General features: G+C 62.0%; 85 protein-coding genes and 1 tRNA gene (1 of these 86 only partly in view). 54 read left to right on the forward strand and 32 right to left on the reverse strand.

The window, feature by feature from the left end; genetic code table 11:
• On the forward strand, positions 1-642 hold the 3' portion of the coding sequence (gene serA, locus JXQ94_RS10890) for a phosphoglycerate dehydrogenase (RefSeq protein ID WP_421923813.1). It extends 564 nt beyond the left edge of the window; only the last 642 of its 1,206 coding nucleotides appear in the window; its start codon lies off the left edge, out of view; its stop codon occupies positions 640-642.
• On the opposite strand, the gene JXQ94_RS10895 is transcribed toward serA, so the two are convergent.
• The 4 genes from JXQ94_RS10895 to JXQ94_RS10910 form a co-directional block, all read right to left on the reverse strand.
• Positions 639-1,367 carry a DUF4386 domain-containing protein gene (locus tag JXQ94_RS10895; RefSeq protein ID WP_421923814.1) on the reverse strand — a complete coding sequence of 243 codons (729 nt, stop codon included), beginning with the start codon at positions 1,365-1,367 and terminating at the stop codon, positions 639-641. The two genes, serA and JXQ94_RS10895, sit on opposite strands and share 4 nt — an antisense overlap.
• Before the next feature lie 115 nt (positions 1,368-1,482).
• Positions 1,483-2,157 (reverse strand): HAD-IB family phosphatase, encoded by a 675-nt coding sequence (locus JXQ94_RS10900; RefSeq protein WP_421923815.1) that lies wholly within the window; start codon positions 2,155-2,157, stop codon positions 1,483-1,485.
• Positions 2,158-2,233: 76 nt separating this feature from the next.
• On the reverse strand, positions 2,234-2,875 hold the full coding sequence (gene msrA, locus JXQ94_RS10905; protein WP_421923816.1) for a peptide-methionine (S)-S-oxide reductase MsrA: 642 nt from the start codon (positions 2,873-2,875) through the stop codon (positions 2,234-2,236).
• Between the two features lie 84 nt (positions 2,876-2,959).
• Complete coding sequence (locus JXQ94_RS10910) at positions 2,960-3,553, reverse strand: DUF1579 family protein (RefSeq protein ID WP_421923817.1); 594 nt, start codon at positions 3,551-3,553, stop codon at positions 2,960-2,962.
• 161 nt (positions 3,554-3,714) lie between these two features.
• Here JXQ94_RS10910 and JXQ94_RS10915 point away from each other — a divergent pair.
• Positions 3,715-3,804 (forward strand) — tRNA-Ser (locus JXQ94_RS10915).
• A 261-nt stretch (positions 3,805-4,065) separates the two neighbouring features.
• On the forward strand, positions 4,066-5,460 hold the full coding sequence (locus JXQ94_RS10920; RefSeq protein ID WP_421923818.1) for a hypothetical protein: 1,395 nt from the start codon (positions 4,066-4,068) through the stop codon (positions 5,458-5,460).
• A gap of 142 nt (positions 5,461-5,602) precedes the next feature.
• Here the strand turns inward: JXQ94_RS10920 and JXQ94_RS10925 are convergent, their stop codons facing one another.
• Complete coding sequence (locus JXQ94_RS10925; RefSeq protein WP_421923819.1) at positions 5,603-6,547, reverse strand: LysR family transcriptional regulator; 945 nt, start codon at positions 6,545-6,547, stop codon at positions 5,603-5,605.
• Between the two features lie 115 nt (positions 6,548-6,662).
• Here JXQ94_RS10925 and JXQ94_RS10930 point away from each other — a divergent pair, with 115 nt between their 5' ends.
• From JXQ94_RS10930 to JXQ94_RS10960, 7 genes are all read left to right on the forward strand, one after another.
• Entirely contained in the window at positions 6,663-9,044 is a 2,382-nt protein-coding gene (locus tag JXQ94_RS10930; RefSeq protein ID WP_421923820.1) for a TonB-dependent receptor, read from the forward strand.
• 35 nt (positions 9,045-9,079) lie between these two features.
• Positions 9,080-10,501, forward strand: coding sequence for an MFS transporter (locus JXQ94_RS10935; RefSeq protein ID WP_421923821.1), 1,422 nt, complete (start codon positions 9,080-9,082; stop codon positions 10,499-10,501).
• Between the two features lie 14 nt (positions 10,502-10,515).
• On the forward strand, positions 10,516-11,325 hold the full coding sequence (locus JXQ94_RS10940; protein WP_421923822.1) for an acetoacetate decarboxylase family protein: 810 nt from the start codon (positions 10,516-10,518) through the stop codon (positions 11,323-11,325).
• On the forward strand, positions 11,322-12,587 hold the full coding sequence (locus tag JXQ94_RS10945) for a 3-hydroxyacyl-CoA dehydrogenase NAD-binding domain-containing protein (RefSeq protein ID WP_421923823.1): 1,266 nt from the start codon (positions 11,322-11,324) through the stop codon (positions 12,585-12,587). Before JXQ94_RS10940 ends, JXQ94_RS10945 begins: the two co-directional genes overlap by 4 nt.
• A gap of 14 nt (positions 12,588-12,601) precedes the next feature.
• Positions 12,602-13,399 (forward strand): SDR family oxidoreductase, encoded by a 798-nt coding sequence (locus JXQ94_RS10950; RefSeq protein WP_421923824.1) that lies wholly within the window; start codon positions 12,602-12,604, stop codon positions 13,397-13,399.
• A 95-nt stretch (positions 13,400-13,494) separates the two neighbouring features.
• Entirely contained in the window at positions 13,495-14,421 is a 927-nt protein-coding gene (locus JXQ94_RS10955; protein ID WP_421923825.1) for an alpha/beta hydrolase, read from the forward strand.
• Positions 14,422-14,453: 32 nt separating this feature from the next.
• Complete coding sequence (locus JXQ94_RS10960; protein ID WP_421923826.1) at positions 14,454-16,196, forward strand: acyl-CoA dehydrogenase; 1,743 nt, start codon at positions 14,454-14,456, stop codon at positions 16,194-16,196.
• Positions 16,197-16,243: 47 nt separating this feature from the next.
• Here JXQ94_RS10960 and JXQ94_RS10965 read toward each other — a convergent pair whose 3' ends face one another.
• Together JXQ94_RS10965 and JXQ94_RS10970 are read right to left on the reverse strand one after the other, a co-directional pair.
• Complete coding sequence (locus JXQ94_RS10965) at positions 16,244-17,653, reverse strand: mannitol dehydrogenase family protein (protein ID WP_421923827.1); 1,410 nt, start codon at positions 17,651-17,653, stop codon at positions 16,244-16,246.
• 87 nt (positions 17,654-17,740) lie between these two features.
• Positions 17,741-17,923, reverse strand: coding sequence for a hypothetical protein (locus JXQ94_RS10970; protein WP_421923828.1), 183 nt, complete (start codon positions 17,921-17,923; stop codon positions 17,741-17,743).
• Positions 17,924-17,996: 73 nt separating this feature from the next.
• Here JXQ94_RS10970 and JXQ94_RS10975 point away from each other — a divergent pair, with 73 nt between their 5' ends.
• Positions 17,997-20,756: a TonB-dependent receptor gene (locus tag JXQ94_RS10975; RefSeq protein ID WP_421923829.1), complete on the forward strand. Its 2,760-nt coding sequence runs from the start codon at positions 17,997-17,999 to the stop codon at positions 20,754-20,756.
• An 81-nt stretch (positions 20,757-20,837) separates the two neighbouring features.
• Positions 20,838-21,812: an alpha/beta hydrolase gene (locus tag JXQ94_RS10980; RefSeq protein WP_421923830.1), complete on the forward strand. Its 975-nt coding sequence runs from the start codon at positions 20,838-20,840 to the stop codon at positions 21,810-21,812.
• A 3-nt stretch (positions 21,813-21,815) separates the two neighbouring features.
• On the opposite strand, the gene JXQ94_RS10985 is transcribed toward JXQ94_RS10980, so the two are convergent.
• Genes JXQ94_RS10985 through JXQ94_RS10995 form a run of 3 tightly spaced genes read right to left on the reverse strand, consistent with a single transcriptional unit; the run spans position 21,816 to position 25,954 of the window.
• Positions 21,816-23,375: a carboxylesterase/lipase family protein gene (locus JXQ94_RS10985; RefSeq protein WP_421923831.1), complete on the reverse strand. Its 1,560-nt coding sequence runs from the start codon at positions 23,373-23,375 to the stop codon at positions 21,816-21,818.
• Complete coding sequence (locus JXQ94_RS10990) at positions 23,372-24,433, reverse strand: PfkB family carbohydrate kinase (RefSeq protein ID WP_421923832.1); 1,062 nt, start codon at positions 24,431-24,433, stop codon at positions 23,372-23,374. Before JXQ94_RS10990 ends, JXQ94_RS10985 begins: the two co-directional genes overlap by 4 nt.
• A 9-nt stretch (positions 24,434-24,442) precedes the next feature.
• Entirely contained in the window at positions 24,443-25,954 is a 1,512-nt protein-coding gene (locus JXQ94_RS10995) for a UxaA family hydrolase (RefSeq protein WP_421923833.1), read from the reverse strand.
• 160 nt (positions 25,955-26,114) lie between these two features.
• On the opposite strand from JXQ94_RS10995, the gene JXQ94_RS11000 reads away from it, so the two are divergent.
• The 4 genes from JXQ94_RS11000 to kduD all read left to right on the forward strand — a co-directional run bounded on the left by JXQ94_RS11000 (position 26,115) and on the right by kduD (position 30,181).
• Positions 26,115-27,191: a LacI family DNA-binding transcriptional regulator gene (locus tag JXQ94_RS11000; protein ID WP_421924116.1), complete on the forward strand. Its 1,077-nt coding sequence runs from the start codon at positions 26,115-26,117 to the stop codon at positions 27,189-27,191.
• A gap of 118 nt (positions 27,192-27,309) precedes the next feature.
• Positions 27,310-28,734: a glucuronate isomerase gene (gene uxaC, locus JXQ94_RS11005; RefSeq protein WP_421923834.1), complete on the forward strand. Its 1,425-nt coding sequence runs from the start codon at positions 27,310-27,312 to the stop codon at positions 28,732-28,734.
• Between the two features lie 14 nt (positions 28,735-28,748).
• On the forward strand, positions 28,749-29,390 hold the full coding sequence (locus JXQ94_RS11010) for an RpiB/LacA/LacB family sugar-phosphate isomerase (RefSeq protein WP_421923835.1): 642 nt from the start codon (positions 28,749-28,751) through the stop codon (positions 29,388-29,390).
• A gap of 35 nt (positions 29,391-29,425) precedes the next feature.
• Positions 29,426-30,181: a 2-dehydro-3-deoxy-D-gluconate 5-dehydrogenase KduD gene (gene kduD, locus JXQ94_RS11015; protein ID WP_421923836.1), complete on the forward strand. Its 756-nt coding sequence runs from the start codon at positions 29,426-29,428 to the stop codon at positions 30,179-30,181.
• 631 nt (positions 30,182-30,812) lie between these two features.
• Here kduD and JXQ94_RS11020 read toward each other — a convergent pair.
• Genes JXQ94_RS11020 through JXQ94_RS11035 form a run of 4 tightly spaced genes read right to left on the reverse strand, consistent with a single transcriptional unit; the run spans position 30,813 to position 35,041 of the window.
• Positions 30,813-32,093 carry a TRAP transporter large permease gene (locus JXQ94_RS11020; RefSeq protein WP_421923837.1) on the reverse strand — a complete coding sequence of 427 codons (1,281 nt, stop codon included), beginning with the start codon at positions 32,091-32,093 and terminating at the stop codon, positions 30,813-30,815.
• 3 nt (positions 32,094-32,096) lie between these two features.
• Positions 32,097-32,591, reverse strand: a complete 495-nt coding sequence (locus JXQ94_RS11025) for a TRAP transporter small permease (RefSeq protein ID WP_421923838.1) — start codon at positions 32,589-32,591, stop codon at positions 32,097-32,099.
• Positions 32,591-33,574, reverse strand: coding sequence for a TRAP transporter substrate-binding protein (locus JXQ94_RS11030; protein WP_421923839.1), 984 nt, complete (start codon positions 33,572-33,574; stop codon positions 32,591-32,593). The genes JXQ94_RS11025 and JXQ94_RS11030 overlap by 1 nt, the downstream gene beginning before the upstream one ends.
• Positions 33,575-33,604: 30 nt before the next feature.
• On the reverse strand, positions 33,605-35,041 hold the full coding sequence (locus JXQ94_RS11035) for a pectate lyase family protein (protein ID WP_421923840.1): 1,437 nt from the start codon (positions 35,039-35,041) through the stop codon (positions 33,605-33,607).
• Between the two features lie 277 nt (positions 35,042-35,318).
• Here JXQ94_RS11035 and JXQ94_RS11040 point away from each other — a divergent pair, with 277 nt between their 5' ends.
• A complete protein-coding gene (locus JXQ94_RS11040) occupies positions 35,319-36,143 on the forward strand; it encodes a 2-keto-4-pentenoate hydratase (RefSeq protein WP_421923841.1) in 825 nt (274 codons plus the stop codon).
• A 225-nt stretch (positions 36,144-36,368) separates the two neighbouring features.
• Here the strand turns inward: JXQ94_RS11040 and JXQ94_RS11045 are convergent, their stop codons facing one another.
• A complete protein-coding gene (locus JXQ94_RS11045) occupies positions 36,369-37,007 on the reverse strand; it encodes a TetR/AcrR family transcriptional regulator (RefSeq protein ID WP_421923842.1) in 639 nt (212 codons plus the stop codon).
• Between the two features lie 88 nt (positions 37,008-37,095).
• Between JXQ94_RS11045 and JXQ94_RS11050 the strand changes: the two genes are divergently transcribed.
• The 3 genes from JXQ94_RS11050 to JXQ94_RS11060 are packed head-to-tail and all read left to right on the forward strand — an operon-like array spanning position 37,096 to position 41,344.
• Positions 37,096-39,372: a DUF3604 domain-containing protein gene (locus JXQ94_RS11050; RefSeq protein WP_421923843.1), complete on the forward strand. Its 2,277-nt coding sequence runs from the start codon at positions 37,096-37,098 to the stop codon at positions 39,370-39,372.
• Positions 39,372-40,142, forward strand: coding sequence for a hypothetical protein (locus JXQ94_RS11055; protein ID WP_421923844.1), 771 nt, complete (start codon positions 39,372-39,374; stop codon positions 40,140-40,142). Before JXQ94_RS11050 ends, JXQ94_RS11055 begins: the two co-directional genes overlap by 1 nt.
• A complete protein-coding gene (locus JXQ94_RS11060) occupies positions 40,142-41,344 on the forward strand; it encodes a HupE/UreJ family protein (RefSeq protein WP_421923845.1) in 1,203 nt (400 codons plus the stop codon). The genes JXQ94_RS11055 and JXQ94_RS11060 overlap by 1 nt, the downstream gene beginning before the upstream one ends.
• On the opposite strand, the gene JXQ94_RS11065 is transcribed toward JXQ94_RS11060, so the two are convergent.
• Both JXQ94_RS11065 and JXQ94_RS11070 read right to left on the reverse strand, forming a co-directional pair.
• Complete coding sequence (locus JXQ94_RS11065) at positions 41,314-42,429, reverse strand: 2-hydroxychromene-2-carboxylate isomerase (RefSeq protein ID WP_421923846.1); 1,116 nt, start codon at positions 42,427-42,429, stop codon at positions 41,314-41,316. The two genes, JXQ94_RS11060 and JXQ94_RS11065, sit on opposite strands and share 31 nt — an antisense overlap.
• Positions 42,426-42,848, reverse strand: coding sequence for a DUF1330 domain-containing protein (locus tag JXQ94_RS11070; protein ID WP_421923848.1), 423 nt, complete (start codon positions 42,846-42,848; stop codon positions 42,426-42,428). The genes JXQ94_RS11065 and JXQ94_RS11070 overlap by 4 nt, the downstream gene beginning before the upstream one ends.
• A 406-nt stretch (positions 42,849-43,254) precedes the next feature.
• Between JXQ94_RS11070 and JXQ94_RS11075 the strand changes: the two genes are divergently transcribed.
• From JXQ94_RS11075 to JXQ94_RS11095, 5 genes are all read left to right on the forward strand, one after another.
• The gene (locus JXQ94_RS11075; protein ID WP_421923849.1) at positions 43,255-44,013 is read left to right on the forward strand and encodes a sulfite exporter TauE/SafE family protein; all 759 of its coding nucleotides are present in this window, start codon (positions 43,255-43,257) and stop codon (positions 44,011-44,013) included.
• A gap of 343 nt (positions 44,014-44,356) precedes the next feature.
• Positions 44,357-44,902, forward strand: coding sequence for a hypothetical protein (locus JXQ94_RS11080; RefSeq protein WP_421923850.1), 546 nt, complete (start codon positions 44,357-44,359; stop codon positions 44,900-44,902).
• The gene (locus JXQ94_RS11085) at positions 44,884-49,161 is read left to right on the forward strand and encodes a hypothetical protein (protein ID WP_421923852.1); all 4,278 of its coding nucleotides are present in this window, start codon (positions 44,884-44,886) and stop codon (positions 49,159-49,161) included. Before JXQ94_RS11080 ends, JXQ94_RS11085 begins: the two co-directional genes overlap by 19 nt.
• Positions 49,161-50,210: a hypothetical protein gene (locus JXQ94_RS11090; protein WP_421923853.1), complete on the forward strand. Its 1,050-nt coding sequence runs from the start codon at positions 49,161-49,163 to the stop codon at positions 50,208-50,210. Before JXQ94_RS11085 ends, JXQ94_RS11090 begins: the two co-directional genes overlap by 1 nt.
• Positions 50,211-50,562: 352 nt before the next feature.
• The gene (locus tag JXQ94_RS11095) at positions 50,563-51,636 is read left to right on the forward strand and encodes a LacI family DNA-binding transcriptional regulator (RefSeq protein ID WP_421923854.1); all 1,074 of its coding nucleotides are present in this window, start codon (positions 50,563-50,565) and stop codon (positions 51,634-51,636) included.
• Here JXQ94_RS11095 and JXQ94_RS11100 read toward each other — a convergent pair.
• From JXQ94_RS11100 to JXQ94_RS11115, 4 genes are read right to left on the reverse strand one after another with little or no spacing between them, the layout of a single operon-like run.
• On the reverse strand, positions 51,633-53,132 hold the full coding sequence (locus JXQ94_RS11100; RefSeq protein ID WP_421923855.1) for a tryptophan halogenase family protein: 1,500 nt from the start codon (positions 53,130-53,132) through the stop codon (positions 51,633-51,635). The two genes, JXQ94_RS11095 and JXQ94_RS11100, sit on opposite strands and share 4 nt — an antisense overlap.
• 2 nt (positions 53,133-53,134) lie before the next feature.
• Positions 53,135-54,673, reverse strand: coding sequence for a tryptophan halogenase family protein (locus tag JXQ94_RS11105; RefSeq protein WP_421923856.1), 1,539 nt, complete (start codon positions 54,671-54,673; stop codon positions 53,135-53,137).
• The gene (locus JXQ94_RS11110; protein ID WP_421923857.1) at positions 54,666-56,111 is read right to left on the reverse strand and encodes a tryptophan 7-halogenase; all 1,446 of its coding nucleotides are present in this window, start codon (positions 56,109-56,111) and stop codon (positions 54,666-54,668) included. The genes JXQ94_RS11105 and JXQ94_RS11110 overlap by 8 nt, the downstream gene beginning before the upstream one ends.
• Positions 56,112-56,121: 10 nt before the next feature.
• Positions 56,122-57,651, reverse strand: a complete 1,530-nt coding sequence (locus JXQ94_RS11115; RefSeq protein ID WP_421923858.1) for a tryptophan halogenase family protein — start codon at positions 57,649-57,651, stop codon at positions 56,122-56,124.
• Positions 57,652-57,801: 150 nt separating this feature from the next.
• On the opposite strand from JXQ94_RS11115, the gene JXQ94_RS11120 reads away from it, so the two are divergent.
• From JXQ94_RS11120 to JXQ94_RS11140, 5 genes are all read left to right on the forward strand, one after another.
• A complete protein-coding gene (locus JXQ94_RS11120) occupies positions 57,802-60,975 on the forward strand; it encodes a TonB-dependent receptor (RefSeq protein ID WP_421923859.1) in 3,174 nt (1,057 codons plus the stop codon).
• A 186-nt stretch (positions 60,976-61,161) separates the two neighbouring features.
• Positions 61,162-62,097, forward strand: coding sequence for a glycoside hydrolase family 16 protein (locus JXQ94_RS11125; protein WP_421923860.1), 936 nt, complete (start codon positions 61,162-61,164; stop codon positions 62,095-62,097).
• Positions 62,078-64,690 (forward strand): glycoside hydrolase family 3 N-terminal domain-containing protein, encoded by a 2,613-nt coding sequence (locus JXQ94_RS11130; RefSeq protein ID WP_421923861.1) that lies wholly within the window; start codon positions 62,078-62,080, stop codon positions 64,688-64,690. The genes JXQ94_RS11125 and JXQ94_RS11130 overlap by 20 nt, the downstream gene beginning before the upstream one ends.
• 204 nt (positions 64,691-64,894) lie before the next feature.
• The gene (locus tag JXQ94_RS11135) at positions 64,895-65,578 is read left to right on the forward strand and encodes an SDR family NAD(P)-dependent oxidoreductase (protein WP_421923862.1); all 684 of its coding nucleotides are present in this window, start codon (positions 64,895-64,897) and stop codon (positions 65,576-65,578) included.
• 96 nt (positions 65,579-65,674) lie between these two features.
• Complete coding sequence (locus JXQ94_RS11140) at positions 65,675-66,811, forward strand: THUMP domain-containing class I SAM-dependent RNA methyltransferase (RefSeq protein ID WP_421923863.1); 1,137 nt, start codon at positions 65,675-65,677, stop codon at positions 66,809-66,811.
• On the opposite strand, the gene JXQ94_RS11145 is transcribed toward JXQ94_RS11140, so the two are convergent.
• Positions 66,808-68,922: a sialate O-acetylesterase gene (locus JXQ94_RS11145; RefSeq protein WP_421923864.1), complete on the reverse strand. Its 2,115-nt coding sequence runs from the start codon at positions 68,920-68,922 to the stop codon at positions 66,808-66,810. The two genes, JXQ94_RS11140 and JXQ94_RS11145, sit on opposite strands and share 4 nt — an antisense overlap.
• Positions 68,923-69,367: 445 nt before the next feature.
• Here JXQ94_RS11145 and JXQ94_RS11150 point away from each other — a divergent pair, with 445 nt between their 5' ends.
• From JXQ94_RS11150 to JXQ94_RS11170, 5 genes are all read left to right on the forward strand, one after another.
• Positions 69,368-70,417, forward strand: coding sequence for a LacI family DNA-binding transcriptional regulator (locus JXQ94_RS11150; RefSeq protein WP_421923865.1), 1,050 nt, complete (start codon positions 69,368-69,370; stop codon positions 70,415-70,417).
• A gap of 113 nt (positions 70,418-70,530) precedes the next feature.
• Positions 70,531-71,694, forward strand: coding sequence for a fumarylacetoacetate hydrolase family protein (locus JXQ94_RS11155; RefSeq protein WP_421923866.1), 1,164 nt, complete (start codon positions 70,531-70,533; stop codon positions 71,692-71,694).
• Positions 71,691-72,449, forward strand: a complete 759-nt coding sequence (locus JXQ94_RS11160; protein ID WP_421923868.1) for an SDR family NAD(P)-dependent oxidoreductase — start codon at positions 71,691-71,693, stop codon at positions 72,447-72,449. The genes JXQ94_RS11155 and JXQ94_RS11160 overlap by 4 nt, the downstream gene beginning before the upstream one ends.
• A 49-nt stretch (positions 72,450-72,498) precedes the next feature.
• The gene (locus JXQ94_RS11165) at positions 72,499-73,932 is read left to right on the forward strand and encodes a sugar porter family MFS transporter (protein ID WP_421923869.1); all 1,434 of its coding nucleotides are present in this window, start codon (positions 72,499-72,501) and stop codon (positions 73,930-73,932) included.
• A gap of 83 nt (positions 73,933-74,015) precedes the next feature.
• The gene (locus JXQ94_RS11170) at positions 74,016-74,882 is read left to right on the forward strand and encodes an SMP-30/gluconolactonase/LRE family protein (protein WP_421923870.1); all 867 of its coding nucleotides are present in this window, start codon (positions 74,016-74,018) and stop codon (positions 74,880-74,882) included.
• A 57-nt stretch (positions 74,883-74,939) separates the two neighbouring features.
• On the opposite strand, the gene JXQ94_RS11175 is transcribed toward JXQ94_RS11170, so the two are convergent.
• Together JXQ94_RS11175 and JXQ94_RS11180 are read right to left on the reverse strand one after the other, a co-directional pair.
• Complete coding sequence (locus tag JXQ94_RS11175) at positions 74,940-76,724, reverse strand: IlvD/Edd family dehydratase (RefSeq protein WP_421923871.1); 1,785 nt, start codon at positions 76,722-76,724, stop codon at positions 74,940-74,942.
• Positions 76,725-76,855: 131 nt separating this feature from the next.
• Positions 76,856-77,629 (reverse strand): FadR/GntR family transcriptional regulator, encoded by a 774-nt coding sequence (locus JXQ94_RS11180; RefSeq protein ID WP_421923872.1) that lies wholly within the window; start codon positions 77,627-77,629, stop codon positions 76,856-76,858.
• Positions 77,630-77,861: 232 nt separating this feature from the next.
• Here JXQ94_RS11180 and JXQ94_RS11185 point away from each other — a divergent pair, with 232 nt between their 5' ends.
• Complete coding sequence (locus tag JXQ94_RS11185) at positions 77,862-80,291, forward strand: glycoside hydrolase family 3 N-terminal domain-containing protein (RefSeq protein ID WP_421923873.1); 2,430 nt, start codon at positions 77,862-77,864, stop codon at positions 80,289-80,291.
• A 350-nt stretch (positions 80,292-80,641) separates the two neighbouring features.
• Here JXQ94_RS11185 and JXQ94_RS11190 read toward each other — a convergent pair whose 3' ends face one another.
• Complete coding sequence (locus JXQ94_RS11190; protein WP_421923874.1) at positions 80,642-82,354, reverse strand: glycoside hydrolase family 43 protein; 1,713 nt, start codon at positions 82,352-82,354, stop codon at positions 80,642-80,644.
• Positions 82,355-82,372: 18 nt separating this feature from the next.
• Here JXQ94_RS11190 and JXQ94_RS11195 point away from each other — a divergent pair, with 18 nt between their 5' ends.
• From JXQ94_RS11195 to JXQ94_RS11210, 4 genes are all read left to right on the forward strand, one after another.
• Positions 82,373-82,573 (forward strand): hypothetical protein, encoded by a 201-nt coding sequence (locus JXQ94_RS11195; protein ID WP_421923875.1) that lies wholly within the window; start codon positions 82,373-82,375, stop codon positions 82,571-82,573.
• A gap of 430 nt (positions 82,574-83,003) precedes the next feature.
• Positions 83,004-84,149, forward strand: coding sequence for an endo-1,4-beta-xylanase (locus JXQ94_RS11200; RefSeq protein WP_421923876.1), 1,146 nt, complete (start codon positions 83,004-83,006; stop codon positions 84,147-84,149).
• A gap of 123 nt (positions 84,150-84,272) precedes the next feature.
• On the forward strand, positions 84,273-85,400 hold the full coding sequence (locus JXQ94_RS11205) for an efflux RND transporter periplasmic adaptor subunit (protein ID WP_421923877.1): 1,128 nt from the start codon (positions 84,273-84,275) through the stop codon (positions 85,398-85,400).
• The gene (locus JXQ94_RS11210; RefSeq protein WP_421923878.1) at positions 85,397-88,519 is read left to right on the forward strand and encodes an efflux RND transporter permease subunit; all 3,123 of its coding nucleotides are present in this window, start codon (positions 85,397-85,399) and stop codon (positions 88,517-88,519) included. The genes JXQ94_RS11205 and JXQ94_RS11210 overlap by 4 nt, the downstream gene beginning before the upstream one ends.
• A 3-nt stretch (positions 88,520-88,522) precedes the next feature.
• Here the strand turns inward: JXQ94_RS11210 and JXQ94_RS11215 are convergent, their stop codons facing one another.
• The 3 genes from JXQ94_RS11215 to JXQ94_RS11225 all read right to left on the reverse strand — a co-directional run bounded on the left by JXQ94_RS11215 (position 88,523) and on the right by JXQ94_RS11225 (position 93,946).
• On the reverse strand, positions 88,523-89,308 hold the full coding sequence (locus tag JXQ94_RS11215) for an enoyl-CoA hydratase/isomerase family protein (protein ID WP_421923880.1): 786 nt from the start codon (positions 89,306-89,308) through the stop codon (positions 88,523-88,525).
• 81 nt (positions 89,309-89,389) lie between these two features.
• The gene (locus tag JXQ94_RS11220) at positions 89,390-91,963 is read right to left on the reverse strand and encodes a glycoside hydrolase family 3 N-terminal domain-containing protein (protein WP_421923881.1); all 2,574 of its coding nucleotides are present in this window, start codon (positions 91,961-91,963) and stop codon (positions 89,390-89,392) included.
• Positions 91,964-92,029: 66 nt separating this feature from the next.
• Positions 92,030-93,946, reverse strand: coding sequence for a glycoside hydrolase family 9 protein (locus tag JXQ94_RS11225; protein WP_421923882.1), 1,917 nt, complete (start codon positions 93,944-93,946; stop codon positions 92,030-92,032).
• Positions 93,947-94,270: 324 nt separating this feature from the next.
• Here JXQ94_RS11225 and JXQ94_RS11230 point away from each other — a divergent pair, with 324 nt between their 5' ends.
• From JXQ94_RS11230 to JXQ94_RS11255, 6 genes are all read left to right on the forward strand, one after another.
• Positions 94,271-96,595 (forward strand): glycoside hydrolase family 3 N-terminal domain-containing protein, encoded by a 2,325-nt coding sequence (locus tag JXQ94_RS11230; protein WP_421923883.1) that lies wholly within the window; start codon positions 94,271-94,273, stop codon positions 96,593-96,595.
• Entirely contained in the window at positions 96,592-97,617 is a 1,026-nt protein-coding gene (locus JXQ94_RS11235) for an SMP-30/gluconolactonase/LRE family protein (RefSeq protein WP_421923884.1), read from the forward strand. The genes JXQ94_RS11230 and JXQ94_RS11235 overlap by 4 nt, the downstream gene beginning before the upstream one ends.
• Entirely contained in the window at positions 97,608-98,960 is a 1,353-nt protein-coding gene (locus JXQ94_RS11240; RefSeq protein WP_421923885.1) for a GntP family permease, read from the forward strand. The genes JXQ94_RS11235 and JXQ94_RS11240 overlap by 10 nt, the downstream gene beginning before the upstream one ends.
• Before the next feature lie 23 nt (positions 98,961-98,983).
• Positions 98,984-100,336, forward strand: coding sequence for an MFS transporter (locus tag JXQ94_RS11245; protein ID WP_421923886.1), 1,353 nt, complete (start codon positions 98,984-98,986; stop codon positions 100,334-100,336).
• A gap of 49 nt (positions 100,337-100,385) precedes the next feature.
• Positions 100,386-101,420, forward strand: a complete 1,035-nt coding sequence (locus JXQ94_RS11250; RefSeq protein WP_421923887.1) for a LacI family DNA-binding transcriptional regulator — start codon at positions 100,386-100,388, stop codon at positions 101,418-101,420.
• A 127-nt stretch (positions 101,421-101,547) separates the two neighbouring features.
• A complete protein-coding gene (locus JXQ94_RS11255) occupies positions 101,548-103,071 on the forward strand; it encodes an MFS transporter (protein ID WP_421923888.1) in 1,524 nt (507 codons plus the stop codon).
• 22 nt (positions 103,072-103,093) lie between these two features.
• On the opposite strand, the gene JXQ94_RS11260 is transcribed toward JXQ94_RS11255, so the two are convergent.
• The 4 genes from JXQ94_RS11260 to JXQ94_RS11275 all read right to left on the reverse strand — a co-directional run bounded on the left by JXQ94_RS11260 (position 103,094) and on the right by JXQ94_RS11275 (position 108,758).
• Complete coding sequence (locus JXQ94_RS11260) at positions 103,094-105,238, reverse strand: putative bifunctional diguanylate cyclase/phosphodiesterase (protein ID WP_421923889.1); 2,145 nt, start codon at positions 105,236-105,238, stop codon at positions 103,094-103,096.
• 153 nt (positions 105,239-105,391) lie between these two features.
• Complete coding sequence (locus JXQ94_RS11265) at positions 105,392-106,633, reverse strand: class I SAM-dependent methyltransferase (protein ID WP_421923890.1); 1,242 nt, start codon at positions 106,631-106,633, stop codon at positions 105,392-105,394.
• Complete coding sequence (locus JXQ94_RS11270) at positions 106,633-107,409, reverse strand: DUF1365 domain-containing protein (RefSeq protein WP_421923891.1); 777 nt, start codon at positions 107,407-107,409, stop codon at positions 106,633-106,635. The genes JXQ94_RS11265 and JXQ94_RS11270 overlap by 1 nt, the downstream gene beginning before the upstream one ends.
• Complete coding sequence (locus tag JXQ94_RS11275; RefSeq protein WP_421923892.1) at positions 107,406-108,758, reverse strand: NAD(P)/FAD-dependent oxidoreductase; 1,353 nt, start codon at positions 108,756-108,758, stop codon at positions 107,406-107,408. Before JXQ94_RS11275 ends, JXQ94_RS11270 begins: the two co-directional genes overlap by 4 nt.
• A 219-nt stretch (positions 108,759-108,977) precedes the next feature.
• Between JXQ94_RS11275 and JXQ94_RS11280 the strand changes: the two genes are divergently transcribed.
• From JXQ94_RS11280 to JXQ94_RS11315, 8 genes are all read left to right on the forward strand, one after another.
• Entirely contained in the window at positions 108,978-109,562 is a 585-nt protein-coding gene (locus JXQ94_RS11280; RefSeq protein WP_421923893.1) for a sigma-70 family RNA polymerase sigma factor, read from the forward strand.
• On the forward strand, positions 109,559-110,230 hold the full coding sequence (locus JXQ94_RS11285; protein WP_421923894.1) for a ChrR family anti-sigma-E factor: 672 nt from the start codon (positions 109,559-109,561) through the stop codon (positions 110,228-110,230). Before JXQ94_RS11280 ends, JXQ94_RS11285 begins: the two co-directional genes overlap by 4 nt.
• Positions 110,231-110,352: 122 nt before the next feature.
• On the forward strand, positions 110,353-111,396 hold the full coding sequence (locus tag JXQ94_RS11290) for a LacI family DNA-binding transcriptional regulator (protein ID WP_421923895.1): 1,044 nt from the start codon (positions 110,353-110,355) through the stop codon (positions 111,394-111,396).
• A 141-nt stretch (positions 111,397-111,537) separates the two neighbouring features.
• Entirely contained in the window at positions 111,538-111,867 is a 330-nt protein-coding gene (locus JXQ94_RS11295; protein WP_421923896.1) for an Hpt domain-containing protein, read from the forward strand.
• A 34-nt stretch (positions 111,868-111,901) separates the two neighbouring features.
• The gene (locus tag JXQ94_RS11300) at positions 111,902-112,204 is read left to right on the forward strand and encodes an STAS domain-containing protein (RefSeq protein ID WP_421923897.1); all 303 of its coding nucleotides are present in this window, start codon (positions 111,902-111,904) and stop codon (positions 112,202-112,204) included.
• 7 nt (positions 112,205-112,211) lie between these two features.
• Complete coding sequence (locus JXQ94_RS11305; RefSeq protein ID WP_421923898.1) at positions 112,212-113,405, forward strand: PP2C family protein-serine/threonine phosphatase; 1,194 nt, start codon at positions 112,212-112,214, stop codon at positions 113,403-113,405.
• Entirely contained in the window at positions 113,395-114,261 is an 867-nt protein-coding gene (locus tag JXQ94_RS11310) for an ATP-binding protein (RefSeq protein WP_421923899.1), read from the forward strand. The genes JXQ94_RS11305 and JXQ94_RS11310 overlap by 11 nt, the downstream gene beginning before the upstream one ends.
• Before the next feature lie 135 nt (positions 114,262-114,396).
• Complete coding sequence (locus JXQ94_RS11315; RefSeq protein ID WP_421923900.1) at positions 114,397-115,305, forward strand: hypothetical protein; 909 nt, start codon at positions 114,397-114,399, stop codon at positions 115,303-115,305.
• Positions 115,306-115,343 lie beyond the last annotated feature (38 nt).

A 115,343-nucleotide genomic window follows, 5' to 3' on the forward strand; every position in this document is an offset into this window, starting at 1 on the left:
GACGAATTGCTGGCGATCTCCGATGTGGTGACGCTGCATGTCCCCTCGACCGACCAGACCCGCAATATCATGAGCCGCGACTCCATCGCCAAAATGAAGCCGGGCTCGATTCTGATCAATCAGGCGCGGGGCGACCTGGTCGATATTGACGCATTGGCCGAGGCCCTCGAAAGCGGTCACCTGATCGGCGCCGCTGTCGATGTCTTCCCGAAAGAACCGGCGTCCAAGGATGAGGCTTTCGTCTCACCCCTGCAGGCCTTCAAGAACATCATCCTGACCCCGCATATCGGCGGCTCGACACTGGAGGCCCAGCAAGCCATTGGCGAAGACGTGTCGGGCAAGCTGGCCCGCTTTGTCTCACTGGGCGCAACCAAGGGCGCGGTCAATGTGCCGGAGATCGAACCCGGCCGGATCAAGCCGGGACGAACCCGCCTCCTGAGCTTCCATTCGAACGCACCGGGCTTCCTGTCTCGCCTCAATGACGCGGTCAGCGCCTCGGGGGCCAATATCGCCGCGCAGCAACTCGAGACGCGCGGCCAGCTCGGTTATGTGGCCGCCGATCTTGAGGGTGACCTCCCGCCCGGATTCGTTGATCATATCAGCGCGCTTGACGGGTCGATCAGCGCGCGTCTGGTCCGCTAGTTAGCTGGCTCGTATCGGTCCGTCCAACGACGGCGGCTGAGGCCGGCGATCAGCAACCATCCGGCAAACACGAATTCGGGCAGGGCGGCCGGCAGAAGCAGAAGGCCGCCGAGACCGGACAGTGCGGGGAATCCGAAATGGACAATGCCAAGGGCCAGATAGCTCAGGCCTGACAGTCCCATGAGGGCGCCGAGAAAACGCGGAAAATAGCCGGATCGGACAAGCAGGATGCCAAGCGAGCAACCGTGCAGACCGAACAGCATCAGGCCGAGAATATAGCCTTCATTGTGCAGGCCAAGAAAGGTCAGGGCGAGTGTGTTGGCGGCGGCCGGCTCGAACTGTCCGGCGATGGCAGTATCGCCCAACAAGAGCAGTGGGGCTGTCTGAGCCAGCAGGGCGGTCACCATCACGCCGCTCATCACCAGCCGAACGGACAGCGCAAACAGTGCGATGCCGCGGTCTACCGGGGCCAGCAAGCGGTAGAAGGTTACGGCCAGCACAATATCAAGCGCGAAGACCAGAAAGTCGGCGAGCAGGCCGAGGCGGAACAATCCGTTGCGATCCTGGATGAGCTCGGCGGTGGTGTCGGCACTCTGCCAGTCAATGAGGCTGCCGCGAACGGCCATCTGGGCGAAAATTCCGCAAAGAATTATCACGACATAGGCAAGCCCTGAGAGGCGGGCGAGTGTGACAGGGTGGCGGGTCAGTGTGGCTGTATTGGGCATGCGGGCTCCGATCCGGGCGTGTTCATGGCGCCCATTCTCGCGCCGGGTCCGACGCCGGTCTCGCCGATTTGCAAATCGGCGCATCCTGCATTGAAGGCATGCCCACGCCTGCGACCTAGACGCCCAACGCCTTGGCCAGTCCGTCAACCGTGCGCACATAGCTGGCTCCGGACCATTCGCAGGCGGCAATGACGACATCGCGCTTGGCGACCAGGCCAAACCCGATGAAACGGTCGGCGGCGCCCGCCTCATAGGCTTCAAAATCCGTCATGCCATCACCGATCATGATGGTCTCGCCAGCCTGTTTGGAAATCGAGTTCAGAACCTCTGCCTTGCCGCCATTGCGCGAGAGTGGATAGTCGGTGTCCAGACCGGCGACCCGATCGTCCTCCCAGACAAAGCGGTTGGCGTGGATGTCGCCCTGGCGGAATCCGAGATCGCCCAGAACCGGTTCGAGCAGATCAGCAAACCCGCCGGAAATCGCATGCAGCGTATCGCCCTGAGACCGTAATCGGCTGAGCAGCGGCGCCACGCCCGGGGTCAGTCGCTGTCGCAAGTGCTCGGCGATGGCGGCCACGCCTTCACGGTCGAGCGCAGCGAGCTGAAGGCGTGCCTCCAGACTGTCACGCAAGGCCATGCTGCCTGACATGCCAGCCTGGGTGATCTCGTGCAGGCGGGTCTTCGCCGCGACCCTGTCCTCGCGCTCGGCGAGGGCTGCCTCCAGAGCCGTATCCAGCGACTCCACGCGCAGGAGTGTGGAATCAACGTCGAAGGCAATCAGTCGTGTCACGGCAGAATCCTGAGCTCACTAGGGGCGAGTCTAGACGCCGGATGCAAGCCTGTCAGCGCCCCGGTCGTGGCTGGTGTCACGTGCCGATCGGGCAGACGACGCCGGTGCCGCCAATTCCGCAATAGCCGGACGGGTTTCTGGCCAGATATTGCTGGTGGTAATCCTCGGCATAATAGAAGGGCCCGGCCGGCGCGATCTCGGTCGTGATCCGCCCCAGGCCAGCTTTCGCCAATTCCTGCTGATAGGCGGTTGCGGACTCGCGCGCCGCCTCAAGCTGATCCGTCCCGGTAGTAAAGATTGCCGAGCGATACTGGGTGCCGCGATCATTGCCCTGGCGCATGCCCTGCGTCGGGTCATGCGCCTCCCAGAAGCGTTTCAGCACGCCATCCAGCGTGATGAGGGCCGGATCGAATATCACCCGCACAAGCTCGGTATGTCCGGTCGCGCCGGAGCAGGTTTCTTCATAGGTGGGGTTGGGCGTCGAGCCGCCGCCATAACCGACTGCTGTATGCCACACGCCCGGCGTCTCCCAAAAAATACGCTCGGCTCCCCAGAAACAACCCAGGCCGAGATGCAGCTCGGCCATGCCCTCAGGGCATGGCATCCGGATGTCGCGTCCGGTGATGACATGCGCCGGCGCGGTGGCAATCGGACTGGCGCGACCGGGCAGGGCCTGGTCGGCGGGAATGATTTCGGATTTCCAGACAGGGTCTGACATGCAGGGGCTCCAGCGCCACGGGATCGACCCTCAAAATAGGGGGCCCGCAGACAAAAACCAGAGCCCGCACCTGCTCAAACTGCGTCAGCGGCCAAGCCGTGTTCGCTCGATGCGCTGGAAGGGCCGCCAGCTCTCTCCGGCATCATTGCTGGCGTCGATCCGCATGCTGTGATGGTCGACGTCGGCGATCGCGATGGTGAGGCGGAAATGCGTGCGCGAACCGTCCGCATTCACGAAAGGCGTATCCGCGCGCAGATTGTCCACCACGAGGCGACCATCCGGCCCCATGACGCCCTCGAATACATCGAGATTGCCCCAGGTATCGTCGAGCGCAACCAGTCGGAAAACATCACGGTTCTGGTCGTACTGGATGGAGGTTTCGAGTCGCCAGGGTTTGATCGGGCGCTCGGGCACATCCTCGCGCAGGGCCATATTGTCGAGCAGATAGCGGATCGTCACCGTGTAGGCCGTTTCCCCTCCGGTCCAGCCGCCCGCGCGGTCGCTGTCGAACTCGCGGACCGACCAGGCGCCGGCCATTGGCGCCAGCCGCTCCATCTCCGTCCGGGCTTCTTCACCCCAGCTGCGGCGCACGGCCTCATCCTGGGCGAGTACGGTGGGCGCGCTCCCGGCGAGCACGCCGAAGACCAGGCCGGAAGCGGCCCAATGTCTGATTGTCATGATTTTCCCCTGTGACCAGACGTGATGGACGAACGGCCCCCTTTTCGCCTGTCAGATTGTCGTCCGGATGCGCGACTGACAAATCACGTCTTCGCAAGGTGCGAAAGCTGAGCGAGACGCCTTGCAGGATGCGCCGCGATGGGTATAGTCCGCGCCTTCGCGGTGAGGTGGCCGAGTGGTCGAAGGCGCACGCCTGGAACGCGTGTAGGCGGGTAACCGTCTCGTGGGTTCGAATCCCACCCTCACCGCCACTATTCCCGTCTCATCAGCAGAGATTTCCCCTAATCCGAAATACCCGCGAAGTTCCGCGGGTAAACGCCGTGCTATGATCCAAATATTCGAAGCGCGGTGGTGAAGTGCATCTGAACCCGACGAGAGTTTCAAAGTAGTGCAGCTGGCGCTTCGGATGCTCAAATTCTCTGCTGTTCCAACTGAACAGAAATTAACTGGGGCTCCACGCCCCGACCATCTCGTGTGTCTATTTTCGCACCCTTCTAACCGAAGGGAACGGCATGTTTAGGCGGACCATTGTGATATTGTCAGCGTTGGCGGCCAGCGTAACAAACGCTTTGGCAAATGACCTGACGCAAGAGCAGGCCAGACAAGAGCTGGAACAGGTTCAGGAATTCGTTCTCGGCCGCCACCCGGACCCGTTCTGGTTCAATGATGAGTCCGTGTGGCAGGAGCGCCTCGGAGCGTTGCGCGCGCGAACAGGTGATGTTTCCCATGTCGAGCAGTATTTCGATTTGGCCTCGCTATTGTCGCTGGCCATGGACACTCATGTGCAAATCTATCCGGTAAATGACACGCCAGGATTTGAACGGTCCTATCCTTTGAGATTTCGGCTTTACGAGGAAGGTGTTTTCATCACTGCAGCTGACAACCCGTACCGTGACTGGGTTGGCGCGCGGGTCATAGCCATAAATGGCATTTCGGCGTCCACGATCGTTGATGAAATGCAAGGATATGCCTTTTCCGATCACCCCGAGCGTCAGCGGAGCTGGGCAGTAGAACATTATCTAATTCACCCAGCGACATACTCCTATTTTGGTTGGATGAACGACGAAGGCGGCGTGGAACTATCGCTAGAAATGTTCGATGGGGGAAATCGCCAAGTTGTTTTGGACCAAACTCTTGATGAGAGCATGGATGCCGTACTGCGCAGCGGTCGCAGCGAAGGGTATTACTGGCCGGACGGCTGGCGAACGCTAGACGATTTGACGGCCTCGCCCACGCCTTTATCGCGCCAACGTTTGGACGAAAGTTTCTGGTATTCAGACTTGAACGGTGGCGAGGTCGTCTATCTTCAGTTCAACTCCTCGTCTCACGCCGAAGGCGAACAAAGCTTTCTTGAGTTCACCATCGACGTCTTCGAAGACATAGCCGCTCGAGAGACTCCACCTTCGCGCATAATCCTGGATATCCGCGCAAACCTTGGCGGCTGGATTGGTCGATCGCTTCCACTTCCTTACCTTGTTCAGGTGTCGGGTATTTGCTGTGAGCGTGGAAGCGTCGTGCTTCTAACCGGGCGTGAAACAATATCTGCCGGAAGCGTCTTTGCAGGCGTAACGGAAATTGCAACGCGCGCTGTAACTATTGGCGAACCCACTGGCGGCCGGCCAAACATATTTTTGGGGCATAGCGGGATTACGCTTCCGCATTCCGGACTAGAGCCTGAAGCTTCCAGCGAGGTCTATTATAGCACGGACACCAGCGACGACCGCATGGCCGTTTTCCCCGATGTGGTAGTCAGGGAACGATTTTCCGACGCTGCAGCGGGTCGAGACGCAGCGCTGGAAGCCGCTTTGGCGTTATCAGCTGAAACAGCGACAGGCTTTTATCCCGGCGATACGCCTGCGCGGCCATGGGCTAGGCCTTCGCAGCAAAGTTCCAACTGGGCGAGGTGAAGGAGTCGACTTTGCTGCGGCTGGCGGTTGGAACGTTGGGTTCCAACCGCTCAGAGACCCGTTCGCTTTTGTCTGACGCCACCGCTCCGATAGTCTCGACCCTCATAGTTCGGTGGTCCGAGTCCGCGAGGTGTTCATGCCATTATGCTTGGGATCGTGTGAGATATTGTTGCCAACCCGCTTCGGCGATGTCGAGGACAATCCGCGACAATTGTGCCGCCGCAGGTGAGAGCGGGCGATCCTCCCGAGTGGCGACAACGCCTGAAATCCGCAGAGCAGGCAGGTCTTGCAGCCCTGGCAGCAGGCAGACACGACCGGTTTCAAGCTCGGTCTGAACGACCGGCTGGGGCAGTAACGCAATCATGTCGGTGGATTTCAACAAGTGCCGGGTGAGGCCAAGGTCTGACGTTGTGAGAAAGATTTCGCGCAGGCTCTGCAATGATTTCAGCTGGCTGGGGAAGGCGGTGATGAACTGCATCAAAAGCCAGTCTGGCACGTCGCCGCCGCCGAACGGAAAGTGAACAAGATCGTCCAGAGTGAGGGCGTGTTTTCCAAGGATGGGATGCTTTGCCCGGCAGGCAAAAACAGGCGGCGCCAGGTTGAACGAACGGTATTCCAGGGCGCTGGATTCAGTGTCGGGTGCGAGACCGATAAACAGATCGATCCGGTCATTTGCCAGCGCGTTCTCCTTGGTCCGCCAGTTCATGCTGGCCGTCGTGAAGCGCAGGCTGGGTTTCTGTGTCAAAAGCATCGCCAGGGCCGGCGCGAGCAAGCCTTCTGACAGGACCGGATCAATGCCGACATTGAGTTGGCCGCTCTCCAGATTGCGCATCAAGGAGATTTCCCGATTGGCATCTTCTACCAGCGCGACGGCCTCGCGCGCCGCATTGAGCAGGGTTTCGCCATAGGCCGTCGGTACCGTGGCGCGTTTCCGGCGCTCGAACAGGGGGGCTCTGGCATCCCGTTCCATCTTGGCGATCATCTGGCTCAGAGCGCTGTGTGTGATGCCAAGCTTGTCTGCGGCTCGCCGGTAGTTTCCGGTTTCTGCCAAGGCGATCAGATACTGAAAGCGGGTGAGTTCAATCATGACAATCTAGGTAAGCAAAACTGACCTTATTGACCATTTTGGTTAGCGTGGCAATCGTTTCACCTCAATTATATCCGGGCGGCGGGGAGGCCGGCCTCAGAGCGGGGAGAAACCGATGAAAAAGCAAGTTCTACTGTCTGGCATTGCATCTGCAGCGCTGCTCACGATCAGCAGTGCTCACGCCCAGGACGCGACCGAGGAGGCAGTCAGCGTGGTGGGCGAGGTAATTACTGTAACCTCGGAGAGACGAGAGGCCGACTTGCAGGACGTGGCTGTTGCCGTGTCGGCATACACGTCTGAGCGACGAGAAACCCTCGGTATCCTGACGACCCAGGACATCGCGCGGCTGACGCCCGGCATGAGCTATTCGGAATTCCCAAATCGCGTGTTTCTGCGCGGCGTGGGACGTTTCCTGAACACACCTGGCAGTGATCCGGGTGTGGCGACCTATGCGGATGGTGTCTACACGTCGGAAGCGTCGGTCATCGGTCTTTCCTCCTTGTTCGTTGAACGCGTAGAGGTTTTGCGCGGACCGCAGGGCACGCTGTATGGCCGCAACTCGATTGGTGGTGCGGTGAATGTGGTGAGCCGACGGCCGAGTGACGAGCAAGAGTTCGAGTTCCGACAGACCCTCGGAAACTATGGCACAAGCATTACCGAGGCTGCTCTGTCCGTGCCCCTGTCGGATGCTGCAAGGATGCGTGTTGCAGGGTCGTCGAATCGCCATGACGGCTATATCCGCAATGACGCGGGAGCCGACCAGGCGCAAGCTGATGTACGCTTCTATGAAGTCCAACTGGAGGCGGATCTCTCGGACGATCTTGATGTCTGGGTTCGCTACTATGGCTCTGTAGCGGACTCGACACCGACCACCGGTATCCAGATTGATCCGTACGAAACCGCGACCTATTTCGGATCGAGCAGTCTGTTGCCATCCCCTACCTTCGGCTATGCGAACGCCAATCCGGCCGCGACAGATGCGTTCACGGTCAGTCATGATTATGACGGGCAATACCGGCTGGATGACCAGCATGCCGTGACAGCCGCGGTGACCTATGAATTCGACGGCATCCGCATGCGATATACGGGAGGGTGGCAGACCTATGATTTCTTCCAGGACAGCGACTTTGACCGTTCCTCGCGAGTCTCCTATCCGGCATTCGGCATTGGCCCCGTCGTCGAGGCCGGTCGAATCGAGACCATCACCGAAGACAAGGAATTCTCCAGTCACGAGCTGAATCTGAGCTCGACCGGTGACGGCCCGATGCAGTGGATTACCGGGCTCTACTATTATGAGGAAAATACCGAGCAGTCCTACGATATTGCCAGTCCCAACCAGGCCCAGCTCGGGACGCTGCTCAACAGCTTCACCCTTGCGCCGACCGGTGTGCCCAATCCGGCCCTCAACTATGTTGATCTTGGCGCGGAGCTTGAATCCACATCCTGGGCTGCCTTTGGTCAGATCGACTATGATCTGACACCGCAATGGCGACTTACGGCAGGGCTTCGATATACCTCGGATGAGAAGCATGGCCGCGAGACGCTGCAATACATGCTGTGGGCGCCCTTTGTGGCGGGATCGCTGGGATACGGACCATTCGCACCGGCAGTCGAGGGCGCATTTGCATCCTGCTGCGCCCTGGATGCGACACCCTCACTGATCGGGCAAGGGCCGAATGTTCGTGATGTTTCAGGTGAATGGGACGGGTTTACTGGCCGGATCGGACTGCAATGGCGTCCGGATGATGACACGCTTGTCTATGGCGGAGTGAGCCAAGGCTACAAGTCCGGTGGGTTCAATCTCTATGCCTTCACACCCGCTGTGGCGGAAGAGCAGCTGATTGCCTGGGAAGTTGGCCTGAAGCAGACGATCGGAGATACGCTCCAGGTCAATGCTTCGGCGTTTCTGTACGACTATCAGGACCTGCAAATCCCCGTTCAGGTGCTTTCCGGACCCGTCGTGAGGGACAACTTCATCAACGCGGATGAAGCACGTTCCGCCGGCCTCGAGCTGGAAGTCATCTGGGCCCCGAGCCCGAACCTCGAATTCTACGGGACCTACTCCTATCTCAATTCGGAGTTTACGGACTTCTGCTGCACGGTCGACCTCGCCAATGCCGCTGCCGGTGCACAGGATCTTGATGGCGCGACCATGCCCCAGTCGCCTGAGCACAAGTTCAACCTGACGGCCTTGTATCGGTTCGGTTTCGACGCCGGCGACCTGAATATTGTCGGGTCATACAGTTATGTGGGTGACCAGTATTTTTCTCCCTTCAACACGGAGCGCTACCTTTCCCCTGGGTCTGGACAGGTTGACTGGCGCGCCGTCTGGGAGAGCGCTTCAGGCCGTTATGACCTTGTCGGCTATATCCGAAATGCAACGGATGAGGTGGCCTATAACGGTCTTGAAATTGGTTCCGCCGACTCGGGCTTCGCGCGTCGCGTGACGCTCAATCCGCCGCGCACCTATGGCATCGAACTCCGCGTTCGCTACTAGGCCGGGCAACTGGGTCAGGTGGATGGAGAAAACCAATGACGCCGAAGAAGCTGACACTCCCCTCGAAACTCGCCTACGGCTTTGGGGCCGTGGCCTATGGGGTGAAGAACAATGGTTTCGACTATTTTTTACTGATCTTCTATTCTCAGATACTTGGAGTGGAGGCCGGCCTGGTGGGGCTGGCCTTGCTCCTCGCGCTGCTGTGTGACGCGTTCACTGATCCGGTCGTGGGGTATCTGAGCGATAATACCGCGGGACGGTTCGGGCGACGACATCCCTGGATGTATGCTGCCGCAATCCCGGTGACGTGTTGCTATTATTTCCTCTGGGCGCCACCAGAGAGTCTGAGTCCTGACCACCTCTTTTTCTACCTGGTTGGGCTTTCCATTTTGGTCCGGGCTTTGGTGACCTTCTATGAGGTGCCGAGCTCCGCGCTCGCCGCCGAAATCAGCCGCGATTATGACGAGCGGACAACTTTGATGGCCTGGCGCAATTTTTTTGGGTGGGTAGCCGGCACATTGATGGCGGTATTCACTCTCATGGTCATCCTGGCTCCCTCGGAGACCAACCCGCAGGGTCTGTTCAATCGTGACGGTTTCGCCACTTATGGATTTCTGGCGTCCGCTCTGATTTTCATTTCCATCGTGATAGCAAGCCTTGGCACACAGCCCCTCGCCGTGCCGCTGGCGAAAACTGAAGGCCGGCAGAACGGTAATCTCGGCTCGGTATTTTCCGAGGTTATCGAGACGCTCAAGGTGCCTTCTTTCTTGGCGATCTTCCTCGCAACGGTGCTGGCGGCGGTCGCGACGGGTCTCACGATGAGCCTGAATCTCTATCTCAACACTTTCTTCTGGGGGCTCGCGCCCGATCAGATCAGCGTGCTGGTCCTCGCCGTGTTCGTTGCTTCGCTTTTGGCCCTGAACCTCGCACCCGCACTGTCTCGGACCTGGGGCAAAAAGAAGTCGGCCATCATTTGTGGTGTCGTGATTGTGTTCATGTCACCGACATTGATTGGCCTGCGTTTGCTGGGGCTTCTGCCAGAAAATGGTGATCCCAGCCTGTTTCCAATTCTGTTGATTGTGACGGTGCTGGAGATGACCCTCGCGATCACCATACAGACATTGATGATGTCGATGATTGCTGACCTGGTGGAGCAGAATGAGGTCCGTACCGGGCGGCGCTCGGAGGGCGTGTTTTTCGCCACCATCACCTTCACCCGGAAGGCAACGCAGGGGCTTGGAGTGTGGGCCGCGTCTCTCGTTCTGGTTTTCGCCAATTTCCCGGAAGGCGCATCTCCCGGCGAGGTCTCTGAAAGCAGCATTGCCGCCCTTGCGCAAATTTACCTGCCGGCCGTTGTCGTGCTGTGGCTGCTTAAGGTGGTCGCGACCAATCTCTACCGGATCAGTCGTGAGGAGCACGAGGACAACCTCGCCAAGCTCAAGGCGTCGGCCGAATAAGAGGGTTCAAAGCCATGTTCTCAATTGATGTCGGAAAGAGCTACATGATGCCCGCCCATTTCGGTCCGCGATATGTCGGACCGGGAACATCTGGCTGGTATCATGATGTCACGGCAATCACGCTTTCATTTGTAACGGACCCGGAGGCGCTGGCTGCGTATTTGCCGCCACGCTTCAGGGTTGCCGAGGAAGCTGTCGTGAGTGTCATTTATGCCTGCAACAAGCGTGTCGATTGGCTCGCTGGGCGGGGTTACAACATGCTGGGCGCGAATGCTGCGGTCGTCTATGACGGGCCGGAAGAGCAGCTGGAAGGCAGTTATAGTCTCGTGCTCTGGGAAAACCTGACGGACCCCATCCTGACCGGACGGGAGCTGCAGGGCATTCCCAAACTTTTCGCCGACATTCCGGAGCATACAGTCAATTCGGAAAGCTGGCGTGTCGGAGCCAGCCTGTACGGCAACAAGATCGTCGATCTCGAAGTATCGGGAGTGCGTGCGCCCTCGCTGGAAGAGGTTGCTGCGATCAATGCGGCGAGGTCTGGAAAGGACAACCCGATGGGATGGCGCCACATTCCGCCGACGGCTGGGGTTGGCGACGGTCTCGACAGCTATTTCACCTTCCCCAGTGAGAACCATATTCGCCAGTTGTTTATCGGCGAAGGAGAGCTGGTCTGGAATTCACTTCGTTGGGACGAAAACCCGACGCAATTCCATATTGTCAATGCGCTGTCGGAGTTGCCGGTGCTGGAGATGAGGCCGGCGCTCATTACGCGGGGCAGTACCAATCTCATCGTTCCTGACCGACCGACAAGGCCCCTGCGATGAGCCGGGCAGAGGTTGGAAGCATCTGCTTTGTCGGTGGTGGTGCGATGGGTTGCTACAACGCTATCCTTGCCGCATTGGCAGGGTATCCGTCGGTCATCCATGATGCGTCTGAAAGCGCCCGCGGGCTGATAGCTGCGCGCCTGCAGGAAACCGCCCGCCAGCTCGGCGCTGCCGGTTTGTGCGCGCCTGCCGCCGTGCAAAGCGCCCTCGGTCTCATTCGAGTAGAGCCGGACCTTGCCCGAGCCGTTCAGGGGGCATGGCTCGTCAGCGAGTCGGTGTTTGAAGACCTGGAGTTGAAACGCCGCGTTTTTGCTCAGCTGGAGGCGGAATGCGATGACACGGTCTTGCTGACGACGAACAGCTCGGCCTTGCTCGGCTCGGACATCGAGAGTGTGCTGAAAGTCGGGGAACGCTTTGCCGCGCTTCATTCTCACCTCGGGGCCAAATTGTTCGACATCGTCGGTGGGCCGAGAACCTCGTCGCAGACCATCGCTCGATTGCAGGCCTATGTGGCCGACATTGGCGGATTCCCGCTCGTCCAGAAACGCGAGAACAAGGGGTATGTGTTCAATGCGATGATCGGACCTGTGCTGGGCACGGCGCTCTATCTGGCCGCCACCGGCGCCGACAGCGTGCGCGATATAGACCGCTCTTGGATGCTGCGGACGGGATCCCCGATGGGACCGTTCGGCATGATGGATCTTTTTGGTCTCGGCTTGATCTACAGCGCATGGCGGAATCGTCCGGATGACCTGATCACCCGTTTCATGCGCGATGATATTCTGGCGTTTATGGCACCGGTTCTCGGGACCGGGCGCGAGGGTGTTCGGACCGGTGGTGGGTTCTACAATTATCCAGACCCGGCATACGCGCGCCAAAACTTCCTCGGGCAACTATCGCCCACCAGTGCTGCGGGTGACGCACTTGTGTCAGCCTGGACGCAAAATGCCGTTCTGCTTGTCTGTAACGATGTTGCGTCCCCAGAGAATGTCGACCGGGCCTGGATGGGGGCAACGGGGCAGTCGCGCGGTCCTTTTGGAGAGATCGACAGGATCGGATTGGACCGGGCGGCCCTTCTTTTCGCGGTGTCCGGGGCGATGGTTCCGGCCGCCGATCATCCGCGGCTGATTGAGTATCTTCGAAAACGAATAGCCACTCACGGCGCCGGCGAGAAGGCTGATACAGGTTTTTACACTTATCCAGCGCCGGCTTATGCCCAGGAGCAATTCCTGACGGCCTCTGCCTGGGCAAGCGCGGCCTGACGGGGAGGCAAGGGATGGGTTCGCTATTTGATGTCACGGGCAAGACCGCCCTGGTTACCGGTGGCGCCACCGGCATTGGCGCCATGATCACCGAGGGACTCGTTCGGGCCGGTTGCCGTGTTTTCATTGCCTCGAGAAAAGCTGATGTACTGGTCCCGTTCGCCGAGCGAATGAACGAGATCGTCCCGGGCGCTGTGGTAAGCGTAAAAGCGGACTTGTCCTCAGAGGAGGGGACAGAGAATTTGGTTCAAGCCATAAGGCAAGAGACTGATCATGTTGATATTCTGATCAATAACAGCGGTGCGTCCTGGGGTGCGGATTTCGATGACTTTCCGCGCAGTGGCTGGGACAAGGTGCTCGGATTGAATGTCACAGCGCTGGCGGATCTGACGCGGGCCATGATGCCTCTGCTTGAACGCCGGGCGAGTTCTGACACGCCCAGCCGTGTCATCAATCTCGGATCCATCATGGGCACACGGGCAACGCCAAGCGTGACCAATAGTGTGGGTGCTTACAGCTATACTGTCAGCAAGGGCGCTGTGCACCACCTGACGCGTCTGTTCAGCAATGAGCTTGCTCCGCGCCATGTCACGGTCAACGCGATAGCACCGGGGCCGTTTCCCAGCCGGATGATGGCATTTGCAACAGACGAGCAGGAAAAACGCGAGGCACTCGCAAAGAATATTCCCCTTGGGCGTATTGGCGAGGCGGACGATGTTGTCGGAACAGTCATCTGGCTGTGCTCCCGCGCTGGAGCTTACATCACGGGCGCGATCATTCCGTTGGATGGCGGGATGTCAGCCTCAAGCTGACCAGGCCAGCGATGACCAGTCGATCAACCCAGCGCATTGCGGCCCAGCAACATGTTGACCCGGAGCTTCTGCCCTTCCTGCAGAGGATACCAACCGTGACATTTCACGCGGGTATTCTCGAGCGGATACGGTCCGCCCCACTGGCCTGGCCGGTTGATGTCGAGACTCTCCAGCATGTCGAGACACGCGGGTACCGCGTTCCCGGTGATATGCGCTGCACGGGACCTGTGCCGGTGCGTTATCACCGTCCCGCAGGCGTGGCGGGCGCTCTGCCAGCCATTCTGCATGTTCATGGTGGCGGGTTTGTCAGCGGCAGTGCAAAAGCGAGTGACGCGCGGTGTCGTCAATTGGCCTGGGCGCTGCAATGCGTGGTCATATCCGTGGATTATCGACTGGCGCCTGAAACGCGTTTCCCGGGCGCCTTGAATGATTGTCTGGCGGTGTTTGGATGGATGCATGAGCAGGCATCCGCCTTGCGTCTCGACCCGGCCGGCATCGGTTTGATGGGTGAGAGCGCTGGCGGGGGACTCGCAGCCGGGCTGGCCCTGTATCTGCGCGACCATGGCGGCCCGCTGCCGATATTCCAACATCTCATCTATCCAATGATCGATGACCGGACCTGTCTTCAGCCCAATAGCCGGCCGGGGGTCGGGGAATTCATCTGGACGCCGGAAAGCAATGACTACGGCTGGACCAGCTGGCTTGGTTCTGAACCGGGCAATGACGATGTCTCCTGCTATGCCGCAGCGGCCCGGGCGGTCGACCTGGCCGGGTTGCCGCCGACATTCATCCTCACCGGCGACCTCGATCTGTTTTGTGACGAAGATGTTGAATATGCGCGGCGCCTGGAGGCCGCGGGCGTTCCCGTCGAGCTTCACGTCTATCAAGGCTGCTTTCATGCCTTCGACTGTGCCGGGGGCGCGGATGTCGCAAGGCGAGCGCGGGCCTGCAGTCTCAAAGCCCTGAGAGCGGCGATGAGAGCACACTCGGGTCCCTCCCAATCGCCCTTGCCGCTCACCTGAGCCGTTGAAGTTCGAAAATGTTCCAAGGAAACATGTCCATGTCCTCTCCCCTGATTTCCCGTGACCTGCTCGAGTTCCAGCTTTTTGACTGGCTTCAGATCGACAAGAATGCCGCCGTGGATCGCGACACTGCGTTGGCCATCCTCGATATGGCTGGCCGGCTCGCGAGCGACGCGTTTCTGACCCACTACAGAAAGGCAGATGAGCACGAGCCAGTATTGGAGGGTGGCCGTGCGCGTGTTTTGCCCGAAGTCGCGAGGGCGCTGCATCAGTATGCAGAGCTGGGACTATTCGGTGCCAGTTTTCCGGAAGAGCATGGTGGACTGGGGCTTCCCGGCGCGCTTGCGTCCGGAATTCAGGCGATTTTTGCGTCTGCCAATGTCGCCACATCCGGCTATGCGTTGCTGACCGCGGCGAACGCCCGGTTGATCAGCGAGTTTGGCTCACCTGAACAGGTGAATACATTTGCATTGCCCCAGATCGAGGGGCGATGGTTTGGCACAATGTGCCTGTCCGAGCCGCAGGCCGGGTCCAGCCTTGGTGATATCACCTCGCGGGCGGTTTTTGATGCGGATGACGGCTTGGGGACACGCTATCGCATCACTGGCAACAAGATGTGGATATCCGGCGGTGATCAGGACATCAGCGAAAATATCGTCCATCTGGTGTTGGCCAAGGCGGCTGCACCTGGGGTCGATCTGCCGTCCGGCACCCGGGGAATCTCGTTGTTCATCGTGCCCAAGATTCTGCCGGATGGGTCCAGGAATGATATCGCCATCGCCGGTCTGAATCACAAGATGGGTAACCGGGGCACAACAAACTGCCTTTTGAATTTCGGTGAGCAAGACGGTGCGGTTGGCTGGCGCGTTGGCGGCGAGGGCGAGGGGCTGGCGCAAATGTTCATGATGATGAATGAGGCGCGGATCGGCGTTGGTATTGGTGCCGCTGCACTGGGGTATCGCGGATACAGGCACGCGGTCACTTACGCTAAGGAGCGCAAACAGGGGCGCAGGCTCGGCGAGTCCTCGACCGGAGCGGTTGCGATTATCGACCATCCGGACGTTCGCCGGATGTTGCTGCAGCAGAAAAGCTATTCCGAGATAGCGCTCGCTATTTGTCTCTATTGTGCGCATCTTCAGGGACAATCGGACGATGAGGCCCGAAGTCTTCTTGGGCTGCTGACCCCTGTCGCGAAAAGCTGGCCATCGGAGTTCTGTTTGGTCGCCAATGATCTGGCAATCCAGGTCCATGGTGGTTACGGCTACACGCGAGATTTTGATGTTGAGCAGGTGTGGCGAGACAATCGTCTGAACGCGATCCATGAGGGAACGGCCGGAATCCAGGCCCTTGATCTGCTTGGGCGCAAGATCTTGCGGTCTGATGGCGCAGCGTTGCACGGTCTGAAGTCCCGAATAGCCGATACAATCCATCAGGCCAGTACGCGTGATACGTTTGTGGACCAGGCGGACCGGCTGGGCAGTTACTGGGAGCAGGTTGAAGCGGTGACGCAACGACTCAGCGAACGTCCCGGGGCCGGCGCCTATAATGACGCAACCATGTTTCTCAGGGCGTTTGGTCATGGTGTTGCCGCCTGGTTATGGCTCGATCTCGCTTTGCGTGCTGAGCAGATGCCAGGCGCGGCCGCTTGTGCCGGATACGCGGAAGTGTTGCGGTACTTCTACGAGAGCGAGCTACCCATTGCTCGTGCGTGGCTCGATGTGGTCGATACCCACGCCTGTGTACACGCGGCGGCCCCTGCCGCCGTTTTTGATTAGAGAGCAGTCGAGACCAGTCCGCTTTGGTCTGACAGCACCAGGTCAGGTCAGGTCATTTCCGTGCGGATATGTTTGGCCAGATGTTCGAGCGTGGCCTCGCTGGCGATCCAGTGTTCGCTGAAAAGTCCGTTGCTGCCGAACAGGGCGCTTGCGATTCCCGCATGACCCGCGCTTTGCCAGGCGCGAGCCAGTTGATCCCGCATCGGGTCATCGACCTCCCAGGACGTGCCGCGGACATACAGGATCCAGCCGGCCAGCGCCTGCAGGAGAGCCGGGCTGTCACGTCCGGCTTCCTGGTGGACTGACAAGGTGCTGAGCCAGCGTTGCGGAATCTTCTGGGATCCGTCCATCGCAATCTGGACCAGGCGATGGGGAAGGGCCGGGTTGGCAAAACGCGCGTCCAGCTCGTCGGCATAGTGCGACAGGTTCTGGCCGGGTGCCGGGCTGAAGCTGGTGGCGGCCTCTTCGCGCATCAGGCGTCGGGCCAGAGGCCCCACTTGCGGGTCTGCGATCGCCTCGGAAACGAGGCTCAGGCCTTTTGCCAGGCCGAGATAGGCGAGGGCGGAATGGGCTCCGTTGAGCATTCGCAGTTTGGCGGTTTCATAGGGCGCGACATCGCTGACCAGCTCGGCGCCATGCTGCTCCCATCCCGGCCGGGACCCGACGAAGTCATCCTCGATGATCCATTGACTGAAGGGTTCGGTGAAGACCGCGCCCGAATCCTCGAGGCCGAACGTCTCGCTCAGCATCCTGCGGTCGGCGTCCGTGGTTGCCGGCACGATCCTGTCGACCATGGATGACGGGAAGCGGCAAGTGCGTCGCGCCCAGTCGGCGAGTGATGGGTCATACTGTTCCAGGAAGTCGTTGAGCGAACGGGCGAGGCTCTTGCCATTGTCCGCCATGTTGTCGCAACTCAGCAGGGTGAGGCCGCCAGCGGATGCCTGCCGTCGCCTGTGCAGGCCGGCGGCAAGAAAGCCAAAAATCGTGGTGGGCCCCGAATGAGCGAGGTCGGCCGCGATCGCCGGCGCATTCATGTCGAGCCCACCGCCAGCGGATTGGTGGTATCCTTTCTCGGTCACAGTCAGCGTGACAATCCGCGTTGCCGTTGAGGCGAGGGCCCCGATGATGGCCGCGGGGTCTTCCGGCGCGACCAGGACGTCGGCGATCGCGCCAATCACACGAACTTCCGGGCGGGCCTCACTTTTCGTGGTGACCGTGTACAGCCCGTCCTGGGGATTGAGCTGATCGCGGACAGAGGGGCTGCGCAGGGAAACGCCCATGATGCGCCAGTTGCGCTCTCCCGCATTCATCGCCGCATCGGTGTAAACCGCCTGATGGGCGCGGTGGAATGCACCAACGCCCAGATGAACGATGCCGCAAGCGTGTTGCGACGGGATATAGGCGGGACGACGCGCCTGGGCCGGCAGGCGGTCGAGTGCGGAAAGGTTGAGCTTCATTGATATATGACACCGGTTACCTTCATCCAGAATAGCCGATATCCCCGGGCTCGCAATGGGTCCGGATCCGGCATGACAGCTTGCGTGTCAGTCGATGGGAACGCGCAGGCGGCAGCCATTGCTGCGCCGCAGCAAGGAAAGTTTGAAAAACAAATTGCCACCGGTGTCATTGTTGTGCAGCATGGTCTCGATCCAAACTGGTCCGGCCGCGTTCAGTTTCAGCGTCGTTTGAAACTGGATCGGTCGAGACAAAAATGCTACCGGTGTCATAGCGAGTCGCCTGGCACTGCTTCGGGGTCGAGATATCACACGCGGACCGGAAACCGGCCGCTGCGGGGAGGAAATGATGAGACGTTCAAATATGCCAACAGGCAAGCTGCGCCTTCTGGCCGGCTGTGCCACTGCCAGCCTCGTGTTGGGAGCCACTCTGGGCTCGGCCGCTCAGGCACAAGAGAGCGACGTGATTGTCGTGCAGGGTTTCAGAAGCAGTTTGGCGCAGGCGCTCGATGTGAAGCGCGATTCAAACGGGGTTGTCGATGCGATTGTGGCAGAGGATATCGCCGCATTTCCCGACCTGAACCTCGCCGAGTCAATTCAGCGCATCCCGGGCATCTCGATCAATCGTGTGGCTGGTGAGGGGCGCCAGATCACGGTTCGCGGTCTCGGTGCCGATTTCACCCGTGTCCGCATCAACGGTATGGAAGCGCTGTCCACGACTGGCGGTTCTGATGCTTCGGGCGGGTCAAACCGCGGCCGTGGTTTCGACTTCAATACATTCGCGTCGGACCTCTTCAACCAGATCCGCGTCACCAAGACGACCTCGGCTTCCATGGATGAGGGCTCGCTGGGTGCAACTGTTGATCTGCGCACAGCCCGGCCGTTCGACTATGGCGAGGGTCTGACCGCAGCCTTCTCAGGCCAGATCGGCTATAATAGCCTGTCCGAGGAAGCCAGTCCCCGTCTGGCCGGCCTTATGTCCTGGGTCAATCCGGACGAGACGTTTGGCGCAAACCTGTCAGTCGCGTTCTCGGACCGCACGATTATCGAGGAAGGTTTCTCGACCGTCCGCTGGCAGGATGGGAATTTCCGGTCCGTGAACGGTGCCGCCTGCCCGGCCGGTCCGGATTGTGCGAGCATCGATACCAACTCCCGGGTCTATCACCCACGCATTCCGCGCTATGGTCGCCTGACCAATGAGCAGGAGCGCCTGGGGATTACGGGGGGTCTGCAATTCCGCCCGAGCGAACGCACCACGGTATCGCTGGATGCGTTGTACTCCAGCTTCGACGCCACCCGGACAGAAAACTTCCTGGAAGTGTTCTTCCGCAGCCAGGAGGGTCAGATCGATGTCAATTCTGTGACCCTCAACAGCGGCTTGAACATCATGGACTCGGGTACGTTCGACATCAGCGCCAATTCAAATGGCACCCACCCGATCCGCTCGGAAGGCCGGTATGACGAGCTGTCGACGGAATTCACCCAGTTCACCCTGAATGTGGATCATGACTTCTCTGATCGCCTGCGCGGCAACTTCCTCGCCGGAACGGTGACCTCTGATTTCGATAATCCAATCCAGACAACCATCCTGTTTGATGCTGTCGGTGATGTGACGGGCTACTCCTACGATTTCCGCAACAACATCAATACGCCTGCGATTGATTTCGGGTCTCTCGACGTGACGGATCCGAGCCAGTTTGCCTTCACCGAAATCCGGGATCGGCCTCAGTCGGTCAGCAACAGCTTCGACACCTTCTCGGCCAGCCTCGAGTTTGATGCGGATGAAACCTGGACCCTGTCCGGTGGGATCAATTTCAAACAGTATGACTTTGAAAGCCGTGAAGCGCGCCGCGAAAGCACCAACGGATCTATCGTCTGTGCTCTCCCGGGTGTCTCCTGCCCGGCCGGGGCAACCGGTCTGCCGATTACGGCCGGCCTGTTCACGACCCTGACGGGTTTCGGTAATGATCTCGGCATGCCAACCGGCAACGACACCGCTTGGATTGTTCCAAACATTCAGGCGGCTGCAGCGGCGGCCGGTATTTACAACATCCCCGGAACGGTTCGGTCCGGCAATCAGCGGGCAGTGAGCGAGGAAGACCTCGGGGCGTTCTTCCAGGCTGACTTCAATACGCAACTCGGCGATATTCCGGTTCGTGGTGATGTCGGTGTCCGCTATGTCGAAACGACAACGACTGCGACGGGCCTGGTCAGCGGTACGGAAGTCACGGTCGAGCGCAGCTATGAAGACACTCTGCCGTCTCTCAACCTGACTTTCGAGATGACCGAAGATTTCCTGATCCGCTTTGGTGTTGCCAAGGTGATGGCGCGTCCTTCACTGGGCAATCTCACACCCGGTGGCTCGCTGGACAGCTTCAACGGACCTCCCTTCCGCTACAATGCCGGTAATCCGGGTCTCGATCCCTATCGGGCGACCACCTATGACGCGTCGTTCGAATGGTATTTCGACAATGAAGCCCTCTTCGCTGTCAGCCTCTTCTACAAGGATGTGTCCAGCTTCTTCACCTCCTCCCAGTCGGTTGAGGTTGCGTTCAGCCAGTCCGGTCTGCCGGCCAATCTTCCGCCGGCCTCGAGCCCGCTGTTCAATCTGATCCAGGCTGGCGGTGATCCGCTTGTCGAAATCAGCCAGGTCTCAAACGGGGGCAGTGCCTCGGTGCAGGGCTTTGAAGTGGCCTACCAACAGCCCTTCACCTTCCTGCCGGAGCCGTTCCACAATTTCGGCTTCCAGGGCAACTACACCTATGTCGACAGTGACGAGATCATCGGCTTCTCGCCGAACGCCTACAACGCCACTCTCTACTATGAGAATGAGCGGCTCTCGGCGCGGATCTCCTCAGCCTATCGTGATGCCTATGTCACGCGACGGGCGAGCTCGAGCACGGGCCGTGACGAACGCGGCGTCGACTCCAGCTTCAACCTCGATTTCGCCTCGTCCTACATGGTCAATGACATGATCGACCTGACCTTTGAGGCGATCAATCTGACCGATGAGTTCGAGCAACAGATCTTCGATGCGGGCAATCTGCCCAACGTCTATCATCACACGGGTACCGAATTCCTGTTCGGAATTCGCGCCACTTTCTAGTCGGCGGGACTATCCGGAACTCAAAATGGCCCGGCGCAGTTTCGACTGCGCCGGGCCGTATTGTTTGCGGCGGAGGTCGGCATGAAGACATGGTTGTCCTGGACGCTGGGCGCGATCTCGGTGGTGTGTGGGGGTTGGACCGCAGAGGCCCAACATCGCAATCCGGATGCCCAGATCGTCATCTGGGGGCATCTTGGCGCGCCAGGCACGGCGGAAATCGAATCCCGCCTTGAAGAGGTGATCACGGAGCGGTCCGGGGAGCCCGACCGAATTCGCGATCGTTATGCCGTCGGGATCACGCAGCCCCGGCTGCTTGTTTTCCAGCCGGAACGGCCGAACGGCGCAGCCCTGCTCTTGCTGCCCGGGGGCGGCTATCAGCGCGTGGTGATCGACAAGGAAGGCATCGAGAGTGCGGAGCGCTTCAATCAGGCGGGCGTGACCGTGTTTGTTCTGCTCTACCGCCTGCCTGATGAAGGTCATGAGCAGGGGCAGAATGTTCCCTTGCAGGATGCCCAGCGAGCGCTGCGCCTGATCCGGTCCGGCGCCGTGGATGCGACCGTCGATCCGGCGAGGGTTGGCGTCATCGGATTCTCGGCCGGCGGCCATCTGGCGGGGTCGCTGGCGACCCGCTTCGATGCCGGCGTCTACGATCAGCGCGACACCGTGGATGACGTCCCGGCCCGCCCGGACTTTGCCGTGCTGGTCTATCCGGTCAGCCGGATGAGTGGACCGGCTGTCCATACAGGATCAAGGAACCGGCTGATCGGCGAGCATCCGGATCCCGCGACGGTGGCGACCCACGACCTCGTTTCAGCAGCGAGGTCCGACGCGCCGCCCCTTTTCCTGCTCCATGCCGCCGACGATTTGGCGGTGCCGGTCGAGAACTCGCTGGACCTGTTCAGGGCCAATCGCGCACGTGGGGTGCCCGTCGAGATGCATGTTTTTGCTGAGGGCGGACACGGCTTTGGCATCCGTTTCGCTGAAGGCCTGCCAGTCGGCGACTGGCCGGACCTGGTGCTCGCCTGGATGGAGCGTGGCGGTTTTCTGGCTGACTAGCCGTCAGGTTCCCGGCTGGACATAGGGCACGCTGGCGAACAATTCCCGTTCAGCGCCTCGCGGGTCGTTTTCCATCCGGGGCGGCCAATCGAAGATCATCGTCTCCCGATCCGGCAATGTGTAGCGCGGCCAGTCGGGCAGAGCCGCATGTTGGGGTGAGCCGGTGCGGGCGAGCGCGATCAGGGATTCGCTCATCAAGGCGGCCATGTTGCGGGCCGTCTCGCCATCGCCGGGCAGGGCGCCCTCGACGGCCGTGTTGTCGAAGACAAGAGGGATATCAAAGGTGTGCGGCGCATGCGGGTTGCCGAAATCGAGCTGATAGACCCAGGTCGGTGAATCGGCTTTCGCGCGCTCCTCGGCCTCGATTATGGCGCCGCGCCAGGACCTCGCGGCGGTCGTCGCGGCATAGAAGACCGCCTCTGGCGAGCGCTCCGGATAGAGCGCTCGGTAGCGGGCAATCACTGTTTCCGGCCGGATATCGACCCGCATGTTCGGGATCAGGAGCTCCGGCAGATCCGCCCAGTCGAGATTTTCGAATTGGGGACCGCGCAGGAAGGCACGGGTCTCGTCATGGGTATTGCCGATGATCATCGGGATGTGGCGCGATTGCGGTGCCACATCCGGATAGAAAGGGTGCCGCGGCAGCACAACGTCATCCTTCACCGGGCCGAAATAGACACGGCCATAGGGCAGTACCGGATCGTCGGCGCCAAGCGCCTCAACCAGTAGCTCCATCGGCATGTCGAGCAGCTGCGACCCACGTGAGTCATCCAGTCCGAGCGCGGCGAGATAGGCCCGTGCGCGCGCTGTTGCATTGCCCGGCCCGGACGCCGTCACCTGCTGGCCGCTCATGGTGGCCGCGCTGTGGAAAAGACCATCCGCAACCGGTGTTGCCATCAGGCTGGCGATCTTGGCGCCGCCGCCGGATTGGCCGAACACCATGACGCGATTTGGGTCACCGCCGAACCGGGCCGCATTGTCGCGGACCCATTCCAGCGCCAGGACGAGGTCCAGCTGGCCGGCATTGCCTGAGGCAGCAAAGTCCGACCCGAGCAGGCGTTGGAGATAGAGATAGCCAAAGGCGTTGAGGCGATGATTGACCGTGATGACGACGACATCGCCGCGCTGGCAAAGTCGCGTGCCGTCATAGAGCGGCGAGGAGCCGGACCCGGCCGCATAGGCGCCGCCATGGAAATAGACCATGACCGGCCGCGCCGCGTCGCTTTCAAGTCCGGGGGTCCAGACATTGAGGAAGAGACAGTCTTCCGACTGGTTTTCTTCAGTGCCACGCTGGGGAGAGGCGGCTGCGTACTCCGTCGCGTCGCGGGTTTCGGTCCACCCGGCCGGTCGAACCGGCGGGCGAAAGCGCCTCGGGGCCGTATCGGCGCCGTAGCGGATGCCGAGAAAGCGGTGAATATTGTCCTCGATGGTGCCGCGCACTGGCCCGTTCGAGGTTGTGACAACGGGGTCGCCGCGCTGAGCGCGTCCGGCCCCGGTCGCGCCCAGGCCTCCGGCACTGCCCGCGGCGAGAAGAAGCGTACGTCGGTTGAGGGAAAGGGTCATCGCGTCACGCCGGCATGGCTGCTGTGGATTGCTTGCTCGATTTCGGCCAGACGCGCCATGGAGGCGTCGCCAGGTGTTGTCATGGCGAGCGCGCCATGCGCCGCCCCATACTCGACCGCATCAGCCGGATCCTTGCCGGACAACAGGGCCCAGCACACCCCGGATGCGAAGGCGTCGCCGCCGCCCACGCGATCGAATATCGCAAGCCCTGGCCTGGGGCGCGACAGGTGGAATTTTCCATCCGCATGAATGAGCGCGGACCAGTCATTCGTGTTTGCTGTATGGGCTGTTCGGCTGGTCGTGGCGACCACGCGCAGATTGGGGAAGTCGCAGACAGCACTCTCGATGGCTGCGTGCGGGCTTCCCCCGGAGGGCGTGTCGCCAAGCCCTTCCGCGCCGAGAAGGACGTCCACATACGGCGCAATCTTGCGATTGAGCGCCCGCGCCGCGTCCGATCCGCCGCGCGATGCCCATAGTGAGCTTCGGTAATTCAGGTCGTAAGACACGACCGCGCCGTGCTTGCGCGCTGCCGTGACGGCTTCCAACGTCAGTGCGGCCGTGCTGTCGCTCAAGGCGGCGAATATCCCGCCGGTGTGGAACCAGCGTACACCTTCTTCGCCGAACAAGTGCTCCCAGTCCACGTCACCAGGCCTGAGCGTCGAGGCGGCGCTGTGGCCGCGGTCAGACACACCCAATGCGGGGCGAAGGCCGAAGCCCCGTTCGACGAAATTGAGGCCGACGCGATTTTCCCGGCCTATGCCGTCGAAGTCGCGCCAAAGGATATGTGAGCCGTCGACGCCGCCCTGGCTGATGCAGTCCTCGACGAGCCAGCCGATATCGTTGCGCGGCAGGGCTGTGATGACCGTGGAGGACAGGTCAAAGCATTTCCGAGCAGCGCGGGCCAGATTGTATTCGCCGCCGCCCTCCCAGACCTGAAATTGGCGGGAATTGCGGATCCGACCCGCTCCGGGGTCGAACCGCAGCATGACTTCGCCGAGCGCCGCGACATCCCAGCGAACCGATCCGGCAGGCTTGATGGGGAGGAAAGGGTAGGTCATGTCCTGGCCTCAGAGGGTCACGCCGCCCTTCCACAGGGCGATCTGCCGCTCGTCATAGAGCTCATTGCGGGCACGCTTGCCGCCGGCGACATCAAGAATGGTCTGCCACAGGCGGGCCGCTGCATCATCCATGGGTTCGCCGTCGAGGACCGGGCCCGCGTCAAAATCAATCCAGTTTGGCTTGCTGGTTGCGAGGTCTGACCGCGTTGAAAGCTTCACGGTGGGTACCATGGTCCCCAGGGGCGTTCCCCGACCTGTCGTGAACAGGATTATCGTTGCACCTGCCGCCGCCATGGCGGTGGTTGACACAGCGTCATTGCCGGGCGCTTCCAGCAGGCTGAGCCCGGTGCGGCGCAATCTTTCGCCATAGGCGAGGACATCGACGACCGGCGCCCCTCCGGCTTTTTGAACGCCGCCCAATGACTTTTCCTCAAGTGTCGTGATGCCGCCCTCGATATTGCCGGGGGACGGATTGGCATGAACCGGCTCGCCATGCCCGATGAAGTAGCGTTTGAAACGGTTCATCAGGGCGCCAATTTCGGTATGAACTTCCCGCGAGATCGCGCGGTCCATGAGGATGTGCTCTGCGCCGAACATTTCAGGCACTTCGGTCAGGATCATACTGCCACCGGCGCCGTCCAGCCGGTCGGTGACACGGCCCAGAATCGGATTGGCGGTGAGGCCGGAAAAGGCATCCGAGCCGCCGCATTTCAGGCCGATGACAAGATCCGATACCGGGCAGGCTTCGCGTTGATCCATTGTCGCCATATGGCGAGCGATCTCGACGACGGCGGATATCCCGGCATCCAGTTCATCCTCGATGTCCTGGCAGGCGAAGGCCCTGACCCGCAAGGGGTCGGCATCGGGCATTGAATCCAGCAAGTCGCGGAATTGGTTCGATTCGCAGCCCAGCCCGACCAGCAACACCCCGCCCGCATTCGGGTTCTGGGCAAGGCCTGCCAGGATGGCGCGGGTCGCGTCCAGGTCATCGCCCAGTTGCGAGCAGCCGAACGGATGGGTGACCGCATGAACACCATCGACCTGGCCGCGCACCTGATTGGCCGCCATGCGCGCGATCCGTTCGGCCGTGCGATTGACGCAACCCACCATCGCGATCACCCAGATTTCATTACGAATTCCGACACGGCCATCAAATCTGCGATATCCCATGAAGGAGTCGGAAATCGACACTGTCGCGCCCGACGGATCCGGGTGGTGCGCTGAATAGGTATAGGTCTGCTCACCGTCGAGCGTGGTCTCCAGATTATGGCTGTGAACGTGGGCACCGGCAGGGATGTCGTGTCGGGCGCGTCCGACAACGGCGCCGTATTTGATCACGGGTCGGCCTGCCGAAATGTCGGTCAGCGCGAATTTGTGTCCAGCCGGTATGGGATCGACGAGCCGGGGAAGGCCGACAGCCGGACGCTCACCCTTGACCAGCATCGATGTGGCGACGCCGACGGTGTCCTCAGGGTGGACGACCAGCCCTTGGTTGGTGGCAGTTTTTTCAGCGACACTCATGTGCTCTCTCACCCTTGCCTGCCTTAATGGTAACCGGTGTCATTTTGTCCGGAAAGAGAAAACTTCATCCCGTGTCCTTGCGCGTTGGAAACGCATGACAAGCAAGGAGATGTCCTGTAGTGGACATTTCGGTGGCATGTCGCTGCGGGGGATTTTCCGGATGAATGATGGCCAGAAGCCTGACGACGCGGAGCCAGCAAAAAGCCTGCGCGACGAGTTCAAGGACCGTCGCCCGACGATCAATGATGTCGCCCGCCTGACCGGCGTTTCCAAGAAGACCGTTTCGCGGGTCATCAACAAATCCCCGGCGGTGAAGGAAAACACCCGCGAGGACATCCTGCGGGTGATGCATGAAATTGGATATGCGCCAGATCCGCAGGCGCGTGGACTGGCGTTTCGGCGATCCTTCCTGATCGGCATGATCTACGACAACCCGAACCCGCAATATGTCGTCAACATGCAGCAAGGCCTGTTGGACGGGATGCGCGGCACCGGGTTCGAGCTGGTTGTGCACCCCTGCGACCGCGCCAGCGAAACCTTCCTTGTTGATGTGCGCAACTTCGTGGAGCGACAAAAGCTCTATGGCGTCATCCTGACGCCGTCTGTGTCCGAGGATGAGCGGGTTCCGCCCATTCTCCGCCAGATTGGCTGCGAGTTCATTCGGATCGCATCGGTGTCACTGGATGAACCCGAGCACATGATCGTGTCCCATGACCATCTTGGTGGCGCGGCAGCCGGCCGCCACCTCGCAGAGCTCGGACATACGCGGATCGGATTCATCTCGGGTCGCGAAAGCTTCAGGTCGTCGCACGAGCGGCGCCGTGGGCTGGAGGAATCGCTGAAGCAGGCCGGCCTGTCCCTGGACGAGGACCTGGTCGCGTCAGGGGCCTATACATTCGAATCCGGCTTTGAATGCGCCATCGACCTGCTGCAGCGCCCAAAACGCCCCACGGCAATTTTTGCGGCGAATGACGAGATGGCGGCCGGCGTCCTGCAGGCGGCACGGACGCTTGATATCAGGGTGCCCGATGCGCTGTCCGTTGTCGGTTTCGACAATTTCCAGCTCGCTGAGCGCCTCTGGCCGCGCCTGACGACCGTCCACACGCCGACGCGGGAAATTGGGCGGCGGGCGTCGACCAAATTGGTCAATCCCCAGTCCGCGGTGGAGATCGAACGCGATGACCCGAGGGCCCTGCCCAGCCTGGTTATCCGCGATACGACGTCGCCGCCAATCTAGTCCAGTCCCGGCCAAGCCTCTTCGGATTGACTGATCAAGTCGATCGGTCGCAGCTTGCAGTTCACAATGACACCGGTTACCTTCGCCTCTCACACCGCGCACCAGATTGCTTGCAATAATGTCCACGCCATCATTTTTTCACGAGGATCGTCTGTTTCCTGCGGACACGGCCGTGCGCGGAATTGCCCGCGAATTGTACGCATCTGTACGTGACCTGCCGATTATCTCGCCGCACGGCCACACCGATCCGCGCTGGTTCGCCAGCAATGAGGCCTTCGAGAGCCCGACGGCGCTACTGCTGGCGCCAGATCACTATGTATTCCGCATGCTCTACAGCCAGGGCATTCGGTTGGCGGATCTGGCGATACCGGATCGCGGCGGCGTCCCGGCCACGGACCCACGCGCCGCCTGGCGCCTGTTCGCGGAGAATTTTCACCTTTTCCGCGGCACGCCATCATCACTCTGGCTGGGACACGTGCTGATCGAGGTTTTTGGTATCCAGGACCGCCTGGATGCCTCCACGGCAGACGCCGCCTACGACGCTATCGATGCCGCACTCAAGACCCCGGATTTCCGCCCGCGCGCCTTGTTTGACCGCTTCAATATCGAAGTGCTCGCCACGACGGAATCGCCGGTGGATACACTTGACCATCACCACGCCATCGCCGGGTCGAACTGGGGTGGCAGGGTGGTTACCGCCTATCGCCCGGATTGCGTGATCGACGCCGATCATGAGGACTTCTTTGCCTCGCTTGAGGCATTCGGTGACGTGACCGGTGAGGACGTGTTTCGCTGGGACGGATATTTGGCGGCGCACCGCCAGCGCCGCGTGGACTTCATGGCCGCGGGCGCGACTTCGACCGATCATGGTCACCCAACCGCTCGCACCGCGGATCTCGACCCGGGCGAGGCGAAGGCCTTGTTTGACCGCTTGGTCAGCCGTCAGGGCCGCGAGGGTGATGCCGAATTGTTCCGGGCCCAGATGTTGACCGAGATGGCGGCCATGAGCCTCGAAGACGGTCTGGTCATGCAGCTGCATCCTGGCTCATTCCGCAATCACAATGGCCCGTTGTTCAACTCGCACGGTCGCGACAAGGGGGCCGACATTCCGGTCCGCACCGAATATGTCGAGGCATTGCGCCCATTGCTCAATCGCTTCGGCAATGAACCGGATTTCGGGCTCATCGCGTTCACGCTCGATGAGACGACCTATGCACGCGAGCTGGCGCCACTGGCGGGTCACTATCCCGCGATGAAACTGGGTCCGGCCTGGTGGTTCCATGACAGCCCGGAAGGGATGATGCGCTTCCGTGAGCAGACCACCGAAACCGCCGGTTTCTACAACACGGTCGGTTTCAATGATGATACCCGGGCCTTCCTCTCCATCCCGGCACGGCACGATGTCGCCCGACGGGTGGATTGCGCCTTTCTGGCCCGCCTTGTGGCCGAGCATCGGCTCGCGCTCGATGAGGCCCATGAGACAGCACGCGATCTCGCCTACCACCTGGCGAAACGCGCCTACAAACTAGAAGCTTCCAGCTGAGACAGGAATTTCCCATGAAGATCGCGCTCATCATCGAAAACAGCCAGGCCGCGAAGAGCGGTATTGTCCATGATGCCCTGTCCTCGGTGGCCGAGCCACTTGGACATCAGGTGCACCATTACGGCATGTATACGCCCGAGGACAAAGCGTCGCTCACCTACCCGATGAATGGTCTCCTGGCGGGCCTTCTGATCAACTCCAAGGCCGCGGATTTCATTGTGACCGGGTGCGGTACCGGCGTTGGTTCCAACCTCGCCTGCAACGCGATGCCCGGCGTGTTCTGTGGCCTGGTCGTTGACCCGACCGATGCCTTCCTCTTCGGTCAGATCAATGACGGCAATGCCATCTCGATGCCTTATGCCAAGGGCTTTGGATGGGCCGCTGAGCTCAATCTGCAGGACTGTTTCCGCAAGCTTTTCGAAAACGAGCGCGGTGCCGGCTATCCCAAGGAGCGGGCGGCGGTGATGGCCAAAAATCGCGGTATCGTGGCAGAGCTGAAAGCCGCCTCCTGCCACGACATGCTGACCGTGCTGAAAACCGTTGATCAGGATCTGTTGAAGGCCGCCATCGCGGGTGAGCGCTTCCAGGAGCTTTTCTTCGCGAACTGCCAGGATGACGCCATTGCCGCCTATATTCGCGATCTGTCGGCATCCTAAGCGACGCGGTTATCGAGCTCGAAACGGAAAAAACCATGCTCCACTCATTCAATCTCGACGGCAAGGTCGCGCTCGTCACCGGTGGCAATACCGGTCTCGGCCAGGCGATGGCCATCGCCTTGGCCCAGGCGGGGGCAGACATTGTCGTGGCCGGTCGCTCCAGTGCCGCGGAAACGGGCGAGGCAGTCGAGTCCGCAGGCCGGAAATTCCATGAAATCAAGGCTGATTTCTCCGATCCGTCCTGTGTTGAAGGCGTCATTGCCTCGACGGTCGAGCTGGCCGGCCGGATCGATATCCTCGTCAACAATGCCGGCATCATCAAACGCAATGACGCGCTCGACTTCACCCAGGATGACTGGGACAGCGTCATGGACGTCAATATCAAGTCGGCCTTCTTCCTCTGCCAGGCGGCGGCCAAGCGCATGGTTGCGCAAGGCAGCGGCAAGATCATCAATATCGCGTCGATGTTGTCCTTCCAGGGCGGCATCCGGGTCGCATCCTACACCGCCTCCAAGAGCGCCATTGCCGGCCTGACCAAGTTGCTGGCGAATGAGTGGGCGGCCAAAGGCATCAATGTGAATGCCATCGCGCCGGGCTATTTCGCCACAAACAATACGGCGGCCTTGCAGGCGGACCCGGACCGCAACGAACAGATTCTCGGCCGTATCCCGGCCGGACGCTGGGGCGATCCGTCGGATATTGGCGGCGCGGCTGTGTTTCTGTCGTCGTCCGCTGCCGACTATGTCCACGGCACCGTGCTGGCCGTCGATGGTGGCTGGCTCGCACGCTGACCCCCGGGACAAGGAACCTTCCCTCCGGCCGGCCCTTCGGGGTCGGTCTTTTTTTGCCATCGAGTCACCGCCCCAGATGGCGTGACCGCGAGGTTTCACCTCACCAATGTGTCGATCTTATCCCCGTCGCGCGTCACTTTCCTTCTCCCTGGGGAGACCGTGGGCGGAGGCCGGGCGAGGGCAGAAGTGCCTGTTATTGCACGTATTTACCTCTCTCCCCGACCCTCTCCCAAGGGAGAGGAACGCGCCGCGCACCCGGAAAAATCACAAAACTTATCCCCGCCCCTCCAACCCCGAGCGATACTAGCCGTGGTTTTCGGGACGGGAGGCACGAGCTCAGTCACTTGTGCCCGGAAGCGAGCGGAGCCTGTCCGCGCGACGGATGTGACAATCCGAAGCTCCGGCAGGGCGTGCGACCAGGTCGCGGGGCACTAAACGACCGACCCCATCTACCTGTCGCATTGGAAACGGGGTGGAGACAGCCCGGGAAAACTCCGCAAGCGGGATGCCGAGGACACCACGGACACCGCAGACCCGCCACACGGACACCCCGGTGTCCGCCGGCATCCCGCTTCCTCCCACCTCCGCCGCGACAGCGTGCGGAGCCGGAAGTGTGTGCCTGGCGTTTGTCCTAGCGCATCAGGTTGACCAGCCCCATGGTCACGGCAGGGACATAGGTCACCACCATCAGCGCGACGAAAAGCGCGCCATAGAAGGGCCAGATCGTCTTGACGGTTTCCTCAACCTTCACCTTGCCGATCGCGGCACCGACGAAAAGGACGGACCCGACCGGCGGGGTGACGAGGCCGATGCCGAGATTGAGCATCATGACCACGCCGAACTGCACCGGATCCATGCCCAGTCCGACGACGATCGGCAGGAAGATCGGGGTCGTGATCACGATAAGCGGTGACATGTCCATGAAGGTTCCCAGAACCAGCAGGATCACATTGATGATCAGCAGGATCAGGATTGGATTGTCGGTGACGGTCGTGATGAGCTCGGCCAGCTGGGTCGGCGCCTCCAGCAAGGCGAGCATCCAGCCGAATCCGGACGCGGACCCGATGATCAGCAAGACCATGGCGGTCGTCTTCACGGCCTGGATGGCGGCGTCGAGAAACGCCCGAGGGCCCATGGATCGATACAGCAATGCGGCCACGACGACGGTGTAGAGCACGGCGACGGCCGAGGATTCGGTGGCGGTGAAGAAGCCGCCCAAAACGCCGCCGACAATGATGATGGCGGTGAACAAGCCGGGCAGGGCCATGATGAGCGCCCGAAGGAAGGCCATCCAACCGGGGAATTCGCCCTTGGGATAGCCACGCTTCACGGCCACCAGCCAGGCAGCGACCATCAGGGTTGCTCCGGTCAGGATGCCGGGCACGATCCCGCCGACGAACAGCTCGCCGATCGACACGCCGACACCGGCTGCCGCGGCATAGATGATCATGTTGTGCGAGGGCGGGATCAGGAGGCCGCAAACGGCCGAGGTCGACGTGACATTGACCGCGTAATCGGCGTCATAACCGCGTTCACGCATCATCGGCATCAGGGTCGATCCCATCGCCGACACGCTGGCGATGGCCGAGCCCGAGACGGCCCCGAACAGCATGGAGGCCCCCACATCAACCTGGCCCAGACCGCCGCGCGAGCGCCCGAAGGCCGCCTCGGCGACACGGACAAGGCGCTCGGCAATGCCGGATCGATGCATGAGCTCGCCGGCAAACACGAAGAAGGGAATGGCCATCAGGGAGAAGATGCTCATCCCGCCCGCCATCCGCTGGAAGACGGCGATGGCCGGCATGTCCATCATGAAGAAAGTGACCAGCGTTGCGCCCAGCAGGGAAAAGGCAACCGGCACGCCAATGATCAGCAAGAAGACGAGAACGCCCAGGAGAATACTCAATTCCATGGCTCAGGACTCCGCATCGCCGGCGATCGCCGGGTTGATCTGTTCGAGGATGTTCTCCAGCGCGAACAGCGCAATCAGGAAGCCGCTGATCGGTAGCGGCAAATAGGCAAAACCGCGCGAGATGCCGAGAGTCGGGATGACATGCTCCCAGGTTCGCATGATCAGCTCTCCGCCCCAGAAAGCCATGGCGCAGCCGACCAGGGCGACAATCAGATGGGAGACGAGCTGCAACCGGTTGGGCCAATTGCCCGGCAGGCTCTCCGCGAAGGCGGTGATGCGGATGTGAAAGCCCTCGCGCACGCCGGCTGCCGCGGCAAAACTGACATACCAGATCATCAGGACCAGCGAGGCCTGCTCGGACCAGGATGGCGAGGCGTTCAGGACGTAGCGGGCAAAGACCTGCCAGCCGATGATCAAGGTCATTACCGCGAGACCCACCCCGCCCAATACGAATAGCGTCCGGCTGGCCAGGTCGAGGAAGCGGGCGAATGTGCGCATCAGACCTGCCCCCCCAGATTGCGGATGTCTTCGACAAGCCGGCGCTGGACATCGGACGCGACAAAGCGGCCCCACACGCTCTCCATGCGGACTGAGAAAGCCCCGATATCGGCGATTTCATTGGTCTCCACGCCGCTGGCCAGGACCCGGTCGCGCGCATTGTTGACGCGTGCGTCCCAGAGCTCCCGCATGACCGGTACGCTGTCGCGCGCGGCCTGCTGGAATATGTCCTGGTCCTCAACGGAAAGGCGGTCCCACCGGTGCTTCGACATCACCAGGATTTCCGGCGCCATGACGTGGCGGCTATAGCTGTAATAGCGCGCCGCCTCGAAATGCCGGGTCGACTCGTAAGACGGCATGTTGTTTTCGGCACCGTCGATCACGCCCTGGACAAGGCCCTGATAGACCTCGGTGAAGGACATCGGGGTCGGGTTGGCGCCCAAGGCCTGGACCATGGCGACGTAGAGGTCGGAGTTCTGGACCCGAATCTTCAGTCCCTGAAGGTCTTCCGGGGCGTGTACCGGGCCGCGTGTATTGTAGAAGCTGCGCGCGCCGCTGTCATAGAAACACAGCCCGACCAACCCGTGTGGCCGCAGGGCATCCAGGATCGCCTGTCCCGGCGCGCCGTCCAGCGACGTCCGCATGTGTTCGACCGAATTGAACAGGAAGGGGAGGCTGGGGATGATGGTTTCGCTGGCGAAGGCGTTGAGTGGGGCGAGGTTGACCCGGTTCAGATCAAGGGCGCCAAAAATGGTCAGTTCGAGCGTGTCGCGCTCCGAGCCGAGCTGGGCCCCCGCGAATATTTTCACGCGCTGACGCCCGCCTGTCCGTTCCTCGACCATGCGGGCCATCGCCTGCACGCCCTGGACTGTCGGATAATCAGCAACGTGGGCATCGGCCGAATACAGTGGCCGTTCAACCTGGCCACAGCCGGCCATGGCTGCGGCGGCCCCCGTCGCGATGAGGTGTCTGCGATTGATCATGATCCCTCCCCAGGGTCTGGTCGCCAGCGGCTAGTCGACGAGCGCGTTCAGCCAGTCCTCAAGTTCAGTATAGCCATTGCCATCAAGGTCTCGCGAGCCGTCTTCCGGGTCGTGCGGGTCGAGACTGCGGGTGATCTCCCAGTCGTCCGGCATGCCATCGCCGTCGCTGTCTGTGCGCGGTGCCTCTGAGGGCAGATCCGGCCAACCGCCGACCTCTGACTCCGAAGAGATGATCTGCCCGGTACCATTGAGCACATCGTCGATGATCCGCTGGTCGGCCGAGTCCCGCCAGAGCGATGCTCCGACGCCCTGCAGCACCGCCTCATAGGCCTCATCGGCTGTGTCAGTCCGAATGAAGTCAGCCTCGTATGGCTCATCAACCCAACTGAGATCATGGGCGGCCGAGCGCAGCATCGGACGCTGGTCCTGTAATTCATGATCCATCGTATTGCCGGAGAAGTGGGCGCGACCGGTCGTGTTTCGCATGTAGAAAATGACCGGTCCCAGCGTTTGTGGGCCCTGGATGTAGGCATTGTTGATGAAGTTGTAGCGAGCGACCGATGCCGGATCGAGATCAGTGCCGGCAGCATGGTGAAAGTCGGTGTTCTCGCGACCGTAGAGCGGATCCTGATTGAGGCCCAGCTGGGTTGAAGGGTCAAATTCGGCGCTGGCAGGGACCCAGTCCCAGAAGTCTGTCTCCGCGCCGTGTCCCCAATTGTAGAAAACATTGTTGCGGAAATCGAGGAAGAGCCCGTCCGGATCGTCAAACGGCGTTGCATAATTCCCGATGCGGGGCATGCGGGAATTGTGGTTGGCCCACAGATTGTGATGCCAGGAGTAACGCGCACCATTATTGCCACGGATCAGGCTGCCATAAGCGCGATCACCTTTCTCATGACCGGCCTGGTAGAGGCCTTCAGCCATGATCGACCATTGCACGGTCAGATTGGTCAGGTGCTTCTGGCCCGGTCTGCCACGGAAACTCTGCGATGAGGACAGGGTCTCGTCGATCGCCCAGCTGGTCGAGACGTGGTCGAGAATGATGTCTGAGCCGCCGATGACGGATATTGCGTCGTCTTCGACCCCGCTCGCACCGCCGATGCGGGAGCGGATGTATCGGATCACGACATTGTTGGCATTCACCTGCAGCGGATAGTCGCGCAGGGCAATTCCGCCGCCCGGGGCTGACTGCCCGGCGATGGTGATGAAGTCATTGGAAACGCGCAGCGGGCTTTCCAGCTGGATCGTGCCGGAGACCGCGAACACGATCGTGCGCGGGCCCTCGGCTTCGACACCCTCACGCAGGGAGCCGGGACCGGAATCACCGAGATGTGTCACGGTGTAAACATCGCCGCCACGGCCACCGCGACTGAAGCGTCCGAAGCCGTCTGCGCCGGGAAAAGCGATCTGGCCATCCACGATAACTGCCGGAGATGCCGCATCATCGGCAGAAAAATTTGTCGTCAATGCATCTATGTGACCGCAACCAGTGGCGACGGCGCAAACGCCAACGAGCAAAGCGCTTCTGATCATTTCTATCTCCTCCCCAGCGGTCCCGATTTATCCGTGACCATCATCGTTTCTTGCCGCTGATTGTCGCTCGCGGCTTGATCTTGAGGGCATACCGTGAAAAATGACACCGGTTTCCTTAGTCGGAACCGTAACCAATATCGAGAGTGGCGCAAGCCCCTTCGTCAGAGTAACTCGCCGGCCGACAAGGCGAGGAAAATCAGGGAAAATCGACTTGACGCCAAACCAGAAAATCATTTCCGCAGCCTTCGTCAACGCGCGTCAGGCGGCGCTTGGATTGAGGGTGTATCCCGGCGAGCTCCCGGCGACACTTGCGGAGGGCTATACGATCCAGAACATGTCGATTGCCCGATGGCCCGATGTCGTCGCGGGCTGGAAAATCGGCTTGGTACCGCCGGCATTTCGCGACTCGGTCGGAGCGGAGCGGCTGGTTGGTCCGATTTTTTCGGATCTGATCCGGGGGCATGTCGATGGCGACGTGCACACCATGCCGGTTTTCGCCGATGGCTTTGCCGCGATCGAGGCCGAGTTCATTTTCGTGCTCGCCGAGTCAGTGCCTGTGGGTACGGAGATTACGCCCGAACTGGCCCGTCGTGTTGCCGGCAAACTGCATGTCGGCGTCGAGATCGCGTCCAGTCCCTTTCCGGGTATCAATGACCTCGGCCCAATCTGCGTTGTGACTGATTTCGGGAACAATTTCGGTCTGATTGTCGGGCCGGAGATAACCGACTGGCAGTCGCGCACCTGGTCGGACATGCCCGCCTCAGTCACCATCAACGGCACCCGGGTGGGAGCGACGACAGCCGCATCACTGCCCGGTGGCCCAATCGGGGCGCTGGAGTTCACTTTGCGATTGATGCAGACGCGTGGAATTGCCCTCGAGGCGGGTAGCCATATTTCGACAGGGGCGGTCACCGGGGTTCACGAAGCTCATGTCGACGACAGCAGTCGTGTCGATTTTGGTCCCTGGGGCAAGATCGACCTGACACTGACCGCACTCCAACCCGGATGGGGCCGGGCCAAGCTTAGCGCGGGGTGACCGGAGGCGGAGCGCCCGCCGATTGGCAGTAATTTCGGGCGGTTCTGTCAGAATAATTGACGCCATACCCGCTTCGGCGTCCGTCTGGCAGAACCGGATTTGGTCGATGCGAAGTCTTCCAGAAGTCGCTGTCGGCCAGTCCTGCATCCCCCCCCACCTCAAGCTCGACCGCCATGTCTTGCCGTCGCGGTGAGGTCACGAAATCCGCATTCAGGCCCTGGCTGACTAGCGGCAATTTCCCGCCTCACCTGGTTCTGACTGCACCATCGCAGGCGATGTGGAGGTCGCCAGCAAGGATTTTGCGGATCGCGCCATGACGCGCCCGGCCAGGGCCTTGGAAAGACCCTGATCGACGCGCAGGCGCAGCCAGAAGCTGAAACTGGTCACCCCATGGAGCGCCTCGAAGACCTCGTCGGGCAAACGGTTGTCTGGATTGACCACGGCCTGGAGGCGTTCGCGCTCGAGCCGCAGCAGATAGCTGTAATCATCGTCCAGCGCCTTGTAGGCGTGCCGCTTGGCCTCGGAGGCCAGAAAGAACGACTCCAAATCAGAGAAGATCGAGGTGCGATTTGCCAGCAATAGCGAAAGCCGGCCCGCCCGGTCTTCGGTGTTCAGATCCGGCAGGGTTCCCGGCCGGAATTCGTCGTGCAGGACCGCGATCAATTCCTGATAGAGAGTGCCCATATCCTCGAAGCAGCGATAGACGGTACGCAAGCCCACACCGGCCTTGTTCGCGACTTCGGTCGCGCTTGGGGCAGCGACCCCATCACGCACCAGCTCTTTGAACGCATGGACGATTTTCAAGCGGGTGCGGGCGCGCCGAGCCTTGCGACCATCATCATCCCCTGTTGCCACACTGGTCACATTCCAAGCCTGAATTAAATTGACACCATATGTGTCAATTTATAGGGTTTCCGGACGTTGATGCAAGGGTTGCCCGGGAGGCAAGGCTATGTCGCGCGCAATTCGGGTCGGACTCTTCGGGGGCGGAGTGCTCGTCCTCATCCTCGGTGTCTATGTCATCGGGATATTCCAGGGTTGGCATGGCCGCACGCGTGGTCCGGGGGAAATCATCGGCTCTGAAATTCCGGCGAGCATTGTGGCTGAGCGACGCGCGGGGCAAAACCGGCAGCGGGCTGCCATGGGGGTCGATCCGGGCACAGAGATCCTGTTCGGCGACCTGCATGTGCACTCGACTTTCTCCACCGATGCATTTGTCTGGGCGCTACCGCTTTTGCGCGGAGAAGGGGCAAACCCACTCGCCGATGCCTGTGATTTCGCGCGTTTCTGCTCGGCGCTCGACTTCTGGGCGATCACTGATCATGCCGAGGCCCTGACACCCGCACGATGGACCCAGTCGCTGCAGACCATGCAGCAGTGCGAGGCGCAGTCGAGCGCCGGCCAGGTGCCGGATGTGATCCCGTTCATCGGTTTCGAATGGACCCAGGTCGCGCCCCTTCCCGAAGACCATTATGGCCACAAGAATGTGATCTTTCGCACGCTTGATCCGAACGAGATCGCGGCGCGCCCGATTGCGGCCGCGGGCACGACCGTACGGGTGTTGCGCGACAATGCGCGCGGCCTTCTGCCCCAGCAGATCGTCTTTGTCGATTTGGAGCATCGGCAGGACTATTACGATTTCGGACGCTTTGTGCAGGAGGTCCGCGATACACCCTTGTGTGATCCGGATACTGCCTCTGGAGATCTGCCGCGCGATTGCTATGAACTGGCTGCAACGCCCGGTGAGCTGGTCGCCCGTCTCGAATCCCAGGCGCTTGACCCGCTTATAATTCCTCACGGTTCGGCTTGGGGACTCTACACCCCGCCGGGCACATCCTGGGACAAGCAATTGGCAGACGCGCAGCGTCCCGAGGCCTTTCCGCTGATCGAGGTCTTTTCGGGGCACGGGAATGCCGAAGAATACCGGTCATGGCGGCCGAATGCCGGGACCTCGAACGATCCGGTCTGCCCGGAGGCGACGGCAGACTATCTCCCGTCCTGCCAGCGCGCAGGCCAGATCATCGAAGAGCGTTGCCGTGCCGAGGGTGAGGGCGAGATCGAATGCGCGGCTCGTGCCGCGGAAGCACGGCAAAATGCCGTTCATGTCGGTCTGGCAGGGCATCTGACCGTGTTGGGCGAGGAGATCGCTGACTGGCTCGATGCGGGCCAGTGTCGCGACTGTTTTCTACCGGCTTTCAATTACAATCCGACGACCTCGGTCCAGTATGGGCTGGCAATCTCGAATTTTGACGGTGAGGAGCCGGCGCGTTTCCGCTGGGGCTTCATCGGCTCGTCCGACACCCACACGGCCCGACCCGGGATCGGTTACAAGCCGCATGCCCGGCACTACATGACCGACGCTGGCGGCGCTGAGACGCGGGGTGTTGCCGAGCGACTCCTGCCGTCGGACCCTGAAGCCCCGGCGCGATCACGTGCGGTCTCGCGCGAAGAGCTGACCCGGAATGTCGGCTTCCAGGTCACCGAGATTGAACGACAGTCCAGCTTCTTCACAGGCGGCGGCCTGGTCGCGGCCCACGCCGGCGAGCGCAGTCGGGACGGCGTTTGGGACGCGTTGCAGACGCGCAATGTCTATGCGACCTCGGGGTTGCGCCAACTGCTCTGGTTTGACCGTATTGATGAGACCGGCGCCATCCTGACGCCGATGGGCGGTGAGGCCGATATCGGTGCTGACCCGGTTTTCAGGGTGCGCGCGGCGGGGTCGCTGCGGCAGAATCCGGGCTGTCCGGACTATTCTGTGCGTGGCTTGCCGGCGGACCGGCTGCAGCAGCTTTGCCGTGGCGAGTGTTATAATCCGGGCAATGAACGCCACCTCATCACGCGAATAGAAGTCGTGCGTATCAGGCCGCAGATAACGCCGGACGAGTCGGTCGACCTCCTGATTGAGGATGATTGGCTGAACCTGCCCTGCGACGACCAGGGCGAGGGTTGTACCGTCGAATTCACCGACCCGGAGTTTGCCGAAGCGGGGCGCGACACCGTCTATTATGTGCGGGCCATCCAGGAGCCGACCGGCCAGGTAAATGGCGATCCGCTTCGGTGCGAGTATGACGAGAGTGGCCAGTGCATCCGTGCAAACCCGTGTCTCGGCGACTACCGGACCGACATGGATGAAACCTGCGTCGCCGATGTCGAGCATCGCGCCTGGTCCTCGCCGATCTATCTGGGGTATCGCGATGTGGCCGAAACTCGCCGCGTGGATGAAGGTTGATGCCAGATGCGCGCGCATTCTGTCTTGCGGGTGCTGCCGCCGGCGCCTTGCTGGCGATTGTGACACTCTTCTGGCCGACGACCGGCGTCACAGCGTCAGGGCCTGTCGCGGCCCGCATCAATGGTCATCTGATCACTGAAGCGGATCTGCAGCTGGCGCTCGAGGCCATGGCTCGCGACAGTCGCAACCCTCTGCCCGCTGATGCGCCGGACTACGCCCTGGCGCGATTGATCGACGAGGAATTGCTCTATCAAAGGGCGATCGATCTCGACCTCCCGCGCAATGCCTCGACTATCCGCCGCTCCGTGGTCATTGCGATGATCGATTCAATCCTTGCGCGCGCTGAACGCGACCCATCGGAAGCGGATCTGCGAGCGCTGTTCGCGGCCGAGCCAGAACGCTTCTCCGGCGAGTTGATGCTGCGGGTCGATTGGCAGAGCGGAGCCGCCGAAGGTGGCACACTCAGTCGTCCGTCTTCGCATCCACCGGACCGGCTGATCAGCGCGAGTGACCTGCGTCGATATCTGGGCGCGGAGCTGGCCTTGTCAGCGCTTGACCTCGCAGAGGGTGAAACCCACGAGATTATCGGGTCCGGCGCTCGCCGGCATCGTATTACCGTCCTCGAGCGCGGCGCGCCAACAGCTGCCGCGTTCGACTCTCAGCGCGAGGCCGTTGAGGCGTTGTGGGTCGAGCGCAGCGAGGAAGCGGCGCTGGAAGCCTATCTCGCCGACCTGCGTAGCCGGGCCGAGATCGCCATCCGGACGGATTGATGCGAGGCTTCCTTGCGCTCCTCTTCGTCTTTATCAGCCTGACAGCGCCCGCCACCGCGCATGAGCGCAGTCGTTCGATTTCCAACTGGCAGGAGATCGCTGGCGACATGGCGGGGGAGTTCCTGCTTGATGCCCGTCAGGCGACCCTGCTGCTCGCGGCGCTGCCACCGGAAACCAGCCTCGAGGACGCCTTTCGCCTACGCTTGGTTGAGGGGATTCAGGTCCGGCGCGGCGCAGGCCTTTGCAGCCTTGCCGCGCCACCGGTCGTGCGTCTGCTCGCCGACGGGCGCTTGCAGGGCAGAGGCGCCTGGGCGTGTAATTCCGAGACCGGTCCCGTCGAGATCGACATTCAGGTCTACTCGCCTGTTTCGCCCAACCATGTCCATTTCCTGCAAGCGCAAATGGAGCTTGGTGAGCGACAGGAATTCGTGCTGACGCGTGGCAATACATTGGCCAGAATCCATGCAACCGGAGAGGCCTTGTCGCTGCCCCGTCGGCTCGGACGCTATGTATCGCTGGGCGTGACTCACATCCTTGGTGGCCCTGATCACCTCGCTTTCTTGTTGGCCCTGCTGCTGGTCGTCGCGTCCTGGCGGCAGATTCTCACAGCAACGATTGGCTTCACGCTCGGGCATTCTGTCACCCTTGCCCTTGCCTTTCTTGGCTGGATAAGTCCGCCCGGCGCCGCGATCGAAGCCCTGATCGGATTTTCGATCCTGTTTGTCGCCGGTGAGTCCGCCTTTCAGTCGGCCAGGCCGGATCGTCGCACTGTCGTATTGGTCTCGGCCGGCCTGCTTGCCATCGGCCTGGTCAACAGTTTTCTGGGCGGAGCGGTACCGATAACGGTTTGGCTCGGGCTTGTGATCTTTACCGGCAGCTATCTGGCCTGGCTTGAAGCTGGCGGCGATGTGAGACGCACGATACCGGCCTTCAGCGCCGGCTTCGGGCTCATTCACGGGGTTGGCTTTGCCGGCATACTGCTTGAACTCGACCTGCCGCGGGATGACCGTGTGGCGGCCCTGTTCGGGTTCAATCTCGGCGTCGAGCTGGGCCAGCTCATCTTTGTCGCCATGGCCGGGTTGCTGGCCGTTCTGCTCCGACAGGTTTTGCCGGACCGGATCCTGGCCCATGGCCGGCTTGTTGCAATCGCGGTTCTGTCCGCTGCGGGGGGTTACTGGTTCCTGGTCCGTGCCTGGTCCTGAGCGGCGGCCTCTTCCAGCCAGCGTCCCGCCAGCCAGAGCCTGTCCTGTCCGAAGGCCATGCGGTCGCCAACCTTGAAGGTCGGTACGCCCCAATGCCCGTGGCCAAACAGTTCGACCCGGTTGGCTTCAACGACCGCGCGCCAGGCGTCGTCAGCCAAGTCCTTGCGGGCCTGATCCCACGACACACCCGCCACTTCACAAATACGGCGCAGCCCTGCGTCGCTGGCGGCATCCACGCCTTGGGACCAGACTGCCGTCAGAAAAGCTTGCAGGAAGGCCTGCCCGCGCCCGCGACGGATCTCCCCTGCGAGCAGGGCGAGCCCCCGCTCCACGCCAAGGCCGACCGGGTCGGCGATGTTGCCGAATGGCAGGCCGAGTCGCTCTGCCTCGCGCTTGCAGTCGCGAACGATATAGAAGCGCTTGCGCCTTGGAACCGGTAGCGCCCGCATGACCATGGGCAGGACCGGCCGCAACCGAACCGTCGCCTGCCAGCGATCCGCCAGGTCGAACAGACGCATGGCGGCGAGATAACTGTACGGGCTTCGCAGCGACAGGAAGACGTCGAGCGTGCCGCCGCCCGCGGAGTCGGGTTCCGGGATTGGTGAAAACAGGGGCGACTGGCCGCCAAGCCGGCTCTCGAGATGGTGTAGACGATCTATTCCCCAATACCACTCGCCCTCGAACCAGGTCATGGCCGAGCCGTAATGGCCAAGTTTTGTCCGGAGCGCGTCACCGGCGTCAGCCCCGGCGGTTTGCGGCCAGGGCTGTGGTGTCGGGTCGAGGTTCCAGGCGGTTGCCAGATGACGGGCATCCTCCCTTGACCAGGCCGCCAGCTTGTCAGGCTCGGGCGCTGCCGACCGGTCGGGTGGACCAACCTCATGCCAGGAAATTTCCACCGGATAGTGTTCGGCGAGGCGCGGCAAGGCTTGCAGCAGGAGATGCGAATAGGGGTCATCGCGCTCGATGAAGGCATGCAGCGTGCGCGGGCGACCGGTCAGGCGGCGCAGGCCGGCATGACGCAGGCGCGAGACCGCGCGCAATGTCGGGCTGGTCAAGACACGTGGCGCCAGGGATTTCAGGCTCATGCGACAAAGGTCTCCGACTGGAAACAGGGGATGAGGAGTTGTCCCGCCAGGCCGGCCTTGCGGTGGATTTCGATTTCGCGAAAGGCTGTGGTTTCGGCAATTTCGGGCAGGGTCGCCGCGGATGGATAGGTCATGATGGCGATCATATCCCACGCCTCGTCCGTATGTCCGATCAGGAATTCCGACGGCAGTGCCGAGAATCGCAGATGGCCACCCGCTGTCTCGACCAGCCGGGTCATTGGTCCGCCATAGCGCATATAGGCATCGACACCGGACAAATCCGGTTCCCGCCCATCCGGATAGGCGGCCTTGTCCCGGAACTTCAACAGGTTGAGCAGATGAACCGGGCCATCGCCCGCGCGGGCGAGAAACGCGGCTAATTGAGCGTCGCTTGGCTCCATGGCATTGGAAACGCGCATGCTTTCCCTCCGTAAGCGGTGAACAAGAAGAGGTTGGACAATCTTTCGGGACTTGTCACGCCAGCGCGCTTCGTCCCGTACCCTGAGGGCGCTTGTCCCGCGCCGGCAACATGATAAATATCAGATGATTAGCTGCGCAGGAATTCAGCATGGACCGGCTCGACCTTCGCCTTTGCTCGCGCGCGCTTGTCGATTGCTTTGGCCGCCGGGGCACCTGCCTGAGGCTGCCGGTCACCGAGCATTGTGCCCGGCGCGACCCGGTCACCGGATTGGCTGCACGACCGGGCAATCCGGTCATGTCCGCGGCGCCAAGCCCGGGTCCGGCAAACGGCCTCTTTCGAGATTCAGCCTTCGCCTCGTGCGGGGCGCTGGGCGGTGAGACACAGATCCAGCCGCCTGGTCTCGCATGACCGTGCTGGCGGGCTTGGCCGGCGCCTTCTTGGTGACCGCGATTGTCTACGCGATGGTCGGTTTTGGCGGCGGATCAACCTATACCGCCCTGCTTGTCCTGGCGGAGACCGACTACCGGCTGCTGCCGGCGGTGTCTCTGGCGTGCAATGTCACCGTCGTCAGCGGGTCCGTTGTTCATTACGCGCGAGCCGGATTGATCCCGTGGCGCCGTCTTTGGCCCATAATCGCCTGTTCAGTGCCGGCCGCCTGGCTCGGCGGGTTGGTCGAGATACCCGAGCGCATCTTCATCGTCCTGTTGGGACTTGCGCTTCTTGCGTCGGCGCTGGCGCTGGTGATCCGCCAGCCCGGTCCGGCGCGCAAGGATGCGCGCGTGGTGCCTGGGCTGGCGCCGGCCCTGGGCGGAGGCATTGGCCTGCTGGCGGGCCTGGTTGGCATCGGCGGTGGAATTTTCCTGGCTCCGCTCCTCTACGCATTGCGCTGGGCCGAAGCGAAGGCAATCGCCGCGTCTGCTGCAATATTCATCCTGGCGAACTCGCTTGCGGGCCTGATCGGACAATCCCAGAGAATTGCCGGCAGTGGCGATCTCGATCGCCTGCTGGACTATTGGCCCTTATTGCTGGCTGTCCTGGTGGGGGGGCAGTTGGGAGTCTGGATAGGAAGTCGCCGCTTGCCCGATCATTGGCTCGCCCGGATCACGGCTTTGCTGGTGTTCATTGTCGCGCTCCGATTACTGTGGCGCGCCGCGACCAGTTGACGGTGCCGGCCTCGCCATCGAGGCCGGAGTGCTGTCAGAGGAATATGCGCAAGAGCGCATTCCTGACTTCGTCGCCTTGCCAGGCGCGTCATCCGCTCCGCGGCTGTGACGCTTGTCCGGTTTCCACTTTCCTTGCGCAATGTCGAACACCTGCGCCCCAAGCGCTTGGCCGTGCGTTCGGGGCTGGGACGGAGCGTGGCCGCTTTCCAATGCGCAAAGCGCTGCGCCAGAGGCGGAGCCTGCAACGGCCTCGACCTTCCCGGGCAGCGTGTTAAGGTTGTCACTTCCGAGTTCAGCGTTTTCTGTCCACTTTCGCCCGATCGGGTGGTGTCAGCGAGGTCGTATGAGCGAAGATTTCCCGGCTGAACCTGAACCGACGGCCTCGCAGGCCACGGTGCGCATGCGGCGTGGCCCTGCTTTGATCCTGGTTGTCTTGACGGGTCTTTTTGCCCTTGCGGCGTGGTGGCTGTTGAGCTCGCGCGACGGACCGCCAGCCGATCTCTGGGCTGACGGGAGCTATGTGGCTGACCCCGACTGTGTCGCGGGCAGTTCGGAATGCCCTGTTTTCCTGGAATCCCGACCGGTCGGTCACGGCAATACCAGCGAGGGCGACCTCGCTCTGACCGCGGTTCACTATCCGGGGCTGGATGATCCCATCGCCCAGTGGGGACGCTGCATGGACAGTGTCTTGACCTGCCTCGCCCCGGCGTCACAAGGCACGCCTGACGAAAAGGCAAACGCGCTGAGAGCGTGCGTGGCCGAGGCGGAATGTCCGCAGGCCTGTCGTGACCGATTTGCTGATCGTGCCGATGACACGCTGGAAGGCGCGACCGCCGAATTTGACGCAATTTTCGTCGCGGAGGAGGCCTGGTGCGCGCCCGTTCAATGATACTCGCCCCGCAACAGACAGGTTGGCGCCGGGTCGCGCATGTCGCCCGGCTCGGGTTTGTCGTGGCGTTGATGGGGCTGACCACGGCCTACGACACCAAGGAAACCGCCCGGGCAGGCGCCTTCAGCGGGCATGTGGCCGATGCGGACAAGTGGCACGGCATCTATTACTGCCATCAAAGCGAGCGGGATGGCTGCCATGAGAATGAGCATGCCTGGCTGGCCCAGGTGGCGCTCGATCGAGCGGCGCCCGGCTCACCCTGGGGATTTTCGCCCGACAACCGGCTTGTGGTCCGCGATCTGGCCACTGGCTTTTTCCGGCCGGAGATCGGTCGCAGTCGAGAGGGGTCAAGCTGGGATCCGGACGATGTCATGGGACTGCCGCAACGCACGGTCCCGGGCGCCGCAAACTTCGCCGGCATCCCCGATTTCAGTTACTCGCTCTATGACTGGATCAACCGGAACGAACTCTGTCCGCCCCTGCCCAATGGGCAAATGCCGGCTGGAACCCCGGCCAATTGCCACAATTATTCCTATTGGCAGGGAGGCGGGTTCAATGCCTCGCACTTTGGTTCCCAGGCTACCCGCTCCTATCAACAACTCCATGCGACCGCCATGGGGCTGGCGGCCCGCGCACGTCGGTTGCGCGAACGCATTGAGGCGGATCCGGCCAATCTTGAAGCCTATCGTGATGTTGTCCGCGAAGCCGAGATGGAAGCGCTGGCCTATGAGGGCTATGCCCAGCATTTCCTGCAGGACCGCTGGGCGATGGGGCATATGTTCGAGCGTTGGGGGTCACCGGAATACAATGCAAACGGCATTGCGCTGGACCCGACGCGAGCGCTCATGGCCGGGGCCTTTACCGGCATCATCCACGGCTATCAGTCCGTCGCCCATGTACCGGATGCCCTCTCGTCACCGGAGGTCGGTGTCGTCAATTCCGTGGTCAATCTCGCGGCGCGATCTATCAACTGGATCGGGGAGAGACTGGGTCTGACCCAGCCGGGCAATCCGCCTGCTGCACGGCTCCAGATCGCCCATTGGCGGCGGGCGGGCGATGAGGAAGAGCATCCAGGGGTTGGTGATTATCGGGCCTGGGACCTGCAGCGCGGCCGGTATGCGGCCCGGGTCAGCCTGCCGGGTCATATCATCGAATACAATTCAGAGACCACGCTTCCCGTCCAGCGCCAGTACAATGAATTGATGGCCTGTTCGAGCGCCGGGTTCCGGGATGTGATCCGGGCCTTTGGTCCTAATGGCAACGGGTTCGGGATCGACGGTGCCGCGGTCAGCTCCGCTGCCGGCGAAAGCCTTGGGCCCCATTGCTACAATGCTTGGGCGACCAATGAGGCCATAGTCTTCGGCATGGGCAATGAGTTCGCGGCGGCAGGCGCGATCTCGACCATGGCCCAGGCCGGTTTCCGGATCGGCAATGTCATCAATGAGGTCACCGGAAACGCCACCGCCTCCGATCTGCCACCGGAGATCCGCGGTTTCATCTACAGTCGCAATGACACGCTGTCGGTGACGCGCATCTATGTCCGCGCCCGGATGGCAGCCTTTAGCGACCCATCCGGCCTGGGCCTGGCACAAGGCGGGATGGGAACACTGCTCGGTGTGCCGACCGGTGATACCTATCCTGTTGCCAGCTATCTCGAACCCCCTGCCATAACCACCTTGCCTGACCGCGATCCTCGGGGCCGTGACGCGCAAACGGTCTTCGGTTTTTTCAATCGATCCCACGCCGACTATTTCTGCCGTCAGTCCGATACACTGTTGCCGCGCTTGCGCGGGTCGGCTGAAGACAGCGAGCGGGCGACGTGTCGCATTCTCGCCCAGCGACTCTATGACGAAACCGAGGACGGAGCCGGTATCAGCGAGCACGCTTTTGTCGAGCTCAACGGATCCCGCGAGCGCACTGAACCCTTGTGCCGCGTCGTCAATGATGGCTGGTCGGCTCCCGGATTTGGCGGTGACGGCGTCGATACGCTCCATCCGGGTTATGTGAGCTGGGATTTCAACGCGGATGAGAGCCTCGCCTTCACCATGGACGATGCCGGATTGGCGCTGCAGTCCGTCGCCAATTGGTGCGACCGCACGCCTGTGATTGATGTGGTCGGTGAGGATGACCTCGCGGCCGATGGTGTGGTCGCGGTGCTGGAAGATACCCGCGACATCATCGAAATTCGCGGGCGACATTTTGGTGATGCCGCCGGAGAGCTTCGCCTGGGTCTTCGCCCGGACGCCGCCATCGCCGCAACCGACATTGTCGGCTGGAGCGATACGCGGATCCGGTTCCGCATCGACGACATATTCAGCGATGTCCGTTTCGACGACCCAATTGGTGGCGCGGGCACCGGCGACAGCCATACCTATGTATTCGTGACCCGTGCGGCGTCTGACCAGGCCGATCCGGGCCGCGCGAGCGCGGGGCGCTTCGTGCTGCGACGAGAGGTGGAGATTCCCCGCCTGGTTGCTGTGGACGTTTCGGCGCGGGGCGAGAGTCTTCCGGTCTATGCCTACTCGGTCTCGGCTGGCGCGGAGTCAGAGCTGACCGACCCCGAGCTGCTGTTCGATACGCCGCCGCTGGTGCCGTCCGAGCCCGAGGAGCGGGCATTTCGTCCTGTTCAACCGGGCGCGGAACTCACGCTCGAGCTTCGCTTCGACGCCGAGATCGAGCGCGATGCGGACGATCAGATCCTGTCATTGGGCGGTGAGCCGCTCGAGGGACGCTGGCTGGATGCCCGTCATTGGCGCGGCCGGTATGATGTGCCTGAGGGAGAGGCCTATGAGGCCTTGCGTGGCCCGCTCCCGCTGCGGGTCAGTGTACGGTCGCGTCGCGGCGCTTGGACCGATGCCGACCCGCAAGCGAGCGGAGCCCAGCCGAATGAGGACCACCAATTGCTGGTCGACCGGATTCCCGCTCATCTGGCCCGTATTGACGTGCGGGCCGGTGGTCGACTGGCCTATCGCGCAGAGTGGTCGGGTGGTCCCGACTATGCGGCGGAGCGGGAACTGACGGCACTGGCGCTTGGCGCGCCGATTCGCACACTTGATGTGGATGTGGCGCGAACGGTCAGTGAGACCGGCGACGGTCGCATGCGGCTCGAATTCTCGGCTCCACTGGCCGCCGCACCGAGTGTCACGGTTGGCGGCGCGACGGCCGAGGTGAGCGGTGAAGCGACGCGTTGGCAGGCGCGTTTCGACCTTGAGGAAGCGTCGAGCCTGCGTGACGAGAATGGCGATCTGGCTGTGACCATCAGCCTGGAAGGGCAGCCACTGGATGCGGACCCCGCGACCGCGGTCACGATCAATGACCCATCGCAATGGAGTTCGGGGCTGTACTGGGCCGGGCTGGAGGCGATGCGGGCCGGGGTCACAGCCGCCGATGGGGGGCCGGACACTTGGCACAGGCTTGGAGAGGGCCCAGCGCTGTCTTTCCTGATCATTCTTGACGGGTCGGGCTCGATGAATGACGCAAACCGGCTCGCCAATGCCAGGGCGGGTATCACGCAGACCTTTGAAAACCTTCCCGAAGATCAGCTGATCGAGTTTGCCGCCGTGGTCTTCAGTGGTTGCGGCGGCTTCACGACCCGGCGCTTCACGCGGGATGCCGAGGGCATTCGTGACTTCCTGGTTTCAGCCTCCGCAGGCGGCGGGACGCCCCTGGCCGCCGCGCATGCCCAGGCGCGCGGACTGTTCACCAGCTTTGCTGATCCGCGGGCACAGGAATGGCGTTATGCCAGCTTCACGGATGGCGCAGAGACCTGTGAGGGCAATGTTACCGGGGCGATCCGGGAGCTGGAGGCGGTCCTGTCCCGTCACCAGGCGCCCGATGCGGCGCCGCCGCCAGCGCCTGACCGGGGTCCACCGCCGCAGCCGCCGGCCAATTGTCAGGCGGAGACGTGGTCAGGCTATGCTGTAGAGGTCGAGGATGGTGGCCGTCATCTCGACCGTATCACCCTGACAGAGCACAGCTATATCGAACGCGTCCTGCCGGACGGCCGTTGCCTGGCCGTCTATGAGGTCAAGGATTACGGCGTCTATTATGGTCGAAGCCGACAATCCGGCCTGCGTTGGGGCATCAATTCCCGCCCCAGTGAGACGATGACCGATGTTGGCCGCAGTTCGCGAGGGCAGGCGGATATGGACCGGGTTCGCAATCGAGCCAATCAGGCGCGTGGCGGTCTGATGCCATTGCCCCAGGCGCGTCAGCGCGTCGGTGATGCGGTAAGCCGGGCCGAGCCGGAGAACGGATAATGCCGGTGTTTCGTCTCCCCCGTCTTCGTCATGCTCAAGGTGGCATCTGTGTTGCCTTCTTCGTGATGGTCTGTGTGACCCTGGTCACCGCCCCCGGAGTTCGGGCACAGACCCGATTGGATCCAAACGAGATCGTCACGATCGAACTGGATGAAGAGGGTGCCGCCGAGATCAGCCTGCGCCTGGAAAGGCCGGCACAGATTCGCTTTGATGTGTTTTCGGGTCCCGACACTCTGGTCGATGTCGCCATCCTTGAGATGGCCGATGATCCGACGGTCGAGAAACAGGACCGGAGCGAAGTGATGGTTCTGGGCCCGGGGCGTCATCGCCTGGAGCTCGCCGGATCGGGTCCGGACGGCCCCGCCGGCGGTGTGGTGCAAGGGCGGATATTCGCCCGACCTCCCAATGATGCCTTCGAACCCAATGACGATATCGAGCAGGCGCGCGAGATTGAACTGCCCTTTCACAGCGTGATCCGGCTCGCCAATCAGGACTGGGACTGGTTCCGGGTCGACCCGCCACGGCGAGGCGTATTGGGGATCCAGCTGCATTCCTGGAGGGGGGGCTATTTCGGGCCCGAAATCCGTGTCGTCGACGAGGATGGGGAGGTTTTGTATGTCTCGCCATCGGAAAATGGTGGCTGGAGCGGCATGCGATATGTCGAGGTCACGGGGCGTCCTGTCTTCGTCGGGGTGACCGATCCGGGGACGTGGCACGACCAGCAGACAGATGGCTACAAGTCGCTTGAAATCATCTTGATCGAGCCGCTGGGCCGGATGATGGGTCAGTTGATAACCCTGGGCGTGGAAGAGGATGACCCGTCTCTCTACCAGCTTGCCCAGATCGGGAATGCGCTGGGTGTCGAGCTGCGAGCGGCCAATGAGGCCGAGGCCGTCGCAAGCGAGCTCTCCAGAGTGGTTGAAGGCCGAAGCCGCCGCGGTATTCCGCCGCTTTTCATGGCGGGCCTTGGAGTATTGGCGCTTTTGGGCGGCCTTGGTGGCGTCATCTGGTTCTGGCGGCGCCGGAAGCCTGCCGCCCCGTCCCGATAGAGCGCGCCCGACGCGTTGCGCGCAGATTGGTGTGCCTTGATCGGCAAGGCCGGGTCGGTCAGCGCGTCCTGACGGGGCTTGCCGGTCTGTCTCGCGGTCAGATTCCAGATCATCCTCGCGCCTGTCATGGGAACCGGGCAGATCGCCCCTCGCGCCCTGTCATCGCCATCTCGCTGCCGACGCGGCGGCGGCTAGCTTGGCCAGACCGGCATCTCCGGCCTACCGGGAAAGCGCGTTTGAGAAATCGTGCAGACGTTCTATACAAAAATTGCGGGTTTGGCTCTTTGCGGAGCTGTCCAGACTGATCATCCAGGTTCTGGCGGTGTCGGTTGAAGGTCATGACAGGGTTGGTATGAGAAAAAAGCCACAGCCTACGATCAAGGATGTCGCTGAGTTTGCATCAGTTTCTCCAATGACCGTGTCGCGCGTTCTCAACGACCAGGGCATGGTGAAGGAATCCACGCGCAAGCGCGTCCTCGAGGCGATGCGCGCCTTGAATTACCGACCCAATCTGATGGCGCGCAGTCTTGCCGGACGGTCCGGCCTGTTCATCGGCCTCATCTACCGCAATCCGAGTTACGGCTATCTCAGCGAATTCCTGCTGGGCGCGCTCAGCACCTGTCGGAGGCTTGGCCACAACCTTGTCGTCGAGGAACCGTTTCTCGATCGGAATTTGGTCAATCTGGAACTGATCGAGCGACGCTTTCTCGATACGAGTATCCAGGCCCTCATCGTTGTTCCGCCGCTCTCCGACGATCCCCAGCTGATTGATGTCCTGGAGCGGACCAAGATCGCCTATGTCTGTGTGAGTCCGCGGCTCGGTACCTATGCGGGAGCCAGTGTCGGGATGGATGACATTGCCGCGGCACGAGAGATGACATCGTATTTGCTGGATCTCGGACACGACCGGATCGGCTTGATCAAGGGGCCGGCCGATCACCGGGCGAGTGAGCTGCGCCTCACCGGGTACACGCAGGCCCTTGCGGAGCGCGGTATACCGGTTGACCCCAGCATTCTGGCCGAGGGCAATTTCACCTATGTTTCGGGAATGCACGCCGCCAAGGCGATCCTGCAGGCTGACAACCCGCCGACGGCGATCTTTGCCAGCAATGACGATATGGCGGCGGGTGCGATCGCCACGGCGCACCAGTCCGGACTCCGCGTGCCGGAGGATGTTTCCGTTGTCGGCTTTGATGATACGGCAACCGCCTCGGCCGTCTGGCCGCCATTGACCACGATCCGCCAGCCCATCCGGAAAATGGCCGATGCGGCGATCGAGACACTCGAGCGCCTTGTCGCCGGGGCGAGCGCCCCTTCCAAGGTGCCGCCACAGAAACTGTGCCTGCCTCACAAGCTGATTGTGCGGGATTCCACAGCGGCGCCGAACCCGCCCGCCCTGGCGTCTGCGAGAAAGCGGTCGGTCTAGGTCCGCTTCTGCAGGTATGCCGCGTGATCTTCGAACTGCTCGAGGCATTTATGCATCGCGCGTCGGATTTCCGTCATGCGCTTTTCGAGCATGTCATCGGCCAAGTGGTTGATGACCGGGTGATAGCGCTTGGGTCGGATGTTCTGGCCCTCGAATACGGCAAACCAGCTGTGTTCGCCGAACAGCTCATTGTCATGCCGGTAGAGGCGGCCATTTTCTTTATATATATCAATTCTTTGGCGAAGTGTTTCCGGCAGGTCCATCGTCCGGACGTGATTCCATAGCGGGCTGTCGGTGCGCTGGGTGGCGCAATAGTGGAGAATGATGAAATCGCGAACCTGTTCGAACTCGGCGAGCGTGCGATCATTGTAGTATTCGATATCCCGCTCGTTGAAGACCTTGTCGGGGAAATTGGTCATCAGGCGGGCGATGGCGGTCTGGATCAGGTGGATTGATGTGGACTCCAGCGGTTCAAGAAACCCGCTCGCCAGGCCCAGGGCGACGACATTCTTGTTCCAGGGCTTCTTTCGAATGCCCGTCTTGAACCGCAGGAAACGTGGCTCGGAGATCGGCGCACCGTCGAGGCCGGACTTCAGCGTGTCATAGGCCTCATCATCACTGATATAGTCGCTGCAATAGACATGACCATTGCCCAGCCGGTTCTGCAGCGGGATACGCCATTGCCAACCAGCCTTGTGCGCGGTCGACCGCGTGAACGGGGTCAGTGGTCCGGCGAGTTCGCATGCCTGGGCGACGGCCCGGTCGACGGGCAGATAGTGGGACCAGTCATCATAGCCGGACTTCAGTGTCTGCTCGGTCAGAAGGCCACGGAAGCCGGTACAGTCGATGAAGAGCTCGCCCGCAACAAGCTCGCCTGACTCCAGTTTGAGACTTTCGATAAAGCCGTCCTCTGGGCGCTGCTTGACCTCGACGACCTTGCCTTCAACGCGTTCCACGCCCCGCGATTCAGCGACTTCGCGCATGTATTTGCCATAGAGGCTGGCATCGAATTGGTAAGCGTATTCGATATTGGCGAGCGGGGAGCCGCGCAGGTTGGGTTGCGGGTGGGCGAACTTGTTCAGCTTCGATGCCAGAACCTGGATATTGTAGTCGTCGATCGGCGTGGCATTCGGAGTCTGGATATGGCGGAGCCAGAAATGGTGGAAATGGATCCCATCCATATTCACCCCATAGGGGCTGAAGGGGTGGAAGTAGCGATCTCCCACCTGACCCCAATTCACAAACTCGATGCCGAGTTTGAAGGTCGCATTTGTCCGGCGCAGATATTCTTTTTCGTCCAGGCCGACCAGTTTGTTGAAGTACCGGATATGCGGAATTGTCGCCTCGCCGACACCAACCGTTCCGATCTCGTCGGACTCGACTAGACGGATCTTGACGGTCGGGTCGCGCAAAAGGATGGAAAACGCCGCAGCGGCCATCCAGCCAGCCGTGCCGCCACCGACAATCACGATCTCTTTGATATTCTGGTCTTGCATGCTTATCGCCCATTCCCACTCAGCGTTTGCGCCGGGCTGTCCAAACTGTTGAGGAAAGCGCGATGCGATTGCATATGGTCTACCGCCCGTCCCATGGCCGACTGCATCGACTGGAGGCTGTGCGTGATCTGGGCACGGTCCACCGTGCTCACGATCGGATCAATTGATTTTGGCATGATGTTCTGCCCCAGCAGGACCGCGATCCAGCTCGGTTTCGAGAACAATTCGTCATCATAGCGGAAAACGCGCCCGGCCTCGCGGAACAGTTCGATGCGCCGGGTCAATGAGTCGGGGACGTCCATCGTCCGGGTGTAGGTCCAGAAGGGGGTGTCATCACGCTGGGTGGCCTTGTAGTGCAGGATGATGAAGTCGCGCACCTGCTCGAATTTCTTCTCCAGCATGCGGTTGTACTCGTCGCGAACGACGGATGGCATGCTGGCGGTCGGAAACAGGGCGATGAACTTGCTGATCCCTTCTTGAATCAGGAAAAGAGAGGTTGATTCCAGGGGTTCGAGAAAACCGCCGGACAGGCCGATCGCGATACAATTCTTTTCCCAGAATTTCGTGCGGTGACCGGTCTGGAAGGCGATCTTGCGCGGCGATCCGATCGCCGGGCCATCGAGATCATCCATCAGGCTTTGAACGGCCTCGTCATCGCTCATCAGTTTGCTGGAATAGATATGCCCGTTCCCCGTTCGATGCTGTGTGGGGATGCGCCACTGCCAGCCCGCCTTCTTGGCCGTGGAGATTGTGTAGGGCAGGGGGTCGCCGGCTGACTCGCAGGCAACCGCCTGTGCGGTGTCGCAGGGCAGCCAGTGAGACCAGTCCTTGAAGCCGATGCCCAGCGTCTTGTTGATGAGCAGGCCGCGAAAGCCCGTACAGTCGAAGAAAAGGTCGCCGTCGACGGATGAGCCGTCTTCCAGCTCTATCCGGGCGATATCGCCCGTCTCCGCATGTTGGTGAACCTGGGTGACCTTGCCCTCGATCCGTTGGACACCGCGCTTTTCTGCATACCCTCGGAGATAGCGCGCATAGGCGGTGGCGTCGAAATGATAGGCATAGCGCAGCTGGGAGAGGACGGATCGCGGATTGGCTTCCGGTTTGGCAAATTTGCCGGCCGCCGCGGCGCGGGCGCTGAGACTGAATTCCTCAATCGTGCTGCCGGGGTTGTCCTGTTTGTAGCGGAGCCAGAATTGATGGAAATCAATGCCGTTCATATCGGCGCCATGCACGCCGAATGGATGGAAATAGGCGTCGCCCAGCTGGCCCCAGTTCACGAACTTGATGCCGAGTTTGAAGGTCCCGTTTGTCGCCTTCAGAAATTCGGCCTCGGGAATACCCAGGATCGCATTGAAGTGGATGATGTCGGGGATCGTTGCCTCGCCGACCCCGATCGTGCCGATCTGTTCGGACTCGACCAGCGACACCCGAACGCTGTCCGGGGGCAAAAGACTCGACAGGGCTGCGGCCGTCATCCAGCCCGCCGACCCGCCGCCGACAATGACGATGCGTTTGATATTGCCAGGCGGGGTATCAGACATGGTTTTTCTTTTCGAAGTATTGCTTGAGCTTGGCCACATAAATGTGGTGCGGCGGCATTTTGGGTATGAGCTGTTTGATCGCCTCGCTCATATGGGTCAAATTCCGTTCGGTCTCGTCTTTCGAAATCCGGTCGACCTGCCGGTCATACTGTCTCGGGGTCCGGCCCATTCCCATATGCGCAATGGTCCAGTCCTCGTCATTGAAGGGCTCGAGATCGTAGCGGGTCAGAAGCCCCCGATTTGTGAATTGCGTGATCTTCCGGTCGAGCTTCTCGCTGTGTGGCTTCGCCAAGGCGTCTCGCCAATAGCTGGAGGCGGGCGCGTCGCTGCCAGACAGTAGCGCATCATGAAACAGGTTGGTGTGGGCCGTATCCTCGCGAAAGCGCCGGTTGAACTCCTTTTGTTCAACGGTCATGTCGTCGAGCACCGGGATGAGTTCCAGCAAACGCTCGATATCGCGTTGAAGCATGATCATCGGCGCCGGGGTGAGCGGCTCGACCACCGAAGCGGCATGGCCGATCGCCACGCAATTCCCGACCCAGGCATCCGTCAAATGCCCAAGCTCGATGGTGAAGTGTGCGTCCGGGTCCTCGGCCTTGTCAGCCGGGCCGACATGCAGCACGTGTTCGCCGTTCTGGAGGAAGGCTTTTGACGTCCAGCCAAGGGCATTGGCCTCGATCTCGCGACACGGCGGGCCGAGCTGATCGGTGGCGCGGGTCGTTTTGGCGGCTCCGATCGTCCGTTCGGCGTTGAAACTGGCTCCCACGCTGTTGATGGCGTGCCTTGAGGGGCCGCTCGCATCAATGAACAGGGTCGCCGTCATGGTCTCGCCAGTGTCCAGCTGAACGGCGGTGAGCCGACTGCCTTCGGCCTCGATCGAGCGAATGTCGGCATCCATGCGCCGGACGTGAGTGGTCGCAAGCTGGGCGTCGACAAGCCGGGTCAGCTCGCAAGGGTCTATCTGATAACCGTATTCAGCTTGCGACAGGGCAATTCCCGGATCCGAAGGCGGGTGCGCGAAGCGCCCGGCAAGCGCGGCCTGCGCAGAGACCAGCAGGGGCTGCAGGGCCGCGGAGGCGCGTGTCACGTGGTGAAATAGCGGGATGCCCGAAATCGTCTTGAACGGCGCGTGATGACATTGCAGCCAGCTGTGCGAAGACAGCCAATGGCGGAAGTGGCAGCCATAGGAAAAGGAGGCGGCGCTCTTCAGCAGGAGCGTCGGCTCATCCAGCCCCAGTCGACGCAGAAAATTGTAGCTCGACGGGTCGGTTGCGTTTCCATAGAGCACGTCTTCCTGTGGCACCGCCGCGCCTCGGATCTGGATGATCCCGCAGGTTTCGTCCAGGCTTCTGACGAGGCTGAGCGCTGTCAGGCTGGCGGCCAGGCCGCTGCCCAAGACGATAATGGATCTGGTCGGTGTGTTGGTCGGTTCCGGCACGGGCGCGGGCTCACATTCCGTTTGCAAGGATGGGCGCTGAAGCGGAAGCCGCGCCATGACGGCGCAGGAATTCAGCCTGCGTCGGCGTCGCTTCGACGGCACGCCTTGTTTCCTGATCTATCTCGTCCAGTCGCCGTTTCACCTCCGCGAGCGGATATTTGTCGATTCGGGGGTCGTGATCGGTGGGCATGAGGTTCTGCCCCAGCATCACCGCGATCCAGCTTGGCGGCAGAAAGACGCCGAACTCGTACTTCAGAACATAGCCGCGCGACGACCAGGCGGCGATTTTCTCCTGCAAGCTGGCGGGCAGCTCCATGGCCTGGAAATAGCGCCACATCTCACTGTCATTCCGCTGGGTCGCGACGTAGTGGAGAAGCAGGAAATCTCTCACGCGTTCGAAGTTCAATGCCATCCGGTCATTGTATTCGGCGATGTCCAACGGGTTGATCGTCTGGCTCGGGAAGAGCTCGATCAGCGATGTTATGCCTTCCTGGATAAGGTGGATGGATGTGGACTCAAGCGGTTCGAGGAAGCCGGCAGACAAGCCAATGCTGACCACATTGCGATTCCAGAATTTCTTGCGGCGACCGGTCTTGAAGAAAAGTTGCTTGGGTTCGGCCAGCGCCGGTCCCTCCAGCGAGCTCATCAACTGGTGGGTCGCCTCATCATCGGAGATGAATTCATTCCAGTAGACATGACCATTGCCGGTCCGGTGCTGCAGCGGAATACGCCATTGCCAGCCGGCCGTGCGGGCCGTGGCGCGGGTAAAGGGCAGGAGCTCGCCTCTGGATTCACACGGGACGGCGATGGCGCGGTTGCAGGGCAGCCATTGGCTCCAGTCATCATAACCGGTCTCCAGGGCCTGCTCGATCAGCACGCCTCGAAAGCCCGAGCAATCGACAAACAGGTCCGCAGTCACTTGTGACCCGTCCGCGAGCTTGACGGATTTGACGTCGCCGGACTCGCTGTCGAGTTCGACATCGACAACACGGCCTTCAAGCCGTCGAACGCCGTTGTCCTCGCCGTATGACCTGAGGAAGCGGGCATAGAGGCTGGAATCGAACTGGTAGGCGTAGCCGAAATTCGAACCGATCTTGTTGGGGTCCTGGCCCGGGATCTGGAAGCGTCCGTTCTCGGCTGCCACGATCGGGTAGGAATAATCACTGAGACGCCGAGCCTGGCCGGCCTTCTGCAGCCTCAGCCAGAACTGGTGGAAGTCCAGATCGTCGAGCGGGAGACCGTAATCCCCAAAGGGGTGGATATAGTGATCGCCGCGCTGGCCCCAGTCGCAGAATTCGATCCCGAGCTTGAACGTGGCCTCGGTGGATTTCATGAAGGTCGGTTCGTCGATTCCCAGCGCCTGATTGAAAAACCGAATGTGTGGCAAGGTTGCCTCACCTACGCCAACGGTTCCGATCTGATCGGATTCAACGAGCGTGATTTCAAGGCCTAAACTTTTGAACTTGTTGGATAGGGCGGCGGCAGTCATCCAACCCGAGGTTCCACCGCCAAGAATACAAATTCGCGAAATCGCACTCACGTCCGATCCTTATGACTACCAACCGGCAATCTCACTATGGATCGCCTATTGCAAAAATGAAAGGAGTAATGATAACGTTACCATCTTCGGTGATATCCGATGCCCGTTTTGGGTAAAAAAATAAAGACTTGCGTCTAGGGGAGGAACTAAGTGACCAAATCGAAGAAGGCTGACCGCTGGCGGTCAACGCGGTATGCCCTGCTGGGAACGACAGCCATGGTTGCCACCTTGGCTGCTCAACCTGCCATGGCGCAGGAAGCAGAAACCGCCAACGAAGAGAGTGAGACGTCTCAGGAAGTCATCACGATTCAAGGCGTCCGGGGCGCACTGCTCACGGCCCGTAACACCAAACGTGAAGCTGACACATTCGTGGACTCGATCACCGCGTCTGACGTGTCCCAACTGCCGGACCTGTCCGTGGCTGAAGCCCTGGCACGCGTGCCGGGTGTTGTGGTCCAGCGGTTCGTGCTTGGCGGCAGCGACGGCGATTTCCCGTCGCCTGAAGGTTCCGGCAACATCGTCCGTGGCCTGCAGTATGTCCGGTCCGAATTCAATGGCCGTGACGCCTTCTCGGCAAATGGTGGCCGCGCCCTGGAATGGGCCAGTATTCCGCCTGAGCTGATCGGCTCCGTCGACGTGTTCAAGAACCAGACGGCTGACATGCTCGAAGGCGGGATTGCCGGTACGGTCAATCTGCGCACGCTCGAGCCGTTCGACCGTGATGGTCAGATCGCGATCCTCGCTGCTGACGGAACCTATGCGGACCTCGCCGAGGAATGGAGCCCGGGCTACAGCGCGATCTTCGGGGATCGCTGGAGCAATAATTCCGGTGACTTCGGAATTCTGGCGTCGTACTCGACGTCCGAGCTGCAGTCGCGCATCAATGGTTTCCAGTATGGCCAGTTGATGGCGATTCCGAACCCGGACAATGCGGGGACCACAATGGCTCTGCCGGGTGGCTGGCAGGCACGTGATGCCGAAATCGGCCGCGAGCGCGACAGTTACTATCTTGCGGGCCAGTGGCGCTCGCCGAATGGCGACATCGAGCTCACGCTGAAGGCGACCCGGGTCGAGAATTTCGTTCAGACCGATGAGCGCACACTCGAATTCTTCACCGATGCCGAGTCGTGGAATGTCTGGTCGGTGCTCGGCGATTCAAGCACCCGCAACATCACACCTTTCACCTCCGCCGGCATCCCGCGCTGTAATGGTAATGGCGAAGCCGCCAATGGTGGCGTCGGGATCTGCGAAAGCCTGATCGGTGTCGATGGCGGCCTGATGGAATCGGGCATGGTTTCCAACAATCTTCGCGATTGGCTGGGCCAGACCGGTAACCTTCAGACTCCGCTTCAGTCGCTTGCAATTGCGCAGACCAATGAGTCGATGACGCAGGACTTCAGCGCCAATCTTCAATGGCGTGTGAACGACCGTCTGTATGTCGAGCTGGATGCTCAATACACCGAAGCCGAAGCCTCCATGAACCGGCTCTGGGCGGGTGGTAATCACTTCGCCGACTACCGGTTCGACTTCTCGGACGCCGAGAATCCGGAGATCGAGCTCTTCCTGTCCGATCAGGTCCGCCTGGCAGACTGGGGTGGCACTTTCCGTGGTGCTGATCCGGGCGTCCTGGGTGACCTCGGTGACCCGCGTTACGCATTCCTGCTGTATGCGGCTGACCAGTTCGAGGACAATACCGGCGATCTGACCGCTTTCCGGGCCGATGCCGAATACGAATTCGGTGATGATGGCTGGTTTGACTCCGTTCAGTTTGGTGCGCGCTTCTCCGAGCGTGAGCAGATCAACCGCAGTGCGGGCCTGAACTGGGCTGGCATCGCGCCGCCATGGAGTGGCGGCTACCTGCCTTACGCGAACCGTGCAGATGCCGGCGCCTATGATGTCGCCGACTTCTCCGGCTTCATGGATGGGAACGTGTTCCAGGGTGACATCACCTCGATCGTCTTCCCGAGCCGTGTCCAGATGCAGGACTATGAGGCATTCGTGGCCTCTCTCGCCGCTGAGCCGCTGATGGGCGGCGGAATCAATGGTGATGGCAATCTGCAGGTCGGCGACTGGGTTCCGCTCCGTCAGAATGGTGTGATTGATTACGTCAATCGCGGCATTGACGGGTCGGTCAAGGAGCAGACGACCAACTTCTATGGTCGGATGAATTTCGGCCAGGAGTTCAGCAATGGCCAGTCGGTCACGGGTAATTTCGGTCTGCGTTATGTGCGCACCGACACGACCGGTGGCGGTTTCGTCGGCTATGCAGAACTTGCGGAAGATGATCCGCTTGACGCGACGCAGCCTCGCGATTTCCTCCCGGAGACCGCGGCTTATCTTGATCAGGCCAATCAGGCGAACACGATCGACAACAGCTATGAGTACTGGCTGCCGTCCTTCAATGTCCGCTGGGACCTGAATGATGAGATGATTGTCCGCTTTGCCGCCAGCCAGGCGATCTCGCCTGCCAATATTGCGAACCTCAACTCCAACCGCGGCGTGTCGGCCGAGCTTGGCTTTGTCGTCGACAATACGGCTACACCGCCGGCTATCACCGATATCGTTCTTGGTGGCATCAACGAGGTTGGCGGAAATCCGACCCTCGATCCGGTTGAAGCGACAAACTTCGACCTGTCCTATGAGTGGTATTTCGGTTCAGACGGTCTCTTCACCGCGTCGGCCTTCTACAAGGATCTGAGCAATATCATCGTCTACGGCGAGGAAACGATCGATTCGATCACGCTGGATGGCTACACAGTTCCGGTGACCTATTCGGGCAATCTGAACCTGAATGACGGTACCGTGGAAGGTGTGGAATTCTCCTACCAGCAATTCTTCACCGAGTGGCCGGGACTGTTCGGAAACCTGGGCGTCCAGGCGAACATGACGTTCCTGGCTTCCGAAACCTCGCCGCTGCCGTCGGTGCAGGATGCGGATGGTGATGGCGTTGAAGGCTTCCTCACGGTCTACCGGTGGGGTGTCGACGAGCTGCTCGGACTCTCGGACAAGTCCTACAACCTGATCGGTATCTATCAGGATGATCAGTTCGAAGTCCGCCTCGCCTACAATTGGCGGTCGGCCTACTGGAGTTCCTATCGGGACTTCATCACGGGCAACCCGATCATGCAGGACGATATCGGTTTCCTTGACGCCTCCTTCCGTTGGGACGTCACGGACAGCTTCCAGCTGCGTGTCCAGGCTGCCAATCTGCTCGATACCCGCGCTGCTGCCAGCCAGCAGGTCGATGCGGCAGGTCAGAGCTATGCTCGGTCGGTCTTCCAGAACGACCGTCGATTTGAAGTCGGTGTGCGCTACGAATTCTAGTCAGCGCAACAATGCATGATTTCAAATTCTGAAATTGGGGGCAGGTGTAACCACCTGCCCCCTTTTTTGAAGCCCGCCAGCATCTGGCAAGAGCTCAAGCGTGATCCTTGCGCGTGCTCGCAATCTGTCGCGGTGCTTCGTCTATCTATCAGGTTCCACAACCAAGGCTGAGGGAGCCGTAAGCGCATGATGCCCTTGCACTTTCTTTCAGTACTCGTCGCCACCCTGCAGCCGCTGCCGGCAACGGAGCCGGAGGGCTGGGCACTTGTCTGGGCGGATGAGTTTGAAACGGACGCAATCGACCCCGGCAAATGGACCTATGACGTGGATTGCTGGGGCGGCGGCAATAATGAGCGTCAATGTTATACTGACCGTCCCGAGAATGCCTTTACCGCCGACGGGCATCTGGTGATCGAGGCCCGCAATGAGTCGTGGACCGGAGATCCTTTCCCGCCACGCTGGGGGCTGACCGGTGATGCCGTCACGCAGGATTTCACGTCCGCGCGTCTGACAACGCGGGGTCTGGCATCCTGGCGCTATGGTCGCTTTGAGATCCGCGCGCAGCTGCCCGGGCACCAGGGTAGCTGGCCGGCCATCTGGATGTTGCCGGAAGACAGTGTCTATGGCGGTTGGGCAGCGTCTGGCGAGATCGACATCATGGAGGCGGTCAATCTGGGAGAGCCGTGCGACGTCTGCCCGGCCGGGCTTGAAAACCGGGTTCTGGGGACGCTTCACTATGGTGGCTCTGCGCCGGACAACACCCAATCCGGCGATGCGATGTTTCTCGAGGACCCGAAGGGTTTCCATGTCTACGCGATCGAATGGACGCCCGAAGATTTTACCTGGTTTGTCGACGGGGTTCCGTATGCCCGTCAGACGGCGGATGAGTGGTTTACCGAGGGGAGCGCGGCCGGTCAGACGGACGGCGCCCCATTCGACCAGCCATTCCATTTGCTTTTGAACCTCGCGATCGGCGGAAACTGGCCGGAGACAAGCAATCTCGGCGGCGTCTCCGAGGATCATTTTCCAAGACAAATGCGGATTGATTTTGTGCGGGTATATTCATGCCCGTCCAACCCGGAAACACTGGCAGGATGCCGGCATGGAGGCCAAGATGAATAACAGGATTTCAAGAATAGCTGGACTGAAATTCACCGTTTCACTCGCTGCGCTCGCGCTCGCGGCGTGTCAGCCGACGGCCGAGGAGGTCGTCGAGCCGGAGGTCGAGGAGAGCGCCGCGAGTGCCACGAGCACCGCGAGTACCGCGATCACGGTGTCCAACGGCACAAGCAGCGTCATCATTGATCCGGCGAATTGGCCGGAGGGCCAATCCGGCGTTGAACGCGATCCGGACATCGAGGCCTTTGTGGCCGACCTCGTCTCGCGCATGAGCGTTGAGGAAAAAGTCGGTCAGGTGCTTCAGGCGGACATTTCCACCGTTACCCCGGAACTGGCGGCCCAATACCATCTCGGATCCATCCTCAATGGCGGGAATTCCGGTCCGGGCAATGATAATTTCGCTCCACCCGAGGCCTGGCTGGCACTCGCGGATGAGTATTACACCGTGACCACGGACACGTCGGATGGCGGCGTTGGAATCCCGATCATCTGGGGTACGGATGCCGTTCACGGCCACTCGAATATTGTCGGCGCGACCCTGTTTCCGCACAATATCGGTCTTGGTGCCGCCAATGATCCGGACCTGATCCGCCGTATTGGCGAGGCGACGGCTTTGGAAATTCGCGCCACCGGACAGGACTGGACGTTCGCGCCGACACTGGCCGTTGTGCAGGATGATACCTGGGGGCGGACCTATGAAGGCTATTCCGAACGGCCGGAGATCGTTGCCAATCTAAGTCGCCCCATGGTGGAAGGACTCCAGGGCGTTGCCGGCACGGACGACCTGTTGAGTGGCGATCATATTGTTGCCACCGCCAAACACTGGGTCGGTGATGGTGGTACCGATCGCGGCATCGACCAAGGTGACAACCGGTCCAGCGAAGCGGATATGCGCGACATTCATGCGGCAGGTTACCCGCCGGCAATCGCGGCTGGCGTGCAGACGGTCATGGCATCCTTCAATTCCTGGCATGGCATCAAGATGCACGGGAATGGCGCCATGCTCACCGATGTCCTTGTCGACCGGATGGGGTTTGACGGCTTCGTCATCGGCGACTGGGAAGGCCATGGCCAGATCGCGGGTTGCACCCCGGAAGACTGTCCGCAGGCCCTGCTGGCGGGTGTCGACATGTATATGGCCTCGGGAAGCTGGCGTGGCCTCTATGAGAGCCTCCTGACCCAGGTTCAGGACGGGACCATTCCGATGGAACGCCTCGATGAGGCGGTGACCCGTATCCTGCGCGTGAAGGTGCGTGCCGGGATGTTTGAAGGCGTCGCGCCCTCAGAGCGTCAGCATGCCGGGGATTTCGACCTCGTCGGCGGTGACGCGCACCGGGCGCTCGCCCGCGAGGCGGTGCGCAGCTCCCTTGTGCTTCTGAAAAACGATTCCGGCCTTCTGCCGCTCAACCCGACGGCCCGTATCCTTGTCGCGGGCGATGGCGCCGACAATATCGGCAAACAATCCGGCGGATGGACCATCAATTGGCAGGGCGATGGCCACAGCAATGATGTCTTCCCCGGCGCCCAGTCGATTTTTGATGGGTTTGAAGAGGTCGTCTCCGAGGCCGGCGGCACGGTCACGGTCAGCGAAGACGGAAGCTATTCCGAACGCCCGGATGTGGCGGTTGTCGTCTTCGGTGAGAATCCCTACGCCGAATTCGTCGGCGACCAGGATTATGTGAATTTCCCTGATGAAGCCGGACTGGACCTGCTGCGCCAGTTCCAGGCCGACGGCATCCCCACCGTTGCGGTCTTCATTTCCGGTCGCCCGCTCTGGGTGAATCGCGAATTGAACGCCTCCGACGCGTTCGTGGCGGCCTGGTTGCCGGGCTCTGAAGGCGGCGGTATTGCCGATGTGCTTGTTGGTGATGCTGACGGCCAGGCGCGCCACGACTTCGCGGGTCGGCTGTCCTATTCATGGCCGCGTCGCGCGGATCAAACGGTTCTGAACCCCCATGATGACGGGTATGATCCGCTTTTCGCCTATGGCTACGGGCTGAGCTATGCGGCAGCAGGCGAGCCGGTTGGCGATCTCAGCGAAGACAGTGGTCTTGCTGATCTGGGCGGCGAGGGCATGATCGCCCTGGCCGGTGCCGGGCGTGTACTCGGTGACTATCAGCTGGTGTTGCAAGGCGCCGGTGAGCCGGTGGCCGTGAGTGGCCCGGACGGCAGCAGCGATGATGGTCTGGTCAGCGTCACGCTCGATGACCGCGATGTGCAGGATGATAGCCGTCGCATGACCTGGACCGGTGAGGCCTCGGTGCGTGTCGAAGGCGAAACGGCGGCGCTCGACAGCAACAGTCTTCTGCAAATCTCCTATCAGGTGACAAATCGCGGCGAAGGGCCAGTCGGCCTTGCAATGGCCTGCGGCGAAGACTGTGAAGGCGGTCTGGATGTCACGGCCGGTATCCGCTGGGCCGAGGGCAAGGGGTGGCAGAGCGCTGTTTTGCCGCTGTCCTGTTTTGCCGACGCCGGTGCGGACCTGTCTGCCATCACCGCGCCCCTGGTCATCACCGGATCGCTCGGCCTTGAGTTGTGGATCGATGATGTGTCGATCGGTGGCGAAGCGGACGCCGACATGGCGTGTGAGCTCTAGCTCCCACTGCGTTGTCTGACCGACGCGTGCAGCCTCGCTCCCGCGAGCGCTGCACGCGTCGGTGCGTCTCCGGCGGCGGTGGTCCTCCTGCCAACCCGACCCGGGCGGTCAGCACTGTGACCGGTCTGGAATGCTCACTTGTCTCGGGCAGTCGAGTGTGGACGATGGCGTCCACCAACGGCAGCAACGCCCCGGGAGGACATTATGAGCCAGCGGACAATCGTGATTACAGGGGGAGCCGGCGTGCTCGGCCAGGCTGTTGCTCGCCGGGCGAGTGCCAGCGGCGACCGGGTCGTACTGCTCGACCGTGCTGATATCGGCGAGGCCACGGACCTCGCTGGCGACATCCGGATTGGCGGTGTCGATCTGACCGACCCGGACTCGGCCGGCAAGGCGTTCAAGACAATCGCCGAAACATGCGGCGGCATCGACGCCCTGTTGAATATTGCCGGCGGGTTTGCCTGGGAAACGCTCGAGGATGGCTCGGTCGACAGCTGGGATCGCATGTTTGCGATCAATCTGCGCACGGCTGTGACAGCCAGCAAGACGGCTTTGCCTTGGCTGAAATCGAGTGGCTCAGGCCGGATTGTCAATGTGGGTGCAGCCGGGGCAATCAAGTCGGACATGGGCATGGGGGCCTATGCGGCGTCGAAGGCCGGCGTCGCCCGCCTGACGGAAAGCCTGTCGCGCGAATTGCTGGGCCGGGTCACAGTGAATGCGGTCCTGCCCTCGATCATCGACACCCCGGCCAATCGCGCAGACATGCCCGATGCGGACCCGTCTGACTGGGTGGCTCCGGATGATCTGGCGGCGGCCATCCTCTTCCTTGCCAGCGACGATGCCCGGGCCATCACGGGTGCCTTGTTGCCTGTGACCGGGCGGGTCTGACACCGGGCGCGCCGTCCCCGCGTGGCTGACGCGCTGACCCGGTGCTGGCCGCATGCGGGTGTCGCTCCGGATCAGGAAGTCGGCTAGATCACCTGCATGACCCAAGCTGACACTTTCGAGATATTCCTGGCCGTCGCGCCCGGGTTGGAAGCCGTGCTCCGCGAAGAGCTGGTCGAAAAGGGTTTTCGCAAACCCAAATGCGTGGCCGGAGGCGTGACCATCAGGGGCGTCTGGCGCGACGTCTGGCGGGCCAATCTCGAGATCCGCGGCGCCAGCCGCATCCTCGCCCGGATCGCCAGTTTCCGGGTCGTCCATCTCGCCCAGCTCGACAAGTTGGCCCGGGAGGTTGATTGGGCGCGGGTGCTGCGCGCCGACCGGCCGGTGCGGGTCGAGGCGAGCTGCAAGGGCTCGAAAATCTATCATTCGGGTGCCGTCAGCGAGCGGGTTGGCAAGGCGATCGCCGGGGCGCTGGACGTTCCGGTTGAAGAGGATGCGCCGGTCTGTGTCCGCGCGCGCATGGAAGATAATGTCTGCACGCTGAGTGTCGATACGTCCGGTGAGCTCCTGCATCGCCGTGGCTTCAAGGCCGAGGTCAACAAGGCGCCAATGCGCGAGAGCCTGGCGTCGCTCTTCCTGCGGGCTGCCGGTTTCGACGGGAAGCAGGCGCTGGTCGACCCGATGTGCGGCTCGGGGACATTTGTGATCGAGGCTGCCGAGATTGCGGGCGCGCTCATGCCCGGGCGGGGGCGGACATTCGCGTTCGAGGATCTGCCGAGCTTCGACGATGCGGCCTGGCAATCGGTCAGACAGGCCAGCATGCGCCGGGCCGGGGAGTTGTCGGAGGCCTGCTCGGCATTCGGATCGGATCGCGACCCCGGCGCGGTGCGGATGAGCCGGGCCAATGCCGAACGTGCCGGCGTGACGGGACGGACCGACTTCCGGCAGGCGGATATCCGCGAGGTCGAGCCGCCGGATACGCCGCCAGGCCTGGTGATCGTCAATCCGCCCTATGGAACCCGGATCAGCAACAAGAAAGCGCTGTACGATCTCTATGGTGCCTTTGGCGACCGGATGCGGGCGCGCTTTGGTGGTTGGCGGGTCGCGCTGGTCACCACGGATGCCGCCCTGGCGCGGGCGACGCGGCTGCCTTTTGAAACGTCGACCGGACCCGTCGACCATGGCGGGTTGAAAGTGCGGCTCCATGTGACGCCTGCACTGCCGTCTGCCAGCTAGTCGGAACTGACAGCGAGCTCGAATGGTCCGACCGGCAGGCCGGCGTGATCATAGAGCTGGCAGAGTGGCGCGTCGGCCCAGCAATAGCGGATATGGGTCACCGTTTCCCCGGTTTCCGCCGGACTGAGCATGATGCGGTCGGCCACGAGGCGCGCCGGGGCAAAGGAGCAGCCCGAAGCGGTGCAGGTTTCGAAGCCGCCAGGCTGATCCGTGCCCATGGCGCGCAAGCCGCCCTCGACATCGGCAAAGCGGATCACGATCCGCCCGCCATTGGCCCGTGCCGAACGCGGCCTTGCGCCCCAGGCTGTGCCGTTCGCGTGATGAAGGAGATGCAAGGCGGTGCGCGCGGCGCGGCGACCGACTTCCTGCTTGTTGGGTGGGTGTATGTCGAGCCGGTCGCCGATATCGATCGTGACCACCAGGCCGGCGAGTGGGTCTGCCTCGGCAACCCGGCGTTGGGCATCGCGAACCCGCGCCCAACCGGATTCAACGGGCTGCGCGGTGAGGTCGCCGAAATTCGCCAACTGGACGATGAGGGCCGGCATGTCAGCGCCGAAATGCCGGCGCCAGTCGGCGAGCAGGGTGGTGAGCAGGCCCTCATAGGCGCCGGCCCGACCCGTATTGGACTCGCCCTGATACCAGATCATGCCGGCCAGCCGGGACTGCTCCAGCGGCGCGATCATGCCGTTATACATGCCCGTCAGACCTCCGACCGATTCCCAGGGCGCGCGGGGTGGTGAGCCGATGGAGGCCGGAACCGGTGCATAGCGCCAGCCACCGGATAGCGCGGTCTCCGTACCGTCAGAAAAGCGCAGCCTGACCGCATCGTCCGGGCCGAGCATCCCGCCAGCGCCCCAGCTGTTCAGCACATTGACCGCAAGGGTGTTGATTCCGGCGCGCAAACTGCCCTCCGGCAGTTCATAGCTGCGCCGGGAGCCCCAGCCGAAGGTCGCACCGACAAAGGCGCCATTGACCCAGCTGGCATCGACCTCATCGATCCCGCCAAGGTCTATCCAGGCGTCCTGCGCCGCCTGCTCGGCGCTCAGTTCTATTTGCCGGGTGAACCAGACCATGCCGAGATGCTGGGCCATGTCCGGGGCGCCCCAGCTGCGCCAGTCGCCCATCTGGTCGGGGGCTGCCTGGCCTGGCTCCGCGAGGATCGCTCTGTCTGACCAGGGTGTGGTGCCGGCCGCAGATTGCCACCAGGCTTCCCACGCGTCGCCGAAACGGGCCGTGGCTGCGACCGGGTCGGTCCCATAGAGCGCCAGCGCGCTCAGCGGCGTATCGAAGCCGTCGACTGTCGCGAGCCCCTCGGCACTGATCCAGGCTTCAATTTGGGAGCCGCCCCAGGAGGCATCGATCAGGCCCACGGGCACATCCAGGCGGCTTTGAAGTTCGCGGGCGAAGAAATAGCAGACCGCCGAGAAATTCCCGACGCTTTGCGGCGACGCGATTTGCCAGTTATTCGGGGTGGCGTGATCGGATTGCGGCGTCACCCGGCTCTCATGCGCGACCGTGAGCAGCCGGATCGCCGGACTGTGTGGCCCGGCGATTTCCTGTCCGGGATTGAGGGCCCGAGCGACTTCGAACTCCATATTGGACTGCCCCGAGCACAGCCAGACATCCCCCACGAGAATATCGTCGACCCGTTGCCCGGTCCCGGCCGCAGTCCTGACCTCCAGGGTCAGACGTTCACCGGCGGCGTGCGGGGCGAATTCTGCCTGCCAATGCCCGTCTGCACCGGCCGTGACGTCCTGACTGTCATCCCCCAGGGCGACCTGCAGGCTGCTTCCCGGTTCAGCCTCGCCCCAGACTGCCACCGGCTGGGCGCGCTGGATGACCATGTGGTCGGTAAAGACGGGATCGAGCAAACCGGAACGGGTGAGCCCTGTTTCGCGATCAGCGCCGTCGTCGGGAGCGACAGCATCGCCGACCGAGCAGCTGGCGACGGCCAGGGCCAGTGCCAGGACGGGCAGGCGGACAAGGGACAGGCCGGCAGTGCCCTGAGCCCCGCTCCAAACCTGCTGAAGGCCCTGACCTGGCCGGGTTCCCGGATTTGCGAGCTTGCGGTTGGGGCGGATTGGGATGGTCTTGATACTGGTGTTCTTCATCGTGACACCTTCCCTGTTAATTTGTCAGACAATTGATTGACGCACCCCTGAGGCTCTGTCAACGTCGCGCCGGATCCGGACATGGAAGGGGGGATGAAGAGTGGTGCGGGCTTTCAGTCCTTTCGCCTCTTCTACCGAGAAAAGGATGGGACCCACCAGCGATCAGCGCGACCATCCTATCCCGTCTTCTTCCCGGTATCGTCGTCCGGGTGGAGCCGGGCCCGGCTGTGACCGGACCCCGCCCGCCGGGTTGACCCGGCATGGATCTGGCGCGCTTCATCTTGCCGGTGAGCCCGGGTTTGTCGTCGGTCCGGACGGTGCGCGGTCAACCTTCAGGGAACCGGTCGCCGCGGCGTTTGTGGCGAGCAGTCTTGCCCGCGCGCTGAAGCAGGCGGATGCTTGAATGGTGAGTCTGACCAACAAGTCGACGAGGCGGGGAGGCCGCGTGAGCAGGACCAAAAAGCGCACCGGGGGCGTGACGATGGACCACGTCGCACGGGAGGCAGGCGTCTCCTTGATGACGGTCTCGCGCGTCATGAACAATGTGCCCGGAGTAAAGGCTTCGACACGAGACAGCGTCATGCGCGCGGTCAAGGCGCTGGGGTATTCGCCGAATGCCGCGGCCCGCAGCCTTGCGCGCAATGGGGCCGGTCGGATCGGCCTCCTCTATTCCAACCCGTCTGCCGGTTATCTGTCGCAATTCCTGGTCGGTGCCCTGGATGGCGCGCAGACCAGTGGTGCCCTGCTCGTGATCGAGAAGTGCGACACATCGCTCGAAAGCGAAACTGCCGCCATCGGGCGCCTGATCGCCGGTGGGGTGGCCGGGGTCATCCTGCCCGCACCGCACGCCGAATCCGAACGCGCCATCGCGGCATTGCGTGACGCGGGGGTTGTCGCAATTGCTGTCGGCACCGGGCATGCGCGCGCGGACGCGCACGGCGTCCGCATGGATGATTTTGCTGCTGCAGCGGAGATGACACGCCACCTGATTGAATTGGGGCATCGCCGGATCGGTTTCATCGAAGGCGCGGTCAACCAGACGGCAAGTGTCGAGCGCCTGAAGGGTTTCGAAACGGAGATCCGGCGCGCGGATCCGCCTGCCGCCTGCCTCGTGGAACCGGGGGGCTTCAACTACCGGTCAGGGTTTGAAGCGGCGGAAAGGCTCTTGTCGGATGACAATCCGCCAACGGCGATTTTTGCCTCCAATGACGACATGGCGGCCGGAGCCCTGGCGGCGGCGCACCGGCGAGGACTGGATGTGCCCGGAGATTTGTCCGTGGCCGGTTTCGATGACACGCCGCTGGCGACAGCCGTGTGGCCCGAACTCACAACGGTCCGTCAGCCAGTCGCGCGCATGGCCGAAGCGGCCTTGCGTCTGGCGCTCCAGGAATCGCGCGACCAGTCGCGGCGCGACAGCCGTGCGCCCATTGATCAACTTTTGCCACACCAGCTGGTCGTGCGGGCCTCGACGGGCCCGGTCCCGCACAAATCCTGAATCTTTGAAACACACGCGCCGGGAGGCTTGACTTCATTGCGTCAGAAAATGATGTTAGCGCTATTAAAAAGTCCGAAACGGACCTTTAGCCACAGACAGTCCTCGGGGGAGGAATGACCAAGCTAGCTGACTGCCTGCCGGCAGGCCGGGACAATGCTGTCCTGATCGGCCGTCTTGCCTTGCCGGACGGGCCGACACCGGTTCTGGTCCGCGAGGGGCGTTGTCTGGATATCTCCCGTTTCGCAGCCACCGTCTCCGAAGCTCTCGCTGATGCAGACTCCCTTGAATCTGCCGACGGACAGGACCTTGGCGCGATCGATGATCTGGGTCTGGCCGCAAGCTTTGCCGAGGCCTCCTCGGGAGCGGCCCGGATGCTGGCACCGGTTGATCTGCAATGTGTGAAGGCATCGGGTGTGACATTCGCCATATCGGCGATCGAGCGTGTGATCGAGGAGCGAGCCCAGGGTCATGCGGATCGGGCACGCGACATCCGTGACGCACTCCAGGCGCGGATCGGTGCTGATATCGCCTCGGTCAAGCCGGGTTCCCGGTCTGCTGCCGACTTGAAAACCGCGCTCATTTCCGACGGCTTGTGGTCGCAATACCTGGAAGTGGCGATCGGCCCTGATGCCGAAATCTTCACCAAGTCGCCGGCCCTGTCCGCCGTGGGTTGGGGTGATGAGGTCGGTGTGCGGTCTGACTCGGTCTGGAATAATCCGGAGCCGGAAATCGCCCTGGTCTGTGACGGCCAGGGTCGGCCGGTTGGCGCCACTTTGGGCAATGATGTCAATCTGCGTGACTTTGAGGGCCGCTCGGCCCTTCTGCTGGGCAAGGCCAAGGACAATAATGCCTCCTGCGCGCTGGGGCCCTTTATTCGATTGTTCGATGATCGCTTCAGCCTCGATGATGTGCGCAAGGCCGAGGTTTCGCTCACAATCGAGGGCAAGGATGGCTTCACGCTGACCGGCCAGAGCTCAATGTCGCAGATCAGCCGCGATCCGCTTGATCTGGTTGGCCAGGTCATTGGCAAGCATCACCAATATCCCGACGGCTTTGCCCTCATGCTTGGCACAATGTTCGCGCCAGTCGCGGATCGGGATGCGCCGGGTCAGGGATTTACCCACAAGGTCGGTGATCGTGTCACCGTGTCCACGCCCTCTCTCGGCGCGCTGGTGAACGAGGTTACCACCTGCGATCAGGCGCCAGCCTGGACGCTGGGTATTGCCGGCCTGATGCATAATCTGGCGGCGCGTGGCCTGTTGCGGGGTGCCGCATGAGCCCGACACTCTATCACTCGCTCAAGGGGCGTCTTGTGGTTCTGACCGGCGGCGGATCCGGTATCGGCGCTGCCTTGACCGAAGGTTTCGCCCGTCAGGGCGCGCAGGTGGTGTTTCTGGATATTGGCGACGAAGCGGGCGAGGCTCTGGCCAACCGTCTCGCCGATCTCGACCCGGCGCCGGTCTATCGTCATTGCGATCTGACGGATCTCGACGCGCTCCATACCTCTTTCGAGGAAATTCAGGCCCGGTTTGGCGCGGTGGATGTTCTCATCAACAATGCTGCCAATGACGATCGACACGCGATTGCCGACGTCACGCCGGACTATTGGGATGACCGCATGGCCGTTAATCTGCGGCACAAGTATTTTGCCACCCGCGCTGTCGCCGACGGAATGAAGGCCAAGGGTGCCGGGGTTGTCATCAATCTCGGTTCAATCTCCTGGCATCTCGGCCTGCCTGACCTGTCGGTCTACCAGACCGCCAAGGCGGCGATCGAGGGCATGACACGCGCTCTGGCGCGCGAATTGGGGCCCGATGGAATCCGGGTCGCCTGTATCGTCCCGGGCAATGTGAAAACGCGGCGGCAGGAAAAATGGTACACGCCTGACGGTGAAGCCGAGATCGTGGCGGCCCAGTGCCTGAAAATCCGGCTGGAGCCGAAAGATATTCTGGCCATGGCCCTCTTTCTGGCGTCCGATGACGCCCGGGCCTGTACCGGACATGCATATTTCGTCGATGCGGGCTGGAGCTAGGCTGCATCATCAAGAAGGGCCAAAAGGCCCATATGGGGAGAGTTGGACAATGACAGACACGGCAGATAGCGCCGAAAGCGCTTCGGTACCCGCCGAAGCGCCGAATATGGGCTATATCCTCGCCATCGCGATCGTTGCGACGATCGGGGGCTTCCTCTTCGGCTATGACAGTGGCGTGATCAACGGCACGGTCGACGGCCTTCAGACCGCCTTCAACTCCGAAGCGATCGGAACGGGCTGGAATGTCGCGTCGATGCTGCTTGGTTGTGCGGTCGGCGCTCTGATCGCCGGGCGCGCCGCCGACATTTTCGGTCGCCGCACCTTGCTGGTCGTTGCTGCGGTCTTTTTCATTATTTCGGCCTTCGGATCAGGGATTGCGGGAGGCTCCACCGAGTTTGTTGTCTATCGCCTCCTGGGCGGCCTGGCCGTTGGTGCGGCCAGTGTGATGGCGCCGGCCTATATTGCCGAGATCGCGCCAGCGAGCATTCGCGGACGCCTCGCCACCATCCAGCAGATCGCCATCATTGCCGGTCTCTTTTTCTCCTTCCTCTCCAATTACCTCCTGGCCCAGACGGCCGGCGGTTCGACGGTTGAGTTCTGGCTTGGCTTCGAGACCTGGCGCTGGATGTTCTGGATGGAGCTTGTGCCCGCCATCATCTTCCTGATCGCGCTGTTCTCCATCCCGGAAAGCCCGCGATTCCTGGTCTTCAAGAAGAAGACGGAACGGGCCACCAGTGTGCTGTCCAAGCTGTTCGGTCCCGTCACGGCCAAGCGCAAGGTCGGGGAAATCCAGGCCTCGTTGGTCGATGATCATCAGCCCAGCCTGCGTGACCTCATCAGCCCGATCACCAAGAAGATCCGTCCGATTGTCTGGGTGGGTATCGGCCTGGCCAGCTTCCAGCAGCTGGTTGGCATCAACATCATCTTCTACTACGGCGCCGTGCTCTGGCAGGCGGCGGGCTTCACCGAGAGTGACGCGCTGCTGACCAATGTCCTGTCTGGAGCGCTGTCCATCGGTTCGGTGATCGTCGCTCTGCTGGTCATCGACAAGCTGGGCCGCAAGCCGATGCTGGTAATCGGTTCAATCGGCATGGCGATCACGCTTGGCCTCTGCGCCTTTGCCTTCTCGACCGGCGAGTTGATCGATGGATCACTGAGCCTGTCAGACAATATGGCACTGCTCGCTCTGGTCGCGGCCAATATCTATGTGATGTTCTTCAACTTCTCCTGGGGCCCGGTCATGTGGGTCATGCTGGGCGAAATGTTCCCCAATCAGATCCGCGGATCCGGTCTGGCCGTCGCCGGCCTCTTCCAGTGGGGAACGAACTTCCTGATCTCCATCACTTTCCTCTCCCTGCTCGGCACGATCGGGCTGGCGGGTGCCTACGGGATCTACACCGTCTTCGCCGCTCTCTCGATCTGGTTCGTGATCAAGATGGTTCGCGAAACCCGCGGCAAGGAACTCGAGGACATGGAAGGCTAGATCTTCACGATAGTCCCTGCGGACCCGGGCGGGGTAACCTGCCCGGGTCTTTTTTCTGAAACATCCGTTCTTGCGATATCGTCATGACCCAAGTCGAACTCATCTGGGATCTCAAGGCCGAGCTGGGTGAAGGCCCGGTTTGGTCAGTGCGCGATCGCTGCGTCTGGTTCGTCGACATCAAGGGCCGCAAGCTTCACCGCTACAGCGTTGATGATGGGGCAAAGGCCAGCTGGGATGCGCCGGATCAGATCGGGTTCGCACTGCCGGCCGAGGATGGAAGTCTGATCTGCGGTGTTCGCGGCGGTCTCTATCGTTTTGACCCGGCGACCGGGGCCTTCAGCCTTCTCGAGGCCGTGGAGGCCGACCGCCCGCAAAACCGGCTGAATGATGGCTATGTCGCGTCGGACGGTTCACTCTGGTTCGGCTCCATGGATGACAGCGAGGGTCTCAAGACTGGCGCGCTGTATCGTTGGACGCCGGATAGCGGTGTGGTTCTGAAAGCCGATGGCTACGGCGTTACCAATGGCCCGGTTCTGAGCCCGGACGGCAAGACGCTCTACCATCACGACACGCTGGAAAAGACGATCGAGGCCTTTGATCACGCAGCCGGTGAAATTTCCAATCGACGTGTCTTCGCGGTGATGGATGAAGGCTATTGCGATGGCCCGTCCATGGACAGTGCCGGTATCCTGCATGTCGGCTTGTTTGGGGGATGGGGCGTCGCGCGCTATGCGCCGGATGGACGCAAGCTGGGCAAGATTGAATTCCCGGTGTCAGCCATCACCAAAGCCGCCTTTGGTGATGATGATCTGAGAACGCTCTACTGCACCACCGCCTGGCTGCATCAGACGCCCGATCAACGGGAAAGCCAGCCCTTGGCAGGCGGGTTGTTCAAGGTGCGGGTGGACACAGCCGGACAGCCTCAATCCCTGATCAGGCTCAGGCCCTGATCAGCCTCTGATCCTGCACCGGGCCGCGCCAGCCGGGCGTCGGGCCGGGCATTGCCGTCAATGATTGTCCCGTGGATTCCCGAAGGTCTCGACGATGCGACGGTATTTGACCGCGGGTTCAAGCGCTGCACCGGTTTCCAACTGGCCGATCGTGTCGCGCTGAAGCTCCTGCCAGGGTGTCTGTGAGGCCGGGAAGGGGTAGCCGCCCTTGGCCTCCAGCGCCGCGCGACGGCGTTGGATCTCATCCTCCGAAACCAGCCACTCCACCGTTGCGCTGTTGAGGTCGATGCGCAGCCGGTCACCGGTCTCCAGGAGCGCGATATTGCCGCCTGCTGCCGCCTCGGGTGAGGCATGCAGGATGGAGGGCGAGCCGGATGTCCCGGACTGCCGCCCGTCACCAATGCAGGGCAGGACGGTAATGCCTTGCTTGATCAGATAGTCCGGTGGCCGCATGTTCACGACTTCCGCAGCACCGGGATGGCCGATCGGGCCGGACCCGCGCATCACGAGAATGCCGTCATCGCCGATCAGTTCCGCCGGATCATCAATGCGCCTGTGGTAGTCCTCCGGGCCATCGAAAACGTGGGCAACGCCCTCAAACGCATTCGGATGATCAGGGTTCGACAGGTAACGCTCGCGGAAGGCCTTGGCGATGACGCTGGTCTTCATCAGTGCGCTGTCAAAGAGATTTCCGCCCAGGACAATAAAGCCGGCATCCTTCAGAAGCGGGGCGTCGAAGGGCCAGATCACGTCCGGCAGGACGATCTCGGCGCCGCGACAATTCTCACCGATCGTGAGGCCATTCACTGTTTTCGCGTCTTCGCGCAGGAGGTCCTGTGCCATGAGTTGCGCCGCCACCGCCGGTACGCCGCCGGCCTGGTGGAAGTCCTCGCCCAGATAGGCGCCGGCCGGCTGCATGTTGACCATCAGCGGGATGTCGTGGCCGTGTTCCTGCCAGCGCTTGAGCGGCAGATCGACACCGGCATGGCGGGCGAGCGCGGTCAGGTGAACGGCAGCATTGGTTGAGCCGCCCAGCGCGGAATTGATTGCGATGGCGTTGAGGAAGGCATCTTCGGTCAGGATGTCAGACGGTTTGAGGTCTTCATGGACCATCTCGACGATGCGCTTGCCGGTCAGATAGGAAACCTGGCCGCGTTCGCGGTAGGGAGCGGGGATCGCCGCCGAGCCGGGCAGGCTCATGCCCAGGGCCTCGGTCAGGCAGTTCATGGTCGACGCGGTGCCCATCGTGTTGCAATAGCCGACGGAGGGCGCCGATGTCGCGACCAGTTCGATAAAGCCTTCATAGTCCAGCTCGCCACGCGCCATCATTTCGCGCGCCTGCCAGATGATGGATCCCGACCCGATGCGCTTTCCCTGTCGCCAGCCATTCAGCATCGGACCGACGGAGAGCGCGATGGCCGGAATGTCGACCGTCGCTGCGGCCATAAGGCAGGCGGGCGCGGTCTTGTCACAGCCGACGGTCAGAACGACACCATCCAGCGGATAGCCGTAGAGCAATTCAACCAGGCCCATATAGGCAAGGTTCCGATCAAGTCCCGCGGTCGGGCGCTTGCCGGTCTCCTGGATCGGGTGAACCGGGAATTCGAGAGCGATGCCGCCCGATTCACGAATGCCTTCGCGAACCCGCTTGGCCAGTTCGATATGGTGGCGATTGCAGGGAGCGATATCGGAGCCGGTCTGGGCGATGCCGATGATCGGCTTGCCCGAGCGGAGCTCTTCGAGTGTCAGGCCATAATTCAGATAGCGCTCGAGATAGAGGGCCGTCATGTCCGGGTTGTCGGGATTGTCGAACCAGGCGCGAGATCGAAGGGGTTTCGTCATGAAAGGTCTCAATTACCGGCCTGCCCTCTGATCGAGAGCTTTGATTACTCCGACAAATAGAGTGCATTGCCGAGGCTAGCAAGGTGGCGACGCAAAGAGACTGGCATGCCGGGGCAGAAACTTCAGCGGGGTCAGCCTGCGTCTGGCGCCGATTCTGCCTTCTGGCTGCGGCGCAGCGCGCGGGCCGTGTCGCGAAGTGCACCGCCCACCAGGTCCGCCATGGCAGAACGGGCCGCGTCCGGCCCGCCGGCGGCGATCGCATCAAACACGCGCCAGTGATCGGGCATGGGGTCCCGTGGCAGCTCGTCTTTCCGGGCCTTGTAGACGGTTGTCCACCGGACGCCCGCGCCGATCGTACTGGACAGGCTGCGCAATGGCATATTGCCGGAAGCGTCGAGGACAGCATCATGAAAGGCCCGGTCGGCGCTTTGGCCTTCCTCGGTGTTGAGCGTGTGCCGCTCCATATTCATCAAGGCTTCCCGCATGATGGTCAGATGGTGTGACTCGCGACGTTCGGCTGCCAGTGCGGCGGCCGCCGGCTCAATGATCATGCGCAGCTCAAACAGGCCATCGATCAGCTTCGGGTCGGGCTCGGTGGCGAAATACCAGGCCAGAACGTCAGGATCGAGCAGGTTCCAGCGTTCCGGTTGGGTGACGCGCGTACCGGTCTTGGGTCGGCTCTCCACCAATCCCTTCGCAGACAGGATGCGCACCGCCTCACGATAGGCGCTGCGGGAGACCTTCAGCCGCTCGGAGAAGTCGATTTCATTCGGCAGGACCTCGCCTGGCGTGTACTGGCCAGAGACAATGGCAACCCCGAGATCATGGGCGATCGTGCCGTGGATGCGGGCCGGATTGCCCGTGCGCCGACGTGGCTTGCCCGTTATCTTGTCTGTCGGCGCCATGTCGTCATCCTTCGATCCTGCTGAAACCCGCGACTGGAAACCATCGCGAAACCGCCGGGAAAACCACGGGTTTTGCCGATACGGTCATACTTCCCGGGGGCTAGCGTGTCCATATGACGTCATATACTCCGACAAATGGATTGACCTGACCCCCTGGCCTCGTCTTACTATCGGCCAAACAGCAAGCGCCGGGCATGTGAAGATCCGGCCTGTGACAGGGGAAGAGACCATTATGAGCGTCTTGACGCATGCCTTCGAATTTGTCCGGCAGACGCGCCGGGCTGTCGTTCCAGCCACACTCCTTGCAGCGCTCGCTGCGCAGACGGCTTGTGCCGCGCAGGCGCCAGACCGGCCAGGCCCGGATGCGGTTTACCGCGATGCCAGCCAGCCGATCGAGGCGCGGGTCGAGGACCTGCTTGCGCGGATGACGATCGAGGAGAAGGTCGCCCAGATGATCGGCATCTGGCAGAACAAGTCGGAAATCCAGACACCGGCGGGCGATTTCTCGGCCGAGCGGGCCTCGGAGAACTACCCCAATGGCCTCGGCCAGATCTCGCGACCCTATGACCGCCAGGGCGTTGAGGCCGGAACCACGGCAGCCGGTGCCAATGCCGGCGTGTTCAATCGCAATGAGCGCGAGACGGTCGCGTATATCAATGCCGCCCAGCGCTGGGCGATCGAGGAGACCCGGCTCGGCATTCCGCTTCTTTTCCATGAGGAAGCGCTGCATGGCTATGTCGCGCCGAATGCGACCAGCTTCCCGCAATCCATCGGCCTTGCCTCGACCTGGGATCCGGCGTTGCTGGAAGACGTTTTCAACATTGCCTCACGCGAAATGCGTCTGCGCGGGGTGCACCTCACGCTGGCGCCGATCGTCGACGTGGCCCGTGATCCGCGCTGGGGCCGGATCGAGGAAACCTATGGTGAGGACCCCTATCTCGTGTCCGAACTCGGCATCGCCGCGGTGCGTGGCTTCCAGGGTGACGATCTGCCGCTGGCGGATGAGCGTGTCTTTGTGACGCTCAAACACATGACGGGCCATGGTCAGCCGGAAAGCGGCATGAATATCGGTCCGGCGCAAATCTCCGAGCGGGAATTGCGCGAGATTTTTCTGACCCCGTTCGAACGGCTCGTCGAGGAAATGCCGGTCATGCAGATCATGGCGTCCTACAATGAGATTGACGGTGTGCCGAGTCATGCCAATCGCTGGCTGCTGACCGACGTTCTGCGCGACGAATGGGGCTATCAGGGCCTCGTCGTCAGTGACTACTTCGCCATCCGCGAGCTGATCACGCGTCACGGCTTGTATGACAATATCGAGGATGCGGCGATCCGCGCGCTCGAAGCCGGAGTTGATGTCGAACTCCCGCATGGTGACGGCTTCCTGAGCCTGCCGGAAATGGTCGCCGACGGGCGCGTGAGCGAGGAGCAGATCGATACCGTCGTTCGCCGTATCCTGCGCCTGAAATTCCTTACGGGTGTCTGGGAAGCTCCCTATGCAAACGCTGAAGCCGCAGAGGCCGGCACCGCGACCGAGGACGCCCTCGCCCTCGCCCGCACCGCAGCCCAGCGCGCGATGGTTTTGCTGGAAAATCGGGACGCGACCCTGCCGCTGGACCCGGACGCGATCGGAACGCTGGCTGTGATCGGGACTCACGCCGTGGATACGCCGATCGGTGGTTATTCCGATCAGCCACGTCATGTCGTCAGCATTCTCGAGGGTTTCCAGAACGCCTCGGGCGAGGCATTCGATGTCGTCTATTCCGAGGGCGTGCGTCTCACCGAAAGCCGTGAATGGGCCGCTGATGCCGTGGACCTCATCGATCCGGCTGTGAATGCCGAATTGATCGAGGCGGCCGTTGAAACCGCACGCGAGTCCGATGTCATTCTTCTGGTCCTGGGCGAGAACGAACAGTTGAGCCGTGAGGCCTGGGCCGATTCTCATCTGGGTGACCGGGCTGATCTGCAACTGGTCGGTCAGCAACTCGATCTGGCACGCGAGATCTTCGCGCTCGGCAAACCAACTGTCGTGGTTCTCCTCAATGGTCGACCGCTCGCCGTCAATTTCCTGGCCGAAAATGCCGATGCCCTGATCGAGGGCTGGTATCTGGGGCAGGAGACAGGCAATGCCGTTGCTGACCTCGTCCTGGGCGAGGTGAGCCCGAGTGGCCATCTGCCGGTGACCATGCCGCGTTCGGTCGGACAGCTGCCGGTTTTCTATAATCACAAACCGTCCGCGCGCCGTGGCTATCTCTTTGACGAAGAGGCGCCGCTCTACCCGTTTGGTTACGGTCTTTCCTACACTCAGTTCGACTATTCCGAACCGCGTCTTGTGGAGGAGACAATTGCCGTCGGGGACAGTGCCTTCGTCGAGGTGGATGTGACCAATTCCGGCGACCGCGCCGGGGCGGATGTCGTGCAGATGTATGTCCGTGATGACAATGCCACGGTCACGCGTCCGGTTCTCCAGTTGAGCGGGTTCGAGCGCATCTCTCTCGAGCCGGGCGAGACGCGCACGGTGCGCCTGGAAGTCGCGCCGCGCTCCATGGCTCTGTGGGATCTCGATATGGAGCGCGTGATCGAGCCAGGCAGTTTCACTGTCTCGGTCGGGGCGGATTCGTCGGATCTGCAGTCGGTTACACTGACAGTCGCAGACGACTAGGCCGGACGAGGCAATGGTGCTGCAGCCCGCTGGATGCTCTCGCGGCACCATTCTCCGCCCGTCTTCCTGGTCGTCCTGGCGGCGTGCCAGTCACCTTTCAGCTGTTTCACACGCTCCTCCGAGGCGGGCGCCGGGACCGGTTGCACGGGTGATGCCGCGATCAGTCCCGGTCGTCCTGCGGGAGACGGTTTGCCCTGATTGGGAATGGCGTGGCGGCGCCGGTCCTGACCGACGCTGGTGACGCGGCCGGCGCTCTGCGCACGGCTGCTAACCCGAACAGCTATCCCGGACAGCTATCCGGGCCGGCCGGCGAGCCACCGGACCGATCGGCACGGGCCCGGCAGCCGCGTCTAGCCGCCGTTTGGCGAATAGGCGTGCGGGCCCATTGTCACGCCAACGAAGCCGCCGGCATTCCGGGTCGATAATTGCGAGCCGTCGGCATCGTGCAGCAGAGTCTGCCAGTCGTCATTGGGCAGGCGATAGTCGAAATCATAGAAGGCGCCGCGAGCGGTCACACGGAGGCTGAGCGGATTGCGCGGCATGGTATCAAGCAGAAGGGTCGCAAGGACGACCCCCTGACGGTCCTGTCCTGACCCGGCCCGCTGCCGCAAGCGGAGAGCCGGACCCTCGTCTGTCAGTTCCAGCCCGATGAAAAACCAGAAGTCATCATTTTGAAGAACAGCCAAGCCCGCCCGTGCACCGATGGTATCCGGTTGGAATTGGAGAGTGAGTTCGCCCCGGGCATTCATATGTTGCTGTCGGCGCCCGAAGAAAGACGGGTTGGCATTGTCTCCGAGCCCGGCAGCGCGCGGCCGGAGCCGGAGTTCACCGCCCTCAAGCGCCCACCAGGTTTCGCGCGGATTGCGCATCATCATCCACTCCGGATCCATCGCGGTGCCATCGAACTCGTCGATACGCGTGAAGGCACCGCCCATCGGGCGGGCCGGTGCTGCTTGCCCCGGCAGGTCCGGTGACGTCGCCACGAAGGGAATTGCTTCGCCCGCGTCGGTAATGCGAGGCCAGCCATCCACCCAGCGTACCGGCATGAGGAAGGTCTCCCGACCGGTATTGTACTGGTCATCTCCATACGGCCGGACGGCCAAAAAGGTCGCCCACCAATCCCCGTCGGGGGTCTGAACAAGATCGGCATGCCCCGCCGAGGTGATCGGATTGGCACGATCGCGCGGCAGGTCGCGCTGGGTCAGGATCGGGTTGGCGTCATGGGGCGTATAAGGACCCATTGGCGCGTCACTGGCCAACACGACCTGGGAGTGGTTCTCGGCGGTGCCGCCTTCTGCGGCCGTCAGGATATAGCGACCGTCGACCTTGTAGATGTGCGGACCTTCGATCCAGACCGGTTGTTCGGAGAAGTCGACCCCGCCATCGATCAAGACAGTGCGCGGGCCGAAGGTTGTGAGCGTTTCGAGGTCGAATTCCTGGACCCATACGGCGCGATGACCGTCATACTCGGGTGTCCGGTCCGGAGGGCCGTTATTGACGACATAGGCGCGGCCATCATCATCAACAAACAGGGCCGGGTCGATCCCGCCGACAAGCTCGGGCAGCCAGGACGGGTCCGACCAGGGGCCGGCCGGGTCTCTGGCGGTGATGACGAAATTGCCGCCGCAATCGACGCAAGTATTGAAGATGTAGAATATCCCGTCATGAAACTCGATGGCGGGCGCAAACAGGCCCCGTGACAGGCCCAGCTGGCCGAAATCGACCTGATCGGGACGGTCGACGGCATTGCCGATCTGTTCCCAGTTCACCAGGTCGCTGGAGCGGAAGACTGGCAGGCCCGGAAAATAGGCAAAGGTCGACGTGACCAGAAAGTAGTCGTTTCCGGCACGTGTGTTGGACGGGTCCGGGTAAAAGCCACCCAGAACCGGGTTGAGGTAGGTGTCCGGTCCACGCTGGATGTCTTCATGGACCGGGTCGCTGCCGGAATACACAAAGCGCTCGAACCGGGCCGTTGATATCGACGGCTCCTCAGGACCGCCGGTCTGCGGTGCACAAGCCGCAAGCGCGACCAGGCCGAAAACCGCGAATGCATGCGGGGTCATGACATCATCTCCAATTCAATGGCGGATATCCCGGCGTTCGGCGCGCGGCAGGGCCGTCGGTGGCCGTGTGAAGCGTGCCGGGCCTGGAGGCCCTGGCGTTTTGTCATCACCGTCGGCATTGGTGTTGGCGCGGGCATGGCCAATGGCTTGCCGCCGGGGAATTTGTTCGACCTCGCCGCGATGTCGCGGGCAGTCCGGCTCTCACTGCCTGGCGAGTGACCTGCGTTATTGTCGGACATTGTGACTTGACCCCCAGCGTCGACCGTCGACAGAGTTTATCGACGTCGTGTAATCGACGTCAACGCCTCTTCTCTCGCCGTCATCCATTCAAACCCTACGATTTTGTTGATTAAAAGCGTAGTCAGGAGTGTCGCCGGTGGAAACTGGCACCAAGCTGGAGCGCGGAGATCATCAGTCTGAAAGCAAGGGTTTCGGCGGTCCAGACTGGGGGGTTTGAATTTCATTAGTCTGACATTTATGATGCACTAAACTGATAGCTGCCACAGCGCTGGAAAATGGGGTGGGTGAGAAAGCTGCCGGGGTAGCCGCATGCCGGTTCGGTCTCGATGACGACCGGATGGATGCGCAGAAATCGGTGCGCGGTCCCGGCACCCCGTTTCCAGCTTGCAGGACCTGATCGGAGGGATTTTTGGCCAGAGACATCAACAGACGCCAGGCACTCTTGCTGGCGGCCGGCGGGCTTGCTGCCTGTTCGACTCCCACGGCGATGGGCGACGATACGCCGTCTTTGCACGCTTTGGCCCAGGCCAAGGGGATGCGGTTCGGAACTGCCGTGGGAATGGGGCGTCCCGGGACCCTTACCGGCGCGTTCAACGACCCGGGCTATCGGGCCCTCATCGAGCGTGAGTGCGGCATTCTCGTCCATGAGAATGCGCTCAAATGGTATGTCCTGCGACCGGACGCCGAGACCTATTATTACGATCCCGCGGACCGGTTGGTTGATTTCGCCGGCGCCCATGAGATGGCGATGCGTGGCCACACGCTGTTGTGGAATCGCGAAGAGTTCTCGCCTGCCTGGGTGAATAATCACGATTTCGGCAGCCGCCCCGGCGCGGAGGCCGAGCGCCTTGTTGTCGAGCATATCCGCGCGGTCGTCGCGCGCTATCGTGGTCGGATCACCTCATGGGATGTGGTCAACGAAACCATTGATCCGTCGACCGGGCGTTTGCGCGAAACATCGCTGACGCGTCATCTTGGCGAGAACATCATCGACATCGCCTACCACGCGACGCGCGAGGCCGATCCGGACGGGGAAATTGTCTACAATGACTATATGAGCTGGGAAGCCGGCCATGAGACGCACCAGGAAGGCGTGCAGCGCCTTCTGGAGGGCATGGTGGAGCGCGGCGTGCCAATCGATGCGCTTGGCGTCCAGAGTCATATCGGCTCCGGCAATTTTGATTCATCGGTCGACTTCGACACGGCTCGTGAAGAAAACTGGCGGGGTTTTCTGGACCAGGTCACCGGCCTTGGTCTCAATCTCGCGATTACCGAGTTCGACGTTCACGACAAGAATTTGCCCTATGATATCGAGAGCCGGGACCAGGCCGTCGCGGATCTGGCGCGCCGGTATCTCGATCTGATGTTCAGCTATCCGCAGACCCGTGACGTGCTCGTCTGGGGCCTCTCGGACCGCTATTCCTGGCTCCAGAATATCTGGCCGCGGGCCGATGGAGAGGCCAAGCGGACGACGCCATTTGATGCCGAATTCCGGGCGAAGCCCCTGCGCGCGGCAATCGCGGCGGCCTTCGAGGCGGCTGCGCCGCGAGGCTGATACGCTTGCGTTCGGAGGCAAGACCGAACCAGCCGGTGCAAAAAATGGCCTTTGCCGGCCGGTGATTATTTCATGCCTTGCCTTTGCATGGGTCCAAGCCATCTATGCCGGCAGGAGATTGCCATGCGCCGTGCCAGCTTTTTGATCGTCATTCTTGTTGCCTTCGCGGCAATGACCGCAATTGTTGCCCTTCGGGCCCTCATGCCGTCGGATGAGGCCGGCATGGGTCGAGGGGCCCGCGTCCTGCCGGTCGCGATCGCAACCGTGCCAAGTGTCGAGTTCGCCGATATCGTGGAGGCGCTCGGAACCGCGCGTGCCAATGAGACGGTGACCATTACGGCGCGTGTCACGGATACGATTTCGCGCATCAATTTCGAGTCGGGCCAGCGCGTGGCTGCCGGGACGATCCTGGTGGAGCTCACCGACACCGAGGAGGCGGCCGGCCTGACCGAGGCGCGGACGACCTTGCGCGAAGCCCGCCGGGAGCTCGACCGGACCAATGATCTGATCGCCCGCGCCGTGGTCCCGCAATCGCGCCTTGACGAGGCGACGGCGGCAGTCGAACGCGCCGCGGCGCGCGTCGCCTCCATCGAGGCCCAATTGGCCGACCGCATTGTCCGGGCACCTTTTGCCGGGATTGTCGGCCTTCGAGAAGTGAGCCTTGGCGGCCTGGTCAGACCCGGCGACTCGATAGCGCGCCTGGATGATACGAGCCGGATCAAACTCGATTTCACCGTGCCCGAGCGCTTCATGGCCGTGGTTGCACCGGGGATGGAAATCGCCGCGCGAACCTCGGCCTATCCCGATGAGGTCTTCTCCGGCGCGATCGCGCAGATCGACAGCCGTATCGATCCGGTCACGCGCAGCGTCACCATTCGTGCGGAAATCGACAATCTCGACGGGCGGCTTCTGCCCGGACAGCTGATGACGGTGGAGGTCCGCCGCGATGTCCGCAATCGTCCGGCCGTGCCTGGTGCTGCCCTGACCCGGTACCTCGATCAAACCTATGTCTATGTGATTGAGGAAAGCGATGGCGGGACGGTCGTCCGTCAGCGCACGATCACACTTGGGCGCCGGTCCGGCACAATGGTCGAGGTGCTGTCCGGCCTCGAGACTGGCGAGCGGATCATCGCCGAAGGCGTGCACCGCGTGCGTGACGGAGCCTCTGTCACAATCACGCGCGAGATGCAGCTGGGCGCCAATGGCGCAATGACCGGATTGGCTGTTTCGGGGAGCAGCGCAGCACAATGACACTCTCCGATATTGCGGTTCGTCGTCCGGTTCTCGCCTTTGTCTTTTGTGCCCTGATCGTCGTCTTCGGCGTGCTGGGTCTGCGCGACCTGCCACTGCGTGAGCTGCCGGATGTTGACCGCCCGGTTGTCTCCGTGTCCGCGAATTATCCGGGTGCCAATGCAGAAGTGGTCGAAAATCGTGTCACCCAGCTGATCGAGGACCAGCTGTCGGGCATAGATGGCGTCGAGACCATCACCTCCTCATCGCGTGACAGCTCATCGCGCGTCACCATAACCTTCTCGCTCGACCGCAATATCGAAGCCGCCGCCAATGATGTGCGTGACTCGGTATCGCGCATCATCGACCGGCTGCCCCAGGATGTGGAACAGGTTGAGGTCCGCAAGCAGGACAGCGATGCCCGGCCCTTCATCTGGTATAATCTCCTCTCCGACCGGATGACGTCCGAAGCGTTGTCAGACTATGCCGAGCGCACCTTGCTCGACCGCTTCTCGGTCATTGACGGAGTGGCCCAGGTTCGCATTGGCGGCCAGCGCCGCTACTCGATGCGGATCTGGCTGGATCCCCAGGCCATGGCGGCGCGTGGCGTCACGGTGGCGGACATTGATGGCGCCCTGCGGACACAGAATGTCGAGGTTCCGGGCGGGTCCGTAGAAACCCCGGACACCCAGATTGTTGTCCGTGTCGAGCGCCTGTTTGCCGATCCCGACTCGTTTGCCCGCCTGCCGATCGCTCGCACTGGCGACGGGCATGTGGTGCGGCTGGCCGAGGTCGCGGATGTGGAGTTGGCGGCGGAAGAGCCGCGCACGCTTTTCCGCGGTAACGGTCAGAACATGATCGGTCTGGGCTTTGTCCGCCAAAGCCAGGCCAATTCGGTCGAGGTCGCCGACCTGATCGCTGCCGAGGCCGACCGGATCCGGCTCAACCTGCCTGACGGGATGGAGATGATCTCCGCCTCGGACGATACTGTTTTCATTGAAGAATCCATCAAGGAAGTCTGGCGGACCCTGGTCATTGCGGCGACCCTTGTTGTGCTCGTGATCTATCTTTTCCTCGGCAGTTTCCGCGCCGCCATCATTCCCGCGGCGGTGGTTCCCGTCTGCCTGGTCGGGGTTTTTGCGGTCCTCGCGGTCGCCGGATTCTCGATCAATATCCTGACCCTGCTCGCTCTGGTGCTCGCGATTGGGCTGGTGGTTGATGACTCCATTGTTGTGCTCGAAAATATCCAGCGCCGGGTTGATATGGGCGAGCCACCGGCGCTGGCCTCGCTTCGCGGCGGCCGGCAGGTCTTCTTTGCGGTGATCGCCACAACGGCGGTTCTGGTCGCGGTCTTCGTGCCGCTCGTTGTTCTGCCGGGATTCATTGGTCGCATCTTTACCGAACTGGCCTTGACCATTGCCGGCGCTGTCGTGCTGTCCAGCTTTGTCGCCCTGACCCTTTCGCCCATGATGGCGTCCAAGCTTCTCAAGCCAAGTCGGGAAGCCAAGGGTCTGACCCGATGGGTGAATATACTGGTCGAGAAAGCCCGTCAGTCCTATCGCGACAGCCTCGAGATTGCGCTGAAAATGCCGGTCATCATCGTACCGATGGTTGCCGTTGCCATGGGCGGATCGGCCTTCCTGCTTGACCGTCTGCCCGCCGAACTTACACCGCCGGAGGATCGCGGTTCCTTCTTTGGCCGCTTTGCCGGACCGGAAGGGGCAAGCTTCGACTACATGTCCGCGCAGGCGGACCAGGTTGAAGCGATTGCCATGGAATATGTGAATTCGGGTGAGCTGAGCCGCGTGCTGGTCATTTCGCCGGGCTGGGGCGGAAGCGGCTTCAATTCCGGTTTTGTCATCGGCACCATGGCGGATTGGGACGCGCGTCGGCCAGGCAGCGAGATCATGCGTGAGCTCAATGGCCGCCTCGGGCAGCTGACTGGCGTCCAGGCCTTCGCCTCGATGCGCTCCTCGCTGGGCGGCGGTGGCGGCGGTGATGATGTACAATTCGTCCTGCAAGGTCCCGATTATGGCGGTCTCGATCGTCAGGCCGAGCGTCTTCTGGCGGCCATCCAGGACGGCAATCCCGCCCTGTTGCGAGCCCGCAAGAATTACGAGCCGACCAGTCCGCGCCTGATCGTCGATATCGACCGGGAAAGGGCCGCGGATCTCGGCGTCTCTGTCGCCGAGATCGGGCAGACGCTGCAAACCCATCTGGGATCGCGCCGCGTCGGACAATTCATCGATCGCGGTGAAGCCTACAATGTGATCATGGAAAACCGGCGTGAGGCGCGGTCCAGCGCCCAGGATCTGGAAACCCTTTATGTTTCCGGTCGCAGCGGCGAGCTGATCCCGCTCTCCAACCTGGTCTCCCTGAGCGAGGTTGGCGAGGCCTCGTCACGCAATCGGGTCGACCGCCAACGCTCCGTGACGATCTCGGCCACGCTGGCAGAAGGCTATACGCTCGGGGAAGCGGTTGCCTGGCTGGACGACTGGGCCCAGCGGGACCTGCCACCGGAAATGAGCTCCACTTATCTGGGCGGTGCAAAGGAGTTCCTGGATGCCAATTCGGCGGTTCTCTTCGCCTTCGGCATGGCTCTGCTGATCGTCTTCCTGGTGCTGGCCGCGCAGTTCGAGAGCCTGATCCAACCGCTGGTCATCATGTTGACCGTGCCGCTGGCCGTGGCCGGCGGACTGTTCGGGCTCGAGCTCGTCGGATCCAGTCTGAATATCTATTCGCAGATCGGATTGGTTATCCTGATCGGGCTGGCTGCAAAGAACGGTATCCTGATCGTCGAGTTCGCCAATCAGTTGCGGGAGAGCGGTCGTGACCTGCGCACCGCGACGCTGGATGCGGCGGAAACCCGGTTCCGGCCCATCCTGATGACCGGCATCTCGACCGCCATTGGTGCTTTCCCGCTTGTCATCGGCACGGGGCCGGGCGCGGAAAGCCGGATCACGATCGGCGTCGTGATTTTCGCGGGTGTAGCGGTGGCCACACTCTTCACCCTCTTCGTTGTTCCGGTCGCCTATGGCGTGCTCGGCCGCTTCACCAAGACCCCGAACTGGGTCTCGCGACGGCTGGAAGAGGAGGCGCGCCAGCATGGTGACGCTGCTGTGGACGTTCCGGCCGAATAGCGGTCAGCCATTGCCGCTGAAATCGGGAGCCCGCTTGTCCAGAAAGGCGCGATAGCCTTCCTGGAAGTCATCGCTCTGGAAGGAGTCCAGAAAGAGCTGGCGGGTTTCCTCCGTGTCGCAATCGACCCCGGAGCGGATCAGGTGGATGACGCGCTTGATGGCACGGGCAGACCCGGTTGAGCGCGAAAGCATGAGGTCGAGATAGGCGGCGACTTCACGGTCCAGCTGGCTGGGCTCGAAACAGCGATTGATCAAGCCGATCTGAAGCGCCTCTTCGGCATCGACGAGGCGGGCCGAGAAGAGCAGGTCCTTGGCGGCGGAGACCCCCACCGCATCTATGAGTCTCTTGGTGTCATTGAGTGTATAGGCCAGTCCCAGCTTGGCCGGAGTGATACCGAAACGTCCGTCGCTAGCCGCGAAGCGCAAATCGCACGACAGCGCCAGCCCGCATCCCCCACCGACACAGGCACCACGGATGACGGCGAGTGTCGGTTTGGGGAAATGCGCCAGTGCGTCGAGTCCGGCGGCGATGGCGCGGGTTCCGGCCAGCGCCGATTCCGGTGTCGCGTAGACTGTCTCGAATTCTGAAATGTCTGCGCCGGCTGTAAAGCTCTCGCCCGCCCCGCGGACGAGCAGGACCTTGATACCGTCATCGGTTGCGGCGGTATCCAGCAGGTCGGGCAGGGCCGCCCACATCGCCGCAGTGAGGGCATTGCGCCGCGCCGGCCGGTTCAGGACCAGCGTCGCGTGCCGGTCATGGCGTTCAAGATAGATCGGCGCATCGGTCACTGAAATCTCCGGGCTGGCAGGCGGGGACGGACACTCTGTCCCCGCCCGCCACCCGGCGGCAAGTCACGCTGTGCCTCAGTCTCAGTTGGCGGTGTTTCCGCAGGTCCGCATGGCGTCAGTATCGGACTCCAGCCGTACCTCGCTGATTCCGATCTCGCCGCCATCGGCCGGAAGGTTGAGAATGAAAGCCGAATTGATCGCGCTCATGTCGACGCCGGCATCGGCGAAGCAATTGAGTGAAATGCGGTATTCAGCCCAGTTGCCCTGCACGATTCTGATCGGGACTGTCGCTGCACACGGTGCATCGGACTGACATCCCATGCCCACCTCCACAATTGCCGGGGCATTGCCGAACGCCCGGGCCTGGAAGGCCAGTTCCATGGCGCCATTCGCCTGGCGTTCCAGATCAATGGCCTCTTCGGCGGCGATCCGAATGCCTGTTTCGGCGCGGTTCCAGATCACATGAAGTGAGTCCTCCTGCGCATTGCGATCCGTCGCGCCCACCCGAATGCCGTCGAGTTCGACTGGCAGGACTTGCGCGCTGTCGGTGGTGTCTCCGGAGATCACGGACACCTGCCAGGGTTGGATCGCCTGACCGCGCGAATAGTAAGTCCCCTCCGGCGCAGTGTCGCGCGCGGACAGACCGGAATCCTCGGGCAATGGCCCCAGGGGGTCCGGCTCTCCGAAGCTCAGGCCATAGCCCAATGCGAAGAGAGGGTCGTAATCGGCATCGCCCGGATTCAGGGGTTCGCCGGTTGCTGTGGCCGGCCAGGAGTAGGAAAGCCGACCGGTGAAATCGAAGCCGGGGTCGCTGCGGAACAACATGTCGGCTATACCGCCGCCTTCACTCCCCGGGAGCCAGGCTGCAACGAAAGCATCCGATGCATTGATTTCCGGATTGGCCCACATCGGGCGTCCTGACAGGAAAACACTGACCACCGGTGTGCCGTCGGCGCCCAGTTCGGACAGGCGTTCCGTATCGAAGCCATTCGGCACAAAGTCGAGATGGTCACGATCTCCCTGGAATTCCGCATAAGGATCCTCGCCATAAATGGCGATCACGACATCGGCGCTGGCATCTGACTGGCCGTCAGGATCGTGGATAACAGTGCCTCCGGCGGCTTCCACGGTTTCGCGGATTCCGTCGAGAATGGTCTGGCCATTGGGGAATTCGGAGTTTTCATGACCGCCGCCCTGCCAGGAAAGGGTCCAGCCGCCGGACGCCTTGGCGATACTGTCGGCGCCGTCGCCGACGACGCGTACCGTCAGCCCGGGGTCCAGTGGCAGGGTCTGGTTGGCGTTCTTGAGCAGGACGAGGCTCTCGCGGACCGCTTGTCGGGCAATCTCCCGGTGTTCCGGGGCCGCGAGAATGTCGGCATTGCCGGCCAGCGGGCGGGCGCTGGGTGCAGGCAATTCGAAGATGCCCGAGTTGATTTTTACACGCAGGATGCGGCGTACGGCGTCATCGAGTCGTGCTTCGCTGATCACGCCGGAGCGGACATGGGCGAGGGTCGAATGGTAGAGCTCGCGCCAGCTGTCCGGCGCCATGTACATGTCCATTCCGGCATTGAAGGCGTCCGGGCAATCGGTTGAGGTGCAGCCGGCAATGAGGCCATGACCATTCCAGTCACCCACCACGAAGCCCTGGAATCCGAGACGGTCCTTCAGCACATCGGTCAACAGGGCTTCATTGCCGTGCATCGGCTGATCCCACCAGCTGGAGAAGGACGCCATGACGGTCTGCACACCGGCCGGAACGGCGGTGAGGTAGCCGGCCGCGTGAATGTCGCGCAGCTCGGCTTCCGAGATTACGGCATTGCCCTGGTCGCGTCCGTTCTCGGTGCCGCCATCGGCGAGATAATGCTTGGCACTTGAGATGACGCGGCCGGTCGACATGAAGCTGTCTGTGCCGGGGCGTCCCTGCAGGCCATAAACGATGCGGTCGCCATAAGAGGCGACAATGGCGGGGTCCTCGGAGAAGCCCTCATACGTGCGGCCCCATCGGTCATCCTGCGGCACCGCAAGCGTTGGCGCGAACGTCCAGTCATGGCCTGACACGGAGAGCTCACGTGCCGTGACCCGGTAGATGTCTTCAATCAGGTCGGGATTCCGCATCGCGCCGAGGCCGATATTGTGCGGGAAAACCACCGCACCGCGCAGATTGGCGTGACCGTGCACGGCGTCGATCCCCCAGATGATCGGGATGGCGATGTCAACGCCGTCCGGATCTATCGAGGCATTGAAATAGGCGTCGGCGGCTTCCAGCCAGGTCTCTGTATCTGCGTAGGGCAGCGGGCCGGGGGCGGAATTGCCGCCACTCAGAACCGAGCCCAACCGATATTCCCGGACCTCTTCCGGTGTCACCGATCCGCTGTCGGCCTGGATGACCTGGCCGACTTTCTGCTCCAGCGTCATGGTCGCCAGAATCGCATCGATCCGGGCTTCCACATCCGGGGCCAGCGGCGGCGGCGTGAAGCTCGGCCATAATTCCGGATGGATGACCCCGTCTGCGGCCACATCGCTCGCAATGGCGGCTTCCGGGGCCGCAGTGCTTGCTGCGCTATCGTCATCAGGCGCTTGGCAGGCCGTGAGCGCGAGCAGGGCGATGGCAGAGCTGGTCAGTCGGAGCGTGACGTTTCGGGCGTATCCGCGCATGTCAGTGTCCTCGTTTTGAGCAATTGGGGTTTGAACAATGAGTTGGTGTCCGGCGATCGGCCGGCGTCAATCGGGTGTAGCGGTGGTGTCGAGCCAGGCGGCAAGCCAGAAGAAAGGTGCATTCCAGTTGATCGCGACTTCATTGAGCGCGTAGGCCCGGTAGTCATCGACCCAGCACGTCTGTGGCGCGCACTCGCCCTGCATCTCGCGGGCAACAGGGTCGCTCATATTGGTCGCATTGGCGCCTCCGGACAGGGCGCCGGGCGGGGCGGGCGGAAATTCGGGATCGGCCCCGGCTGCCCAGAAGCGGTGATGGGGATATAGGAGCGGACGGGCGCCATACCCGCCGACATAGGATTGATCGAGTGCATTGCGGCCGAGCAGATAATCCATCGCATCGATGGCGCCCTGGCGGTAGGCGGGATTTCCGGTCAGGTCGTGGGCGATCGCCAGCACAAGGCCGCGATTGGCAAGATTGCCGTTTGATCCCCAGACATACTGGTCCGCACTCAAGGGCACGGCATAGCCTTCCTGATCGCGGTCGGCGAGATACTGGTCCCCGGCTGCGAGAATTTGTTCGCGCGCCTGTGTGACCAGGGGCTCGGGCAGGTCCGCCTCATTCTGCACAATCGTCAGCGCTGGCAAAAGATGGACCGCAGGCCAGGCGATGGTTGATCCGCGCACTTGCAGGATGGGCATATCGGCCAGTGTTGGTGCATCGGCCTGCAGATCGGCGAGGAAAGCGTGCTCACCCGTGGCCAGATAGAGTTCGGTCGCCGCCCAGGCGAATTCGTCGACCAGATCAAAATCGCCATAGGCGCCACCGCCGCCAAAATTGTCATAGGCATAGATTTCCGGATGCTGCCGTGCCGCCGCATAGGCGCGTCGAGCGGCGTTCAGACTGCGCGCGGCAAATGCCGGGTCCAGCCCGTCCCACAGACGGGCCGCCTGGGCGGCCGAGGCGGCAAGATTGAGGCTGGCGGCTGTCGAGGGTGGCAACAGAAAACGCTCTTCGCCGGCATCGGCGGGCAGAAGGGGCAGCGGCAGCCAGTAGCGTTCATGGACCTTGTGGTGGACCAGCCCACCGGCATCGATTTCCGTCAGGATCAGCGGTTCGCGCCCGTCCTGACGTCCGAGCGGGACTGATTGCCGGGCGCCATCCGGGACTTGCATGGCGAGCATGAATTCGAGTTGCCAGCGGGCCTCATCGAGGATGTCGGAGACGGCATTGCCATTTTCAGGCATGGGCGAGCGGCCATCGGTCCAGATATCGCGGACCGCCTCCGGCTGACGGGCCAGGCGTTCGACGAAGTTCTGCAGTGTCCAGACGGCGATGCCGCCATTGACGACATATTTCCCGTAATCGCCGGCATCGGCCCAACCGCCGGTCACGTCCAAACGGTAATCGCAGCCCGGCCAGCTATTGCCGGCCTCATCGGTGCCGTGAAAACAGGTCGGCCGACTGTTCTGAAAGCCCGCGTCCCGTTCCCAGTCCTGACCCTGAATGTAATCAGCCTCGATCGGGGTGCCGAGACGGTTGTGATAGAAGTAGGTGAGTGCGTCGACGCTGAGGCGGTCGAACGGGCGAGCCGTGATCGCGAAAGGGTGGCTGATCTCGCCGCAAGCTTCCAGTCGGTAGGTGGATCCGGGCTCGTCCAGTGCGCTCAGATCAATGCGGTGAACCGCGTCGCCAGAGCTCTCATTGGGACCGAAGACCGTGCTCTCCCCGGCGAGGTGGACATGACCGTTCCCGTCGCGGACCCGCCAGCTGACCGGCTCGCCCGCCGCGCTGCGCAAAATGGCGGTCTTGGGGCTTCCGGTCTCGAATCCGATCTGGTTCAGCCGCAAGCCGGGCGCGTCACCGGGAAAGGCGGATTCGGCGGTGCAGTCCTCTGCCAGAGCCGAGCCGATCGTTAGGAAAGCGAACGCTGACGCAGTCGCCGCGATTCTCGCGATACTGGGTATTTTCCGCTTGTATTTCAATGCGCTCCCCGACGTGACCCGTTCCTGGAAAGCTCCACATCCGCGGCACGGTTCAGGACCCCTCCAAAGCCTGACCTCCCCCGGCCACGCTTGACAGATTGTGTTCTTGTCGTGAAATTGTCAGCAATTGACAACGCTGTCAACGGCGCGTCACGGGGAGGTCAGGCATGCGAATTCCGGTCAATCGAATGACTCGCCATGGTGTTTCCGTACGGGTGATGGCGGGTCGATCGCGCGGGTGCTCCACCGGCGCTTCATCCCCCTGATTGATGGTCCGGAGCCAGGACTGGGCTTCGGCATTTTCGGCTGCTGCGAGGACTTTTCATGACATTGCGTATTTCCGTGCTGGCCCTGTCGGCCGCGCTCGCCGCTTGCCAGCCAGGCGGTGAACCGGCGGACACGTCTGGCGGTTCGACAACCCAGGCAAGCGTCACGGCAGAGACTACGTCGCCCCGGGTCCGCGAATTGGTGGCGCAGATGACGCTGGCCGAGAAGCTCGGCCAGTTGCACCAGGCCGCGGGCGGGCGCTCGCGCAATCTCAATTCACGGCTCACGCCGGACGAGCTGGACCGGGTCCGACGGGGCGAAATCGGGTCCTATCTTCACGTTGCCGGTGCGGCGCCCCTGGGCGAGCTGCAGCAAGTGGCGGTCGAGGAAAGCCGCCTCGGCATTCCGCTCCTTTTTGCCATGGATGTGGTGCATGGCTACCGGACCATTTTTCCTGTTCCGATTGCCATGGCCAGTACCTGGGACCCGGAGGATCTCGAGCGGGCCAGTCGGATCGCGGCCGAGGAGGCCAGCGCCGCAGGTCTCCACTGGACGTTTGCGCCAATGATCGACATCGCCCGTGACCCTCGCTGGGGCAGGATTGTCGAAGGCGCGGGCAGTGATCCCTATCTGGGCGCCCGGATCGCGGTCGCCCAGATCGAAGGCTTCCAGTCCGACAATCTGGCTGCCGGTGACACGCTGATGGCAACGGCGAAGCATTTTGGTGCCTATGGCGCGCCGATCGGCGGCCGCGACTATGGCACCGCCGACATTTCCGAGCGCAGCCTGCACGAGATATATCTGCCACCATTCCATGCCGCCAGTGAGGCGGGTTCGGCGTCGATGATGACGGCGTTCAACGATATCGCCGGTGTGCCCAGCACATCGAATGAGCATTTGATCGACGGGGTCCTGCGCGGCGAATGGGGCTTTGACGGCCTCATCGTGAGTGACTGGAATGCGATCGCTGAGCTCATCAATCACGGGGTCGCAGACACCCGCACCCATGCGGGCGAACTCGCCCTGCGGGCCGGGGTCGACATGGACATGACCAGCAATGTGTTCGCCCAGGACCTCGCCGCCGCGATCGAGGCTGATCCCGGCCTGATGGCGGATCTCGATCGGGCGGTCATGCACGTCCTCACGGCCAAGGAGCGACTGGGACTGTTCGACGATCCCATGGCCTATCACGATCCTGAGCGGGAAGCGGCGGCCATGCTGACCGATGCGGCCCGTGCCGAGGCGCGGCGCATCGCGGCGCGCAGTGTGGTGCTTCTTGAAAACCGGGGGTCTGCCTTGCCACTCGGCCCGGATGCGGGGCGCATTGCGGTGATCGGCGCGCTGGCCGAGGACGCATCCACGCAATTGGGGTCGTGGCGCGCGCGAGGGACGCCGGAGACGGTGACCGGCCTGTTGCAGGGCTTGCGTCTCGGTGCCCCGGCGGGTGTGGAAATCACCTATGAGGCCGGCGCCTCTCCCACCAGCGATGACCTGTCGGGTATCGCGGCGGCCATCGCTGCGGCGGAAGCGGCCGATCAGGTCATCCTGATTGTCGGCGAGGATTACGACCTGTCCGGTGAGGCACGATCGCGATCCAGCCTCTACATGCCTGACAGCCAGAGGGCTTTGGCGCGCGCTGTCCTTGATACCGGGCGTCCGGTCACGGTTGTGCTGGTGAGTGGCCGTCCGCTCGCCATCCCGGATATCGCCGAACGAGCGGATGCCGTTCTCGCCAGCTGGATGCTGGGCGTGGAAGCGGGACCGGCGCTTGCGGACGTGATTTTCGGCCGTGTCTCACCAGCGGGTCGCTTGCCGGTCTCCTTCCCGCGTACGACAGGACAGGCGCCATTCACCTATTCGGAAAACCCGGGCGGGCGGCCCGCGGACCCCGATCTGTCGCGCGACAGCAATCGGTTTCACGACCTGCCGATCACGCCGCTCTACGCCTTCGGGCACGGGTTGAGCTATGCGGAGTTCGAGTATGGAGATATCCGTCTCGACGCAGACGTGGTCGCGCCGGGTGACACCATCCGGCTCACCATTCCGGTCACCAATACGGGGGACCGGGCGGCAGACGAGGTGGTCCAGCTCTATATGCGCGATCCGCTTGCTTCGGTTGCGCGGCCGCGTCTGGAATTGCGCGGTTTTGCCCGTGTCGCGCTGGGCGCAGGCGAAACCCGTTCGGTTAGTTTCATCCTGGACCCGGCCCAATTCGCCGTGTTTCAGGCGCCGGGCGACTGGCGGATAGAAGCCGGTGCTGTCGAACTCCATGTTGGCGCGTCATCGTCTGATCTGCGCCAGAGCGTCACGGTGACAGTGAGTGAAACCGGGCAGTCGCAGCGCCCTGCTGCTTCGATTGCAACCCGAATTGAGGTGGAATGATGAAAACCCGTCGCTTCCTTCTGGCCAGCGGTGGCGCCAGCCTGTTCATGGCCGGGTGTCAACGCTCGGCTTCCGAAACCGCATCCGAATCCGTGGTGCAGATCGAGCGCCTGCATCCGCGTCTGGACCGATTGATCATGCCGGGCAGTGATGCCCAGGTTCTGGGGACAGGTTATCAATGGGCCGAGGGTCCGGCCTGGGACCGGCAGCGCGGCTGCCTCTATTTCACCGACGTACCGGCCAACCGGGCTTATCGGTGGCGACCAGGCGAGGCTGTCGAGGTCTGGCTTGACCCGTCGGGCATCCCCGCATCCGAGGCCGCCGGTTTTCGCGAGCCCGGGGCGAACGGATTGTGGATGCGGGCGGATGGAAGCTTGCTCGCTTGTGTTCACGGAAGCCGGTCCGTCGAAGTGCTTGACCCGGACACCATGTCGCGAACGCCGCTGGTCAGTGAGTTCGAGGGGCAGCGTTTCAATTCGCCCAATGATCTGGTCGAGGCCTCGGATGGCAGCATCTATTTCACCGATCCACCTTATGGCCTCGAGGGATTGGACGCGTCACCGCTGAAGGAAATGTCGGTCAATGGCGTCTATCGCCGTCGGCCCGATGGACAGGTCGAGCGGCTGGTGTCCGATATGACCTTCCCGAACGGCATCGCGCTTTCACCGGATGAGCGCCGGCTTTACGTGGCGCAGTCGGATCCCGGCGCACCGGTCATCCGACGCCTTGACCTTGATGCGGACGGCGCAGTCGTCGGCGATCAACACCTCTTTGATGCGATCGGTCTGGACGGGCCGGGCCTGCCTGACGGTATGGCGATCGATGATCAGGGCCATATCTTTGCGACGGGCCCGGGCGGAGTGCTGATCCTCGCTCCGGACGGCACATTGCTGGGCCGGATACTGACCGGACGCGGTACGGCCAATTGTGCCTTCGGTGAAGACGGTCAAACGCTCTTCATGACGGCTCAGGATCGGCTTCTGCGCCTCGAGACCCAGAGCCGGGGTGTGCAATGGATGTAGGGGGCTGGTTGGCCGAGTACCGGCCGTTATTGGCCACCCTGGTCGCGATAGCGGCCTTGCTGGCGCTGATCCTTCGGGCGCGCATGCCGGCCTTTGCCGCCCTGATCCTGGTCAGTGCGCTGGCTGCGCTCGCAGCCGGGATGGCGCCGGCTGACGCATTCGACACCTTGATCCGGGGCATGGGCGGGACGTTGGGCTTCGTTGCGGTCGTCATTGGTCTCGGGGCATTGTTCGGCGTCATTCTCGAACGCTCAGGCGGGCTGGAAAGCCTGGCTCAACGCCTGCTCGCCGGGCGGCAGGCGGGCAGTGGGCGATGGCTTATGGGTGGGTTGGGCCTGCTCGCATCCATCCCGGTCTTCTTTGACGTCGCCCTGATCATTCTCGCCCCTCTGGTCTTTGCCTTTGCCCGCCAGACCGGGCGACCGGCACTTGCCTTTGGTCTGCCCCTGCTCTGTGGGTTGGCGGTGGCGCACAGCTTCATCCCACCGACGCCGGGCCCGATCGCGGTGGCCGAGATATTGGGTGCGGATCTGGGCCTTGTGATCCTGTTCGGCCTTCTGGCCGGATTGCCGGCCCTGGCATTGGCCGGCCCGCTATTCGCCGGCTGGCTGGACCGCGCCGGCTATCTCCCAGTCGGTGCAGTTTCCGGAGAGACGGCCAGCCAGATCAAGCGGCCGGCCAAGGCGGGGCTGACCGCTGCATTGATCAGCCTGCCCCTGCTTCTCATCCTGGCCGGAACCCTGGCGGCGCGTTTCGATCTGCCCCCGGCGCTCGGCTATTCATTGGCGGTGATCGGGCATCCCTTCATGGCGCTCCTGCTGGCCTGCGGATTGACCTGGCTGGCCTTTCGTCCGACCAGCGATGAACAACGCCGGCATTTCTCCGACGGGATCGCGCGCGCCCTTGAGCCGACCGGTGCGGTGATCCTGGTGACCGGGGCTGGAGGGGCGTTCAAGCAAGTGCTCGTCGATACCGGCGCCGGAGCGCAGCTGGCAGAGGGCACAATGGCCTTGGGGCTGGTCCCGCTGGTGGCCGGTTTTGTTCTGGCGCTTCTGGTTCGTGTTGCACAGGGCAGCGCAACGGTTGCGATGATCACGGCTGCCGGTCTGACTGCTCCGCTTGCGGACGCTGCGGGTCTCGGGCCGGCTCATCTGGCGCTGTGCGTGATTGCCATCGCGGCCGGCGCGACGGCGCTCTCACACGTGAATGACAGTGGTTTCTGGCTGGTCAGTCGCATTTTCGGGCTTGATGTGCGGCAAACGCTCGCCAGCTGGACCATCGCCACGCTGATCATCGGACTTGCCGGATTTGCCGGCGCGCTCATCCTGTCGATGCTGGTCTGACAGTGACCGGCAGGGGAGGGATTGTGGCGACCGCGACAGGTTTCGGCCGCTACGCCGGATATGGCGTCGGTGATTTCGGGCTGAACATCTACTGGAACGCGCTCTCGCTCGTCCTGATGTTCTGGTATGCCGAAGTCGTCGGGCTGAGCCCGGCGGTGGCCGGCGGGATTTATTTCGTCGGCATGGCCTGGGACGCGGTGACCGACGCCGTCGTGGCGAGTCTGTCGGCGCGGACCCGGTCGCGCTTCGGGACCTACCGCCCCCATATCCTCTTCGGTGGTGTGGCGCTGGGGGCGAGCTTCTGTGCGCTTTTCTGGATCCCGCCGCTGGAGGGCCTGGCCCTGATCGGGGCGCTGACCCTGGCCCATATTCTGTTCCGGACGGCCTATACCATCGTCGCCGTGCCCTATTCCGCACTCGCCTCGCGGCTGAGTTATGACAGCGTGGAGCGGACCACGTTTTCCGGCGTCCGGATGTTTTTCGCCTTTGCCGGTCTGCTGACGGTTTCCGGCCTCTGGTTTCCGCTTGTGCGGACTTTCGGTGGCGGCGATGACACCGATGCGCTCGGCTTTCAGCTGGCGGCGCTGATTGGAGCCGTCATCGCGACGGTCGCCTTGACCCTGTGCTTCGCCGGGACACGGGAAAGGCCACCTCCCGGGCAGGGCAATGATTATCCGCCGCCCAGCCTCTGGCGTTTCATCCCCGCCATCCGGCACAATCATGCGTTGGCGATCCTGCTGGGCATGATCTTTCTGCAATCCGGCGCGGTCGCCAGTCTGCTCATACCTCTCAGCTTCTTCATCGAGGTCAACGCCCCGGTTTTCGCCCGCAAGGAAGTCGTCATGACGGCCTATGCCAGCGCGACCCTGGCCTCGATCCCGGCCTGGACGCTCTTCATCCGCCGCTTCGGCAAAAAGGCTGGCTGGGCCCTCGCTTGCGGCCTGGCAATCCTTTGCGGACTGGACCTGGCGATAAGCGGCGCTCGGGTCATCTCGGGGGTGCCGCTCCAGATCATCGGCTATGGCGCGGCCTTCGGCGCCTTCGGCGTTCTGGTCTGGTCCTTTGTTCCCGATACCGTCGAATACGGACAATGGAAGACTGGAGAGCGTAATGAGGGGGCAGTGTTCGGCTCCGTCTTGCTGGTGCAGAAGCTCGCGGGCGGGCTGATGGGCCTGTTCGTCGGTTTCATGCTGTCCGAGGTCGGCTATGACATTGAGGCGGCGACCCAGAGTGAGGCCACCGCCGAGGGTATTCGTTTTCACATCTTCCTGGTGCCGTCCCTGTTGCTGGCCCTCTCGACGCTGCTCATTTTAAGATTACCGCTGAATCGGCGCCTCCATGCCCGCATTGTCGGACAGATCGGCGGGCAGGAATGACACGGCAATGGTTGGCGCGACCGCTACGCGCATCCGGGGAGGCGCTGCCATGGCGCGAATGATCGACGTCGCCGAGAAGGCCGGCGTTTCCATCAAGACAGTGTCACGGGTTCTCAACAACGAGCCGCACGTGAAGGATGACTTGCGCGCGCGTGTTCGTGCGGCTGCCGAGGATGTCGGCTATGTCCCTTCCAGCCCAGCCCGGGCCCTGCGCTCGCGGCGCTCCTACGCGATCCACATGGTTAGCCATTCACACCGTTCGGCCTATGTGAATGCCATCCAGTTCGGGGCTGTCCAGACCTGCCAGGAGCGCGGCTACCAGCTCATGGTCTCCTTGATGGAAGACCTGCGGGATATGCCGGAGGTCGATCTGGTCAAGCGTTTCGAGCGCCTCGTCGAGGCGTCCAAACCGGATGGCCTCATCCTTGTCCCGCCCTTGTCCAATGACGAGCGCCTGTATCATGTGCTCGAACGCTTTGATGTTCCGGTAGCGCGGGTCGGACCCAATAACCTGCCCGATGCCCGCATCATCGTGAAGATCAATGAACGCGCGGCCGCGCATGAATTGACGGCGCATCTGATTGCGCTGGGCCACAGCCGGATAGCCTTCGTGCGCGGCAAGGAGGATCAGAATGCCACGCATGAGCGATTTGCCGGGTACAAGGATGCGCTCGATCAGTCTGGCCTTGTCCTCGATGAGGCTTTGGTGCGCCCCGGGGATTTCGGCTTCTCTACCGGATTGAAGGCGGGCGACGCCTTGTTCGCCCTGACTGATCGACCGACGGCCGTCTTCGCCGCCAATGATGATATGGCTGCAGGTGTGCTTATGGCGGCGCACCGAATGCGTCTCGATGTCCCCGGCGATGTGTCGGTTGTCGGCTTCGACGATTCAGAGATCGCCGAGAAAATGTGGCCGGCCCTGACGACGGTGCGTCAACCGCTTCTGGCGATGGGGAATGAGGCGACCCGGCAATTGATCGACGCGGCGACCCAGTCCGACCCGGCTCTGTCGGGCCCGCCGAATGAGTATCTCGACTATGAGATCATCCATCGGGACTCGACGGGTCCGGTCCGCCGATCCTGATGTCAGCCTCGCTCCCGTGTGCTGACGTCTGTTTAATTTGACATGGGCCTCCCGGCATACTCAAACTTGGAAAATCGCCGGACCTTCCAATAAAACAAACGAGGTCGGCTGTACTGGGAGGTAAATTATGGGTGCAGAGGTGACGGCCGATCCGGCCGCAGGGCCAGATATGGCGTCAGAAACGGGCGGAGAGCCGCCGGTCACGCGCTCAACAATTTTTCTCCACGGCTCCCTGGCCCTGCCCCTGGCTGTCTATGGGTATCCGCTGGCGATCTGGTTGCCGGCGCATTACGCCGGGCAGCTCGGTCTATCCCTGTCGGTGATTGGTCTGATCATCATGGTCGCCCGTTTCACCGATGTGTTTACCGACCCCTTGATGGGCGAGATATCGGATCGCGGGCGGACCCGGTTCGGACGCCGCAAGCCCTATATCGCCTTGGGTGCGCCCGCCCTGATGGTCTCGACCTGGTTCCTTTTCGTGCCCCATGAGGGCGCGGGCATCTTCTATTTTCTTGTCTGGCTCACCCTTTTCTTTGCCAGCGCCACCATGATCCAGATCCCCTTCCGGGCCTGGGGTGCCGAATTGTCCGGGAATTACCATGTCCGCAGCCAGGTCACGGCCGCGCGGGAATTCTATTACCTGACGGGCCTTCTGATGGCTGCTGCGGTGCCAATGGTGATTGAAATTTTCGCTGATGGCGGCGCTGTCACCGAGATTTTTGTCGCGATCTGGCGGGATATCACCGGTGCCTTTACCGGCGAGTTGATGACCCGGACGCCAACCAGTCGGGCTGCCCTGACCGGGCCGGTCCTGATGGGTCTCGCCATCGCCATCATCATTGCGGTGCCACTGCTCTCCACCTTGATCCTCACGACGGTGAAGGAGCCGCCGCCTGCGCCGCGGGAGCGCGTCCCCATGATCGAGGGCTTCCGTCATCTCTGGCGCAACGGGCCGATGCGGCGCGTGCTGATCATCGCTTTTCTCGTCATTGCCGGTGAGAGCCTGCGCAATGCAGTGTCGCTCTTTTTCATCCGCGACATCATCGGCATTCCGACGATCGGGGCGGCCTATTTCCTCTACTTTATCTCGGGCATCGCCGCGATTCCGTTCTGGCTCTGGCTGGGCCGGACCATAGGCAAGCACCGGGCATTCATGGTCACGCTCGGTTTTGTCAGCGTCGTGAGTGCGTGCAACCTCCTGCTGGGGCAGGGGGACTATTTCGCCTTCTTCTGCCTTTTCCTGCTCAAGGGGTTTGCCTTTGGCGGCCTGCAATTCCTGCCCTTGGCGATGTTGGCTGATGTGGTGGATATCGACAGCGCGCGCACAGGCGGTCGGCGGGCCGGGACCTATTTTGCGGTGCTCGGACTGTCCGAGAAGCTCGCAGCGGCGATCTTTACCGGTCTGGCTTTGAACATTGTCGGCCTGCTCGGCTATCACGCATCGGGCGGGGTCGAGGCGTCGACGGAGATTGGCGTGCTATCGCTGCGGCTGGTTTATTGTCTGGGGCCGATCGCGCTTTACGCGCTCTCCGTCCCGCTAATCTGGGGTTACCCGCTCACCTCGAGCCGTCATGCGCGGCTGCATGCCGGACTCGCCAGGCGTGTGCAGAGAAAGGCGCGTGCTGCGGCAGCGGAGCAAGCGACAAATTGAGTGCGAGGGTGACCAGGCGGCGTCAGGCTGCCTCGTCACTCGCCTTCCGGATTTTGAGCTGCTCAGCCCGGAGCGGGTATCCGAAATGCCAGCCTTGCAAATAGTCGAAGCCGAGCAGGCGGAGCATGGCGGCCTGGCCCTCGGTTTCAACACCTTCCGCGACCATGTCGAGGGACAGGGCGTCGCCCAAAAGCGCCAGGGCCTGCAGCATCTTGTTCGGGCCTTCGCCGCGCCCGATGGATTGCACGAAACTCTTGTCGATCTTGATCTTCGTGAAGGGCAGCATGTGGAGATAGCCCATGGAGGCGAAGCCGGTTCCGAAGTCATCCAGATTGACTTTGAAACCCGCCTCATGGAGTTCCAGCAAGCGGCTCTGGGCCTGTTCAAAATCATCAACCAGTACAGCCTCGGTCAGCTCGAACTCGACCTGATCCGGTGTCATGCCGTGTGATGTCAGTTCGCGCAGATAGCGTTCGCACAGGCGTCCATCATTGAGCTGGGCCGGAGACAGGTTGATCGAAACGGTGTGCGGGGCGTTCGGGCCGATCTCGCGACAGACCGACTCAACCACGAAGTCTCCCAGTCGGCGGATCAGCTTGGAATCCTCGGCAACCGGGATAAAGACATCCGGTGGAACAGCGCCTCGCGTCGGATGCTCCCAACGCAGGAGTGCCTCTACCGATGCAGTGCTGCCATCACAGGCGCGGGCAATCGGCTGATACACCACGAAGAATTCATTGCGATCCAGGCCCGCTTCGATATCGGCTTCAAGCGCCCGGCGGGCGTCGGCCTCCAGGCCGAGGCTGGCATTGAAGATGAGCGGCTTGTCGAGCTGGTCAGCCTTGGCCCGGTACATGGCCAGATCGGCGTCATGAATGAGCTGGCTGAATGTTTTGGGAGCGCCTTCTACGGAATGGGCGATGCCGATTGCGGCGCCGATCTCAAAGGGGCGTCCATCGATTTCGAAGGGTCGCGCCAGGCTCTCTGACAGGCTGCGGGCGATAGTCAGCGCCTCGCGGGTATCGTCTGCGCCCACGAGGGCACAGGCGAACTCGTCGCCGCCGACCCGGGCAATATGGATCTGTGCATCCACCGCACTGCGGAAACGGTGAGCCACACGCCGTATCACATCATCGCCCGCGCGGTGACCGGCCTTGTCATTGACGGCCTTGAAGCCGTTGAGGTCGATATAGATCACCGCCGCCTTGCCGTCTTTTGCAGCCTGGGTCGCTGCCGTGCTCTCGATGAAGCTGGTGAAGCCGAGCCGGTTTGGCAGGCCGCTCAGATTGTCGGTGCCGGCGGCAATGATGGCCCGCTTTTCATTGCTGGCCGCGTGACGCGCCAGGGTGCGAGCCTTGAAGGCAATCAATTGAGCGCAGACGAAGAATGCGAGGATGTAGGCGAGGAGCGGCAGGAAGGCGAGACGCAAGGTTTCAATGCCCGGACGCGAGGCTTGCCAGCCGAGCCAGCCGATTGAGTGGCCCGCATCGTCGGTCATTTCGAGACCGGCATTGACGTGCGGGAGCGCGCCCGGGTGAAGCGATACATCCGAAACATGGAAAACGTCTTCGAGCTCGCTCAGGAAGCTCTGATCGACGGCTGTTCCAATGATGATCACCGGATCGACGGACGGGTCCGTCATGGATGCGCGGTCTTCATACTCACCCAAAACAGTGATGGAGGCCATGTAGAGCTGGCCTCGAACTTTCAGGAAATGGGTCGAAATATAATGCTCCGCCTCATAACCCGCCGAGAGGTCGGCCCGCAGGGCCGCGACCTGTTCATGATTGAGGACGTCTGTCCGGAGCTGCTGGCCGGACTCGCGATGCCACGCCATGCTGCGGACGTCGTCGGCGCCGACAACCGAGACAAAGTCAAACGCGGAATGGTCCGAGAAGGACGAGGCGAGACTATCTGACAGGATGGCTTTTTCTCGCTCATCCCAGAGCGTGAGCAACTCGCTCCACCAGCCATAGTCCGCTACCCAGGTTTCATTCTGGCGCGTGGCCGCTTCGATGCCCGCGCTCAGCAATTGGCGATCATGCTGGACGGCATTGCGATTGAGGGCGCCGACGAAGAAATAGATCGTCAAGACGGAGGCAATCAGACTCACGAGTGTCGCCACATTGATGTAGCGCCCCAAAGTGCTGTCGAGTGTCCGTCCCATCCATTCCGCCTTTTGGTCTTCTTGGAAAGGCCGAACATGACGCAAAGAGGTAAAGGTCCGGTCAGCGCCGGATTATGATTTGATTCAAATTGACGCGATCTCCCGCGGGGCAGGGCCACCCCCGGGGCACGCGGACAATCTGGCGCGGAACGTCTACCCGGCCGCGTGTCCGGGCTTGGCGTAGACGAATTGTCCGACGTCGATGCGACCGGTTCGGAAGCCGGCTTCGCAATAGGCGAGATAGAAACGCCATATCCGGTCGAAGCGGGCATCAAAACCCATGGGTTCGATGTCAGGCCAGCTCGCCCGATAGGCGCGATGCCAGGCCGCCAGGGTGCGAGCGTAGCCGTCCGCGAACATCAAGCTGTCCTTGGGGACCAGCCCAGCCTCGCCAGCAAGCGTGTCCAACAGGGGTGCTGGCGGCAGCATGCCACCCGGGAAAACATATTTCTGGATGAAATCGACCGCGCTGCGATAGCGGTCGAAGTCAGCTTCGCGAATGGTAATGACCTGCAGCGCAGCTCGCCCACCCGGCTTCAGACAGTGATGGACCTGTTTGAAATAGATCGGCCAGTGCGCTTCACCGACCGCTTCGAACATCTCGATCGAGGCAACAGCATCGAAACGTTCCGAGACGTCCCGATAGTCCTGCAGCCGCAGATCGGCCTTGTCGGCCAGTCCGGCTTTCTCGAGGCGTGACTGGGCATAATCCAGCTGTTCCCGGGAAAGGGTCAGTCCGGTGACATGACACCCAAAATCACGGATCGCGACCTCGGCGAACCCGCCCCAGCCGCATCCGATCTCCAGAATGCGATCGCCTTGTTTGAGATTCAGACTCTCGCAGATCCGTCGATACTTTCGGGCCTGGGCCTGCGTCAGAGTGTCGTCCTCGCCTTCGAACAGGGCCGCAGAATACGTCATGCTCTCATCGAGCCATTGCTCGTAGAACGCATTGCCGAGATCGTAGTGGAAGGAGATGTTCCGTCTGCTTCCACGGCGGGTATTCGCGTTCATCCAGTGCTGCAGACGTGCCAGAAGGCGGCTCGGACCACCCCGGCCTTTCGCGGCGTGAACCTTGTCCAATTCTGTGGCGAGGGCCGTCAGGAGCGCAGGCAGGTCAGAGGTCTGCCATTCATCATTCACATAGCCCTCGGAGAAACCCAGCACGCCGCTGGCAGCGATGCGCAGCAGGGCGTTCCAGCGGCTGATTGTCCAGTCGGCGACCATGTCCGCCTGATCGGGGCCAACCGCAAATCGGTAGCCGCCGGGAAGTTCGACCCGCAGGCGGGCAGAGGTCAGTCCATCGAGCGCGCGGGTGATCCGGCGCGCGGCGAAGGCTTGAAGTCGGGACGGGTGACTCGTTCCCGTCGTGGATTGGTTACTATACGCGTCCATCAATGCCTCCCCGGCATGGTGTCAATGGTTCCGCGGCGTGGGGCGAACATCGTCAGCCCCTTGAGACGCAATTTCAACGCCTCCCACAGGATACCAAAAAAAATGCGCCCCGTATTGGTTGCGACGAGCCAGGCGGCGGCGCGCAGTCGGGCCGGTTCGAGCGGCTCCAGCCGGGCGGTATGCGCGGCGCTGAGCACAACGGCGTCATCACGGATCAGCTGGATACCCAGCCGGTAGAGGCCGGCATCGCGATTGATCCGGAATTGGTAAGTCCCGGCGACCGGGTTGAAGGGCGATACAAAGAACCGTTTTTCTGTGGTCAGGCGGACAGATCGGTCGGCGTCGGTCTCTGTCTCCACGGGAAAGGCATAGGCGCAGCGCCCGCTGTGGAAATTGCTGACTTCGAAAATCAGGCCGATCAGCCTGCCGTCGGGGGCATGCGCGAAGAATACGGAGACCGGGTTGCAGGCGAGACCGAGCACGCGCGGCGCAGCGAGCAGCTGGATGCGGCCAAAGGGGCCCGACACGCCTGCCTCCCGAAGGCGGGTCTCGACCCAGTCCCGCAATTCCATATCCGCACCACCATGGTCACCGGTGAACAGGCTCACAAGGGCTGAGCGATTGAAGCCGAAGCCGAGCCGATGGGAGCGCGGCACGTCGGGCCCGTCGATATCAACAAGGATGGACGCCATGCGATAGCGCAGGCTGTGATGACGCGGCCCGCGCCGCGTATGGCCGACCTGACCTATGAGAAGGGAGGCGGGGCGAGGTGTCATTCGGCGGCGATTGGCAGGGCGGTGCTTGTCGCAGCCGCGTCGGAGCCTGGCCAGGCAATCCGTGCGTTCATGTTCGGCCGGGACCATGGACGCGCCGTCGCGCCCAGCGCGTCGGCGACGATCAGACCTGACTGCAGGCCGTCCTCATGGAAACCGGAGCCGAGCCAGGCGCCGCAATACCAGATGCCGCCCCGGCCCTGGATCTGGCCGATGGCTGACTGGGCGGCAATGGCTGCCTGATCGAACACCGGATGGTCATAGGAATCGACGCGCAGGACCGTGTCGGGATCCGGCTCGGTCTGCGGATTGAGGGTTACCAGGACGGGGGTCTCGACGGGCAGCGGCTGCAACCGGTTCATCCAGTAAGTCAGGCTGATTTCATGGGTGTCACCGCGCCGGCGCTCGAGATAGTTCCAGCTCGCCCAGGCGGAGCGGCGACGGGGCATGAGGCGCGTATCCGTGTGCAGGACAGCCGTATTGGGCCGGTAGCGGATCGCCGAGAGCAGTGTTTTTTCTTCCGGATCTGCATCCGACACCAGTTTCAGAGCCTGGTCTGAATGGCAGGCCAGCACGACATCGTCGAACGATTCAAGCTTGCCGTCAGACAGTGAGACCGTGACGCCCTGTTCTGACCGTTGCAGGCCCTGAATCGGCTCGCCGGTGCGGATATTGCCGTCAATCGCCTTCGCCAAAGCTTTGACATAGGCCTGGCTGCCGCCAGCAATCGTGCGCCATTGTGGTCTGTCTGTCAGTTGCAGCAGACCGTGATTGAGGAAGAAGCGAAAGAAGCTGTCGGCCGGAAAGCCCCGCATCTGATCAACCGGCGAGGACCAGATTGCGGCACACATGGGCAGAATGTGATCTTCGCGGAAGGTGCGGGAATAGCCCTTCTCTTTCAGAAACTCGTCGAGGGTGAGGCTGGTCTCGGTGCTCTGACTGTCACGAGCGTGCTGGTTCAGACGCAGAATGTCGGCAATCATCCGCCACATGCGCGGCCGAACGAGATTGCGGCGCTGGGCGAAGAGCCCGCTCGGATTGGACGAGTACTCGAACCCGCCATTGCCGATCGACGCGGCAAAGGACATGTCACTTTCCGCGGTTTCGACGTCCAGCGTGTCCATAAGGCTGACGAAGTTGGGGTAGTTGCGCGGATTGTAGACAATGAAGCCGGTATCGACCCCGAAGGACTGTCCCTCGAGCTCGACCAGCGCCGTATTGGCGTGGCCGCCCAGGCGTTCGGCTGCTTCAAAAACCGTGACCTCATGGGTCTCTGAAAGCCGCCAAGCGGCGGCCAGGCCTGAGATGCCGGAACCGATGACCGCGACGCGGCGCTTGAAGGATTGGGTCATGGAGGTTCTCGCGCGAGGGGGCTTCAAAAATATTTTCAGAAAGCGTTACGCATCCAGCGACCAAGCGGATCACCCGCGCGACGCGCGTGGGCTGCGTATTTGTCCAACTGAGGAGTGATCCGGTCCGACGCTGTCATCGTAAGCCGAACCATGTACGCTGCTGTCCAGATACCTGCTCGTCCGGCCGACCGCCGGGCTTTCGACCCGGGAAAGGGGTTCATGACGGATCTGACTGAGCGCCCGAGTGCTGCGGTCGACAGCCGGGCCATGTCCAACCTGCTGGTGCGGGTCGGACAGGCGCGCGACCGTCAGGCCTTCCGGGCGTTGTTCGATCATTTCGCGCCACGGATCCGGTCATTCCTGCTTCAGCGTCGCGTTCCGAAGGCCCAGGCCGAGGACATCACGCAGGACGTGATGCTGTCGGTATGGCGCCGTGCGGCCAGTTTTGATCCCGCCAAGGCCGGCGCGTCGACCTGGATCTACACGATCGCCCGTAATCAGCACATCGATCAGTTCCGCAAGGCGAAGCGGGCGGAGCAGATGGACGAAACCGATCCGTCCCTGCAGCCTGAACCGGCGCCTGCCGCGGACGATTTATGCGAGATGTCGGAGTCGGCGCAAAGCGTCGGGGCCGCACTCGAAACCCTGTCACCTGACCAGCGTCAGGTCATCGACATGGCCTTCACGGAAGGCCTGTCTCACAGCGAAATCGCCGATCGGCTCGACTTGCCGCTCGGTACAGTAAAATCACGAATACGGCTCGCCATGGGCAAGCTGAAGACGACACTTGGAGACTTGGTATGACCCAACGCGGTCATGTGCTGGACGATACCTGGTATCTCGACTACGCCGCCGGAGCCCTGGCGAGCGAAGCCGAGGGCGTGCTTGTTCGCTCCCACATCGAACTCAATGATGAAGCCGAGGCCCGTCTGGCGCGCCTCGACCGGATTGGCGGCTCCCTGCTGGAGCAGCTGCCGACAGGAGAGGCATTGCCTTTCTCAGCCGATGATCTGCTCGACCTTGTCGATGGATCTGAAGACGAGGTCATGGACCCTGGCTCTGCAGCCACCCCCGAGGCGCTTGCAGATGTCGACATCCCGCCGGCGCTTGCCGCCTATCTGGAACGCACGGGCGTTCAGATTAAATGGGAATTTCTCGGGCCGGGCCTGCGTAAGGCTGTGCTTTGGCGCGGTGATGAAGACGAGCGCCTCTGGTTGCTCAAGGCCGAACCTGGCGTCGCCATTCCTCATCACGGCCATAATGGGTCCGAACTGACGCTCGTCCTCAAGGGAAGTTTCTGGGATGGCGATCAGGAGTACCGGCGCGGCGATGTGGAAGAGGCGCATCCCGATGTCGAGCACGATATCCGGATCGATCCGTCGGGCGTGTGTGTCTGTCTGGCGCTGACCTGTGGCAAGCTTCGTTTTGACAATCCGCTTCTTCGGGCATTTCAGGTCTTTACCGGTCTTTGAGCCGGTGAGGCTTGCCGACACTGGTTCCCCCGGGTGAGTGACGAAGGCGGGTGCGGTCGCGTGGCGTTTGCGCTACCATACCGGCTCACGTGATTTCGTCAGGTCCCGGGGTGACGGCCAGCATGAGTGTGAAGACACGGGCGAACAAGCAGTCCGGCGCGACCATCAAGGATGTGGCAAGTGCGGCAGGCGTGTCCGCGATGACCGTCTCGCGGGTGCTCAATGCCGAGCCGAATGTCCGTCCCGCGACGCGCGAGCGGGTTCAGGCTGCAATCAAGGAACTCAACTACCGGCCAAACCTGTCGGCGCGAAACCTTGCACGCGCGAATGCCTATTTCATCGGCCTCCTCTACGACAATCCCAGCGCGGGCTATATCAGTGAGTTGCTGATCGGCGCGCTGAACCGTTGTCGTTCGTCCGGATATCATCTGGTGCTGGAAAGCTGCGGCGCTGCCGGCGAGGACTGGGCCGCCGAGATCGCCGCCATGCTTCGCACCTCGAATTTTGACGGCATCGTGATGCCACCGCCGGTTTGCGATAATGCAGACGTGCTTGTGGCTGTTGCGGAGGCGGGCATTCCATATGTCCGCATCGCTCCCGACACTGATCTGGATCGCGCGCCCTGTGTGCTGACAGATGACCGCGCCGCGTCGCGTCGAATGACTGAGTACCTCATCGAGCTGGGCCACACGCGGATCGGTTTCGTGCTGGGTCCGCAAGAGCATGGCGCCAGTCGGGAACGACATGCCGGCTTTCTCGAAGGGCTCGCTGCGCATGGGCTGGAAAGCGATCCTGCCCTGATCGCGCCGGGTGCGTTTACGTACAAATCGGGCCTGGAAGCGGCGGATCGCCTGTTGTCGCTCGCCGATCGACCGACCGCGATCTTCGCCTCCAATGATGACATGGCTGTGGCTGTGATCGCTCTGGCACACAAGCATGCGCTTGATGTGCCGCGCGATCTCACGGTGGTGGGTTTTGATGACACCCAGACGGCGACGGCGATCTGGCCACAACTGACCACGGTTCGACAGCCGATTTCGGACATGGCCAGCGCGGCCATCGAATTGCTGGCCAGTCATCTCAATGGCGACGAGGCCGCAGCCGCGCGCCGTGAAATTCGCTCCGAGATCGTGATCCGCGATTCCTCAGCCGCCCCGGCCTCTTAGCTTCACAAACCTCCCGGAAGGCTGCACTCTGCGGCAGCTGTCTGAATGTCCCCGAATTTCAGGGATTGTTAGCGGCCTTGATGCAGGGTTGGCAGCGAGATCGGCCTTCGTGGGCCGGGATTAGCAATCGGGGAGAGACATGTGAGCGACTGGCGCAATCAACCGGAAATCGATCCGCTCATAATCCAGACCCTGGTCAATGCTGTCGGCGCCGAGGTGTTTGCCGGAATGAAAGACCAGTTCGTCACGGATTTGCGGTCTCTCGGGCAAGCCTATTACGAGGCGCTCGCCAATTCTGATGAAGATCAGGCCAAGGCTTCGGCGCATGCCCTCAAGGGGGCCGCCTCCAATATTGGCCTGGTTCAGCTCAGCCAGATCGCTGCCGAGCTGGAACGCGATGCCAGCGATCCGGGCGCGGCGCTGAACGAGGTTCTCGATCGCTCGATTTCTCGTCTGGAGTCCGCACCCTGAGCTTGATGCCCCAGACGGCATGGAGGGAGATTCGATGGAATACAGGACTGAAAACCGGGACGACCGACTTCTCGTGTCGATATCCGGGGTGATCACCTTTGACGACCACGAACCCTTCCGACGGATCGTTGACGAGATCGCGGTTTGCACGCCTGCGCTTGTGGAACTTTCCCTCACGACCACCAAGATGATCGACTCTGCCGGAATCGGCATGTTGTTGCTGGCCAAGGACAAGGCTGACAAGTCGGGCAAGGCCCTCGTGCTGTCAGGCGTGACCGGGCATGTTGCCAAAGTGGTCGAGCTGTCCAAGGTAGACCAGCTGATCAGGATCATCTGAGGTGACGATGTCAGGAACCGACGAGTCACTCCTGTCAGACCAGGCGGTGAATGACGCTCTCATCCTGATCGTTGATGACCAGAAATCCTCGCGCCTCATGATTGCCGCTGTGCTCGATGCAGCGGGCTTCTCCAATCACCTGTTTGCCAGTGACGGTGTGGAGGCGCTGGACGTTCTCGAGCGTGAGCCGGTCGAGATCGTCGTCCTCGATATCATCATGCCGAACAAGGACGGGTTTGATGTCTGCCGGGAAGTCCGGCAACGGCTGAATCTGCCCGTGCCGATCCTGATTCAGACAGCACTTGAGGATGCCGACCAGAGGGCATCGGCCTTTGATGCCGGTGCCTCGGATGTGATCTCCAAGCCCATTCACCCGCACGAGATCGTGTCGCGGGTGCGGTTGCATCTTGAGCGTCGCCGCATGACGAACAGCCTTCAGCGCTATCGGCGCCGGATGGAAGAGGAGCTGAAGGCGGCCGAGGCGATGCAGATATCGCTCCTCAAATCCGATGATGAAGTCGCTGCGATTGCGCGCCCGCGTGGTGCAGATCTGTGGACCTTCTACCAGGCCTCCAACCAGCTGGGCGGTGACCTCTGGCAGGTCTTCGAGATCGATGAAACCCGTTTCGGGATCTTGATGGTCGATCTATCGGGGCATGGTGTGGCCGCGGCGATCAACGCCTTTCGCGTGCACATGCTGACAGACACGCTGCGCCACGATCGGTCACAGCCAGGGCTCTGGCTGGCTGCGGTGAATGATTACCTGTACCAGATTCTGCCGGTAGAGCATTTTGCCACCGCCTTTTATGCGGTGATCGATACTGCCTCCGGCCACATGCATTACGCGATCGCCGGGGCTCCGCCCCCAATCTTGCTTGAAGCCTCTGGCGGTTGGCAGGCTCTGGGTGGAAGCGGCCTTATTCTCGGATGCGCGCCGGGGGTCAGCTATGACACCTGGAAAACCAACCTGCAGCCGGGTGACCGGCTGCTTTGCTACAGCGACGCGCTGTACGAGAATTTCGAACAGCCCGATCTGTCGCTGGAGCCGGAAGACCTCGCGCGGCTCGCGCGTGAAGTGGTATCGCGGGAGGGTGGCGCTGGCTTCATGCGAGCCATGATCGGGCAGGTATTTGATGATCCCGAAGCCCAGAGCCGCGACGATCTCACACTCCTGCTTCTGGAGGTGACCGGTGACCAGTGAAGCCACGAAGACGCTACGCGACGGAATCTGGGTCCGGCTTGATGAGACGCCGCTGGCGATCTCGATACGCCAGTCTCTGGTGGAGCGTTATGGGGATCTGGTCGTTCTCGAGGCGGAGCTTCCGGAAGGCGCGACGGTCGGCCTTGTGATCGCCGATGATGCTCACGGCGGAGAGATAAGCCGGGCCGCCGACCACAATGCCGGCGCGCTCCAGTCCATCCTCATCACCGATGACCCGGCCACTGAGACGCGGGCTGATTTCGTTCTGCACAGCGATGTCGATATTGAATCGGTCATGTCGGTCGTTCGCTCGACCAAGGATTTCCGCGATCAGGTGATGTCCCTGCGTGCCGATGTCGCCCGCCGAAAGTCGGCGATTGGCACGATTATCAATGGACAATTTGTCTTTCGTACCCTGGATGAAGCGCGCAATCTGGCGACAATGGTCGCGCTTGCCTGCCCCAATTCGGACCTTGTCGCGGTCGGGCTGCAGGAGTTGCTGATCAATGCCGTCGAGCATGGCAATCTGGAAATTGGTGCAGCCTTGAAGCACGATCTGTTGCTGGAGGGCTGCTGGCGCGAGGAAGTCGAGGCCCGGCTCGGCAACCCGGCCTTTGCGCACCGGGTGGTGATCCTGAGCTTCAAGCGCAGCGACCGCATCATCTCGATGACGATCCAGGATGAAGGCGACGGATTCGATCATGTCAGCTATCTGGCGGACATGCGCCCGATGGACGGATATCGTGGTCGCGGCATTGCGATGGCGAAGGATCTGGCCTTCTCGTCCCTTACCTATTTGGGAGCCGGGAACATCGTCGAGGCCACCATTCTTCTGCCGAAGACCGGGCGTCGCTAGCCGCCCGGACTCCGCAATCGGAATATTTTCGCGTTCAGCTATGGTTCAGTCGGGAAATCCTCTAATCTTCCACGGACAAGACGTGTTATTCGGAACGCAGGGGTGTTCCACACGGACTGCAGGGAGGGGATCCAGATGAAAACCCAAATTATTGCGAGCGTCATTGCTTCCGCATTTCTGGCTGGCGCAGCCACGGCGCAAGACTTTACCGCGCCGCCGTCTTTCGGGTCGGTCAATCTTAGCTCCGGATTTACACCGGATCCGTACAACGTCACGCTGACATCGGGTGGACAGTTGCACGCCAGCAACCTTTCCAGCGCCTGTCGTGGCTGGATCGCCAACGCACCTGATTATTCGGTCTATTATCAGGCCGGCAACATGTTCGACCTGACCATCAGCTCGGTTTCCAGTTCCGACACGACCCTCGTGGTCAACGGGCCGGCCGGCAACTGGTATTGCGACGATGACAGCGGGCAAGGCCTCAATCCGAGCATGACGTTCGCCAATCCGGCTTCCGGTCGTTACGACATCTGGGTCGGCTCCTATTCTGAGGGCGATTATGCTCAGGCGACCCTCTCGATTTCCGAGCTCGGCATGGCCGGTGGCCAGCCGTCCCAAGGCGGCGGCAGCTATCAGAGCATTGACTGGTCCCTTCCGGCCAATTTCGGTGGTGCCAATCTGAGCGGCGGGTTCGCTCCGGATCCCTATCGGGTCAATATCATCTCCGGCGGCACACACCGCGCTTCGGAAGTGCGCAACGGGTGCGCTGGATGGGTGTCGGCGGCTCCGGACTTCGAGCTGAGCTTCAGCGCCGGTTCGCTCCCGCTGATCCTGTCCGCGGCATCGAACACGGACACGACCATTCTCGTCAATGATCCCAATGGGAACTGGTATTGCGATGATGATGGCGGCAATGTGGGTCTCAACCCGTCGCTGACTTTCTCCAATCCGGCTTCCGGCACCTATGACATCTGGATCGGCTCGTACAGCCAGGGCCAGAATGCCGAAGCCACGCTGTCGATTTCGGAGCTCTACAGCGAGTAGGCGACGCTTTCGTCTTGATGGATTACAGGGCGGCCGCT

Origin of the sequence: Maricaulis maris (assembly GCF_049116555.1) — a bacterium.
Lineage (GTDB): Bacteria > Pseudomonadota > Alphaproteobacteria > Caulobacterales > Maricaulaceae > Maricaulis > Maricaulis maris_C.

Coding starts and splice junctions, on each gene's coding strand:
- JXQ94_RS10985 (WP_421923831.1), bottom strand. CDS start 23,375: ATGACCCTTTCCCTCAACCGACGTACGCTTCTTCTCGCCGCGGGCAGT.
- JXQ94_RS11175 (WP_421923871.1), bottom strand. CDS start 76,724: ATGACGAAACCCCTTCGATCTCGCGCCTGGTTCGACAATCCCGACAAC.
- JXQ94_RS11145 (WP_421923864.1), bottom strand. CDS start 68,922: ATGAAGAACACCAGTATCAAGACCATCCCAATCCGCCCCAACCGCAAG.
- JXQ94_RS11265 (WP_421923890.1), bottom strand. CDS start 106,633: ATGGACGCGTATAGTAACCAATCCACGACGGGAACGAGTCACCCGTCC.
- JXQ94_RS11185 (WP_421923873.1), top strand. CDS start 77,862: ATGAGCGTCTTGACGCATGCCTTCGAATTTGTCCGGCAGACGCGCCGG.
- JXQ94_RS11210 (WP_421923878.1), top strand. CDS start 85,397: ATGACACTCTCCGATATTGCGGTTCGTCGTCCGGTTCTCGCCTTTGTC.
- JXQ94_RS11030 (WP_421923839.1), bottom strand. CDS start 33,574: ATGATCAATCGCAGACACCTCATCGCGACGGGGGCCGCCGCAGCCATG.
- JXQ94_RS11285 (WP_421923894.1), top strand. CDS start 109,559: ATGACCCAACGCGGTCATGTGCTGGACGATACCTGGTATCTCGACTAC.
- JXQ94_RS10960 (WP_421923826.1), top strand. CDS start 14,454: ATGTCCATGTCCTCTCCCCTGATTTCCCGTGACCTGCTCGAGTTCCAG.
- JXQ94_RS11255 (WP_421923888.1), top strand. CDS start 101,548: ATGGGTGCAGAGGTGACGGCCGATCCGGCCGCAGGGCCAGATATGGCG.
- JXQ94_RS11305 (WP_421923898.1), top strand. CDS start 112,212: ATGTCAGGAACCGACGAGTCACTCCTGTCAGACCAGGCGGTGAATGAC.
- JXQ94_RS11060 (WP_421923845.1), top strand. CDS start 40,142: ATGCGAGGCTTCCTTGCGCTCCTCTTCGTCTTTATCAGCCTGACAGCG.
- JXQ94_RS10970 (WP_421923828.1), bottom strand. CDS start 17,923: ATGACACCGGTAGCATTTTTGTCTCGACCGATCCAGTTTCAAACGACG.
- JXQ94_RS11155 (WP_421923866.1), top strand. CDS start 70,531: ATGACCAAGCTAGCTGACTGCCTGCCGGCAGGCCGGGACAATGCTGTC.
- JXQ94_RS10945 (WP_421923823.1), top strand. CDS start 11,322: ATGAGCCGGGCAGAGGTTGGAAGCATCTGCTTTGTCGGTGGTGGTGCG.
- JXQ94_RS11250 (WP_421923887.1), top strand. CDS start 100,386: ATGGCGCGAATGATCGACGTCGCCGAGAAGGCCGGCGTTTCCATCAAG.
- JXQ94_RS10995 (WP_421923833.1), bottom strand. CDS start 25,954: ATGAGTGTCGCTGAAAAAACTGCCACCAACCAAGGGCTGGTCGTCCAC.
- JXQ94_RS11240 (WP_421923885.1), top strand. CDS start 97,608: ATGGATGTAGGGGGCTGGTTGGCCGAGTACCGGCCGTTATTGGCCACC.
- JXQ94_RS10965 (WP_421923827.1), bottom strand. CDS start 17,653: ATGAAGCTCAACCTTTCCGCACTCGACCGCCTGCCGGCCCAGGCGCGT.
- JXQ94_RS10925 (WP_421923819.1), bottom strand. CDS start 6,547: ATGATTGAACTCACCCGCTTTCAGTATCTGATCGCCTTGGCAGAAACC.
- JXQ94_RS11190 (WP_421923874.1), bottom strand. CDS start 82,354: ATGACCCCGCATGCATTCGCGGTTTTCGGCCTGGTCGCGCTTGCGGCT.
- JXQ94_RS10920 (WP_421923818.1), top strand. CDS start 4,066: ATGTTTAGGCGGACCATTGTGATATTGTCAGCGTTGGCGGCCAGCGTA.
- JXQ94_RS11130 (WP_421923861.1), top strand. CDS start 62,078: ATGGAGGCCAAGATGAATAACAGGATTTCAAGAATAGCTGGACTGAAA.
- JXQ94_RS11025 (WP_421923838.1), bottom strand. CDS start 32,591: ATGCGCACATTCGCCCGCTTCCTCGACCTGGCCAGCCGGACGCTATTC.
- uxaC (WP_421923834.1), top strand. CDS start 27,310: ATGTCCACGCCATCATTTTTTCACGAGGATCGTCTGTTTCCTGCGGAC.
- JXQ94_RS11270 (WP_421923891.1), bottom strand. CDS start 107,409: ATGACACCTCGCCCCGCCTCCCTTCTCATAGGTCAGGTCGGCCATACG.
- JXQ94_RS10930 (WP_421923820.1), top strand. CDS start 6,663: ATGAAAAAGCAAGTTCTACTGTCTGGCATTGCATCTGCAGCGCTGCTC.
- JXQ94_RS11000 (WP_421924116.1), top strand. CDS start 26,115: ATGAATGATGGCCAGAAGCCTGACGACGCGGAGCCAGCAAAAAGCCTG.
- JXQ94_RS10950 (WP_421923824.1), top strand. CDS start 12,602: ATGGGTTCGCTATTTGATGTCACGGGCAAGACCGCCCTGGTTACCGGT.
- JXQ94_RS11260 (WP_421923889.1), bottom strand. CDS start 105,238: ATGGGACGGACACTCGACAGCACTTTGGGGCGCTACATCAATGTGGCG.
- JXQ94_RS11065 (WP_421923846.1), bottom strand. CDS start 42,429: ATGAGCCTGAAATCCCTGGCGCCACGTGTCTTGACCAGCCCGACATTG.
- JXQ94_RS11220 (WP_421923881.1), bottom strand. CDS start 91,963: ATGCGCGGATACGCCCGAAACGTCACGCTCCGACTGACCAGCTCTGCC.
- JXQ94_RS10940 (WP_421923822.1), top strand. CDS start 10,516: ATGTTCTCAATTGATGTCGGAAAGAGCTACATGATGCCCGCCCATTTC.
- JXQ94_RS11160 (WP_421923868.1), top strand. CDS start 71,691: ATGAGCCCGACACTCTATCACTCGCTCAAGGGGCGTCTTGTGGTTCTG.
- JXQ94_RS10935 (WP_421923821.1), top strand. CDS start 9,080: ATGACGCCGAAGAAGCTGACACTCCCCTCGAAACTCGCCTACGGCTTT.
- JXQ94_RS10980 (WP_421923830.1), top strand. CDS start 20,838: ATGAAGACATGGTTGTCCTGGACGCTGGGCGCGATCTCGGTGGTGTGT.
- JXQ94_RS11195 (WP_421923875.1), top strand. CDS start 82,373: ATGGCGGATATCCCGGCGTTCGGCGCGCGGCAGGGCCGTCGGTGGCCG.
- JXQ94_RS10975 (WP_421923829.1), top strand. CDS start 17,997: ATGATGAGACGTTCAAATATGCCAACAGGCAAGCTGCGCCTTCTGGCC.
- JXQ94_RS11105 (WP_421923856.1), bottom strand. CDS start 54,673: ATGTCTGATACCCCGCCTGGCAATATCAAACGCATCGTCATTGTCGGC.
- JXQ94_RS11090 (WP_421923853.1), top strand. CDS start 49,161: ATGCCGGTGTTTCGTCTCCCCCGTCTTCGTCATGCTCAAGGTGGCATC.
- JXQ94_RS11165 (WP_421923869.1), top strand. CDS start 72,499: ATGACAGACACGGCAGATAGCGCCGAAAGCGCTTCGGTACCCGCCGAA.
- JXQ94_RS10910 (WP_421923817.1), bottom strand. CDS start 3,553: ATGACAATCAGACATTGGGCCGCTTCCGGCCTGGTCTTCGGCGTGCTC.
- JXQ94_RS11205 (WP_421923877.1), top strand. CDS start 84,273: ATGCGCCGTGCCAGCTTTTTGATCGTCATTCTTGTTGCCTTCGCGGCA.
- JXQ94_RS11055 (WP_421923844.1), top strand. CDS start 39,372: ATGCCAGATGCGCGCGCATTCTGTCTTGCGGGTGCTGCCGCCGGCGCC.
- JXQ94_RS11010 (WP_421923835.1), top strand. CDS start 28,749: ATGAAGATCGCGCTCATCATCGAAAACAGCCAGGCCGCGAAGAGCGGT.
- JXQ94_RS11170 (WP_421923870.1), top strand. CDS start 74,016: ATGACCCAAGTCGAACTCATCTGGGATCTCAAGGCCGAGCTGGGTGAA.
- JXQ94_RS11095 (WP_421923854.1), top strand. CDS start 50,563: ATGAGAAAAAAGCCACAGCCTACGATCAAGGATGTCGCTGAGTTTGCA.
- JXQ94_RS11125 (WP_421923860.1), top strand. CDS start 61,162: ATGATGCCCTTGCACTTTCTTTCAGTACTCGTCGCCACCCTGCAGCCG.
- JXQ94_RS11230 (WP_421923883.1), top strand. CDS start 94,271: ATGACATTGCGTATTTCCGTGCTGGCCCTGTCGGCCGCGCTCGCCGCT.
- JXQ94_RS11100 (WP_421923855.1), bottom strand. CDS start 53,132: ATGCAAGACCAGAATATCAAAGAGATCGTGATTGTCGGTGGCGGCACG.
- JXQ94_RS11135 (WP_421923862.1), top strand. CDS start 64,895: ATGAGCCAGCGGACAATCGTGATTACAGGGGGAGCCGGCGTGCTCGGC.
- JXQ94_RS11280 (WP_421923893.1), top strand. CDS start 108,978: ATGACGGATCTGACTGAGCGCCCGAGTGCTGCGGTCGACAGCCGGGCC.
- JXQ94_RS11020 (WP_421923837.1), bottom strand. CDS start 32,093: ATGGAATTGAGTATTCTCCTGGGCGTTCTCGTCTTCTTGCTGATCATT.
- JXQ94_RS11315 (WP_421923900.1), top strand. CDS start 114,397: ATGAAAACCCAAATTATTGCGAGCGTCATTGCTTCCGCATTTCTGGCT.
- JXQ94_RS11070 (WP_421923848.1), bottom strand. CDS start 42,848: ATGCGCGTTTCCAATGCCATGGAGCCAAGCGACGCTCAATTAGCCGCG.
- JXQ94_RS11235 (WP_421923884.1), top strand. CDS start 96,592: ATGATGAAAACCCGTCGCTTCCTTCTGGCCAGCGGTGGCGCCAGCCTG.
- msrA (WP_421923816.1), bottom strand. CDS start 2,875: ATGTCAGACCCTGTCTGGAAATCCGAAATCATTCCCGCCGACCAGGCC.
- JXQ94_RS11140 (WP_421923863.1), top strand. CDS start 65,675: ATGACCCAAGCTGACACTTTCGAGATATTCCTGGCCGTCGCGCCCGGG.
- JXQ94_RS10895 (WP_421923814.1), bottom strand. CDS start 1,367: ATGCCCAATACAGCCACACTGACCCGCCACCCTGTCACACTCGCCCGC.
- JXQ94_RS11180 (WP_421923872.1), bottom strand. CDS start 77,629: ATGGCGCCGACAGACAAGATAACGGGCAAGCCACGTCGGCGCACGGGC.
- JXQ94_RS11080 (WP_421923850.1), top strand. CDS start 44,357: ATGAGCGAAGATTTCCCGGCTGAACCTGAACCGACGGCCTCGCAGGCC.
- JXQ94_RS11075 (WP_421923849.1), top strand. CDS start 43,255: ATGACCGTGCTGGCGGGCTTGGCCGGCGCCTTCTTGGTGACCGCGATT.
- JXQ94_RS11300 (WP_421923897.1), top strand. CDS start 111,902: ATGGAATACAGGACTGAAAACCGGGACGACCGACTTCTCGTGTCGATA.
- JXQ94_RS11290 (WP_421923895.1), top strand. CDS start 110,353: ATGAGTGTGAAGACACGGGCGAACAAGCAGTCCGGCGCGACCATCAAG.
- JXQ94_RS11275 (WP_421923892.1), bottom strand. CDS start 108,758: ATGACCCAATCCTTCAAGCGCCGCGTCGCGGTCATCGGTTCCGGCATC.
- JXQ94_RS10990 (WP_421923832.1), bottom strand. CDS start 24,433: ATGACCTACCCTTTCCTCCCCATCAAGCCTGCCGGATCGGTTCGCTGG.
- JXQ94_RS11050 (WP_421923843.1), top strand. CDS start 37,096: ATGTCGCGCGCAATTCGGGTCGGACTCTTCGGGGGCGGAGTGCTCGTC.
- kduD (WP_421923836.1), top strand. CDS start 29,426: ATGCTCCACTCATTCAATCTCGACGGCAAGGTCGCGCTCGTCACCGGT.